This is a genomic window from Cellulosimicrobium cellulans (genome assembly GCF_006539945.1).
Taxonomy (GTDB): Bacteria; Actinomycetota; Actinomycetes; order Actinomycetales; family Cellulomonadaceae; genus Cellulosimicrobium; species Cellulosimicrobium cellulans.
This window is the reverse complement of record NZ_BJNZ01000011.1, coordinates 1-115,343: the sequence shown is the minus strand read 5'-3', so window position 1 is coordinate 115,343 and position 115,343 is coordinate 1. Positions and strand designations below refer to the sequence as shown.

85 protein-coding genes (1 of these 85 running past the window's edge) are annotated in these 115,343 nt (G+C 73.5%); 26 read left to right on the top strand and 59 right to left on the bottom strand.

Features of this window, described 5'->3' with window-relative positions; all coding sequences use genetic code 11:
* Together CCE02nite_RS10535 and CCE02nite_RS10530 are read right to left on the bottom strand one after the other, a co-directional pair.
* Window positions 1-329, bottom strand: the start of a protein-coding gene (locus tag CCE02nite_RS10535; RefSeq protein ID WP_255318790.1) for a geranylgeranyl reductase family protein. The gene continues 973 nt to the left of window position 1, outside the view; only the first 329 of its 1,302 coding nucleotides appear in the window; its start codon is at window positions 327-329; its stop codon lies off the left edge, out of view.
* A 421-nt stretch (window positions 330-750) separates the two neighbouring features.
* The gene (locus CCE02nite_RS10530; protein WP_053369903.1) at window positions 751-1,446 is read right to left on the bottom strand and encodes a demethylmenaquinone methyltransferase; all 696 of its coding nucleotides are present in this window, start codon (window positions 1,444-1,446) and stop codon (window positions 751-753) included.
* A 79-nt stretch (window positions 1,447-1,525) separates the two neighbouring features.
* On the opposite strand from CCE02nite_RS10530, the gene CCE02nite_RS10525 reads away from it, so the two are divergent.
* Entirely contained in the window at window positions 1,526-2,914 is a 1,389-nt protein-coding gene (locus tag CCE02nite_RS10525) for an isochorismate synthase (RefSeq protein ID WP_141389598.1), read from the top strand.
* A 108-nt stretch (window positions 2,915-3,022) separates the two neighbouring features.
* A complete protein-coding gene (locus tag CCE02nite_RS10520; RefSeq protein ID WP_141389597.1) occupies window positions 3,023-3,559 on the top strand; it encodes a GNAT family N-acetyltransferase in 537 nt (178 codons plus the stop codon).
* A gap of 208 nt (window positions 3,560-3,767) precedes the next feature.
* Here CCE02nite_RS10520 and CCE02nite_RS10515 read toward each other — a convergent pair whose 3' ends face one another.
* The 6 genes from CCE02nite_RS10515 to pdxR form a co-directional block, all read right to left on the bottom strand.
* Window positions 3,768-5,483: a S1C family serine protease gene (locus tag CCE02nite_RS10515; protein ID WP_141389596.1), complete on the bottom strand. Its 1,716-nt coding sequence runs from the start codon at window positions 5,481-5,483 to the stop codon at window positions 3,768-3,770.
* Window positions 5,484-5,578: 95 nt separating this feature from the next.
* On the bottom strand, window positions 5,579-7,540 hold the full coding sequence (gene menD / locus CCE02nite_RS10510) for a 2-succinyl-5-enolpyruvyl-6-hydroxy-3-cyclohexene-1-carboxylic-acid synthase (RefSeq protein ID WP_141389595.1): 1,962 nt from the start codon (window positions 7,538-7,540) through the stop codon (window positions 5,579-5,581).
* The gene (locus CCE02nite_RS10505; protein ID WP_371861916.1) at window positions 7,537-8,538 is read right to left on the bottom strand and encodes an o-succinylbenzoate synthase; all 1,002 of its coding nucleotides are present in this window, start codon (window positions 8,536-8,538) and stop codon (window positions 7,537-7,539) included. The genes menD and CCE02nite_RS10505 overlap by 4 nt, the downstream gene beginning before the upstream one ends.
* Window positions 8,539-8,590: 52 nt before the next feature.
* Window positions 8,591-9,196, bottom strand: a complete 606-nt coding sequence (locus tag CCE02nite_RS10500) for a TetR/AcrR family transcriptional regulator (protein ID WP_141389593.1) — start codon at window positions 9,194-9,196, stop codon at window positions 8,591-8,593.
* Window positions 9,197-9,201: 5 nt separating this feature from the next.
* Window positions 9,202-9,525 (bottom strand): DMT family transporter, encoded by a 324-nt coding sequence (locus CCE02nite_RS10495; RefSeq protein ID WP_141389592.1) that lies wholly within the window; start codon window positions 9,523-9,525, stop codon window positions 9,202-9,204.
* 75 nt (window positions 9,526-9,600) lie between these two features.
* A complete protein-coding gene (gene pdxR / locus CCE02nite_RS10490; RefSeq protein WP_141389591.1) occupies window positions 9,601-11,079 on the bottom strand; it encodes a MocR-like pyridoxine biosynthesis transcription factor PdxR in 1,479 nt (492 codons plus the stop codon).
* Window positions 11,080-11,146: 67 nt separating this feature from the next.
* Between pdxR and CCE02nite_RS10485 the strand changes: the two genes are divergently transcribed.
* Together CCE02nite_RS10485 and CCE02nite_RS10480 are read left to right on the top strand one after the other, a co-directional pair.
* Window positions 11,147-12,169, top strand: a complete 1,023-nt coding sequence (locus tag CCE02nite_RS10485) for an EamA family transporter (protein ID WP_141389590.1) — start codon at window positions 11,147-11,149, stop codon at window positions 12,167-12,169.
* Between the two features lie 5 nt (window positions 12,170-12,174).
* Window positions 12,175-13,194, top strand: a complete 1,020-nt coding sequence (locus CCE02nite_RS10480; RefSeq protein ID WP_141389589.1) for a 1,4-dihydroxy-2-naphthoyl-CoA synthase — start codon at window positions 12,175-12,177, stop codon at window positions 13,192-13,194.
* Between the two features lie 9 nt (window positions 13,195-13,203).
* Here CCE02nite_RS10480 and CCE02nite_RS10475 read toward each other — a convergent pair whose 3' ends face one another.
* Both CCE02nite_RS10475 and CCE02nite_RS10470 read right to left on the bottom strand, forming a co-directional pair.
* Complete coding sequence (locus CCE02nite_RS10475) at window positions 13,204-13,461, bottom strand: hypothetical protein (RefSeq protein ID WP_141389588.1); 258 nt, start codon at window positions 13,459-13,461, stop codon at window positions 13,204-13,206.
* Between the two features lie 139 nt (window positions 13,462-13,600).
* On the bottom strand, window positions 13,601-14,677 hold the full coding sequence (locus tag CCE02nite_RS10470; RefSeq protein ID WP_141389587.1) for a DUF3048 domain-containing protein: 1,077 nt from the start codon (window positions 14,675-14,677) through the stop codon (window positions 13,601-13,603).
* A gap of 98 nt (window positions 14,678-14,775) precedes the next feature.
* Between CCE02nite_RS10470 and CCE02nite_RS10465 the strand changes: the two genes are divergently transcribed.
* Together CCE02nite_RS10465 and CCE02nite_RS10460 are read left to right on the top strand one after the other, a co-directional pair.
* Entirely contained in the window at window positions 14,776-16,053 is a 1,278-nt protein-coding gene (locus CCE02nite_RS10465) for an AMP-binding protein (protein WP_141389586.1), read from the top strand.
* A gap of 53 nt (window positions 16,054-16,106) precedes the next feature.
* Window positions 16,107-16,976 carry a 1,4-dihydroxy-2-naphthoate polyprenyltransferase gene (locus CCE02nite_RS10460; RefSeq protein WP_141389585.1) on the top strand — a complete coding sequence of 290 codons (870 nt, stop codon included), beginning with the start codon at window positions 16,107-16,109 and terminating at the stop codon, window positions 16,974-16,976.
* Between the two features lie 27 nt (window positions 16,977-17,003).
* On the opposite strand, the gene CCE02nite_RS10455 is transcribed toward CCE02nite_RS10460, so the two are convergent.
* On the bottom strand, window positions 17,004-17,342 hold the full coding sequence (locus tag CCE02nite_RS10455; protein ID WP_141389584.1) for a DUF4229 domain-containing protein: 339 nt from the start codon (window positions 17,340-17,342) through the stop codon (window positions 17,004-17,006).
* A gap of 31 nt (window positions 17,343-17,373) precedes the next feature.
* Between CCE02nite_RS10455 and CCE02nite_RS10450 the strand changes: the two genes are divergently transcribed.
* Complete coding sequence (locus CCE02nite_RS10450) at window positions 17,374-17,844, top strand: PLD nuclease N-terminal domain-containing protein (RefSeq protein ID WP_141389583.1); 471 nt, start codon at window positions 17,374-17,376, stop codon at window positions 17,842-17,844.
* 168 nt (window positions 17,845-18,012) lie between these two features.
* On the opposite strand, the gene ccsB is transcribed toward CCE02nite_RS10450, so the two are convergent.
* From ccsB to CCE02nite_RS10420, 6 genes are all read right to left on the bottom strand, one after another.
* Complete coding sequence (gene ccsB, locus CCE02nite_RS10445; RefSeq protein WP_141389582.1) at window positions 18,013-19,032, bottom strand: c-type cytochrome biogenesis protein CcsB; 1,020 nt, start codon at window positions 19,030-19,032, stop codon at window positions 18,013-18,015.
* 3 nt (window positions 19,033-19,035) lie between these two features.
* On the bottom strand, window positions 19,036-20,925 hold the full coding sequence (gene resB / locus CCE02nite_RS10440; protein ID WP_141389581.1) for a cytochrome c biogenesis protein ResB: 1,890 nt from the start codon (window positions 20,923-20,925) through the stop codon (window positions 19,036-19,038).
* 1 nt (window position 20,926) lies between these two features.
* Entirely contained in the window at window positions 20,927-21,682 is a 756-nt protein-coding gene (locus CCE02nite_RS10435; RefSeq protein WP_141389617.1) for a cytochrome c biogenesis CcdA family protein, read from the bottom strand.
* A gap of 110 nt (window positions 21,683-21,792) precedes the next feature.
* On the bottom strand, window positions 21,793-22,425 hold the full coding sequence (locus CCE02nite_RS10430) for a TlpA family protein disulfide reductase (protein ID WP_255318789.1): 633 nt from the start codon (window positions 22,423-22,425) through the stop codon (window positions 21,793-21,795).
* A 127-nt stretch (window positions 22,426-22,552) separates the two neighbouring features.
* Window positions 22,553-23,224: a histidine phosphatase family protein gene (locus CCE02nite_RS10425; RefSeq protein ID WP_141389580.1), complete on the bottom strand. Its 672-nt coding sequence runs from the start codon at window positions 23,222-23,224 to the stop codon at window positions 22,553-22,555.
* A 70-nt stretch (window positions 23,225-23,294) separates the two neighbouring features.
* A complete protein-coding gene (locus CCE02nite_RS10420; protein ID WP_141389579.1) occupies window positions 23,295-23,822 on the bottom strand; it encodes a MarR family winged helix-turn-helix transcriptional regulator in 528 nt (175 codons plus the stop codon).
* A gap of 172 nt (window positions 23,823-23,994) precedes the next feature.
* Between CCE02nite_RS10420 and CCE02nite_RS10415 the strand changes: the two genes are divergently transcribed.
* Window positions 23,995-24,546 (top strand): YceI family protein, encoded by a 552-nt coding sequence (locus tag CCE02nite_RS10415; RefSeq protein WP_053369575.1) that lies wholly within the window; start codon window positions 23,995-23,997, stop codon window positions 24,544-24,546.
* Between the two features lie 110 nt (window positions 24,547-24,656).
* Here CCE02nite_RS10415 and CCE02nite_RS10410 read toward each other — a convergent pair whose 3' ends face one another.
* Together CCE02nite_RS10410 and CCE02nite_RS10405 are read right to left on the bottom strand one after the other, a co-directional pair.
* A complete protein-coding gene (locus CCE02nite_RS10410; RefSeq protein WP_197088739.1) occupies window positions 24,657-25,331 on the bottom strand; it encodes a redox-sensing transcriptional repressor Rex in 675 nt (224 codons plus the stop codon).
* A 59-nt stretch (window positions 25,332-25,390) separates the two neighbouring features.
* Complete coding sequence (locus CCE02nite_RS10405; protein WP_371861915.1) at window positions 25,391-25,684, bottom strand: glutaredoxin family protein; 294 nt, start codon at window positions 25,682-25,684, stop codon at window positions 25,391-25,393.
* A gap of 61 nt (window positions 25,685-25,745) precedes the next feature.
* Between CCE02nite_RS10405 and CCE02nite_RS10400 the strand changes: the two genes are divergently transcribed.
* Window positions 25,746-26,627, top strand: a complete 882-nt coding sequence (locus tag CCE02nite_RS10400) for an HAD family hydrolase (RefSeq protein WP_141389577.1) — start codon at window positions 25,746-25,748, stop codon at window positions 26,625-26,627.
* A 502-nt stretch (window positions 26,628-27,129) separates the two neighbouring features.
* Here the strand turns inward: CCE02nite_RS10400 and CCE02nite_RS10395 are convergent.
* Both CCE02nite_RS10395 and CCE02nite_RS10390 read right to left on the bottom strand, forming a co-directional pair.
* Window positions 27,130-27,228 (bottom strand): 30S ribosomal protein bS22, encoded by a 99-nt coding sequence (locus tag CCE02nite_RS10395; protein ID WP_003792170.1) that lies wholly within the window; start codon window positions 27,226-27,228, stop codon window positions 27,130-27,132.
* Between the two features lie 219 nt (window positions 27,229-27,447).
* The gene (locus tag CCE02nite_RS10390) at window positions 27,448-28,677 is read right to left on the bottom strand and encodes an acetoin utilization protein AcuC (protein ID WP_141389576.1); all 1,230 of its coding nucleotides are present in this window, start codon (window positions 28,675-28,677) and stop codon (window positions 27,448-27,450) included.
* Window positions 28,678-28,843: 166 nt separating this feature from the next.
* On the opposite strand from CCE02nite_RS10390, the gene CCE02nite_RS10385 reads away from it, so the two are divergent.
* Both CCE02nite_RS10385 and CCE02nite_RS10380 read left to right on the top strand, forming a co-directional pair.
* On the top strand, window positions 28,844-30,220 hold the full coding sequence (locus CCE02nite_RS10385) for a TrkH family potassium uptake protein (protein ID WP_141389575.1): 1,377 nt from the start codon (window positions 28,844-28,846) through the stop codon (window positions 30,218-30,220).
* Between the two features lie 163 nt (window positions 30,221-30,383).
* On the top strand, window positions 30,384-31,088 hold the full coding sequence (locus CCE02nite_RS10380; protein ID WP_141389615.1) for a potassium channel family protein: 705 nt from the start codon (window positions 30,384-30,386) through the stop codon (window positions 31,086-31,088).
* Between the two features lie 103 nt (window positions 31,089-31,191).
* Here the strand turns inward: CCE02nite_RS10380 and CCE02nite_RS10375 are convergent, their stop codons facing one another.
* A complete protein-coding gene (locus tag CCE02nite_RS10375) occupies window positions 31,192-31,767 on the bottom strand; it encodes an ArsR/SmtB family transcription factor (protein WP_141389574.1) in 576 nt (191 codons plus the stop codon).
* Between the two features lie 76 nt (window positions 31,768-31,843).
* Here CCE02nite_RS10375 and CCE02nite_RS10370 point away from each other — a divergent pair, with 76 nt between their 5' ends.
* Window positions 31,844-33,157 (top strand): MFS transporter, encoded by a 1,314-nt coding sequence (locus tag CCE02nite_RS10370; RefSeq protein ID WP_141389573.1) that lies wholly within the window; start codon window positions 31,844-31,846, stop codon window positions 33,155-33,157.
* A 47-nt stretch (window positions 33,158-33,204) separates the two neighbouring features.
* On the opposite strand, the gene CCE02nite_RS10365 is transcribed toward CCE02nite_RS10370, so the two are convergent.
* From CCE02nite_RS10365 to CCE02nite_RS10260, 21 genes are all read right to left on the bottom strand, one after another.
* Window positions 33,205-33,840: a hypothetical protein gene (locus CCE02nite_RS10365; protein ID WP_141389572.1), complete on the bottom strand. Its 636-nt coding sequence runs from the start codon at window positions 33,838-33,840 to the stop codon at window positions 33,205-33,207.
* Between the two features lie 335 nt (window positions 33,841-34,175).
* A complete protein-coding gene (locus CCE02nite_RS10360; RefSeq protein ID WP_141389571.1) occupies window positions 34,176-36,197 on the bottom strand; it encodes an Ig-like domain-containing protein in 2,022 nt (673 codons plus the stop codon).
* On the bottom strand, window positions 36,194-38,443 hold the full coding sequence (locus tag CCE02nite_RS10355; protein ID WP_141389570.1) for a glycoside hydrolase family 127 protein: 2,250 nt from the start codon (window positions 38,441-38,443) through the stop codon (window positions 36,194-36,196). Before CCE02nite_RS10355 ends, CCE02nite_RS10360 begins: the two co-directional genes overlap by 4 nt.
* A gap of 204 nt (window positions 38,444-38,647) precedes the next feature.
* Entirely contained in the window at window positions 38,648-41,224 is a 2,577-nt protein-coding gene (locus CCE02nite_RS10350; RefSeq protein WP_141389569.1) for an immunoglobulin-like domain-containing protein, read from the bottom strand.
* 128 nt (window positions 41,225-41,352) lie between these two features.
* Window positions 41,353-46,290 carry a family 43 glycosylhydrolase gene (locus CCE02nite_RS20470; protein ID WP_170227286.1) on the bottom strand — a complete coding sequence of 1,646 codons (4,938 nt, stop codon included), beginning with the start codon at window positions 46,288-46,290 and terminating at the stop codon, window positions 41,353-41,355.
* Between the two features lie 269 nt (window positions 46,291-46,559).
* Complete coding sequence (locus tag CCE02nite_RS10335) at window positions 46,560-48,974, bottom strand: family 43 glycosylhydrolase (protein WP_141389568.1); 2,415 nt, start codon at window positions 48,972-48,974, stop codon at window positions 46,560-46,562.
* A 152-nt stretch (window positions 48,975-49,126) separates the two neighbouring features.
* Window positions 49,127-52,021 carry a beta-xylosidase family glycoside hydrolase gene (locus tag CCE02nite_RS10330; RefSeq protein ID WP_141389567.1) on the bottom strand — a complete coding sequence of 965 codons (2,895 nt, stop codon included), beginning with the start codon at window positions 52,019-52,021 and terminating at the stop codon, window positions 49,127-49,129.
* A gap of 164 nt (window positions 52,022-52,185) precedes the next feature.
* A complete protein-coding gene (locus CCE02nite_RS10325) occupies window positions 52,186-56,364 on the bottom strand; it encodes a beta-L-arabinofuranosidase domain-containing protein (RefSeq protein ID WP_141389566.1) in 4,179 nt (1,392 codons plus the stop codon).
* 291 nt (window positions 56,365-56,655) lie between these two features.
* Complete coding sequence (locus CCE02nite_RS10320) at window positions 56,656-60,459, bottom strand: alpha-L-arabinofuranosidase family protein (protein WP_170227285.1); 3,804 nt, start codon at window positions 60,457-60,459, stop codon at window positions 56,656-56,658.
* A 329-nt stretch (window positions 60,460-60,788) separates the two neighbouring features.
* Window positions 60,789-61,766 carry a galactofuranose ABC transporter, permease protein YjfF gene (gene yjfF / locus CCE02nite_RS10315; protein ID WP_141389564.1) on the bottom strand — a complete coding sequence of 326 codons (978 nt, stop codon included), beginning with the start codon at window positions 61,764-61,766 and terminating at the stop codon, window positions 60,789-60,791.
* A gap of 80 nt (window positions 61,767-61,846) precedes the next feature.
* The gene (locus CCE02nite_RS10310; RefSeq protein WP_141389563.1) at window positions 61,847-62,905 is read right to left on the bottom strand and encodes an ABC transporter permease; all 1,059 of its coding nucleotides are present in this window, start codon (window positions 62,903-62,905) and stop codon (window positions 61,847-61,849) included.
* Window positions 62,902-64,440, bottom strand: a complete 1,539-nt coding sequence (locus CCE02nite_RS10305) for a sugar ABC transporter ATP-binding protein (RefSeq protein ID WP_141389562.1) — start codon at window positions 64,438-64,440, stop codon at window positions 62,902-62,904. The genes CCE02nite_RS10310 and CCE02nite_RS10305 overlap by 4 nt, the downstream gene beginning before the upstream one ends.
* A gap of 222 nt (window positions 64,441-64,662) precedes the next feature.
* The gene (locus CCE02nite_RS10300) at window positions 64,663-65,679 is read right to left on the bottom strand and encodes an ABC transporter substrate-binding protein (RefSeq protein ID WP_141389561.1); all 1,017 of its coding nucleotides are present in this window, start codon (window positions 65,677-65,679) and stop codon (window positions 64,663-64,665) included.
* Between the two features lie 383 nt (window positions 65,680-66,062).
* The gene (gene araA, locus CCE02nite_RS10295; RefSeq protein WP_141389560.1) at window positions 66,063-67,571 is read right to left on the bottom strand and encodes an L-arabinose isomerase; all 1,509 of its coding nucleotides are present in this window, start codon (window positions 67,569-67,571) and stop codon (window positions 66,063-66,065) included.
* Between the two features lie 81 nt (window positions 67,572-67,652).
* Window positions 67,653-68,411: an L-ribulose-5-phosphate 4-epimerase gene (locus CCE02nite_RS10290; protein WP_141389559.1), complete on the bottom strand. Its 759-nt coding sequence runs from the start codon at window positions 68,409-68,411 to the stop codon at window positions 67,653-67,655.
* Window positions 68,408-70,084, bottom strand: coding sequence for a xylulokinase (locus tag CCE02nite_RS10285; RefSeq protein ID WP_141389558.1), 1,677 nt, complete (start codon window positions 70,082-70,084; stop codon window positions 68,408-68,410). Before CCE02nite_RS10285 ends, CCE02nite_RS10290 begins: the two co-directional genes overlap by 4 nt.
* Before the next feature lie 119 nt (window positions 70,085-70,203).
* The gene (locus CCE02nite_RS10280) at window positions 70,204-71,256 is read right to left on the bottom strand and encodes a LacI family DNA-binding transcriptional regulator (protein WP_141389613.1); all 1,053 of its coding nucleotides are present in this window, start codon (window positions 71,254-71,256) and stop codon (window positions 70,204-70,206) included.
* Between the two features lie 35 nt (window positions 71,257-71,291).
* A complete protein-coding gene (gene proC, locus CCE02nite_RS10275; RefSeq protein WP_141389557.1) occupies window positions 71,292-72,173 on the bottom strand; it encodes a pyrroline-5-carboxylate reductase in 882 nt (293 codons plus the stop codon).
* 182 nt (window positions 72,174-72,355) lie between these two features.
* Window positions 72,356-73,084 carry a hypothetical protein gene (locus tag CCE02nite_RS10270; RefSeq protein WP_141389556.1) on the bottom strand — a complete coding sequence of 243 codons (729 nt, stop codon included), beginning with the start codon at window positions 73,082-73,084 and terminating at the stop codon, window positions 72,356-72,358.
* A gap of 168 nt (window positions 73,085-73,252) precedes the next feature.
* Window positions 73,253-76,420 carry a family 43 glycosylhydrolase gene (locus CCE02nite_RS10265; protein ID WP_141389555.1) on the bottom strand — a complete coding sequence of 1,056 codons (3,168 nt, stop codon included), beginning with the start codon at window positions 76,418-76,420 and terminating at the stop codon, window positions 73,253-73,255.
* A 502-nt stretch (window positions 76,421-76,922) separates the two neighbouring features.
* Window positions 76,923-77,456: a potassium channel family protein gene (locus tag CCE02nite_RS10260; protein WP_141389554.1), complete on the bottom strand. Its 534-nt coding sequence runs from the start codon at window positions 77,454-77,456 to the stop codon at window positions 76,923-76,925.
* Window positions 77,457-77,532: 76 nt separating this feature from the next.
* On the opposite strand from CCE02nite_RS10260, the gene CCE02nite_RS10255 reads away from it, so the two are divergent.
* Window positions 77,533-78,993, top strand: a complete 1,461-nt coding sequence (locus CCE02nite_RS10255) for a DNA repair protein RadA (RefSeq protein WP_141389553.1) — start codon at window positions 77,533-77,535, stop codon at window positions 78,991-78,993.
* 18 nt (window positions 78,994-79,011) lie between these two features.
* Here the strand turns inward: CCE02nite_RS10255 and CCE02nite_RS10250 are convergent, their stop codons facing one another.
* Complete coding sequence (locus CCE02nite_RS10250) at window positions 79,012-79,677, bottom strand: NUDIX domain-containing protein (RefSeq protein WP_141389552.1); 666 nt, start codon at window positions 79,675-79,677, stop codon at window positions 79,012-79,014.
* On the bottom strand, window positions 79,674-79,823 hold the full coding sequence (locus tag CCE02nite_RS20465) for a hypothetical protein (protein WP_170227284.1): 150 nt from the start codon (window positions 79,821-79,823) through the stop codon (window positions 79,674-79,676). Before CCE02nite_RS20465 ends, CCE02nite_RS10250 begins: the two co-directional genes overlap by 4 nt.
* 51 nt (window positions 79,824-79,874) lie before the next feature.
* On the opposite strand from CCE02nite_RS20465, the gene CCE02nite_RS10245 reads away from it, so the two are divergent.
* The gene (locus CCE02nite_RS10245) at window positions 79,875-80,627 is read left to right on the top strand and encodes a DeoR/GlpR family DNA-binding transcription regulator (RefSeq protein ID WP_141389551.1); all 753 of its coding nucleotides are present in this window, start codon (window positions 79,875-79,877) and stop codon (window positions 80,625-80,627) included.
* Here CCE02nite_RS10245 and CCE02nite_RS10240 read toward each other — a convergent pair.
* Window positions 80,614-81,609 carry a COX15/CtaA family protein gene (locus CCE02nite_RS10240; protein WP_141389550.1) on the bottom strand — a complete coding sequence of 332 codons (996 nt, stop codon included), beginning with the start codon at window positions 81,607-81,609 and terminating at the stop codon, window positions 80,614-80,616. The genes CCE02nite_RS10245 and CCE02nite_RS10240 overlap by 14 nt on opposite strands.
* On the bottom strand, window positions 81,606-82,448 hold the full coding sequence (locus tag CCE02nite_RS10235; RefSeq protein ID WP_141389549.1) for an alpha/beta hydrolase: 843 nt from the start codon (window positions 82,446-82,448) through the stop codon (window positions 81,606-81,608). Before CCE02nite_RS10235 ends, CCE02nite_RS10240 begins: the two co-directional genes overlap by 4 nt.
* Window positions 82,449-82,509: 61 nt before the next feature.
* Here CCE02nite_RS10235 and CCE02nite_RS10230 point away from each other — a divergent pair, with 61 nt between their 5' ends.
* The 3 genes from CCE02nite_RS10230 to CCE02nite_RS10220 all read left to right on the top strand — a co-directional run bounded on the left by CCE02nite_RS10230 (window position 82,510) and on the right by CCE02nite_RS10220 (window position 84,972).
* Window positions 82,510-82,998, top strand: coding sequence for a MarR family winged helix-turn-helix transcriptional regulator (locus CCE02nite_RS10230; protein WP_141389548.1), 489 nt, complete (start codon window positions 82,510-82,512; stop codon window positions 82,996-82,998).
* A 122-nt stretch (window positions 82,999-83,120) separates the two neighbouring features.
* Window positions 83,121-84,206, top strand: coding sequence for a DNA integrity scanning diadenylate cyclase DisA (gene disA, locus CCE02nite_RS10225; RefSeq protein ID WP_141389547.1), 1,086 nt, complete (start codon window positions 83,121-83,123; stop codon window positions 84,204-84,206).
* A gap of 43 nt (window positions 84,207-84,249) precedes the next feature.
* Window positions 84,250-84,972, top strand: coding sequence for a class I SAM-dependent methyltransferase (locus CCE02nite_RS10220; protein WP_141389546.1), 723 nt, complete (start codon window positions 84,250-84,252; stop codon window positions 84,970-84,972).
* A gap of 462 nt (window positions 84,973-85,434) precedes the next feature.
* Here CCE02nite_RS10220 and CCE02nite_RS10215 read toward each other — a convergent pair whose 3' ends face one another.
* Together CCE02nite_RS10215 and CCE02nite_RS10210 are read right to left on the bottom strand one after the other, a co-directional pair.
* A complete protein-coding gene (locus CCE02nite_RS10215) occupies window positions 85,435-90,087 on the bottom strand; it encodes a discoidin domain-containing protein (RefSeq protein ID WP_255318788.1) in 4,653 nt (1,550 codons plus the stop codon).
* A 522-nt stretch (window positions 90,088-90,609) separates the two neighbouring features.
* The gene (locus CCE02nite_RS10210) at window positions 90,610-91,365 is read right to left on the bottom strand and encodes a hypothetical protein (protein ID WP_141389545.1); all 756 of its coding nucleotides are present in this window, start codon (window positions 91,363-91,365) and stop codon (window positions 90,610-90,612) included.
* A 208-nt stretch (window positions 91,366-91,573) separates the two neighbouring features.
* On the opposite strand from CCE02nite_RS10210, the gene CCE02nite_RS10205 reads away from it, so the two are divergent.
* Window positions 91,574-92,503, top strand: coding sequence for an iron-sulfur binding domain-containing protein (locus CCE02nite_RS10205; RefSeq protein WP_141389544.1), 930 nt, complete (start codon window positions 91,574-91,576; stop codon window positions 92,501-92,503).
* A gap of 4 nt (window positions 92,504-92,507) precedes the next feature.
* On the opposite strand, the gene CCE02nite_RS10200 is transcribed toward CCE02nite_RS10205, so the two are convergent.
* From CCE02nite_RS10200 to CCE02nite_RS10185, 4 genes are all read right to left on the bottom strand, one after another.
* A complete protein-coding gene (locus CCE02nite_RS10200; RefSeq protein ID WP_141389543.1) occupies window positions 92,508-94,493 on the bottom strand; it encodes a glycoside hydrolase family 127 protein in 1,986 nt (661 codons plus the stop codon).
* Between the two features lie 152 nt (window positions 94,494-94,645).
* Complete coding sequence (locus CCE02nite_RS10195) at window positions 94,646-95,539, bottom strand: carbohydrate ABC transporter permease (RefSeq protein ID WP_141389542.1); 894 nt, start codon at window positions 95,537-95,539, stop codon at window positions 94,646-94,648.
* Window position 95,540: 1 nt separating this feature from the next.
* The gene (locus CCE02nite_RS10190) at window positions 95,541-96,557 is read right to left on the bottom strand and encodes a carbohydrate ABC transporter permease (protein ID WP_141389541.1); all 1,017 of its coding nucleotides are present in this window, start codon (window positions 96,555-96,557) and stop codon (window positions 95,541-95,543) included.
* A gap of 109 nt (window positions 96,558-96,666) precedes the next feature.
* Window positions 96,667-97,983: an ABC transporter substrate-binding protein gene (locus CCE02nite_RS10185; RefSeq protein ID WP_141389540.1), complete on the bottom strand. Its 1,317-nt coding sequence runs from the start codon at window positions 97,981-97,983 to the stop codon at window positions 96,667-96,669.
* Window positions 97,984-98,308: 325 nt separating this feature from the next.
* Between CCE02nite_RS10185 and CCE02nite_RS10180 the strand changes: the two genes are divergently transcribed.
* A complete protein-coding gene (locus CCE02nite_RS10180) occupies window positions 98,309-99,340 on the top strand; it encodes a LacI family DNA-binding transcriptional regulator (RefSeq protein WP_141389539.1) in 1,032 nt (343 codons plus the stop codon).
* On the opposite strand, the gene CCE02nite_RS10175 is transcribed toward CCE02nite_RS10180, so the two are convergent.
* Both CCE02nite_RS10175 and CCE02nite_RS10170 read right to left on the bottom strand, forming a co-directional pair.
* A complete protein-coding gene (locus CCE02nite_RS10175) occupies window positions 99,333-99,911 on the bottom strand; it encodes an amino-acid N-acetyltransferase (protein WP_141389538.1) in 579 nt (192 codons plus the stop codon). The genes CCE02nite_RS10180 and CCE02nite_RS10175 overlap by 8 nt on opposite strands.
* Window positions 99,912-99,981: 70 nt before the next feature.
* Entirely contained in the window at window positions 99,982-100,932 is a 951-nt protein-coding gene (locus CCE02nite_RS10170) for a sugar-binding transcriptional regulator (RefSeq protein WP_141389537.1), read from the bottom strand.
* A 230-nt stretch (window positions 100,933-101,162) separates the two neighbouring features.
* Between CCE02nite_RS10170 and CCE02nite_RS10165 the strand changes: the two genes are divergently transcribed.
* The 6 genes from CCE02nite_RS10165 to CCE02nite_RS10140 all read left to right on the top strand — a co-directional run bounded on the left by CCE02nite_RS10165 (window position 101,163) and on the right by CCE02nite_RS10140 (window position 108,525).
* A complete protein-coding gene (locus CCE02nite_RS10165) occupies window positions 101,163-102,911 on the top strand; it encodes a glycerol-3-phosphate dehydrogenase/oxidase (protein ID WP_141389536.1) in 1,749 nt (582 codons plus the stop codon).
* Between the two features lie 179 nt (window positions 102,912-103,090).
* Complete coding sequence (locus CCE02nite_RS10160) at window positions 103,091-103,852, top strand: MIP/aquaporin family protein (RefSeq protein WP_141389535.1); 762 nt, start codon at window positions 103,091-103,093, stop codon at window positions 103,850-103,852.
* 140 nt (window positions 103,853-103,992) lie between these two features.
* A complete protein-coding gene (glpK, locus tag CCE02nite_RS10155) occupies window positions 103,993-105,510 on the top strand; it encodes a glycerol kinase GlpK (protein WP_141389534.1) in 1,518 nt (505 codons plus the stop codon).
* A 161-nt stretch (window positions 105,511-105,671) separates the two neighbouring features.
* Window positions 105,672-106,181 (top strand): pyridoxamine 5'-phosphate oxidase family protein, encoded by a 510-nt coding sequence (locus CCE02nite_RS10150; RefSeq protein ID WP_141389533.1) that lies wholly within the window; start codon window positions 105,672-105,674, stop codon window positions 106,179-106,181.
* A 57-nt stretch (window positions 106,182-106,238) separates the two neighbouring features.
* The gene (locus CCE02nite_RS10145; RefSeq protein ID WP_141389532.1) at window positions 106,239-107,204 is read left to right on the top strand and encodes an NAD(P)-dependent alcohol dehydrogenase; all 966 of its coding nucleotides are present in this window, start codon (window positions 106,239-106,241) and stop codon (window positions 107,202-107,204) included.
* A 19-nt stretch (window positions 107,205-107,223) separates the two neighbouring features.
* Window positions 107,224-108,525, top strand: a complete 1,302-nt coding sequence (locus tag CCE02nite_RS10140; RefSeq protein WP_141389611.1) for an alpha/beta fold hydrolase — start codon at window positions 107,224-107,226, stop codon at window positions 108,523-108,525.
* An 81-nt stretch (window positions 108,526-108,606) separates the two neighbouring features.
* On the opposite strand, the gene CCE02nite_RS10135 is transcribed toward CCE02nite_RS10140, so the two are convergent.
* A complete protein-coding gene (locus CCE02nite_RS10135; protein ID WP_141389531.1) occupies window positions 108,607-110,121 on the bottom strand; it encodes an XRE family transcriptional regulator in 1,515 nt (504 codons plus the stop codon).
* Between the two features lie 117 nt (window positions 110,122-110,238).
* Between CCE02nite_RS10135 and CCE02nite_RS10130 the strand changes: the two genes are divergently transcribed.
* Window positions 110,239-112,182: a phosphoenolpyruvate carboxykinase (GTP) gene (locus tag CCE02nite_RS10130; protein WP_141389530.1), complete on the top strand. Its 1,944-nt coding sequence runs from the start codon at window positions 110,239-110,241 to the stop codon at window positions 112,180-112,182.
* 842 nt (window positions 112,183-113,024) lie between these two features.
* Here CCE02nite_RS10130 and CCE02nite_RS10125 read toward each other — a convergent pair.
* From CCE02nite_RS10125 to CCE02nite_RS10115, 3 genes are all read right to left on the bottom strand, one after another.
* Window positions 113,025-113,477 (bottom strand): hypothetical protein, encoded by a 453-nt coding sequence (locus CCE02nite_RS10125; RefSeq protein ID WP_170227283.1) that lies wholly within the window; start codon window positions 113,475-113,477, stop codon window positions 113,025-113,027.
* A gap of 5 nt (window positions 113,478-113,482) precedes the next feature.
* Window positions 113,483-114,349 carry an RHS repeat-associated core domain-containing protein gene (locus CCE02nite_RS10120; RefSeq protein WP_218027086.1) on the bottom strand — a complete coding sequence of 289 codons (867 nt, stop codon included), beginning with the start codon at window positions 114,347-114,349 and terminating at the stop codon, window positions 113,483-113,485.
* Between the two features lie 120 nt (window positions 114,350-114,469).
* Window positions 114,470-115,324, bottom strand: a complete 855-nt coding sequence (locus CCE02nite_RS10115) for an IS3 family transposase (RefSeq protein WP_170227282.1) — start codon at window positions 115,322-115,324, stop codon at window positions 114,470-114,472.
* Window positions 115,325-115,343: the final 19 nt, after the last annotated feature.

Here is a 115,343-nt window from a genome sequence, read left to right as displayed (position 1 = left end):
TCGAACGAGTGCCGCGCACGGGCCATGCCGTAGCTCGGGTACGACGCGAGGTCGGGCCACGCGAGCTCCCACGAGCGGCCGCTCGCGACGACGCGCAGGCCCTGGTTCCGGATCCAGCCGTCCTCGGCCCGTGTCGGGACGCCCATGCGCACGAGCTCGGCGACCGCGCGGGGCGTCAGGCCGTCGCCGCAGATCTTGTCGCGCGGGAACGACGACTTCTCCAGCAGCAGGACGCTCAGCCCGGCCGCGGCGCAGTAGTGGGCCGCCGCGGAGCCGGCCGGACCCGCGCCCACGACGATGACGTCGGCGTCGTCGAGCCTCGCGCCCACCGTGCTCACCTCACCGTCCGGTCGTCGGGACACCTCGTGGCGGACCACCGTCACCCGGGTCGGGACACGGTGCACCCACCGTCCTTGTGAAGTCGGTCACAATGGACATCGCCACTCTAGTCACTCCCGGCGCGGGATGTGTAGCAAGGCGACCCTTCCCTGGGAGATCCTGTGACGAAGGTCCTCCCCCGCGACGACTCCCGGCCCTGTGGCTCGGGACCGCCGGGCAAGGGGGCCCGCGCGCCGATGACCTAGCCTCCGCGGGCCTCCGCTGGCCGGCGCGGGTCGCGCGCAGCGGCATCGGCACGCGTCGTCCGAGGTCAGCGGCGTCCGGACGACGGCGCACGCCTCCGGCCGAGCGGCGCAGCGGGAGCCCCGGCGCCGGGGACGCGACCGTCGTCGGCCACGCCCGGTGACGGCGTCAGGCGGGACGCGTGCCCCGGTGGAGCGCGACGATCCCGCCGGAGAGGTTGCGGTAGGCGACCTTCTCCCAGCCCGCGCGGAGCAGGAGCCGGCCGAGCCCGACCTGGTCGGGCCAGGCCGCGATGGACTCCGCGAGGTACTCGTACGAGCCGCCCTCGCGCGTCACCGCGGCGGCGATGCGCGGCAGCGCCTGCACGAGGTACTCCTGGTAGACGACGCGGAACGGAGCCCACGTCGGGGTCGAGAACTCGCAGATCACCACGCGGCCGCCCGGGCGGACGACGCGCAGCATCTCGCGCAGCGCGCCCTCGGTGTCGACGACGTTGCGCAGCCCGAACGAGATCGTCACGGCGTCGAACGTGCCGTCCGCGAACGGCAGGCGCGTCGCGTCACCGGCGACGAACGGCAGGTCGGGCCGGCGCTCCTTGCCGACCTGGAGCATGCCGAACGAGAAGTCGCACGGCACGACGCGCACCCCGTCGTCGGCGAACGGCTCGGACGACGTCCCGGTCCCGGCCGCGAGGTCGAGGACCTTCTCCCCCGGCAGCGCGCCGACCGCGCGCACCGTCGCCCGGCGCCAGGCACGGTCCTGGCCGAACGACATGATGTCGTTCGTCAGGTCGTAGCGCGAGGCGATCCCGTCGAACATCGACGCGACCTCGGAGGGCTTCTTGTCCAGGTTGGCGCGGGGCATGCCGCCCATGCTTCCACGTCCGCGGGTGGCCGGGCGCACCGCAGGGCGCACCCGCGCGCGCGGCTTACGCTGGGAGGCGATGACTGCAGAACCGTCGGCCACGGCCGCACAGCCCCACCCCAGGCCGAGCATCGTCGTGCGGACCACCCCGATCCCCGACCTGCCCGGCGGTCTGGACGCCCTCGTCGACCTCCTGCCCGACGCGCGGCCCCTCGCCTGGGTGCGCCGCGGCGACGGGATCGTGGGCTGGGGCGAGGCGCTGCGCCTCGAGACGTGGGGCCCCGGGCGGTTCGCCGACGCCGAGTCCGCGTGGCACGAGACGCTCGCGCGCGCCGTCGTGCGGGACGAGGTGGGGCTGCCCGGGACGGGACCGGTCGCGTTCGGCTCGTTCGCGTTCGACGACTCCGCCCCCGGCGACGACGCGCACGACCCGGTCCGCGCGGGCGGCGTGCTCGTCGTGCCGCGCGTCGTCGTCGGGCGCCGCGACGGCCGGGCGTGGCTCACGACCGTCGACACCGCCGGCTCGCTCTCCTCGTCGCCGGCGGACGCCCTGCGGCGCACGCCCCGCGTCCCCGTGACGTCCCCGGGCGACGTGGCGTGGCACGACGGCGCGCTGCGGGCGGACGACTGGGCCGAGGTCGTGGCGGAGGGCGTCGAGCGCATCCGCTCGGGCGCGCTCGAGAAGGTCGTCCTGGCGCGGGACGTCGTCGCGCACACGACCGAGCCCGTGGACCCGCGCTGGCTGCTCTCCCGGCTCGCCTCGGCGTACGAGGCGTGCTGGACGTTCTCCGTCGACGGCCTCGTGGGTGCGACACCCGAGCTCCTGGTCCGCAGCGAGAAGGGGCTCGTCACGTCGCGCGTCCTCGCGGGGACGATCCGCCGCGGCGGGCTGTCCGACGACGAGGCGCTCCTGCGCGCAGCGCAGCTCGCCCGGTCGTCGAAGGACCTCGAGGAGCACGAGTACGCCGTGCGGTCCGTCGCGCAGGCGCTCGCCCCGTTCTGCTCGTCGATGAACGTGCCCGACGCGCCGTTCGTGCTGCACCTGCCGAACGTCATGCACCTCGCGTCGGACGTGACCGCGGTCCTCGCGCGCGGCGCGGTCGCGCCCGGCTCGTCGGGCGGCGGCTCGACGAGCGCCGAGACGGGGCCGACGAGCCTCGCGCTCGCGGCCGCGCTGCACCCCTCCGCGGCGGTGTGCGGCACGCCGACGAGCGTCGCGCGCGAGCTGATCCGCGAGATCGAGGGCATGGACCGCGGGCGGTACGCCGGGCCGGTCGGGTGGCTCGGCGCGGACGGCGACGGCGAGTGGGGCATCGCGCTGCGCTCGGCGGAGCTCTCGGCCGCCGACCCCCGGTCGGTGCGGCTCTTCGCCGGGTGCGGGATCGTCGCCGCGTCCGACCCGTCGGCGGAGGTCGCCGAGTCGGAGGCGAAGCTCGAGCCGATGCGCTACGCCCTCGGCGGGTCCTGACGCCCCGTACCGGCCGAGCGCCGGGTGCGGAACGTCACCCGCGCTGACTCCCGACCGCCACCCGGGACGCCCCGACCCGGGCGCGCCCCGCGCTGCTAGGTTCGGGAGGTGTCCGAATCCTCCCAGATCTCCGTCTCTCGCCCCAGCGTGCCGTCCGGCGTGCTCGTCCGCCGTGCCGTCGTCGCCGACCGTGACGACGTGTGGCCGCTCGTCCTCGAGCTGCCCCGCCACGACCCCGAGCGTGAGGCGTTCGAACGGTCCTTCGGGCCCCTGCTCGCCGCGCTCGACACGTACTTCGCGGTGGCGGAGCTGCCCGACCGCGGCGTCGTGGGGTACCTGCTCGCGAACCGGCACCTGACCTTCGCGTCCAGCGGCATCGTCTGCCGGGTCGAGGAGGTCGCCGTCCTCCCGTCGCACCGACGCCAGGGCATCGGCCGCCTCCTCCTCGAGAGCGCCGAGGACTGGGCGGCCGAGGTGGGCGCGCGCCGCGTCGGCCTCGCCACCGGTCTCTCCAAGGAGTTCTACGTCTCCGGCGGCTACGCCGAGACCGCCGGCTTCTTCACCAAGCGGGTGGAGGCACCCGCCTCGCCCGGCTCGTCGGGCGGCGACGCGCCGTGGGCGCCGAGCACCGTGGCCGCCGACTGAGCCCGACGACGACGAGCGGCCGGCACGGGGATCCGTGCCGGCCGCTCGGTGCGGTGCCCCGACCGCGGGGGGACGTCCACGGTCCGGCCACCCGCCCGCCGCGGTCAGAGGTCACGGCGGGACGTGGCGCGAGGTGCGGGTCGCGCGTGCCGGCACGACGACCCGCCCCCGCAGATCGTGGGTGCCCCTCGCGGGGCGCCCGTCAGGGTCAGCCCTGGCCGCCGAAGAACCAGTCGAACGGGTTCGGCACGTTGCCCGGGTCGGTCGGGTCGGTCTGCTGACCCTGGTCGCCGCCCTGCTCGCCCTGGCCGGGGAGCTGGCCCTGACCGTCCTGGCCCGGAAGCTGGCCCTGACCGTCCTGGGACCCCTGGCTCTCGTCGCCCGCGGGACGTGTCGCGAGCGTCACGTCGAGCTCGGTCGTCTTCCCGTCGCGCACGACGGTCAGCGTGGACTCGGCGCCCGCCGCGCGCTCGCGGACGAACGCGGTGAGCGACTCGGCGCCCCCGACGGCGTGGCCGTCGATCTCGACGATCACGTCACCGGACCGGATGCCGGCCTCGGCGGCCGGTGACCCCTCGGTCACCTCCTGGACCTCGGCGCCGCGGCGCGTGACGCCGTCCGCGGTCGCGGTCGCGTCCGCGAGCGTCACCCCGAGGAAGGCGTGCTCGGCGGTGCCGTTCTCGATGAGCTGCTGCCCGATCGACTTCGCGAGGTTCACCGGGATGGCGAACCCGAGCCCGATCGAGCCGGACTGGGTGCCGCCGCCGGAGAGCGTCGCGATCGACGACGTGATGCCGATGACTCGACCCTGCGCGTCGAACAGCGGGCCGCCCGAGTTGCCGGGGTTGATCGCGGCGTCGATCTGGATGGCGTTGGTCACGACGGACGTGCCGCCGTCCTCGCCGGACGCGGACACCGGGCGGTCGACGGCCGACACGATGCCGGTGGTCGCCGTGTTCGCGAGGCCGAGCGGGTTGCCGACCGCGAGGACGGACTCGCCGACGCTCACGTCGTCGGAGTCGCCGAGCGTCGCGGGCTGGAGGTCGTCGGGCGCGTCGACGAGCTGCACGACGGCGAGGTCGGTCGCCGGGTCGAGCCCGACGATCTTCGCCTCGAAGAGGCGCCCGTCGCTGAGCGTCACCTGGACGGTGTCGTTCTCCGCGCCGGACACGACGTGGTTGTTGGTCACGACGTGGCCCTGGTCGTCGATGATGACGCCCGACCCCTCGGCGCCGCCCTGCGCGGTCTGCACCTGGATCGCGACGACCGACGGGGCGACGGCCTTCGTCACGGCCTCCCAGTCGGGGTTCTGCGACGACGAGTCGGACACCGGCGCGGCCGTGTTCTCCTGGTGCTGGCCGACGTCCGCGAGCGACGCCGAGTCCTGGTCGGCGCCGAACGCACCGGTGAGACCGGCGGTGCCGACGCTCGCGAGGACCGCGGCCGCGGCCGCGGCGCTGACGACGGGCACCCACGTGCGCCGGCGCCTCGGGGTGTCCGCCGCGCCCTGCTCGGTCGGGACCGGCGGCGCGGGCGGCGGCCCGAAGCTGCCGGACGGCGCGTGCGGCCCGGACTGCGCGGGGCGCGCGTACGGGTTGGGCATCGGCGTCGCCGCGGTGTGCGCCGTGGGGGCGGGCTGCGGCGTGGAGAGATGCTGCACGTGCTGCGGCGCACCGAGCGGCTGCGTCGGGTGCGTCGTGGGGTGCGCCGCGGTCGGCGGGAGCGGCTGGGTCGCGGCGACGGGGGCCAGGGGCTGCGTGGGCGTCCCGGCGGGCGTCTCGGCAGCGACCGACGCGGCACGCTCGGCGGCGGCGGGCGTCGTCGCGGCCGACGTCGTCGCGGCGGGAGTGGCGGCCGGCGTCGACGCGGGCGCGTCGGGGGCCGGCGTGGTGGGGGTGGGCTCCGTGCCCGGGATGTTCGTCATGGTGGGCCTCCTCGGTTCTGCCCACTACTTCACACCGCCGCGCTTGAACGAGGCTTGAACGAGCCTGGGAGTTCGCTGCGAGTTCTGACGCGTCGTCAGCGGTCCGCCACGAGCGTCGCGCGGACGGCGTCACGCACCCGCCCCGCCAGGGCCAGGCCGGCCTGCCGTCGCTCCGCCCGGGACACGCGCACCTCCAGCACCTGGACGCCGTGGCTCGGGGTCGCCAGCGCGTGCCGCAGCGAGGGGACGTCCTGCACGAGCTGGTGGTCCACGCCGTACCCGGCGCAGAGCTGGGCGAGGTTCGCCTCGTGCGGGGTCGCGAAGACCCGCTCGAACGTGCGGGCCGCCGCCTCGGACGCGTCCCCGAGCCCGCCCGGCTCGAGACCGGCGAAGATCGAGCCGCCGTCGTCGTTCACCACGACGAGCTGGAGGTCGACGTGCGGCTCGTGCGGACCGCGCAGGAGGCCGCCCGCGTCGTGGAGGAACGTGAGGTCACCGAGCAGCGCGCGCGTGCGCCGGTGCGGGCGGGCGGTGGCCACCGCGGCGCCGAGCGCGGTGGACACGGTGCCGTCGATCCCGGCGAGGCCGCGGTTCGCGAGGACGCGCGGCGCGTCGGCGTCGAGGCCGAGCACGAGCGCCAGGTCGCGCACGGGGTTGGAGGACCCGACCACGAGGAGGTCGTCCGGTCCGCACGACCCGACGACGGCGCGCGCGACGCTCGGGCCGTCGGTCAGCGTCCCGCCGGTCGCCCCGGCGACGACCTCCGCGGCCGCGACCGACGCCGCGCGCCAGCGCGCGAGCCACACCGCGTCGGTCGCGTCGCCCGACGGCGGCCCCGGCACGACCTCGGACGGGTCCCGGACGCCCGGGCGCGGGTCGAGCCACCGCTCGGGTACCGCCGTCAGGACCGTGGAGGCGTTGCGCGCGGCGTCGGGCCACGGGCCGGCGCCCGGCGCGACGACGCTCACCTCGACGTCGGGCCGCCCGAGCAGGCGTTGCACGGGCCGCGAGAGGGTCGGCCGACCGAGGACGACGACGTGCTCCACGCCGTCCACGAGCCCGTCGACACCGAGCACGAGCGCGTGCGCGACGACCAGGTTCGGGCCGCCGGCCGCCCCCGAGGACGGCTCCGCGAGCAGCGGCCAGCCGCGCGCCTCGGCGAGGTCGCGCGCGACGCGGCCCGCGCCGTCGCCCGCGACGACGACGGTCCGTACGCCGGGGACCGGCACCGCGACAGGTGCGACGGGAGCGCCGAGGAGCGCGGCGTCGTCGCGCGGCGGGGAGCCCGACGGCACGGGCGGCACCGCGGGGGGCAGCACGACGGCCGAGCGGACACCGCGCGGGTCGGTACCCGGCCTGGCGAGCGCGTCGACGCCGGTCGCGACGCCGGGGACGAGGGGTTCGCGGTACGCGAGGTCGAGGTGCACCGGGCCGGGGTGCCCCGAGCGCGCGCCGACCGCCTCGGCGAGCGCACGCGTCGCGACGGCGAGGAGGTCGCGCACCTCGCCCGGGCGGCCGTCGGGCGCCGGGACGTCCGCGGCGAACCGCACCGCCGCGCCGAAGATCCCGGCCTGGTGCGTCGTCTGGTTCGCGCCCGTGCCGCGCAGCTCGTGCGGTCGGTCGGCGGTGAGGAGCACGAGCGGGACGCCCGCGTGGTGCGCCTCGAGCACCGCGGGGTGGAGGTTCGCGACGGCCGTCCCAGAGGTCGTGACGACCGCGACCGGCCGGGGCAGCGCGACCCCGCCGCGCACGACCGGTCCCGCGCCGCGCGAGAGGCCGACGGCGACGAAGCCGGCCGCGCGCTCGTCGACCCGCACGTGCAGCGTGAGGTGCCCGAGGTCGGACGCCGCCGCGAGCGCGTAGGCGAGCGGCGCGCTGCGCGACCCGGGCGCGAGGACGACGTCCGCGACGCCCTCGTGCAGCAGCCGGTGCACGAGCGCGAACGCGCTGCGCACCGCGGGCGGCTGTGCGTCCAGGCCGTCGAGCAGAGCGTCGAGCTCCGAGCCGTCGGGCGGCGTCCCGGCGCGCGAGCCGGGCGGGGTCCCGGGCGCGCTCATCGCGCACCTCCCGCGAGCACCAGGCCGGCGACGCGGTCGAGCCGTCGGCGCCAGCGACGGTCCGTCTCGTCGTCGGGCGCGGTGGCCGCGAGCGCCGCGGCGGAGGGCTCGGGGCGGACGACGGGCAGCGCACCGTCGACGGGCACGAGGGGCGGGTCGGCCACGTCGGCGACGAAGAGGTTCACGGTCGCGAGCCCGCACGCGTAGGGCAGCTCGGGGAGCGCGGCCGCGAGCGCGACGCCCGCGGCGATGCCGACGGACGACTCGAGCGCGGACGACACGACGACGGGCAGGCCGACCTGCTCGGCGAGGTCGAGGCACGCGCGCACGCCGCCGAGCGGCTGCACCTTGAGCACGACGACGTCCGCGGCGTCGGCGCGGACCACCGCGAGGGGGTCGGCGGCCCGGCGGATCGACTCGTCGGCGGCGACCGGCACCGCGGCGTCGCCCCGCTGGCCGCGCCGCACGGCCGCGAGCCCCGCGACGTCCGCGCAGGGCTGCTCGACGTACTCCAGCCCGCCCGCCGCGCGGTCGAGCGCGGGGAGCCGGCGCAACGCCTCGTCGACGTCCCACGCGCCGTTCGCGTCGACCCGCACGCGCCCACCGGGGCCGAGCGCGTCGCGCACGGCCTCGAGGCGCGCGACCTCGGCGCCCAGGGGTTCGAGCGCGCCGTCGGGCCCGCGCTGCGCGACCTTGACCTTCGCGGTGCGGCACCCTCCGGACGCGGCGACGAGCTCGCGCGCGCGGTCGGGCCCGACCGCGGGCACGGTGACGTTGACGGGCACGCGGTCGCGCACGGCGTCCGGCCAGCCCTGGTGCGCGGCTTCCTGGGCCGCGCGCAACCAGGACGCCGACTCGACGTCGTCGTAGTCCCAGAACGGGGAGAACTCGCCCCACCCGGCCTCCCCGCGCAGCAGCACGCCGTCGCGCGCGTCGAGCCCGCGGAACCGCGTGGTCAGAGGGGTGCGGTAGACGACGGTCTCGAGAGGGTCGGGCACGCGTTCCAGGCTAGGCCACCGCGGGCGGTCCCACGTCGCCGGCGGTGGGCCGTCAGCTCGCGCGAGGGCGGCCCACGAGCTCGCCGACGAGCTGCACGGCGAGCGCGCGCACGTCGCGCCCCTCGCTCAGGGCGCTCACGGCGGCGCCGTCCACCACGGCGATGAGCAGCGCGGGCGGCACGCTCGCGAGGCCGCGAACCGCGAGGAGCTGCCCGACGGCGTCGTCGAGGCCCTGCCGGCCCTCGCCGTAGGCCCGGGCGAGCGCGGGGTAACGACCCGCGCCCACGAGGTGCTCGTAGAAGCCGCGCAGCTCGCTCTCGCCCCCGGGCGGCAGGACGGCGTCGACGAGCACGTGCGCGTCCTCGCGCGCGCGGTCGCCGCCCCGCGCGGCCCGCGCGGCCGCGCCGCGGGCATGGTCCGCCCACCCGGCGACGACGACCTCGCCGGCCGCGCCGATGAGGTCGTCGAGGCCGGTGAAGTAGTACGTCGTGGCGGCGAGCGGGACGTCGGCCCGGGACGCGACGGCGCGGTGGGTCACCGAAGCCGGGCCCTCCTGGAGGATGAGGTCCGCGGCGGCGCGGACGATCGCGTCACGGCGCGCGACCCCGCGGGCCTGGCGGCGCGGCGCGGGCCGCGGGTCGACGGTCTCGGTCGGCATGGGTGTCAGTGCCCTCCCCCGGAGAGGTTGAGCCCGACGACCCCCGCGACGATCAGCACGAGGGAGATCACCTTGAGGACCGTGACGGGCTCGTCGAACAGGACGACGGCGAGGACGGCGGTGAGCGAGGCACCGATCCCCACCCAGACACCGTAGGCCACGCCGACGGGCAAGGACTTCAGGGCGATGCTCAGGCCGACCATGCTCAGGACGAGCATGACGACGAACGCGACGCTCGGCCAGAGCCTGGTGAAGCCGTGCGACGCCTTGAGGCTCAGGGCCCAGCCGGCCTCGAGCATGCCGGAGAGGATGAGGACGATCCATGCCATGAGGAGACTCCCTCGGGTCGACGCACCGGGTGGCAGGGCCCGCCGTCGTGCGCAGAACTGGTACTAAAGTACCAGTTAATCGGGCCGGGTCAAGGCCGCCGCCCGCAGCACGTCCGCCACGAGCCCGACGTCACCCTCGCGCACGCGCGCGGTGCCCACCACCACCCCGGCCTCGTGGCGGTCCACCCCCGTCCCGCTGAGCGGCTCGGCCGGCACCCCGACCGCGTGCAGACCGTCGACCGCGGCACGCTCGGCGGCCGGGCCGGGGAGCGGCACGACGAGATGCAGCCCGGCGGCGACCCCGCCCACCTCCACCCCCGGCAGGGCGCGCGCGAGCGCGTCGAGCAGCAGACGACGCCGTCGCTGGTACACGAGCCGGGCCCGGCGCAGGTGCCGCTGGTAGGCGCCCGACCCGAGCAGCGCCGCGAGCGCCGCCTGCTCGGGCACCGAGGTCCCGAGGTCCGCGTGCCGCTTCGCCTCCACCAGCGGCCCGACGACGCGCGGCGGCGCCACGACCCAGCCGAGCCGCAGCGCGGGCGAGAGCAGCTTGGACACCGAGCCGAGCAGGACGACACGCTCGGGGTCCAGGGCCTGCACGGAGGCCACCGGCTGCCGGTCGTACCGCAGCTCGGCGTCGTAGTCGTCCTCGAGCACGAGGCGGTCGCCCGCCGCCGCCCACGCGAGCAGCGCGCGCCGTCGCGCGGGACCGAGGACGACCCCGAGCGGGAACTGGTGGGCGGGCGTCACGAGGACGGCGCGCGCGTCGTCGGGCAGCAGGTCGGCGCGCAGGCCGTCGGCGTCCACGGGCACGCCGACCGTCCGCAGGCCGGCGTCGCGCAGCAGCTCGAGCGCCCCGCGCGACGACGGGTCCTCGACGGCCACCGCCGCCCGCCCCGCGGGGGCGGGGCCCGCGACCCGTCCCGCGGCGAGCAGCCGGGCGAGGAGGGAGAGCGCCTGGGCGACCCCGCTCACCACGACCACGCCGTCCGCCGTGACGTGCGCCCCCCGCGCGCGCCGCAGGTGGACCGCGAGCGCCTCGCGCAGCGCCGGCAGCCCCTGGGGGTCGGGGTAGCCCAGGTCGGCGTCGGCCAGGCCCCGCACGCCGTCGCGCACGGCGCGCGCCCACGCGGCGCGGGGGAAGAGAGCGGGGTCGGGCGTGCCGACGCTCACGGGCCGCGCCCCCGGCGCCGGGCCGGGCCAGGTGCCGGGCTCGGCGTCGGGCCCCGTGCCGGGTGCCGTGCCGGTCGGGCGGGGCGCCGCCGTCCCCGCACCGCCCGACGGCGGCGCGGGCAGCGCCGCCACGACCACCCCCGAACGAGGCCGGGACACGAGCAGCCCCTCGCCGACGAGCACGTCGACGGCGGTGGTCACCGTGCCGCGCGAGACGCCGAGCGCCGCCGCCGCGTCGCGGCTCGACGGGAGCACGGCGCCCGCCTCGAGCCGGCCGTCCACCACGGCCGCGCGCAGACCGACGTGGAGCCATCGGCCGACGTCGCGGCCCGGTCGTGGCCCGAGGGCGAGCAGCAGCGCGTCGGGCTCGATCCGGGTCGTCATCTGGCCCAGTGAACCAGGCACGATCTGGACCTGCACCCTGGTCCAGGCACGACCCTACGGTCGACGCATGGCCCACGCTCCCCGCCCCTCCCACGGCATCCCGTCCGACGACGGCGGCAGCGCGCCCGGCCCTCCCGGCCCGACGCGGTCCGGCGACCTCCGGTGCGCCGTCGGCATGGTGATCGTCGGCTCGTCGTTCGTCGCGTCCGCCGCCCTCGCCGACTTCCCGGTCCTCGGCGGGCAGGCCGCACGCTACGCCGTCGCGGCGCTCGTCCTGCTCGCCGTCCTCGCCGCGCGGCGCGTGCCGTGGGTCCTGCCGTCACCGCGCGCGCTGCTGCGCCTGACCGCGCTCGCGGCGACCGGTCTCGTGGGGTTCAGCGTCCTCGTCGTCGAGAGCGCGGGGCGCGCGGACCCGTCCCTCGTCGGGGCGGTCGTCGGCGCCTCGCCCGTGGTGCTCGCCGCGGCCGCCGCGCTCCGGGCGCGCCGCGTCGCGGTCCGGACCCTCGCGGCGGCGGTCGTGGTGACGGCCGGCGTCGTGGTCGTCGAGGGCGGCGGCTCGGGGGACCCGGTCGGCGTCGCGCTCGCGCTCGGGGCGCTCGCGTGCGAGGTGTGCTTCTCGCTGCTCGCCGTGCCGCTCCTGCCGACGCTCGGCGCGCTGCGCGTCTCCGCGTACGCGTGCGTCCTGGCCGTCCCCCAGCTCGCCGTGCTCGGCGTCGTCCGGCAGCAGGTCACGGGGCAGCCGTTCCTCGTCGCCCCCGAGGCCGCCGAGCTCGCCGCGCTCGCTTACCTCGCCGTCGTCGTCACAGCCGTGGCGTTCCTGCTCTGGTACTCCGGGCTTGCCGCGATCGGCCCCGCGCGGGCCGGTCTGTTCGCGGGCCTCCTGCCCGTCGCGGCGCTCGTGACCTCGGTCGCCCTCGGGTTCGAGGCGCTCGACGCCCGCTCCCTGGTCGGGACGCTCGTCGTCGGCGCCGGCCTCGTCCTCGGCCTCTCGGCGCCGCCGCGAGACGGCGCCGCCCCGGCGCCCGCGCCCCACGCCGACGAACGGGTCCCCGCGCCGGGCGCGGGCCTCGCCCCGCAGCGGCTACCGTGACGACCGTGAGCAGCTCCGAACCCCCCTCCGCCGTCCCCGCCGACGACCGCCGCGCGCACGCGCTCCCCCGCCAGGTGTCCGAGACGTTCGACCCGGGCGCGTGGCGCGACGTCGCCGGGTTCGAGGAGCTGACCGACGTCACGTACCACCGGGGCGTGGAGCGCGACACGGACGGCACCGTCGTGCGCGACCTGCCCGTGGTGCGCGTCGCGTTCGACCGCCCGGAGGTGCGCAACGCGTTCCGCCCCCACACCGTGGACGAGCTGTACCGCGTGCTCGACCACGCGCGCATGACGTCCGACGTGGGGACGGTGCTCCTCACGGGCAACGGCCCCTCCCCCAAGGACGGCGGGTGGGCGTTCTGCTCCGGGGGCGACCAGCGGATCCGTGGGCGCTCGGGCTACCAGTACACGACCGCGCCCGACGGCGGCGGCGACGTGCACACGCGCGACGCGGTGGACCCGGCCCGCGCGGGGCGCCTGCACATCCTCGAGGTGCAGCGGCTCATCCGGACGATGCCCAAGGTCGTGGTCGCGGTCGTCAACGGGTGGGCGGCGGGCGGCGGGCACTCGCTGCACGTCGTCGCGGACCTGTCGATCGCGAGCCGCGAGCACGCGCGGTTCAAGCAGACCGACGCGAACGTCGGCTCGTTCGACGGCGGCTACGGCTCCGCGTACCTGGCGCGGCAGGTGGGGCAGAAGCGGGCGCGGGAGATCTTCTTCCTCGCGCGGGAGTACTCGGCGCAGGACGCGTACGAGTGGGGGGCGGTGAACGAGGTCGCGGACCACGCGGACCTCGAGGCGCTGGCGATCGACTACGCGCGCACGATCGCGTCGAAGTCGCCGCAGGCGATCCGGATGCTCAAGTTCGCGTTCAACCTCGCGGACGACGGGCTCATGGGCCAGCAGGTCTTCGCGGGCGAGGCGACGCGGCTCGCCTACATGACCGACGAGGCCGTGGAGGGGCGCGACGCGTTCCTGGAGCGGCGCGACCCGGACTGGGGCCGGTTCGGCTACGCGTTCTGACCCGGCGGGTCAGGAGCCGGCGACGAGGCTCGTCAGCATCTCGATGAGGCCGCGGCCGACGAACGCCGCGGCGACGGCGAGGCCGAACAGGAGCCCGACCGAGATCGCGACGGGCGCGGCGGAGCGGGCGGCGCCGGGCTCGTCGTCGCGCGGCGTGCGCGGCGCGTAGGACGGCGGGAGCTGGCCCTCGGTCGAGCGCTGCGCGGCTCCCTCACCGGGGGTGCCGGGCTGGGACGGGTGGACGGGGTGCGGGACGACGGTTGCCATGACTCCACGGTGCCGCGCGGGGCCTCGTCACCGCGTCGGCCCCGCGGCTCGACCTGGCTGTCCGCCGGTCCCCCTCGGGGCGGAGCGGTCGTACGCCGTGGGGAGGACCCCGGAGACCACCGCCGGGCGAGAGGGGTGCTCAGCCGATCTCCCAGCTCCCCGACCCGGTCGGCACGAGCTCGATCCAGGAGGCGCCGGGCTCGAGCTCGACCGGCTTCCCGTCCGCCCCGGTGAGCACCACCGGGGACTCGACCGTCTCCTTGGACCACGTCACCGGTACCTGCTTGCCGCCGCTCGCGACGACGCCCTCGCCGGTCCCCACGAGCTTCGTCTCCGGGACGGGCACCCCCGCCGGGTCCTTGAACGCCGTGTCCTCCATCGGCGCGGACAGCAGCACGACGTTCGTCGCCGAGAGCCGCACCTCGTCCGACGACACGGCAGGAGCGTCGCCCTCGCTGCGCACGTAGCGACCCTCGTCCGCGTTCCACTCCCACACCGCGCTGCTCGCGAACGTGAGCCGCACGTCGATCCGGTTCGCGGCGCTGCCCGCCACGGTGGCCGTGCCGGTCCCCGGCTCCCGGGCGAAGACGAGCTGGGCGGGCGGGGGCGCGGTGCGGTCGTCGTCCGCCTGGGCCCAGAGCTCCTCCGGGCTGCCGTACACGTTGTGCGGCGCACGGCGCGCGCGGGTCGTGGTGAACCCGTCGTCACCCTCGTCCATGACGACCGACTGGACCCCCGCCGCGCGCACGGCATCGATGAACGGCTGCTGCCCGCCGGTGTACGCGAGGATCCCGTGCAGCGGGCCGACGATCGCCGGGTCCATCGGCCGGACCGAGCGCACCGGCCCCACGCTCTCGGGGACCTGCGAGTGGTAGACCGCGACGAAGCGCGTGATGCCGCCCTCGACGACCTCCTCCCACACGACGTCGGCCTGCTCGAGGCCGGTCTGCGGGCGCGCCTGGGGTGCGTTCTCGATCTTCACCGCGAGCGCCGGGCGGTCCGCGACCTCCTCGGCCTCGATGCCGGTCAGCGGCCAGACGAGCGGCACGTCCGGCGTCGGCGGTGCCCCCTTGTCCGCGGACACGTCCGCGTCGACGGTCTCCGTCGTGGGCGCGGCCGGCTCGCCGCCGCACCCCGCGAGCAGGACCGACGCCACGGCGAGCGCGACCACCAGCCCCGCCCGGACCGCACCGGGTCCTCGTCCCGTCCTCGTCATCCTCGACCTTCCCGTCGGTCCAGGACCCGGTCCTGGCTCTGCCCCTGCGACGGACGCGCGCTTCCCGGTCACCCTACGGCCCGGCCTACGCTGATCCGGTGAACCGCGCCGTCGTCCCCGCCGATCTCGACGCCCTGGTCGCGGCGGTCGGCGCCGCGCTCGACGGCGCCGGTCCCCCGGTGGCGCCCGTCCCGCCGCTCCCCCGGCCCGGGCACGTCGACGTGCCACCGGGCGCCGCGCTCGTCCTGCGCACGTCGGGCTCGACAGGCGCGCCGCGCGAGGTCGTGCTGTCCGCGGCGGCGCTGCGCGCCTCGGGCGCCGCGACGCACGAGCGGCTGGGCGGACCCGGGCACTGGCTCCTCACGCTGCCCGCGACGCACGTCGCGGGCGTGCAGGTGGTCGCCCGCGCGCACGCGGCCGAGCGGGGCCTCACGGTCGCGCCGGAGGACGAGCCGTTCACCCCGGCCGGCTTCGCCGCGCTCGTCGCCCGGGCGCCGAGCGCCGAGCGCCGGTACGTCTCGCTCGTCCCCACGCAGCTCCACCGCCTCCTCGCCGCGGCGGACGCGGGCTCCGACGGCGGCGGCGCGGGACTCGACGCGCTCCGCGCCCTCGACGCGGTCCTGCTCGGCGGTGCCGCCGCGCCTCCCGCGCTGCTGCGCCGCGCGCGGGCGGCCGGCGCGCGCGTCGTGACCACGTACGGCATGACGGAGACGAGCGGCGGGTGCGTGTACGACGGCGTCCCGCTCGCGGGCGCGCGCGTGCGCCTCGCACAGCCCACGCCCACGGACGGGCCGGGCGGCGCCACGGGCGTCGTCGAGCTCTCCGGACCGTTCCTCGCCGACGGCTACCTCGGCGACCCGGCCGCGACCGCGCACGCGTTCCGCACCGACGACGACGGCACGCGCTGGTTCCGCACCAGCGACCTCGGCCGGCTCGACGGGGCGCCGGGCGGGCCCTCGCTCACCGTGCTCGGCCGGGCGGACGACGTCGTCGTCTCGGGCGGCGTCAACGTCGCTCCGGCCGCGGTCGAGGCCCTGGTCGCCGAGGTCGACGGCGTGGGCGAGGCGTGCGTCGTCGGCGTGCCGCACCCGGAGTGGGGGCAGGAGGTCGTCGCGGTCGTCACGACGGCCGCGCCCGCCGCTCCCGGCTCGGCCCCCGGCCCCGGCCCCGGCCCCGGGACCGGGACCGGGGTCGCGGACGCTCCGGCCGCGCTCGTCGCCACGGTCCGGGACCACGTCGCGGATAGGCTGGAGCGGGCGGCCGCACCGCGTCACGTGCTCGTCGTCGCGGAGCTTCCGCGCCGCGGGCCCGGCAAGGTGGACCGCGCCGCGGTGGCGCGGCTCGCCGTCGGGCACCTCCAGGCCCGCCCCGGTTGAGCCGCCCGCGGCCCCACCAGCCTGCACGACCCGCACGACCGAGACGGAGCACCATGGCCAGCACCACCGAGTGGGTCGCGGGCGCGCGCCCGCGCACCCTTCCCGCCGCCGCGACGCCCGTCATCGTCGGTTCCGGCGCCGCGGCCCAGGTGGACGGCTTCGCCTTCTGGCCCGCGCTGCTCGCCCTCGGCGTCGCGCTCGCGCTCCAGGTGGGCGTGAACTACGCGAACGACTACTCCGACGGCGTGCGCGGCACCGACCTCGACCGCGTCGGCCCCATGCGGCTCACCGCGACCGGCGCCGCGCGACCCGGGCAGGTGCGCGCCGCGGCGTTCGGCGCTTTCGGCGTCGCCGCCGTGCTCGGGCTCGTGCTCTGCGCGGTGACCGGCCACTGGTGGCTGATCGCCGTGGGCGCGCTCGCGATCCTCGCGGGCTGGTACTACACGGGCGGCCGCAACCCGTACGGCTACCGGGGCCTGGGCGAGGTCGGGGTCTTCGTCTTCTTCGGCCTGGTCGCCACGCTCGGCACCACCTACACGCAGGCGGGCGTGGTCACGTGGCCGTCGGCCGTCGCCGCGGTCGCGGTGGGGCTGCTCGCGTGCGCCATCCTCATGGTGAACAACATCCGCGACATCCCGACCGACGTCGTCGCGGGCAAGCGCACGCTCGCGGTCCGGCTCGGCGACTTCCGTGCCCGCCGGGCCTACGTCGCGATGATCTGGGTCCCGCTGCTGCTGGCGGTCGTGTGCGCGTTCGCGTCGCCCTGGGCGCTCGGCACCCTGGTCCTCCTGCTGCCGGCCGTGCTCCTCACGCTCCCGGTGATCGCGGGTGCGCGCGGGCCGCTCCTCGTGCCGGTGCTGGCCGGGACCGGGTTGTTCGAGCTCGCGTACGGCGTGCTGCTGGGGGTCGGGCTCGCGCTCTGAGCGTCGGCAGGCCGCGGTCCCGGCGGCTCAGCGGGCCGACGACGTCCCGGGCTGCTCGGTCGGCGCCGGGTCCGTGCCCGGCGCGGCGGCGTTCTCCTCGCGGTCGAGGGCCGCGTCCTCGGCCGCCGCGTCGTCCTCGATCTCGCGCGAGAACCGCTCGCCCGTGCGCGTGCGGTGCTCGGCCCGCGCGGCGAGATAGCGCGAGGCGGCCTCGCGGGGCTTGCGCAGGGTCAGGTACGACAGCATGAGCGCGACGACCGCGGCGACGAGGACGAGCAGCCAGCCCCGGAGGCCGGCGAACCAGAGCACGCCCAGCGCGGCGGCGAAGAGCAGCAGACGCAGGACCGAGTAGACGACGACAGGCACGACTCCAGGGTACGGCCCGTAGGCTGGAGCCATGCTTCGCGTGCTGCTCCCCCTCATCGCCGTCGGCCTCGCGGTCTACGCGCTCGTCGACCTCGCCTCGAGCGACGAGGAGGAGCGCGGCGGCATCCCCAAGGGGCTGTGGATCGTCCTCATCATCCTGCTGCCGTTCCTCGGCCCCATCGCGTGGATCCTCGTCAAGCGCTCCGCGTCGCGCTCGGGCTCGCGGTACGCGGGCGGGCGCCCCTCGAGCGGCTCGTCGAGCGGCGGCACGCGCCGGCGTCGCAACGCCCCCGTCGCGCCCGACGACGACCCGGAGTTCCTCTGGCGGCTCGAGCAGCAGCAGCGGCGCCAGGCGCGGGACGAGGCGCCCTCACCCGCGACGGAGGACGCTCCCCCGACGGCCGCGGACTCGACGGAGGACGCCCGGACCGAGGACGAGGGCGACGCACGGCGTCCCGGGGCGAGCAACGGCTCCGACGACGGTGACGACACCGCCCGCTGACCGACCCACCGCGCGCAGGTCGAGCGCTGCGTCCGCCGTCGAGCGCTGCGCCCGCGGTCGAGCGCTGCGTCCGCGGTCGAGCGCTGCGTCCGCGGTCGAGCGCTGCGTGTCTGGACGCAGCGGTCGCGCGGGGACGCAGCGCTCGGTGAGGCTCGACGTCGGACCGGGTCAGTCGCCCGGGGTGAGGCCCGAGTACGAGTGCTTGCCGTTGAACAGCAGGTTCACGCCCGTGAAGTTGAACAGCACGCACGCGTAGCCGACGATCACGAAGTACGCCGCCCGGCGCCCGGACCAGCCGCGGGTCGTGCGGGCGTGCAGGTACGCCGCGTACACGATCCAGACGACGAAGCTCCAGACCTCCTTGGGGTCCCAGCCCCAGTAGCGGCCCCACGCGTGCTCGGCCCAGATCGCGCCGCCGATGATGGTGAACGTCCACAGCACGAACGCGACCGCGTTGAGGCGGAAGCTCAGCGCCTCGAGCTGGAGCGGCCCCGGCGTCGAGTCGAGCCAGCGCCAGCCGCGCGCGCCGAGGAACGCGTTCCCGGAGTCGCGCGAGTCGCGCAGGAGCTGGAGCACCGACGTGACGAACGCGACGGTGAAGATGCCCGTCGCGATGATCGCGACGCCCACGTGGATGACGAGCCAGTAGGACTGGAGCGCGGGCTGCACGCCGGTCGCGGCGACGAAGAACGCGTTCTGCGCGAGCACGACGAAGAGCACCGCGAGGCCGGTCACGAACGACCCGAGGAAGCGCACGTCGCGCTTGAGGGAGACGCCGAGGAACACCGCGAGGGCCACGAAGGAGCCGACGAGCGTGAACTCGTACATGTTGGCCCACGGCGCGCGCCCCGCGGCGATGCCGCGCGTGACGATCGCGACGAGCAGCAGCGCCGTCCCGAGCCACGTGAGCGAGATCCCGATGTTGGCGGCCTTGCGCGACGGCTCGGGCGCGGCGACGGGTGCGGCGTCGACGGCGTCCGGCGCGTCCGGGCCGTACGGCGAGACGGGCGCGCCCGCGCCCGCGAGCACCTCCGCGCCGGGCGCCTTCGCGTCGGCCCGCGCCTCGGCCCGCTCGTCGTCGGCGCGGCCCGCGAGCCGCGCGAGGTCGATCGCGAACGCGACGAGCGCGACGGTCAGGGCAGTCGCAGCGGCCCAGACGAGGTCCTGGCTCAGCTCGGCTACGGTCATCGGTCAGCCTTTCGTGCGCGGTCGCGCGGTCGGGTCCTGTACGGGACGCGCGGTGGAGCGGGTGCGGTCGGCCGGTGCGCGTCCCGGCGACGAGGTGAGGTCACCCTCACCCGATGGTGCCACGCCCGGGAGCGCGGCGAGAAGCGAGTCGACCTCGCCCTGGAGGCCGGCGTCGTCCCCGCGGGCGAGGCCCGCGACGGCGACGACGGTGCGCTCGCGCGGCGCGTCGTCGTCCGTCCCGGGCACCTCCTCGCGCCACGCGCGCACCCACACGCGGCGGCGCGGGGTGAACAGCGAGACGGCGAGCCCCGTGAGCGCGCCGAGCGCGAACACGAGCACCCACGTGAGCGACGGGTCGTGGCGCAGGTCGAGCGCGACGTAGCGCGGCAGCGAGTCGAACGTGATCGTGCCGAGGCCGTCGGGCAGGTCGACCGTCTCGCCCGGCGCGACGAGCAGCTTCACGCGCTCGCCGTCCTCGTCGACCGACGGCGTGAGGTCGTCGGTGTCGAGGCGGTAGACGTTCTGCGGCAGGCCCTCGTCGAGGCCGAGGTCGCCGCGGTAGACCTCGAGCACGAGCAGCGGGTTGATCGGCTGCGGGTACACCGACGCCGCGGTCTCGCCGTCCTCGCTGAGCTGGGCCGTCGGGAGGAAGTACCCGACGAGGCCGACCTGGTCGAGGCCGGAGGACACGTCGGGCACCTTGATGACGCCGCGCGAGGTGTACATCGTGTCCTCGGGCAGGAACGGCACCCGGCCGGAGAACGCGACCTCGCCGTCGGCGTCGTGCACCGTGACCTCGGGCGCGAACCCGTTGCCCTGGAGGTAGATCTTGGCGCCCCCCGCGGTGAGCGGGTGGTTGACCTTGATGGTCTCCTCGTGGGTCGTGCCGTCGGGGTCGCGCACGGTGACCGTCGCGGTGAAGTCGCGCGACTGCGCGAACGCGACGGAGTCCTGGGCGAACTCCGACTCGAACGCGTCGAGCGTCATCGAGAACGGCACGAGCGACGACGGCCGGAACCACGCGCCGTTCTCGAACGTGTCGTAGTCGACGACCGCGTTCGCGAACCCGCGGCCCTCCGTGACGATCGCCTGGCCGCGGTAGTGCAGGAGCTGGCCCGTCGCGACGGCGACCAGGAGGCCGACGAGCGACAGGTGGAACAGCAGGTTGCCGGTCTCGCGCACGTAGCCCCGCTCGGCGGACACCGTGCGTGCCGCAGGCCGCGCGGCGGCGCGGCCCCGCGCCGGGGCGGCCTCCTCGGCGTCCGTGTCCACGCGGAACGTCGGCAGCCAGCGCAGCCGGCCGCGCAGGTGGGTGCTCGCCGCCGCGACGACGTCGTCCGGCGACGCGTCGGTGACGGCGCGCGCCTGCGCCGGGAAGCGGTCGAAGCGTCGCGGCGTGCGCGGGGGTCGTGTGCGCAGCGCCTGCCAGTGCGCCTTCGTGCGCGGCAGGATGCACCCGACGAGCGAGACGAACAGCAGGATGTAGATGGCCGAGAACCACACCGAGGCGTAGACGTCGAAGAAGCCGAGCCGGTCGAGCCACTCCCCCGTCGTCGGGTTCTCCTGGAGGTAGCGCAGCACGGCCGCCGGGTCCTGCGGGCGCTGCGGCAGGACGGAGCCGGGCACCGCCGCGACCGCGAGCAGCATGAGGAGCATGAGCGCGACGCGCATGCTCGTGAGCTGGCGCCAGGTCCACCGCAGCGTGCCGCGCCAGCCGAGCCTCGGGAGCGCCGGGCCGCCGTCGCCTCCCGTGCCGCCCTCGCCACCCGACGGCGTTCGGTCCCCCGGGCCGTCGCCCGCGGAGAACGCGTCGTCGATGCCCTCGGGGCGGTAGCCCGTCGGCGTCGTCGGACGCTCTTCCGACCTCTCGGTCTGGCCGGTCCGCTCGGTCATCTCACACCACCGTCACGTAGCCGTCGATCCAGCCCTGCATGGTCGACGTCCACGTCGTCCACAGGCCCGTGACCAGCGCGAGGCCGATGAGCACGAGCAGCCCGCCGCCGATCCGCATGATCGCGAGACGGTGCCGGCGCAGGAAGCCGAGCATGCGCTGCGAGCTCTGCAGGCCGAGTGCGATGAGCAGGAACGGCACGCCGAGACCGAGGCAGTAGGCGACCCCGAGGATCGCGCCGCGGCCCGCAGAGGCCTCGTTCAGGGACAGCGACTGCACGGCGACGAGCGTCGGACCGAGGCACGGCGTCCAGCCGAGCCCGAACACGATGCCGAGCAGCGGCGCCCCCCACAGCCCGGCCTGGGGGCTCAGGTGCAGGCGCCGCTCGCGCTGGAGGAACGGGACCGCGCCCATGAAGGCGAGCCCCATGAGGATCACGACGACGCCGAGGACGCGCGTGATGACGTCCTCCCACCGCACGAGGTGGACGCCGATCGCGCCGGCGGCGACCATCAGCGCGACGAACACGAGCGTGAAGCCTGCGACGAAGAGCCCGACCCCCGCGAGCACGCGCCCCCGGCTCGGCGCCGCGACCCGGGTGGCCGTCGTCGTGCCCCCGGACGCGCCGCGCCCGCTCCCGGCGTTCGCCGCGGCCATGCCGGAGACGTACCCGACGTACCCGGGCACGAGCGGCAGCACGCACGGCGACGCGAAGGAGACGAGCCCCGCCAGGACCGCCACCGGGACCGCCAGCAGCATCGACCCGCTCCAGACCGTCGCGGCGAACGTGTCGCCGACGCTCGTCGCGGCGGCCGCGGGGAGCGCGGCGGTCGGGACGGTGGCGGCGAGGGACGCGAGGGTGCCCACGGTCAGCCAGCCGCCTCGTCCTCGGCGAGCACGTCGTCGACGAGCGCGGTGAGGGTCGAGCCCTCGGCGAGCCCGATGACGCGCGCCGCGACGCGGCCCTCGCGGTCGAGCACGACCGTCGACGGCACGGCCTGGAGCGGCACGGTGCCGGAGAGCGCCGCGACGACCTCCCCGCTGCGGTCGTCGATCGACGGGTAGGGCACCTCGAACCGGCGCTGGAACGCCTGCGCGGCGCCCGCCTCGTCGGTCGTGTTGATGCCGAGCACGTGCACGCCGTCGTCGGCGCGGTCGTTCGCGAGCGCCACGAGGTCGGGCGCCTCGGCGCGGCACGGCGCGCACGCCGCGTACCAGGTGTTGAGCACGACGACGTCGCCCAGCCAGGCGCTCGTGTCGACCTGCTCGCCCTCGTAGTCGGTGCCGGTGAGCGCGACGACGTCGCCCCGCTCGCCCGCGTCCCAGGTGCGGACCGAGCCGTCGCCGGAGACGTAGCCCTGCCCGACGACGTCGGTCGTCGCGCCGGAGTCCTGGGCGCACGCCGCGAGGCCGAGCGTCGCGGCGACCACGACGCCCGCGGTCAGCACGCGACGCAGGGGCGGGAGGGCGCGCACGGCACGCGCGCGCGAGCTGGCGGTCACAGCGTCATCACGGGAGGCACCCTGCCCGGGGTTCCTGGACGCCACCTGAGAGACGTGACCTCCGCCACTCCCGAACGGGACGGTTCGGGCGTCCGGACGGCGACGACGGCGCGAGACATGACCGACGTCACGCCCCGGCGACGGTCGCGGCGCCCGGGAGGAGGTCGGCGACCGGCTCGGTGTAGTGCAGACCGACGAGGCGGTCGTCCTCGAAGTGCAGCGACGTGAGCGAGGCGAGCGAGCACTGCCGCTTGCGCGGGTCGTGCCACAGGCGGCGGTTCTCGAAGCTCAGGCGCGTGAGCCACACGGGGAGCTGGTGGCTCACGAGGAGGGCCTCGTGGCCCGCGGCCTTGTCCCGGGCGTCGGCGACCGCGGCCCGCATGCGCGCGACCTGCTCGGTGTACGGCTCGCCCCACGACGGCCGGAACGGGTTCCACAGGTAGGGCCAGTGCTGCGGGTGGCGCAGCGACCCGTCCCCGACGCCGAACGTCTTGCCCTCGAAGTGGTTCGCCGCCTCGATGAGTCGGTCGTCCGTGCCGAGCTCGAGCCCGAACGCCTCGGCGGCGGGCGTCGCCGTCTCCTGCGCGCGCTGGAGCGGTGACGCGACGACGACGGCGAGGTCGGCGCGCGGGCGCGACGTGCCGTCGGGCCCGGGCTCGCCCGCGAGGTGCGCGGCGACGCGGCGGGCCATCTCGTGACCACGCTCGGAGAGGTGGTAGCCGGGGATGCGGCCGTAGAGGACGCCGTCGGGGTTGTGGACCTCGCCGTGGCGCAGGAGGTGGACGATGGTGGAGACCATGCGCACCAGTGTCCCGCACTCCGGGCTCCGACCGGCACCCGGCGCACGCGGCCCCGGGGCGGCGACGGGGTCAGGAGTCGCGGTCCGCCTTGCACGCCTCGGCGACGGCGGCCATCGCCTCGCCGAGCGCGCGGAACTGCTCCGGCGTGAGCACGTCGACCATGAACCGGCGCACGGCCGCGACGTGCGCCGGGGCGGACGCGACGAGCACGCGGTAGCCCTCGGGCGTCATCGCGCAGTTGACCCCCCGGCGGTCGCCCGTGCTCGCCGAACGCCGCACCAGGCCGCGCGCCTCCATGCGCGCGACCGTGTGGGTGACGCGGCTGCGGGACCGGGCGAGCCCGTCGGCGAGCGCGGACATGCGCAGCGTGTGGTCCGGGCTCTCCGAGAGCCGCACGAGGAGCTCGTACTCGTTGAGCGAGACCTCCGACCGCTCCTCGTGGTCACGCCCGAGCGACTCGATGAAGCGCACGGTCCCGTCGAGGTAGGCGCGCCACAGGCGCTGCTGCTCGGCGTCGAGCCAGCGAGGCTCCTCGCTCGCGGTGGCGGCGGTGCTGGCGGTCGTCGTCGGCTGGGCGTCGACGTCGTTGCTGGTCATGGGTCCTCGGGCGCTCGCGGACAGGGGTCGGTTCGGGGGGCGGAACCTCGCGGAACATTCTCCCACCCACCGGGAATAGACGGATCACCCCCTGCTGTTGATACGCTCGTACGAAGTTGAACCTTCAACCAAGTTCGGTCCTCCGGGACCCACGACCCCCTCAGGAGCACCCATGGCCACGCCGCTGCCCGCCGGGCTCAACGCCGGTACCTACGCCCTCGACTCGTCCCACTCGCAGGCGGCCTTCACGGTCCGCCACGCCGGCATCTCCAAGGTGCGCGGCACGCTCGCCATCACGGCCGGCACCATCACCGTGGGCGACGACCTCGAGTCGACCTCCGTGACCGCCGAGCTCGACGCGGCGTCCGTGAGCACGGGCGACGCGAACCGCGACAACCACCTGCGCAGCGCGGACTTCTGGGACGCCGAGAACAAGCCGACGTGGAGCTTCGCGTCGACCAGCATCTCCGGCGACGGCGACGACTTCGTCGTGGCGGGCGACCTGACGATCAACGGCGTGACCAAGCCGGTCGAGCTCGAGACCGAGTTCGCGGGCACCGCGACCGACCCGTTCGGCAACGCGCGCGCCGGGTTCGAGGCGACGACCGAGATCTCGCGCAAGGAGTTTGGCCTGACCTGGAACGCCGCGCTCGAGACCGGCGGCGTGCTCGTCGGCGACAAGATCAAGATCGCGCTCGACGTCTCGGCCATCAAGCAGGGCTGACGACCGACTCCCGGGACCGCCTTCCCCGGGGACCTTCCCAGGAAAGCTGCACCCGCCGGCAGGGATGCCGCCCGAGGGGCCGCGTGCACCAGCACGCGGCCCCTCGTCGTTCAGCGGTCCTGAGCCTCCGCGAGCGCGCGGGCCTGGGAGTGGAACGCGAGGATCTGGAGCTCGCTGCCGACGTCCACACCGCGCACGTCGACGTCCGCGGGCACCTGGAGCGCGCGCGGCGCGAAGTTGAGGATCTCCCGCACGCCGGCCGCGACGACGCGGTCCGCCACGGACTGCGCGTGCGCGGCGGGCGTCGCGAGGACCACGATCGACACCTTCTCGCGCGCCACGACCTCCTCGAGCGCGTCGACGTGCTCGACGACGAGGCCCGCCGCCCGCGTCCCCACCACGTCCGGCGACGCGTCGAGGAGCGCCGCGACGTGGAAGCCGCGCTGCTCGTAGCCCGAGTAGTTCGCGAGCGCGTGCCCCAGGTTGCCGATCCCGACGATCGCGATGCGGTGCTCGTCCACGAGCCCCAGCGCCTCGGTGATGTACTGCGCGAGCGAGTCCACGTCGTAACCGACGCCGCGCGTGCCGAACGAGCCCAGGAACGACAGGTCCTTGCGGAGCTGCGCCGGGCCTACGCCGGAGAGCTCCGCGAGCTCGACCGACGACGTCGTCGCCACCCCTCGCGCCACGAGGTCCCGCAGCGCCCGCAGGTAGGACGGGAGCCGCGCCACCGTCGCGCTCGGGATCCCCGGCGCCGTCACCTCACCGACTACCTGCTCAGCCACCCGTCACCCCGTCGTCCCTGGGACCGTCCTCGTCGACGGTCACGCTCCACCGGGAGGAATCATCCCAGGTCCGCGCGCGCCGTCGAAATCCGACCCACCGCACGCGCGAGCCGGCGGGCGTCGACCCGCCAGAACCCCTGCTGGACGCCGCCGACCGTCACGACCGGGACGTACTCGCCGTACTGCTCGCGCAGCGCCGGGTCCGCGCCGGGCGCGTCGACGTCGATCTCCGCCCACGCGACCCCCGCCTCGGCGCACACCGCCTCGACGACCGCCCGCGCGTCGTCGCACAGGTGGCACCCCGCGCGGCCGTAGAGGACGACGGGAGGGGCGGGGGCGTCGGAGGTGGTCACGACTCCCAGGGTACGAGGGACCCGCCCCCGGGACGGTCCCCAGACCGCCTAGAGTGGGGCCATGGCGACGTCTTCCGGTCCGGGCCCCGTCCCGACCCCCGGGTCGACGGACCCCGAGGACGCACCCGCCGCCGAGCGCACGCCGCCCGCCCCCGCGCACCGCACCGCCGCGTTCTTCGACGTCGACAACACGATCATCCGCGGCGCGTCGTCGTTCCACCTCGCTCGCGCCCTGTACCAGCGGCAGTTCTTCTCCACGCTCGACATCGCGCGCTTCGCCGTGCACCAGGCGCGCTACCTCCTGTTCGGCGAGAACAAGCAGCAGATCGACCGCATCCGGTCTCGCGCCCTCGCGCTCATCGCCGGCCGCTCCGTCGCCGAGGTCACCGCGATCGGCGAGGAGGTCTACGACACCGTCCTCTCGCTGCGCATCTACCCCGGCACCCGCCGCCTGCTCGACGAGCACCTCGCCGCCGGACACCAGGTGTGGCTGGTCTCCGCGACCCCGGTCGAGATCGGCGAGCTCATCGCCCGCCGCCTCGGCACGACCGGCGCGCTCGGCACCGTCGCGGAGCACGAGGACGGCTTCTACACCGGCCGCCTCGTGGGCGACATGATGCACGGCCGCGCCAAGGCCGCCGGGGTCCGCGCCCTCGCCGAGCGCGAGGACATCGACCTCGACGCGTCGTACGCGTACGGCGACTCCCTCAACGACGTCACGATGATGGAGACGGTCGGCCACCCGTGCCCCATCAACCCCGACGCGCGCCTGCGCCGCTACGCCCAGGACGTCGGCTGGCCGATCCGCGAGTTCCGGGGCCGCCGCCGTCGCGTCGCGCGCAGCAGCGTCCGCACCGCGAGCTGGGCCGGCGCCGCCTGGGCCGCCGCCCTCGTCCTGCGCTCCGTGCGCCGCGCCGTCGACCGCCGCATCGCCCGCCTCTGACCACCCCGCTCCCCCGAACCAGCGCCCTCACCCCCGCAAGGAAGAACCCAGGTCCGGCGAGGTAGAGCCCTGGTTGGCCGAGGTAGAGGCCTGGTCAGCCGAGGTAGAGCCCCGGTCCGGCGAGGTAGAGGCCTGGTCAGCCGAGGTAGAGGCCTGGTCCGGCGAGGTAGAGGCCTGGTTCTTGTGCCCGACGGCGTGGGGCTGGGTGGGGTGGACGGGATCTCACCCGGGTCGTCGCGCGCCTCGGGCCACTGCTCGCGGTGCTACCTCCCCTGTACCGCCAGGGTCTGGGGAGGGGCGACCGACCCGGGAGGCGACCCACCGTCGTCGGGCACGACGGGGGCTCTACCCTCGGCCAACCATGGCTCTACCTCGGCCAACCACGGCTCTACCTCGGCACCCAGGGCTCTACCTCGTGCGACCGCCGGAGACGCGTCGAGCCCGGTCCCCTCGGGAGGGGCCGGGCTCGACGGCGGGTCGGTGCGTCAGGACGCGCGCGACGTCACTTCTTGTTGCGACGCTGGTGACGCGTCTTGCGAAGCAGCTTGCGGTGCTTCTTCTTGGCCATGCGCTTGCGGCGCTTCTTGATGACGGAGCCCATACGGTCCTCGCAATGCTCGAGCGGCGTGTCGGTCGGCGACCGGTCGACCGGCCGCGTGTGGTCCACGGTTGATCGGGGCCCCGGCGACCACGAGGGCGCCGCGAGCCGACCAACACGAGAGAAATCCGCCCCCTAGACTACCCGCTCGCGCTCGTGCCCCGGTACGCCGCCGCCCGCGGGGGCCAGCGGCGCTCCCGCGAGGGGCCGCTCGTCACGGCCTCAGTCGAAGTGCGGGTCGAGGCCGAGGAGCGGGAAGACGGCGCGGCGCGTGGCCGTGACGGCGCGGTCGACGTCGTCGTCCGGGTCGTAGCCGCTGCTCCAGCGCCGCAGGTCGACGGGCGGGCCGAACGCGAGCGGCGCGTCGAACCCGGCGACCTCGGCGACGCGCGCGCGCCACTCCTCCGGCAGCGGCTCCCCGGCGGTCACGGGCCGGTGCACGACCTCCCCCACGACGGCCGACCACACGAGCGGCACGACGCGCGCGATCGCGTACCCGCCGCCGCCGAGCGCGAGCCACCGTCCGCCCGTGAGCTCGTGCGCGAGGTCGTGCACCCACCCGAGGGCGGTGCGCTGCGCGTCCACGGACACGTCGAGGTCGGAGAGCGGGTCCTCGCCGTGCGCGTCGCAGCCGTGCTGGGTCACCAGGACCTCGGGCCGGAACGCGCGCAGCACGGGCGGCACGACGGCGTCGACCGCGCGGAGCCAGCGCGCGCCGTCCGTGCGACGCGGGAGCGCGACGTTGACCGCGGTGCCCTCGGCGCCCGCGCCCCCGACGTCGGTCGGGTGACCCGTCCCCGGGAAGAGCGTCGCGCCGCTCTGGTGGACGGACACCGTGAGCACGCGCGGGTCGTCCCAGAACGCCTCCTCCACGCCGTCGCCGTGGTGCGCGTCGAGGTCCACGTAGGCGACGCGCGCGACGCCGTCGTCGAGCAGCCGGCGGATCGCGACGGCCGCGTCGTTGTAGACGCAGAAGCCCGACGCCGCGCCGGCCTTCGCGTGGTGCATGCCACCCGCGACGTTCACCGCGTGCGCGACACGTCCCGCGGCGATCTCCCCTGCCGCCTCGTACGAGCCCGCGACGATCCGGGCGGCGGCCTCGTGCATCCCCGGGAAGACGGGGTCGTCCTCGGTACCGAGCCCCCGGGCCGGGTCGGGCGTCCCGCGCTCCGACGCCGCGCGCACGGCCGCGACGTACTCGGGGTCGTGCACGAGCTCCAGCACGTCGTCGCTCGCGGGCTCGGGTCGCAGGACCGCAGGCGCCGCGTCGCCGTCGAGCAGACCGAGCGCGCGCACCAGGCCCATCGTCAGGTCGAGCCGGGCCGGGGCCATGGGGTGGCCGTGGCCGAAGTCGTAGCCGAGGAGCTCCGGGCTCCACACGACGCAGGATCCGGGCGCCGCGGCGCCCGCACCGGCGGGGGCGGGCGACGACGTGGGGTCGGTCGTGGGCATGGCTCACGGTAACGCCCGACGGCGCGCACCCGCCCCGACGGACCGGTCGCCGGACCCCGGTGCGGCACCCGGACCCCGGAAGCGGCATGATGTCCCGGCGCCGGAGCGGCGACATGACGGGCCACCGGGCCCGTGGCAGAGTGGCGCGAGTGGTGAGGGAGGCTCCATGCCGACGAGCATGACCGGGCGCCTGTTCAAGGGGCGGGAGATCGTCGACCGCCTCGCCCGGCAGTCGCCCGCACGCCTCGCCGTCACGGTCTTCGCCGCCGTCATCGCCGTCTTCACCGCCCTCCTCATGGCGCCCTGGGCGACGGCGAGCGGACGGGCGGCGCCCTTCGTGGACGCGCTGTTCACCGCGACGTCCGCGGTGTGCGTGACGGGCCTCGTCGTCGTCCCGACCGGGACGTACTGGTCGACGTACGGGCAGGTCGTCATCCTGCTCGGCATCAAGATCGGCGGCCTGGGCGTGATGACGCTCGCGTCGATCCTCGGCATGGCCGTGTCGCGGCGCATCGGCCTCACGCAGAAGCTCCTCACGGCGTCCGAGACCAAGACGACGCGGCTCGGCGAGGTCGGCTCGCTCGTGCGGGTCGTCATCATCACGTCGACGTCGCTCGAGCTGCTCATCGCGCTGCTCCTCCTGCCCCGCTTCATCGTCCTCGAGGAGACGTTCGGGGAGGCCGCCTGGCACGGGATCTTCTACGGCATCTCGGCGTTCAACAACGCCGGCTTCATCCCCACCGAGCAGGGGCTCGCGCCCTACGTGGGCGACTGGATGCTGTGCCTGCCGATCATCCTCGGCGTGTTCATCGGCTCCCTCGGCTTCCCCGTGATCCTCAACGTCATGCGCAACCGCAAGCGCGTCGCCAAGTGGAGCCTGCACACCAAGCTCACGCTCGCCACGAGCGCGGCGCTCGTCGTCGTCGGGACGGTCCTCTTCGCGGCCGTCGAGTGGACGAACCAGCGCACGCTCGGCCCGCTCGCGTTCGGGGAGAAGCTCCTCGCCTCGCTCTTCGCGGGCGTCATGCCCCGCTCGGGCGGCTTCTCCACCGTCGACACCGGCGGCATGCACGAGGCGAGCTGGCTCATCACCGACGCCCTCATGTTCGTCGGCGGCGGCTCCGCGTCGACCGCGGGCGGCATCAAGGTCACGACGCTCGCCGTCATGCTCATCGCGATCGTGTCCGAGGCGCGCGGCGACCGGGACATGGAGGCCTTCGGGCGCCGCATCCCCCGCGACACCCTGCGGCTCGCCGTCGCGGTGTCCTTCGTGGGCGCGACCGCGGTCCTGCTGGCGAGCCTGCTGCTGCTGGAGATCACGGGCGAGACGCTCGACGTCATCCTCTTCGAGACGATCTCCGCGTTCGCGACGGTCGGCCTCAGCACCGGCATCACGCCCGACCTCCCCGACGCGGGCAAGTACGTGCTCGTCGCGCTCATGTTCGTCGGCCGCACGGGCACCATGACGTTCGCCGCCGCGCTCGCGCTGCGCGACCGCCGCCGCATCGTGCGCTACCCCGAGGAACGCCCCATCATCGGGTGAGCGACCCGTCCGCGGCGGCGTACGCCGTCGGGCACCGCCACCGACCCTTCCCGACCACACGAGAGGCCCCACCGTGACCGACCCCTTCTCCCGCGGCGCCGACCCGAGCCCCGGGCCGGCGACCGGGAAGGACGCCCTGTCGGCAGACCCCGTCGCGCGGCGCATCGTCGAGCGCGGGCGCGCCGAGCGCTCCCGCCGCGACGAGGCGAAAGCGCCTCGCAAGGACGCGGGCGTGCTCGTCATCGGCCTCGGGCGCTTCGGGACGGCCATCGCCGCGACGCTCGACCGCCTCGGCCAGGACGTGCTCGCTGTCGAGCGCGACCCCGACCTCGTCGCCCAGTGGAGCGGGCAGCTCCCCCTCGTCGAGGCCGACGCGTCCAACCCCGTCGCGCTCGAGCAGCTCGGCGCGCGCGACTTCCCCGTCGCCGTCGTCGGCGTGGGCACGTCGCTCGAGGCGAGCGTCCTCATCACGGGCAACCTCGTCGACCTGGGCACGCCGCAGATCTGGGCCAAGGCCATCTCCGCCGAGCACGGGCGCATCCTCCAGCGCATCGGCGCGCACCACGTCGTCTTCCCCGAGGCCGACGCCGGCTCGCGCGTCGCGCACCTGGTGTCCGGCAAGCTCCTCGACTACATCGAGGTCGAGGACGGGTTCACCATCGTCAAGATGCGACCGCCCCGCGAGGTCCAGGGCTTCACGCTCGCGCAGTCCAAGGTCCGCGAGCGCTACGGCGTCACCGTCATCGGCGTGAAGTCGCCCGGCGAGGACTTCCTCTACGCGACGCCCGAGACCCGGATCAGCGCCAACGACCTCCTCATCGTCTCGGGCCACGCCGACCTCCTGGAGCGCTTCGCCGCCCGCCCCTGAGCCGCGGTTCGGGCCGGTCCAGGTCCGGGCCGAGAAGTGAGCTTCCGCCCCTGGTCCGGCCGATCTCGGGGCGGAACCTCACTTCTCGGCGCAGGCGCCCCGGTCAGGACGGCGGGCGGTGCAGGACGAACAGCCCGCGGTGGACGGGTCGGTCGAGGCGCCGGCCGTCCGTCGCCACGTACTCGTCGAGGACGGCGAGGATGCGCCGGTCGAGCTCGGCGACGTCGTCGTCGGAGAGGTGGAGGCGGAACGCCGCGGACATCGTGACGGCGTCGGGACCGGCGGCGAGGGCGTCGTCGAGCGCGGCGGCGACGGGGCCGAACCGGACGTCGGGGGCGGTGCCGCGCAGGGGGTCGTCGAGCCACCAGGTCGCCCCGGTCGCGCGGTAGGGGCGTTCGAGCGCGCCCCCCGCGCCGGTCCGCACCTCCGCGGGCTCGAGCAGGCCCGCGCGAACGAGGAGCCGGACGTGGTGGAGGGCAGTGCCGGGCGCCACGCCGAGGTGATCGGCGAGCTCCTTGTTGGTCATCTCGCGCGTGCCGCACTGCCGGACGATGCGCTGGCGCAGGGGGTGAGCGAGGGCCTTGGCCTCGAGCGCCGTGGGAGGCCGCCGTCCGGGCACTGCGGGCGTCGTCTCGCCCGGGCCGGGGGCGGGGTCCTGGGGCGTGGGCTCGGCGCTCATGGAGCCATCGTACGTCGATCGATCGAGATCCGCCGATCGATTGGGAATCCTCAATCACTGTGCCATGCTGGGCGTCATGGCCTCCGCACCCCGCCGACGACGTCCGGCCGGTACACCCCTGGGAGCGGCGTTCCAGCGCCTCTGGACGGCGTCGGCGGTGTCCAACCTCGCCGACGGCGTGCTCAAGGTCGCGCTGCCGCTCGTCGCGGTCCGGTACACCGACTCCCCCGCGCTCGTCGCCGGGCTGACGTTCGCCCTCACCCTGCCCTGGCTCCTCTTCGCGCTGCCGGCCGGCGCGCTCGCCGACCGGCTCGACCGCCGCCACGCGATGATCGGCGCCAACGTGGCGCGGGCGCTGCTCGTCGTCGCGCTCGCCGCCATCGCGCTCGCGCCCGACGCCGGGAGCATCGCCGTGCTCTACGTCGTCGCGTTCGGCGTCGGCGTCACGGAGACGCTCTACGACACCTCGGCGCAGTCGATCCTGCCGCAGGTCGTCCCGCGCACCGCGCTCCCCCGGGCGAACGGGCGGCTGTACGCGGCGGAGCTCACCGCGAACCAGTTCGTCGGGCCTCCGCTCGGCGGGCTGCTCGTCGCGGCGGGGGCGGCCGTGGCGTTCGGGCTCCCGGGCGCGCTGTGGGCGCTCGCCGTCGGGCTCCTCGTCGGGCTGCCCGGCTCGTACCGCCCTGAGCGCACGACCCGCACGACGCTGCGGGCCGACATCGCGGAGGGCCTGCGCTTCCTGTGGCACGACCGGATCCTGCGCACGCTGGCGCTGATGGTCGGCGGCATCAACTTCGCGAGCAACGCCGCGTTCGCGATCTTCGTGCTCTACGCCGTCGGGCCCGGCTCCCCCCTGGGGCTCTCGGAGCCCGCGTACGGCGTGCTGCTCACGACGACCGCGGTCGGCGCGTTCGCCGGCTCGTTCGTCGCGGAGCGCGTCGTCGCGCTCGTCGGGCGGGCGCGCTCCCTCGCGCTGACCGTGCTCAGCACGGTCGCGCTGGTGGGGGTGCCCGCGGTGACGACGAACGCGTGGGTGATCGGCGCCGTCTACGCCGTCGGCGGCGCGGGGATCGCCGTGTGGAACGTCGTGACCGTCTCCCTCCGGCAGCGGATCACGCCCGACGCGCTGCTCGGCCGCCTCAACTCCTGCTACCGGCTCGTCGCGTGGGGAACGATGCCGCTCGGCGCGGCGGTCGGCGGCCTGCTCGGCGAGGTGTTCGGGCTGCGGAGCGTGTTCGTCGTCATGGCGGCGGTCTCCGCGGCGACGCTGCTGGGCATGCTCGTCGTGGACGACCGCGCGATGGACGCGGCGGAGCGGGTCGCCGACGAGCACGCCGGCGTCGGGGACCGGAAGGTCGCGCCCACGGCGGAACCCGTCACCGAGGACTGAACCGCGCCGTCACCGCCTCGTCGCGTCGGCCTCTGCCCCGGCGGCGGTCAGGCGGCAGGGCGGCCCTTGTGCGCCCGACGGCGCAGCACGGCACCCGCCGCGACGGCCACCCCCGCGAGCACGGCGGCCCCGACGAGACCGGTGCCGGTCGTGGCGAGGCCGTCCGGGCGCGGGGACGCGGAGGTCCCGCCGCCCGTCGTCCCGCCCGTGCCGCTGGACGGCGTCCCGCCGGGCTCCTGGGGCTCGCCCGGTGCGGCGAGGACGACGAACGGCTCGGACAGCACGTCGGCGCCGGCACCCGGCGCGACGAGGCGGACGTGGTGCTCGCCCGGAACCGTCCCCACGGGGATCGTCGTCACGAGCTCGAACGCGCCGTCGGCGTCGGTCGTGACCGTGCCGAGCAGCACGGGCTCGCTCTCGAGCCAGACCTCGTAGGTGGTGTGCGGCGCGAGGCCGGTGCCCCGGACCACGAGCTCGCCGCCGACGACGAACGGACCCTCGCCCACGACGACCACGCGCGGCCCCGCCGGCACCTCGCGCTCGGTGATCTCGACGCTGACGCGCACGCCGTCGGCCGGGTCCGGGGACGTGACGGTGAGGGTGGCCGCGGAGGCCGCTCCGGCAGGGACGAGGAGCGAGCCGGCGATCACGAGGGCGGCGAGCAGCCTGCGGGTGGTCGTCACGCGATGAACCTCTTCGTCCGGCCCGGGGTGGGCGCTGCTGGGTCCCCCCGAACCCGGCTGGACGATCGTCCAGCCGCGATCATCTTGCCATCTTGGACGCCTGAACTGAACATCCGTCCAAGTTGTTCACCCGCGCGGCGTCGCCCGACCTCCGGCAGCGCAAGGCTCGGCCCCCGTCGCTCCGAGGAGCGACGGGGGCCGAGCCGGACCCGGGCGGTGCCGGCACACCGCCCGGGGGTCTGTGGTCACCCGCCCTGGCGAGGTAGAGGCGTGGTCACGACCACGCCTCTACCTCGCGGTACCGGGGCTCTACCTCGGCGAGGCGGGGCGGCGGGTCAGCCGCAGTCGAGCGCGTCGAACGGCGCGTCGACCGTCGTGGTCACCTCCCGGGGTCCGTCGGGGCCGTCGACCGTCGCGGTGCCCGTGACGGTCGCGGTGCCGGCCGGGGCCGACGTCGCGCGCGCCGCGAACGACTGGTACGCGCTCTTGCCCGGAGCCACGTCCGCGAACGCCTTCTGCCCGAACGGCGTCGCGAGCGTCACCGAGACCGGCACGTCCTCACCGTTCGTCGCGCGCACCGCCACGTACGCCTTGCCCGCGAGGCAGCGCGGCGAGACCTCGACCGCGAGGTCGAGCTCCGGCTCGTCACCGAGCGCGGGCAGCACGACCTGCTGGCGCGTCTCCTCGTTGCCCGCGGCGTCGGTCGCCGCGAACTCGATGACCTGCGGCTCGTCGGTGAGCGCGCGCGTGAACGGCTCGGTGTAGGTGCCCCAGAACGTGCCGGGCCCCTCCCACTGCACCTTGTCCACGCCGGAGCCCGCGTCCGTGGCCGCGAGGGTGATCTCGACGCTGCTGCCGACCTCGCGCAGCGTCGCGACCGTCACCGGCGCGACCGTGTCGACACGGAGCTCGCGCGAGCCCGTCCCGACGTTGCCCGCCGCGTCCGTCGCGCGCGCCTCGACCGTGCGCGCGCCGTCCTCGTCGACCGCGAACGGGCCGTCGTAGGGCGCCCACGCGCCGCCGTCGAGCGAGACCTCGACCGCGGGGGCGGGGTCGCGGTTGTCGGAGACCACGACCGTGACGGTCGGGTGCTGGACGTACCAGCCCGACGTCGCGGGGCCGGGCTGCGCGGTCACGGTCACCGTGGGCGGCGTCGTGTCCTCGCCCGTGTCGGGCGCGACGACGAACACGACGGCCTCGGCCGGCACGTCCGTGCCTTCGACGTCGCCGACGACGAAGAACAGCCCGTCGGGCTCGGCGTAGTCCGCCGGGTCGATGGCGTCCCAGGTCACCGGGATGCGGCTGTCCTTGGACGCGTCCTCGTACTCCGCGGTGACCGTCGCGGGGAGCGCCGGGGCCGTGCCCGCGAGCGTCACGACGCTCACGTTGTCCACCGCGGTGACGGCACCCGGCTCCCCGTCGCGCACGTGCACCGTGCCGCTCACCGGCTCGACGAGCTCGGCGGACGTCCCGCTGACCTCGAACGCCCCCGCCGCGGCGACGTCCTCGGTCGTGACGTCCTCCCAGTCCACCGCGACCGTCTCGACGCGACCGTCGGTGAAGATCGCGTCGATCTCGGCCGGGAGGTCGGGCAGGACGCCGACGTCCGTGGGGATGTGGACGGGCGAGTGGTCGATCGGCCCGTTCGGGTCGACCGGCTCGGGCTCCTCGACCCCGCCCGTGCCCCAGACCTCCCACTCGGAGACCCCGACGGCGGAGTACGTCGTCGCCGTGGTGCCCCGCAGCGCGTCGAACGTCGCGCGCAGGCGTGTCGTGGTGACGGCGTCGAACGTCGTCTCGTTGGTCGCGAGACGCTCCGTCGGGTAGCCGCTCGGGTTCGGGACGTCGACGAACGCGCCGGCGTCCGCGTCCCAGAACTGGAGCCTCCACGACGCCGGGACGCGCACGTTGTCGCCGTTCGCGTCCGTGCCGTCCGACCAGAACCGGACGACGGACCGGTCCACGGTGACCGGCGCGGGCCACGAGTACTCGAGCCACTGGGTCGCGGGACGGTCCCCGCTCCACGTCGCCCACGTCGCGTCGTGCGCGCCCCCGGTGCTCACGCCGGCGCCGTCGTTCACGGCCTCGACCTTGTTCCACGACGCGGTGTAGCTCGCCTCCGGTGTGCCGAGCAGCGCGACGTTCGCCGGCGCCTCGTCGGCCGCCGCGGTCAGTCCGTCGGTTCCCGGGCCGCCGACAGCGGCCCACGCCCCGACGCCCGCGCCCGTGAGGGCCAGGGCGAGCGCGGTCACCGTGGCGACCACGCGGCGTCGGGCCCGCGGTGCCGGCGGCTGGTCCCCGAGCGGGATGAGCACGGTCGAGCCCGCGCCCCGCGATGAGTTGGTGCGCGCGCTCATGCCAGCCTCGCCTTCCCCGCCGTGACCAGGACCTTCTGACCGTCGCGGCGGCTCAGGAGGCCGTCCGCGGTGAACTGCTCGACCGTGCGCTGGACCTTCTGGAGGAACGCGGCGCGGTCGGCGAAGCCGCCGTCGCCCCACACGACGTCGAGGAACGTCGTCCCGTTCGGCCGCGCGGCGTTGGCGACGCCGCTGTCGAGCCCCGCGAAGACCACGCGCGGCTCGGAGCGCTCGACGTACATGTGGTACTGCGTGTCGTCGCCCGACCACGCGGGCTCGAACGTGAGGTCCCCGAGACGGAAGTACCCGTTCCCGAGGTCCGTGAACGCCCCCTCGAGCGTGCCGTCGAGGCCCATGTGGGCGTAGAGCGACACCTTGAGGTACTCGCGCGACGCGCTGCGCGCGAGCAGGACGGTCGGTCCGTTCTCGATGCTCTGGATCGAGGGGTTGTCGATCGTCGGCACGGCGCGGATGCTCAGCGGCATCGTCACCTCGACGACGTCGCCGCGAGACCACGAGCGCGACACGCTCACGTAGGTCCCCGGCACGGCGTCGAGCTCCTGCCCCACCCCGTTGACCGTCACCGTGAAGCCCTTGCGCACCCAGCCGGGCACGCGCAGGCGCAGGTCGAGCTGCCCCGAGCCGTTCACCGTGAGGCGCGTCGCACCCACCTTCGGGTACTGCGTCTCCTGGACGACCTCGAAGCCCTTCTCCTCCCACGTCAGGGTGGAGGCGAGGTAGAGGTTGACGTACAGCACCTCGCCGTCGACCGAGCGGAAGTAGACCGAGTCGCGGTACTTCACGTGGTTCTCGAGCCCGGTGCCGCCACAGCACGTACCGGTGTTGCCGTACTCGCGGCGCGTGCCCGGGTTGACGCCGTACATGTACGTGACGTCGGGGCTCGTCGTGGACTGCGTGTTCTTCTTCGAGCCGACGATGTGGTTGAGCAGCCCGCGCTCGTAGTACTCCATGTACTTCGGGTCGAGCGAGTGGAAGTACAGCAGGCGCGAGAGCTTGAGCATGTTGTACGTGCCGCACGTCTCGGCGTTGCGCGCGCCGATGTCGCCCGCGACCGTGCTCGGCGGCCCGAACAGCTCGCCCTCGCCGTGACCGCCGTGCGCATACGTACGGCCGGGGACGACCATGCCCCAGAAGCCCTCGACGGCCTGGCGGTACCGCTCCTCGCCCGTGAGGTCGTAGACCTTGAGGTAGCCGGGGAACTGCGGGATGTGCTGGTTCGCGTGCTTGCCGTTGAGCGTGTCCGTGCCCGCGGCGCTCGCGTCGACGAGCGTGTTGAGGTCGAACAGCTTCGCGGTGGCCACGTACGTGTCGTCGCCCGTGATCGACGCGATGTCGGCGAGCACCTCGTTCATGCCGCCGTACTCCCCCGCGATGTAGATGCCCCACATCCGGTCGAGCTGCGCCTGCGGCAGCACGGACAACCGGCTGTGCACCCACGCCGCCATCGACGACGCGAGCTCGAGCGCCTGGTCGCTGCCCGCGAGGCGATAGGCCTCGAGCAGGCCGGCCATGATCTTGTGGCACGTGTAGTACGGCGCCCAGATCTCGCCGTACGGCGCGTACTTCTCGAGCTGGCTGAACTGCCACTCGCCGTACGCCGCGAGGAACCCGGGGTGGCTGAACCGGCCCATGGCCGCGAGCGCCGTCTGGACCTCGCCGAGGCCCTCGACGATCTGGTCCACCTTGTCGCGGAACACCGTCTCGCCGGTGCTCGCGTACGCCAGGGACACCATGGACAGGAAGTGCCCGCCGTAGTGCCCGCGCAGGAGGTTCGCGGTCTGGGTGTTCGCCCGGCCCGGGTAGTCGTCCGGGCCCCACGGCTGCTCGTTGGCGTGGCCGAAGCCCTCCCAGCCGCCGGGCGCCGACGCGCCCTTTGTGTCGAGCCCGGCGTTGCGCCGGAACACCGCGAGGACGCGGTCCACGGGGTACTCGCGCGCGAGGTGCAGGATCTGGTCCTGCGAGCGCGTCGCGACGCTCGGGGCGAGCGTCACGTCGGACATCGGGAACGGCTCGGCGGCCCAGCCGTCGAGGGTGACCGAGCGGTCGAGGGACCGCAGGAAGGCCCGGCTGACGGGCGGTCCGCTCGGGACCGTCAGCGCCGGGACCGGCGGCGCGGCGAGCGCGCTGCCGCCGCCCGCGAGCGCGACGGCGCCGGTGGCCCCGGCGGCCAGCGCCCCGAGCCGCAGGACGGCCCGTCGCGAATAGCTGGTGTCGTGCACGTGCATGAGCTGTCGCTCCTTCTCACTCGTCGTCGAGTGGTGGAAGCGTCGTCGGCGGCAAGGAGGGAAGCCCCGCGTCCGACGCTCGTGCTGGTTCCGCCCGGCCGCCACGTCGCCGAGGTTGGTCCGTCGAGGTAGAGGCGTGGTCGTGACCACGCCTCTACCTCGCGGTACCTCGCCTCTACCTCGGCGGGTGCGACCTCGCGGGTGTCAGGCGCAGTCGAGCGCGTCGACCTGCGCCTCGCGCGTGGTCGTCACCTCCTTGCCGTCGAGGGTCGCGACGCCGGTCACCGTGACGGTCCCGGCCGGGACCGTCGTCGCGCGGGCCGCGAACGACTGGTACGCGTTCTTGCCCGGCGCCACGTCGGCGACGGTCTTCTCGCCGTACGGCGTCGTGAGCGTCACGGTCACGGGCAGGTCTTCGCCGTTCGTCGCGCGGACCGCGACGTACGCCTTGCCGGCGAGGCAGCGGGACGTCGCCTCGACCGCGAGGTCGAGCTCGGGCGCCGGCGGCTGCTCGCCGTACGCCGCGAGGAGCGCGGCGTGCTCGGCGGCCGTGATCGGCAGGACCGTGCCGTGGCGGGGGCTGCTCGGCAGGTGGGCGTCGACCGACGTCCACACGCCCGAGTCGAGGTCGGTGGACTCGAGCGGCAGGTAGCCCTGGCCGCCGTGGTAGCTCGGCTGGTCGACGAAGAGGTACCACTTCTCCTCGGTGTTCGACTTGAAGACGGTCGGCCCCTCGCCCGCGGTGAGCGTGCCGCCCCACGGGTTGGGCTGGCCGTAGCCGATCTTCTCGGCGACGAGGTCCCAGTCGGTCGAGCGCAGGTCCGTCGACTTCTCGAGGCGCGGGATCATGTACGCCTCGTCCTTGGTGAACCGGTAGTACGTGCCGTCGTGCTCGACGATCGACGAGTCGATCATCCCGAGGCCGTTGCCGCGCTTCTCGTCGATCCACACCTGCGGCTCGGAGAACGTCACGAAGTCGCGCGTCGTGGCGTACATCATGCGCTGGTAGGAGTCGGCGATGCGGCGGCCGTCGGTCGACGTCGTCGGGTAGAGCGCCGAGGCCCAGTAGACGATGTACTCGCCGCGCTGGGCGTCCCAGAACGCCTCGGGCGCCCACGTGTTGCCCGCGTACGCGCTCGACACCGTGACCATGCGCTGGTCGGACCAGTGCACGAGGTCGGTCGACTCCCAGATCATCAGGGCGCGCGACCCGCGCTCCTGCGCGTTGCCGAAGTTGTTGCCGCCGTAGATGCGCAGGTCCGTCGCGAGGAGGAAGAACCGGTCGCCCTCGGGCGAGCGGATGATGAACGGGTCGCGCAGGCCCTTCTCGCCGAGCGTCGACGTGAGCACGGGCTCGCCGTCGTTCAGCTCGACCCAGTCGAGCGGGTCGTTGCCGTTGCTCGCGCTGAAGTACACGGACTCGCCGTCCGCGGTGCTCTCGCCCTCGAAGTACGGGAAGAAGTAGCCCTCGTAGTCGGCCTCGGCGGGCAGCGGGCGGACCGTGGCGTCGTAGGTGTGCGTCGCGGTCGCGCCGTCCTTCGCCGCGGTCACGGTGAGCTGCACGACGGCGGCCGGCTCGCCGTGGGCGGGCCGCGTGACCTCGCCCGTCGCCGAGACGGTCGCCGGGTCGGAGCTCTGCCAGGTCAGGGCCGAGCCGTTCGCGCCGTCGGCGGGCAGCGTGAGGTTGCCGCGCACGTCGTCGAGGTGCGGCACGACGGCGTGGCTCGCGTCCCACGCGACGGCCTCCGCGGGCGCGAGGTGCGCGAGGACGGTGACGTCGAGCTGCGCGGTGCGCGCGACCGCACCCCGCGTGACGAGCGCGGTGAGCGTCACGGTCGCGTCGTCCTCGCCCGCGGCGGGCCGGGTGACCTTGCCGGTGGCGCTGACGACGCCCGTGTCGGACGACGTCCACGTGACGAGCGAGCCCTGCGCGCCCGTGGTGGGCAGCACGAGGTCGGCCGTGACGGCGCTCGTGTCGCCGAGGTCGAGCGCGGCGAGGTCGGCGTCCGCGGCGGCCGTCGAGGTCTCGGCCGCGAGCTCGCCCGCCTCGGCCGCGCTCAGCGCGCGGTCGTAGAGGCGGAAGTCGCGCACCTGGCCCTTGAGGTAGCGGTCGCCGGAGTAGAGCGAGCGGCCGACGTAGTTCGCCGTGGTCTGCCCGCCGCCGATCTGGCCGGGGTCGGTCGTGACGTTCGTGGCCTGCTTGACCTGCACCCCGTCCTCGTAGAGCGTCGCCGTCGTGCCGGTGAGCGTGTACGTGAGGGTCTTCCAGACGCCGCGCTGGAGGTTGGCGCCCTTGGTCACGGTCTGCTCGGTGGACCAGTTGCCGGTGGCGATCGACGTGCGGTACGCGTTGCCGGTCGTGAAGAGGTACCCGTTGCCGTTCGAGCCGCTCGTGTTCCCGAGCCCGTAGACGAAGTACGGCGTGCCCTGGTCGGCGGCGACGAGGACGTCGAGGCTCACGGTGGCGTCCGTGAGGCCCGCGAGCAGGTGGTCGGGCAGGTCGACGTAGTCGTCCGTGCCGTCGAGCGTCGTGCCGTCGGGGGTCGCCGTGCCGCCCACCAGGGTGGCCGGTCCGAAGGCGGAGCCCTCGGCGAGGTTCGCCGTCGTGCCGCCGGTCGTGCTGGCGGCGTCGAGCGGGTACCAGGCGACGAGCCCGTCGTCGGTGGGGCCGCCGACGTCCGCCGCGGCGGGCGCCGCGACGGTGGCGGCGAGCGTCGTGGCGGCGAGCGCCCCCACGAGCCCGGCGGCGAGCGCCGAGCGCGCTCGGTGTGTCGGAATCATGTCGTCCTCTCCTCGTCGAGATGCAGGTCGTGCCGCCGAGGGAGAGCCCCGGTCCCGCGAGGTAGAGGCGTGGTCGTGACCACGCCTCTACCTCGGCCTACCGGGGCTCTCCCTCGGCGGGGTGCGGGTCAGCCGCAGGTGTGGGCGTCGAAGGCGGCCTCGTACGTCGTGGTGACCGGGGCGCCGTCGAGCACCGCGGTCCCCGTGACGGTGGCCGTGCCTGCGGGCACGGAGACCGCCCTCGTCGCGAACGACTGGTAGGCGTTCGCCCCCGGCGCGACGCCGGTGACCGTCTTCGTGCCGTACGGCGTCGTGAGGGTGACGTCGGCGGGCACGTCGCCCGCGTTGGTCGCCCGCACCGCGACGTAGACCTTGCCCGCGAGGCACCGCGGGGTGGCCTCGACGGTCAGCTCGACCGCCGGGGCCGGCGACACGTCGACCGGGTCCACGCTCTCGAGCGTCGGGGTGACCTTCTGGATGAGGCCGTCCTCGCCGAACGTGAGGCGGTCGATCGTCGTCTCGCGGTTGGTCCCGTTGCCGCCGGGGATGGCGAACCGGTGGTACGCGATGTACCAGTCGTCCGTGCCCTCGACGTTGAGGATCGAGCTGTGCCCGGTCCCGAGGATGCCCTGCGAGGCGTCCTTCTCGAGGATCACGCCGCGGTAGGTCCACGGTCCGTCGATGCTGTCCGACGTCGCGTAGCCGACGCGGTAGTTCTCCGAGCCCGTGTCGTCGATCGAGTACGTGAGGTGGTAGACGCCGTCGCGGTAGTTGAGGAACAGGCCCTCGCGGAAGTCGGTCAGGCCGGGGATGCGCCGCAGCGTGTCCTGCTTGATCGACGTCATGTCGTCGTCCAGCTCCGCCATGACCGGGCCGTTCGAGGGCCCGCCGTTGCCCCACAGGAGCCAGAACTTCCCGGTCTCCGGGTCGCGGAAGGCGGCCGGGTCGATCGCCTGGCCGGACGTGACCGCCTCGCCGTTGGTGATCATCGCCGTCGGCTGCGCGGTGAACGGGCCCTCGGGGCTGTCGGCCACCGCGACGCCGATCGTCTTGCGGTCGTACGTCGGGTTGTGGCCGGAGAAGTAGAACCAGTACTTCCCGTCACGCTCGATGATGGTGGGCGCCCACGCGTTGCCGGTCGCCCACGGGACGTTCCCGTTCGCGCCGTCGAGCGTGAGGAACGGCTGCTCCGAGCGCTCCCACGTCACGAGGTCGGAGGACTTCCAGACGTAGAAGTCCTTGCCGCCCCAGCCCGGCGTGCCGTCGGTCGTGGCGTAGAGGTAGAACGTGTCGCCGAACTGCGCGATGTTCGGGTCGGCGTACTTCCCGGGGAGCACGGGGCTGCCCATCTGCTTCGCCTGGACCGTCCACGTGCGCGACGACCCGTCCGGCCCGCTCACCGTGTACTCCACGGGCTGCGTGAAGTCCTGCACCGAGCCGTTCCCGGGGGCCACCGTCGCGCGCGGCGAGACGGTCAGCACCGGCGCGAGCGCGGACACGTCCGTGCCCGGCTCGACCGCGAGCGTGACGGTCGAGCTCGCCCCGTCGACGATCGCGGGGACCTTGAGCGCGTCGAGCTCCGCGCCGGTGACCGCCGTGTGGTCGGCCCCGACCTGGTAGACCTCGTCGGCCGTGAGCGCGCGGTCGTAGATCCGGAAGTCGCGCACCGAGCCCTTGAGGTAGCGGTCGCCCGAGTACAGCGAGCGGCCGATGTAGTTGGCGAGCGTCGAGCCGTTCCCGATGTCCTTCGGGTCGATGGTGACGCCGGTCTGGCGGCCCACCTCGACGCCGTCCTCGTAGAGCACGGCCGTCGTGCCGGACAGCGTGTACGTGAGGTGCTTCCACACCCCGCGCTGCAGGTTGGCGTTCTTGGTGACGGTCTGCTCGGTCGTCCAGTTGCCCGTCGCGATCGACGTGCGGTACGCGTTGCCCGTGGTGAACAGGTACCCGTCGCCCGCCGTGCCGCTCGTGTTGCCCAGGCCGTAGATGAAGTACGGCGTCGCCTGGTCGGTCGCGACCTTGACGTCGAGCCCGATCGTGACGTCGGTCAGCCCGGCGAGGAGGTGGTCGGGCAGGTCGACGTAGTCGTTCGTCCCGTCGAGCGTCACGCCCTCCCCGGTGCCGGAGAACGCCGCGCCGTTGGTGAGCGTCGCCGGGCCGAACGACGACCCCGGCGCGGAGTTCGCCGCCGACGTCCCGCTCGTCTCGTCGAGCGCGTAGCGCACGACGAGGCCCGGGATCTCCGTCGTCACCTCGACCGCCACGTACGCGGTGTGCGACCCGTCGGCCGTGGTCGCGGTGACCAGGGCGTGACCCTCGGCGACGCCCGTGACGACGCCGTCGGCCGAGACCGTGGCGACGTCCGCGTCGTCCGACGCCCACGTGATCGCGCGCGCCGTCGCGTTGGCCGGCGTGACGGTCGCGGTGAGCTGCCGCGTCCCGCCGACGCCCACCTCGAGCGACTCGGGGGTGACGCTCACGCCCTCGACGGGGACGACGTCGTCGGTCACCGTGACGACCGCGCGGGCGCGCACGCTCACGCCGCCGCCGAGCGTCCCGAGCACCTCGAACGACCCCGCCTGCGCGTACGACGCCGGGTCGACGGCGTCCCACGCGACGTCGGCCGGGCCGGTCGACCCGTCGGCGTACGTCGCGGTGACGGTCGCGGGCAGCACCGGGGCGGACCCGGTCTGGACGGTCACGGCGACGTCCTCGACGGACTCGACGAACGCGGCGGGCTGATACGTCTTCAGCAGGCGGTCGTACTCGGCCTGCGTCACGGGGAGCACCGTGCCGTGGCGCGGGCGCGACGGCATCTCGTAGTCGGTGGACATGGTCCACTCGGCCGCGTCGAGCGAGGTCGACTCGAACGGCACGTAGCCGCGGCCGCCGAACTCGTCGATGAAGAGGTACCACTTCTCCTCGGTGTTCGACTTGAAGATCGTCGGGCCCTCGCCCTGGTTGATCCCGCCGCCGAGGGAGTTCGCCTTGCCGATGCAGTCGGTGATGAAGTCGTAGTCCGTCGAGCGCAGCTCGGCCGCCTTCTCGGCCAGGATGAACTTGGAGCACGGCGTGGACGACGTGTTGTTCCGCTCGTCCTTGGTGAAGCGGTAGTACTGGCCGTCGTGGAGCGCCACGGTCGAGTCGATGACCGAGTAGCCCGGGTCGACCCACACCTGCGCCTCGCTGAACGTCACGAAGTCGCGCGTCGTGGCGTACATCATGCGGTTGTACGTGTTGCCGGTGTGGTTCGGGTCGTCCTCGGCGTAGAGCTTGGACGCCCAGAACACGACGTACGCGCCGATCGTCTCGTCGTAGTACGCCTCGGGCGCCCACGTGTTGCCCGCGGTGTCGGGCGAGACCTGCACGAGGCGCTGGTCGGTCCAGCTCACGAGGTCCGTGGACTCCCACACCATGATCGACTTCGAGCCCGTGCGCTGGGACGCGTCCCAGTTCCCGTTGCCGTAGATCTTGAGGTCGGTGGCGATCTGGTAGAACTTGTCGCCCTCGGGCGACCGGATGATGAACGGGTCCCGCAGGCCCTTCTCCCCCAGCTCCGAGGTGAGGACCGGCTGGTTGTCGTTGAGGTTCTGGTACTTCAGCGGGTCGTTGCCCTGGCTGAGGCCGAAGTAGACCTGCTCGCCCGTGGCGGTCCCCTCACCGACGAAGTAGGAGAACAGGTAGCCCGCGAGGTCCTCCTGCTCGGGCAGCGCCGGTACGTGGGCCTCGAGCTCGCGCGTCGCGGTGGCCGCGCCCACGGTCACCGTCGCCGTGAGGGTCACGGTCTCCGCGTCCTCGCCGTGCGCGGGCCGCGTCACCTCGCCGGTGGGCGTGATCGTGCCCGACGACGTCGCCCAGGCCACGCTCGCGCCGTGCTGGCCCGTGGTGGGCAGCGTGAGGTTGCCGCGCACGTCGTCGAGGTTCGTCACCTCGATTGCGGCGGCCGCGGCGTCGGCCTTGGCCTGGTCGCCGTCGCCCGGCAGGACCGTGACCTCGAACGTGCGGGTCTCGGTCGCGCCGCGGAGCGTCACGGTCGCGGTGAGGGTCGCGGTCGCGGGCTCGTCGCCCACGGGGCGCGTGACCGCGCCGCTCGCCGAGACGACGCCCTCGTCGGAGCTCGCCCACGTGACGGCGGAGCCGCCGACGCCCTTCGCGGGCAGCGCGAGGTCCGTGACGACGGCGCTCGTGTCGCCCAGGTCGAGCGCGGCGGCGTCGGCCGCGACGGCGTCCTGCGCGGCGTCCGACGCGAGGTCGGCGACCTCCTGCGCGGTGAGCGCGCGGTCGTAGAGCCGGAAGTCCTTCATGCGGCCCTTGAAGAGGTTGTCGGCCGCGTAGGCGGACTTCCCGAGCGCGTTCGCGGTCGTCGTGCCGCCACCGATCGCGCCGGGCGTGATCGTCACCGCGGTGTTCTGCCCGACCTGCGCGCCGTCCTCGTACAGCCGCGCCGTGCCGCCCGCGAGCGTGTAGGTGACGGTCTTCCACACGCCGCGCTGGAGGGCGCCCGCAGGGGTCTTGGCCGTGTTCTGCTCGCGGCCCCACGCGAGGTCGGAGATCGTCGCGCGGTAGTTCGCGTTGCCCGTCGAGAACAGGTAGCCGTTCCCGGACTGGGGGCTCCCGACCGCCGGGTTGCCGAGGGTGTAGAAGAAGTAGTTGCCGGTCAGCGTGGCGTCGACCCACACGTCGGCGCTCACCGTCACGGCGTCGTAGCCGGCCAGGAGGTCGTCCGGGAGGTCGACGTGGTTGGACCCGCCGAAGGTCAGGCCCTGACCGGGCTGCCAGCCGCCGCCGGAGCCGGTGAGGCTCCCGTCGAGCCCGTTGCCGGAGGCGTCGTGCGCGACCGTGCCCTCGGTCTCGTCCAGCGGCAGCCACAGGCGGAGCCCGTCCGCGGTCGGCTCGGCCGCGGCGGGGACCGGCGCGGGCGCCGCGGGCATCGGGCCGGCGGCCGCCGCGGCCACGGGCGCGAGCGGGGCGACGAGCGCGAGGCCGAGCAGCGCGGCGAGCGAGCGGCGTCGGCGTCGGGCGCGGGGCTCCGCGGGCGTCGGGGGTGGTTCGTGGCGTGAGGTCATCGGTGACTCCTCGTCGTCGTGCCCGGCGTCGACGCCGGTCGCGGGTCCGACGTCGGACGCGCGTGTGAACGCTAACATGTGAACGCAAACATGACCAGGTCCGTGGGATTGACAACGATGTCGAAACTCGTCGGAGCCGCTTTCAGGACCCCGGGGAGCGACCGGCCCGGGCCGCCCGCGACGCTCGCCGCAGCCCGCCTGCGCGCGGACGGCGGCCCGCACCACCGGGTGTGGTGCGGGCCGCCGTCGGTCGTGCAGGTCCTCCGGCGTCAGCCGCAGGAGAGGTCGCCGTAGGCGGCCTCGTGCGCGGTCTCGACCGCCGCGCCGTCGAGCACCGCCGTGCCCGTGGCGGTCGCGACCCCGGCCGCGAGCGACGCGGACCGCGTGGCGAACGACTGGTACGCGTTCGCCCCTGGCGCGACGTCGCGCACGACGCGCGTGCCGAACGGGGTGACGAGCTCGACGTCGGCCGCGACGTCGGCGAGGTTCGTCGCGCGCACCGCCACGTAGGCCTTGCCCGCGAGGCAGCGCGCCGACGCGGTCACGTCGAGCTCGACGACCGGGCCGGCGGCGTCGGCCGCGAACTCCCACGTGTCCACCTCGACGAGGTCGACGCCCGCGGGGCCGGCGAACGTGAAGTACACGTCGTGGACACCGCTCACGCCCTCGAGGGCGGCGCTCACGTCCGCCCACTCGCCCACGGGGGTGTCGAGGTCGAGCGTGCCGACGACGGCACCCTCGCGGTCGTCGAGGCGCACCTCGACCGTGGCGCCCTCGACGAGCGGCTTGACGCGCGCCGTGACGCTCGCGGCACCGTCGCCGAAGTCGACCGAGGACAGCGCCGACCAGTCGCCGGCGTCGACGTCGCGGACGACGAGGTTCGGCGCCTGCGCGCCGAACTGCGCCGAGCCGCCGTCGACCTTCGCGGTGGTGAGGCCCTGCTGCCACGCGAACGTCTCCGCCTCGAGCACCTGGAACGGGTCGAGGTCCTTGACCTGGTCCACGCCCGCGTAGTCGCCGACCACCTGCTGGACCGTCCCGTCCGCGTTGAACGTCAGCTCCTGGATGTGCGGGCTGCGGTAGCCCTGCGTGGTGCTGCCGTTGATGCGCTTGTTGAGCGTGGGCGCGTGGTACGTGAAGTAGTACTTGCCGTCCAGCTCGAACACCGACTGGTGGTTGTTGCCGCCCGTGCCCGCCCCGAAGAACTGCGACTGGTTCGGGAACATCACGCCGGCGTACGTCTCCTTGGGGAACGACATCGGGTCGTCGGAGATCATGTAGCCGATCTGCCCGCCGCCCGGGTACCCCGGGAGCGTGACCTGGTTGCCGCCGAAGTCGTTGCCGCCGAAGTGCGACGAGTACGACAGGTAGTACTTGCCGTCGCGCTCGAAGACCTGCGCCGCCTCGAACGCCACGGGTGCGTCCACGACGGCCGCCGTGCCCTGCGTCGAGACCATGTCGTCGCCGAGCTCGATGACGCGGATGTTCTTCGGGTTGTTGAACCGCTCCGCCGCGGGCATCGACGTCGACGCCGGGCCGCCGCCGAAGTAGAGGTACGCGCCGTCGTCGGTGACGAGCGGTGCCGGGTCGAACTTCCAGGCCACGGCCTCGGCGCCCGGGGTGCGCCCGTCGATGAGCGTGCTGTCGCGCTCGCTCGTCCACGGCCCGAGCGGCGAGGCGCCCGTGATGACGTTCGACGACCCGCCTCCGTTGGCGTAGTAGAGGAAGTACTTGTCGACGCCGTCGACCGTCTTCTTCGCCATGCCCGGCGCCCACGAGTTGTTGGTGAAGGGTGCGACGCCCTGCGGTCCTGCGACCTGGATCTCGCCGTGGTCCGTCCAGTTCACGAGGTCCTCGGACGAGATGAGCGTGATCTGGTTGATGCTGCCGTAGTTGATCTGCGGCGAGACGCCCGTCACCGGGTCGGGCGCGTAGCCCTGGGTGTCGTTCGTCATGTACATGTACACGCGCCCGTCCTCGACGAACCCGAACCCGTCGGCCCCGAACTTGTGGGAGATGAGCGGGTTGTGCTCGCCGGGGAGCTTGCCGAGCACCTCGATCGTCTTCGAGGGCGGCCCGGGCGGGGCCGCGCCGACGACGGAGACGTCGTCGAGCACGAAGTCCATGAGGTGCGTCGCCGGGTCGGCGGACGGGTTGCTCGTCCACGGCGTCTCGAAGAACAGCCGCGCGGTGCCGACGTTCTGGTCGGCCGGGATCGTGAACCGGCCGTCGAACGTCGCCCACTGGCCCTTGGTCGCGGTGACGCTCACCAGGTTCGTGTACGTCCCGCCGCCGTAGTGCATCGTGGCGAAGAACTGCTTGGTGGCCGGGGCCGCGGCGGCGTCGTACCGGATCTTCGCGGTGAGCTCGTACGTCTCGCCCGCGCGGACCTTGCCGCTGAGGTCCTGCATCGGACCGGAGCCGGTCGTCGCGCGCTCGGTGGTCAGGGCCGCGGCCTCGCCCGCGAACGCCTGGTCGGTGGTCGACAGCACGGCCTGGTCGGTCGCGTTGCCGTTGTTGACGAACCAGCCGGTCGTGCCGTCCTCGAAGCCGCCGTTGACGACCAGCTCCTCGTCCGCGGCGTACGACGGCAGCGCGGCGAGCGACGCGGAGAGCAGCGTCGCGAGCGCGGCCCCGGCGACGGCGCCGCGCAGGCGACGTCGTCTGCGGTGGTGCGTGTCCATGGATCCTCCTCGATCGATGTGGGTGTCCTGCGCGTCCGCGCGTCTCGCGGACGGTCGTGCCCGACGGCGGACCCTCCGCCGTCGCCCTGCGTCCTCCCTCCTCTCGCGCCGACCCGGCGGGCGGCCGGGGCGGCCCGCCGGGTCGGGCGGGGTCAGCGGCCGAACGGCACCGCGCGGGTCGTCGTCACCGCGTCGGTCGAGCGCGTGACGGTGACGGTGACCTCGCCGGCCGGGGCCTCCGCGAGCCGGCTCGCGAACGCCTGGTACGCGTTCGCGCCAGGCTGCACGCCGGCAAACGTCCGGCTGCCGTACGGGGTGCTCACGACGACGTCCACCGGGACGTCCTCCTCGTTCACCACGCGCACGGCGACGTAGTCCCTTCCGGCGATCGCGCGCAGGGTCGCCTCCGCCGCGAACGCGACGTCCGGGGACGTCGTCGACTCCAGCGACGCGACGGCGAGGGCGAGCGCCCGCGCGGGGGCGTCGGCCTGGTTCTGCGTCGACGGCGCGGTCGTCGACCGCGCCCAGGCGAGAGCCTGCTCGACGGCGGCCCACGAGCCCGGCGTCCAGCCCGCCGGGTCGAGCCCCTCCGCCTCGGCGACGACGGCGTCGAGCGCCGTCCGGTCGGCGCCGCCGTCGGCGTCGAGCACGTCGCTCAGGAGGAAGTGGTCGAAGTCGACGTGCCCGCCGGTCTGCTCCTTCGCGTAGGAGAAGAGGCCGAACCGGTAGCCCATGAAGTGGGACAGGCTCCAGTCCATGACGAGCGGCCCCTGGCGCGGCCCGAGCGGCTCCCACGTGCGCCCGTCGAGGCTGTACGAGTACTGCACCCAGAGCTGGCCGTTCGGCGAGGCGAAGTCGGCGTCCGCCTTGAGGTGCACGTCCGTGCGCTCGCCCAGCGCGACCTGCGACCCGGGGACGAACGACTCGACCGCCTCGCGGTCGATCGTGTCCGTGAACGGCTGGAGCCGCGTGACGAGGCCGAGCGTGCGCTCGCCGTCGACCTGCTGGACACCCGCGTACGCGAAGCTGCGGCCGTAGACGGCGAGGCCGGCGACGTCGCCGTCGAGCATCCCGGACACGTCGAGGCGGGTCTCCGCGGAGGCCGTCGGCCCGAACGTGCGCTGGCCGAGCGTGTTGCGCGCCTCCTCCAGGTAGGTGAGGTCGCGCCCGGGCGCCTTGGTGTACTCCGCCTCGCCGGTCACGACGTGCCCGTTGGTCAGGCGCAGCCAGCCGTCGCGCTCCGTGAGCGACCAGTACCGGTTGTCCGGCGCGTGGTTCCACTGCCAGGCGAGGTCGAGGTCCGAGCCGTTGTACGACACCTCCTCGAGCGTGGGCGTCTCGAGGTCCGGCGCGCGGCCGACCACGGAGACGTCGTCGAGCAGGTACTCGACGCTCGACGACGGCGGCTGCGGGTTGCCCCACGGGGTCTCGACCGCGAGCTTGAAGGTCCGGACGTCGGCGTCCTGCGGGACGGTGTAGGTGCCCCGCACGGTCGTCCACTCCCCCGGCGTGGCGTTCGCCCACGCGAGCGTGGTGACGCCCGCGCCCCAGTCGCCGACGAGGTTGAAGCGGACCTGCGCCGGCCCGGTGGCGTAGCGGACCCGGGCCGAGACCTCGTAGGTCACGCCGGCCTGGACCTTCCCGCCGAGCTGCTGGTTCGGGCCCGAGCCGTTGAGCGTGCGGTCCGCGACGCGCAGCGCGCCCGTGCCCGATGCGGCGCCGCTCGTCTCGCGCGACAGCGTCGCCCCGAACTGCGCGGCCCACGGCGCGGTCCCGGCGTCCTCGAACCCGGGGTTGGCGACGAGCTCGACACCGAGCAGGGACTCGTCGTACGTGGGCGCGTCGGGGACCTCCCAGACGGTGTCGCTGAAGGCGCGGTGCTCGGCGTCGTTCGCGAAGTCGTCGGAGGCGACGATGCTCTTCAGCCGCTCCCGGCGCTCGGTCGCCTCGTCGAGCAGGATCGGCTTGGCGAACGTGTCGCCGACGCGGACGACGCCGTCGTCGCCGAACGTCGGCCAGCCGTCCTCCCACGTCGCGGGGATGAGCGCGGGGATGCGGCCGAGGGGGTAGGTGTCGCGGAAGAACATCCCCCACCACTCGTAGCCGCCCGCGCCGTCCGGCACCTCGACCAGCCCGCCCTGGGCGAAGCCGTCCGAGTTCAGCGCGCTGCGCGCCTCGTACGGGTTCGACCCGTCGGCGGTCTCGTAGCGACCCAGCAGGTGCGGCGAGCGGAACAGCACCTCCTGCCGGTTCTGGCCGCTGGGCCACGTGATGATCGCGACGTAGTACTCGCCGTCGATGTAGTGCACCTGCGCGCCCTCGAACAGCCCCCCGATGAACGCCTCGCCGGCGTAGTCCGCGGCGCGGAAGATGTTCGGGAAGTCGGCCTCGATCGCGGTGAGGTCGTCGTTCAGCCGGACGGCGCTCGTCGCGCCCGAGCCGTAGAAGATGTAGGGCGTCCCCCCGTCGGCCTCGTCGAAGAACAGCGACGGGTCGTGGAACCCCCGGCCGAGCGCGGTGCGCTCCCACGCGCCGTGCTCGACGTCGTCCGTGCGGAAGAGGTACGACCCCCCGAGGTCGTTGGTGTTGAACACCACGTAGAACGTGCCGTCGCGGTAGCGGAGCGACGACGCCCACTGTCCGTTGCCGTAGCCGTTCTTCCCGTTGCGCAGCGACGACACGTCGCCGACGCCGAGCCGGTCGTAGACGTACCCGACGATCTCCCAGCTCACGAGGTCGTAGGACTTCATGATCGGGGCACCGGGGGCGAGGTGCATCGTGGTGCTGATCATGTAGTAGACGTCGCGTCCCTCGTCGCTCTCGGCCGCGGGGACACGCGCGACCGAGATGTCGGGGACGTCGCTGCCCAGCAGCGGGACGCCGTACGTCCCGTCACCGCGGTCGGTGGTGGTCAGCCCGGTGATCGTGCTCGCTCCTCCCGGTGTGTCGTTCGACTCGTCCGCCACCGCCGCGGACGTCGTGCTCGCGCCGAGCGCGAGCACCCCCGCCAGCGCCGCGGCGACCGCGGTCCTCACCTGTCTGCTCATCTCGTTCCTCCTCGTCGAGGTCGTGCCGGATCTTGGGGGATCGATCTCGATACCGATATCGACTCCCGGCCGCCGGGTGGCGTCCCGGTTCGCCGAGGGAGCCCGGGCCACGACCCCGGCACTCCCTCGGCGAGCCCTGACGCTCCCCCCGGCGAGCTACGGTGCTAGGCGCAGGTGCGGGCGTCGACGGCGACGTCGTACGCCGTGGTGACGGGCACTCCGTCGAGCGCCGCCGTACCGGTGACGGTCACGGCGCCCGCGGGCACCGACGTCGCGCGCGACGCGAACGACTGGTAGGCGTTCGCGCCCGGGGCGACGGCCGCGAACGACCTCTCCCCGAACGGTGTCGTGAGGGTGACGTCCGCGGGCACGTCACCCGTGTTCGTCGCCCGCACGGCCACGTAGACCTTGCCCGCGAGGCACCGCGGGGAGACCTCGACGTCGAGCGGGACGACGGCCGTGGTGCCCGGCACGATCTCGACCCGGTAGGTCGTGGCCGTCTCGTGGTCCTGCGCGACGCCGACGACCTCCACGGTCCGGGCGCTCCCGTCCGCGGGGAGGGAGACGGTGCGGCCCTGCGTGTCGTCGACCAGCACGCCGTCGACGCGCACGAGGCCGCTGGGCACGTGCGGGTCGGCGTCGAGCATGACGGTCGTCGTGCCCGCGGGGACGGTGAGGGTGTAGTCCGTCACCGCCGGGTCGAACGCAGGGGCGAGCGATCCGGTGTCGAACGCGAGCGCCGCGAGCCCGGGCGTCGCGTCGTACGACGCCGCGCGGTCGACCCGGACGCCGAACACGCCTCCGGCCCAGCCGCCCAGCGCCTGGAAGCGGACGGTGACCACGGGGATGCGCTCGCCGTCCTCGTCGAGCACGTGCTCCCCCGCGCTGTCGACCTTCCAGCGCGTGCCCTCGCCGATCTCGAGGTACTTGGCCGGGAGCTGCGTCGTGTCGACGTAGAACCCCTGCTCGTCCTTGGTCGGGGCGTTCGCGACCGTGGTGATGGTCTTCAGCTTCTCGTCGTTGACGTACACGTCGAAGACGCGACCCTGGTCACCCGAGTAGAGCGTGACGCCCAGGTGGTTCGACGCCGAGGCCGGGTCGACCATGAGGTCGTAGCTGAACCAGCCCGTGCCGTTGGCGTGGCGGAACTGACGGCCGGAGAACGTCCCGACCGACGACCCGCTCTGCTTGAGGTTCTTCGCGTTCTCGAAGTTGTTGTTGTCGAAGCTCGTGAGGCTGTCGACGGTGCGGTCGGCGTCGCGCAGCTCCTGCTTGGCGCGCAGGATGCGCTCCTGGGAAGCGGCCGAGTCCGGCTCGTCGAGGTTGAGGTAGAGCCCGTACGTCACGTCCCAGTTGGTGTGGTGGGGCGTGAAGACGAGGTCGCCGCCGTCGGCGGTGTTCCGCAGCTCGAGCTGCACCCGGCCCTCGGCGTCGTCCTCGACGCGGACGAGGTTCTCCGCGATCCGCTCCTTCCACTCGTCGGCGCCCATGTTCGCCGCCGTGATCGTCGTCTGGGCGTCGGCGTCGCGCGTGGAGGAGCGGACCAGGATGCCCGTGCCCTGCCACGCCGGCTCGGGGACCTCGCCGAGGTTCGCGGAGAGGACGACCGGCCCGTACCGGAAGGCCACGAAGTACGGGTTGTCCGGGGTGTCGACGACGGACGCGGCCATCGGCATCGTGTACCGGACGACGTCGCCCGCGGCGACGGGCAGCACCACGTACCCGCGGGAGACGTCCGGCTCGACGGCGGCGCCGTTCACCTCCAGGGTCGGGTCGCCCGCGATCCACGACGGCACGCGCAGCCGCAGCGTCGCGTCCTGCGCGACCGCGCCGCCGTCGAGCGCGTCGACGCGGAACGTGACGGTGTCCTCGTTCGGCAGGTTCGCCTCCTGCGTGAGCCGCAGGTTCTGCTCCGCGTGCTCGACCGTCGAGGAGAAGAACATGTTGACCCACACCGAACCCTGTCCGGTGAAGTAGATCGAGTCGCCGAGCTTGGAGAAGCTCTCCATGCCCGTGCCGGTGCAGCACCAGAACTCGGTGAACGGCAGGTTGTACACGCGGTGGTAGCCCGACGCCATGGGGTTGAAGTACGTCGTCGTCCCGGTCTCGGGGTTCTGCGACGCGAGGATCGTGTTGATGAACGCGTTCTCGTAGTAGTCGGCGTACCGCACGTCCTTGCTCAGCGTGAAGAGCTCGCGCGCGAGCTTGAGCATGTTGTACTCGTTGCACGTCTCGGCCGTCTCGGCGTTGCGCGCCGTGCCCTGCTCGTCGGCGCGCTCGTGCAGCGAGCCGGGTGCGTGGAAGTGCTCCGCTTGGCTGTTCGCGCCGGTGACGTACGTGTGGTCGCGCACCACGATGTCGAAGAAGTTCTCCGCCGCCGCGAGGTACATCGGCAGCTCGTCCTTCTCGGCGGGCGTGAGCAGGTCGTAGTACTCCGGGTTCTGCGTGAACACCTGGTGGCGCTTGAGCGCGCCGAGCAGCTTGGGGATCTGGGTGTTGGCGTGCTTGCCCGGCAGCACGTCCTGGCCCGCGGCGAGCTGGCGGAAGAACGTCACCTCGTCGAACGCCTCGGCCGCCTCCTTGATCCGGACGTCGCCCGTGAGGTCGAACAGCTCGTACAGCGCCTCGTTCATGCCGCCGTACTCGGTGCGGAGCATGACGTCCGTGCTCGGGAGCTTCGCCACGCGCCCCTGGACGTAGAGCCCGAACCCGGTCGCGACGGCGAGCGCCTGGTCCCCGACGGGGCCGTCGACGTACTCGGCGACGTCGAGCAGACCGGCGAGCACCTTGTGCAGGTTGTACCAGGGCACGATGACGTTCTCGTCCGACGTCCCGGTGCCCTGCACCTGGTCGAGGATCGACTCGCGGAACGCGGAGACGTACCCGGCCGAGCCGGGGTGCGCGGCGGCGTACGCGTCCTGCACGCGCGCGAGCCCGCCCACGCCCTCCTCGATCTCGGTGAACAGCGCCTCCTTCGTCGCCTGGTCCTGCGTCGACGACCACGACATCGCGAGCGCCGACAGGTAGTGCCCGAACGCGTGGCCGCGGAAGTTCACGGCGTTGCTGCGCTCCCAGCCGCCGTACCCGGCGGAGGTGGTCGGGGTGAGCCCGCCGACCTTGTAGAACTCGTAGAGGAACGTCTCGGAGTCCAGGCTCAGCAGGTACTCGTGCTCCTTCGCGGCGGCGTTCTGGAGGAAGTCGTCGGAGAGCAGCACGGACGGCAGCGCCGTGTCCTCGAGCGGCGTCTCGTCGACGAGGGCGGGCACGACGACCTCGAGGTCGCGCGTCACCGGCTCACCGTCGAGGTAGCGCACGGTCGCGGTGAGCGTGACGTGCGCGTCGTCCTCCCCGATCGCCGGCCGGACCACGGTCCCGTCGGTCGCGACCACCTCGGGGTGCGACGACCGCCACGACACGGTCGAGCCGCGCGAACCCGTCGTCGGCAGCACGAGCGCGACGGTCGCGCGCTCGGGCAGCGACAGCGCGTCGGCGTCGTCCTGGGCGATCGCGTCGCGGTCGACCGTGCGCCCGCTCTCCTCGTAGAGCCCGACCACGTCGCCCAGGTCCGCCACGGCGTCGTACAGCCGATAGTCGTCGAGCGCGGCCTTGAGGTAGGCGCCGTTGTACTGCGGACCGTTGAACCCGATCGTCTTGGGCAGCGCCGGGTCGGAGCCCAGGACGCCCGTCGCGTCGCCGCCGACGGCGTTCGCGACCGTGGACGGCACCTGCTCGCCGTTGCGGTAGAACGCGACGTCCTTCGTCGCGTGGTCGTACGTGACGACGACGTGCGTCCACTCGTCCGCCGGGAAGAACGCCGCGCGGTCCGAGCTCGCGACCCGCACCTTGTAGGGCTGACCCGACGCCGGGCCCACCGACAGCGCGAGCGGCACCGTGTCCGACTCCGAGGACAGGTACCAGCCGTCGGAGTTGTAGGCCCGCTTGTTCCACGTGATCACGTGCTCGCCGGACAGCTTCCCGCTGGGCTCCACCCAGAACGACAGCGTGAGGTCCTCGGGCTGCAGCGCGGTCGACGACCCGAGGTCGAGGTAGGTGCTGCCGCTCAGGCGCAGGGCCCGCCCCGTCCCGTCGACACCGTCGACGTAGGAGTAGCCGGTCGGCGCGGAGCCGGTGTGGCCGCGCAGGGCCACGGGGTGCGCGAGGGGGCTCGCGTCGGCGACGTCGCCGTCGAACGCGAGGTCGAGGACGGGCGCGGGCAGGGCGTCGGCCGCGACGGCGGTCGGTGCCCACGCGGTCACGGCGAGCGCGGCGGCGGCCGCCACGGCCGCCAGCCGGGCCGCGCCGCCGGGTCGACGGCGGACGCCGTCGGTCGGTCGGGGGTGCATCGGTGCTCCTCAGGGTCGCGCGCGGGCGTCGTCGCCCGTGCGTCAGGACGTTCTATGTCGTGCAGCGTCGCGCGACGACGTCGTCGCGCGGTGGTGCGAGGGCGGCCCGCGCACGACGCGCGGGCCGCGCCCTCGTGGCCCGCCGGACCGGCCACGAGGGAAGAGTTCCGCTCAGCCGCTGTGTCGCCGAGGTAGAGGCGTGGTCCGCCGAGGTAGAGGCGTGGTCATGACCACGCCTCTACCTCGCGGTACCAGAGCTCTACCTCGGGCGACCAGGGCTCTACCTCGTCGTCAGCCGCAGTCGAGCGCGTCGTACGCGACGTCGTAGGAGGTCGTGAGCTCCTCGCCGTCGACCACCGCCGTGCCCGTGACCGTCGCGGTGCCGGCCGGGGCCGACGTCGCGCGCGCCGCGAACGACTGGTACGCGCTCTTGCCCGGAGCCACGTCCGCGAACGCCTTCTGCCCGAACGGCGTCGCGAGCGTCACCGAGACCGGCACGTCCTCACCGTTCGTCGCACGCACCGCCACGTACGCCTTGCCCGCCAGGCAGCGCGGCGAGACCTCGACCGCGAGGTCGAGCTCGGGTGCCGCGTCGGACGCGTGCAGCCGGACGAACGTGATCGAGTGCGCGGGGAACTCGTAGGAGAACTCCTCCCCCACGCCCGTCAGCGTCCGCTCCACCGGGACGACCCGCTCGGGGTCGGCCTTGGTGTTCGTGTCCGACGGCGCGCCCACCATCTCCGTGACCGTCGCCTCGGACGCGATGCCCTCCGAACCCTCGACGTGCACCTGCGTGCGGGCCGCGGCCGCGGTGGGGTTGACGACCTTGACGACGACGTCGCCCGTGTCGTCGTCCCGCGTGACGACCTGGTAGAGCGACTTGGTCGACGGCTGCTCGTAGGACATCTGGAGCTCGCCGTCGAGGTAGAGCTCGATCGTCGAGCCCTCGACGACGACCTTGACGTGGTACGGCTGACCGGCCTCGATGCTGTGGTTCTCGACCGCCTTCACCTCGTTGGCGCTCCCGCCCGACGCGCGCTGGAGGGCCTGGCGCGAGTTGTTCCACCCGCCGAGGTTCCACCAGTAGTAGTCGTTCGGACCGCCCGCGGCGAAGCCGACGAGGAAGCCCTCGGCGCCCGACGTCTTGCGCGCGTCGAGCTCGAGCGTGTAGCTCGACCAGTCCTTCGCGTACGCGCCGGCCACGATCGACCGGGCGTCGGTGACGTTCGTCGCCGACTGCACGTAGGCGCCGTCCTGCGCGGCCCACGTCCCGGTCTGCGGCTCCCACTGCGACGCACCGGACTCGAAGTCGTCCGAGAAGAGCACGTCGCCGCTCGCGTTGTCGGTCACGCGCACGTTGTCGTACTGCGCGGCCGTGTTCCACGTCGAGAGGAACACGCCGCCGTCGAGCGTCGCGTCGGCCGGGGCGGGGCCGGAGTGCGTGCTGGGCACGACCTCGTCGCCCGCGTTCGCGGAGAACATCTGCTGGACGTAGTAGTTCACCGAGCCCCAGGACTCGTCGTTGTCGAACCAGATCGCGTCGGGCGACCACTGGACGTACGACTCGTTGGCGAGCAGCGGCGCGTACGACGCGAGCCGCACGACGTCGGCGTTGCGCTCCAGACCGGTCATGAACGACGCCTCCGCGAGCGCGTTGGCGAACGTGTTGCCGCGCGACGCGTACTCGCCGAGGAACACGTGCGGCCCCTCGCGGTCGTAGGAGTCGTAGCGCTCGTCGTTCTCGAGGAACCACTGCGGGTCGTTGTAGTAGTGCTCGTCGACGAGGTCGACGTCCTGCTCCCGGTTGAACTCCCAGAGCTCGTCGAAGCGCTGGCCCGTGTCGTCCGGACCGGAGTTCGAGATGATCTGGATGTCCGGGTAGGCGGCCGCGATCGCGTCGCGGAACGCCGGGAAGTTGGCCTCGAACGTCTTCGTGTTCTCCTCGTTGCCGAGGCCGATGTACTTCAGGCCGAACGGCTCGGGGTGCCCGAGCTCGGCGCGCACGGCGCCCCACTCGGTCGTGACGTCACCGTTGGCGAACTCGATGAGGTCGACCGTGTCGTCCACCCAGCGCTGGATCTGCGCCGGGTCCGTCATCTCGGGGATCGTGCTGCCGCAGCCGTTGGCGCCGACCGACACCACGGGCAGCGGCGTCGCGCCGAGGTCCTCGGCGAAGAGGAAGTACTCGAGGTACCCGATGCCGTACGACTGGTTGTAGCCCCAGAAGTTCCAGTTGGTCGCGCGCTCCTCGACCGGGCCGATCGTCTCCTTCCACTGGTACGTCCGGCGACGGTCGGTGAAGCTCGACTCCTCGTACGTGCGGAACGTGCCGACGTTCGTCACGCAGCCGCCGGGGAACCGCAGGAACTGCGGGTCGAGCGCGTCGATCTTCTCGGCGAGGTCCTTGCGGAGCACCGACGGCCCGTTGACCGGTCCGACCCACGTGTCCTGCGGGAAGAGCGACACCTGGTCGAGCGCGAGCGTGCCCGCGGCGCCCGAGAGCAGCGCGAGCCGCCCGGCGTTCGTCGTGCCCGTCGCGGTGAGCGTGACGTCGTACTTCTTCCAGGCGTTCGAGCCGTCGACGGCGACCTGGCCGGTCGCGTACACCGCGGTCCCGGCATTGTCCTCGACGCGCACGGTGACGGTCTGCGCGGTCGCCGAGCGCGCCCAGACGGAGAAGTCGTACGGCTCCCCCTCCTCGACGAACAGGCCGGTGTTGTACCCGGCGTTGCGCACCCCGGCGCCCGCGGCGGTCGTCGTGAGGTCGAGGTAGTTGCGGTTCGTCGCGTTGAGCCGCCCGGCGTCGTTCACGACCTGCGTCGTCGCCGTCGCGCCGCCGCGGTTCGCGGCGCTCCACGCGGTGAGCCCGGTGAACGACCCGTTGTCCTGGTTGTTGAACTCGAACGACCGGTTGCGCACGAGCTCGGCGTACAGCCCGCCGTCGGCCGCGTAGTTGATGTCCTCGTAGAAGATGCCGTAGAGCTCGTCGCTCATCTCCGTGCGCTCGCCGGCGAGGTCCACGGTGATCTCGTGGTCGGCGCTCGTGACGGGCGTGATCGTGAGCTTCGTGGCCGCGTCGCGCGGGCCGAGGACGAGCGCGCCGTCGGACGCGCGCACGCCGGCGTACCGCTCGGGGTCGGCCGCGCTGCGCAGCCAGACCGTGCCGCCTCCGGCGTCGGTGAGCCGCAGCGCGGTGGCGTCGTCGCCCGCGGCCCCGAGGGAGAGCCGGGACGCGCCCGAGACGACGACGGGCCGGTCGTCGACGGCGAGCGTCACCGGGGACGTGCCCTCGGCGCCGTCGGCCGCCGTCGCGTCGAGCGCGACCGTCGTCGACGGTCGCTCGTCGTCGAGGGCGAGGCCGTCGTCGGTCGACACGAGGTACCGGGCGTCACCCGGGCCCGTGAGCGTGAACGCGCCGTCGGGCACCTGGTCGGCGCCCTCGGCGGTCTGGAGCGCGACGTAGTCGAACGCCGCGGTGTGCGCCGCGCCGTTCTGCGCGGCGAGCGCGTAGAGGCCCACCTGCGTGGTCGGGAAGTCGACGGTCACGGAGCCCGCGGGCTGCCACGCGGCACCGTCCCAGAAGCTCGTCGCGATCGTGTCGCCCGTGCGCTGCATGCGCAGCGTCTCGCCCGTGGAACCCGGGCGGTCGGTGAACGCGGCCGCGGAGAACACGCCGCCGGTCTCGACGTCGTTCTCGATCGCGCGGCCCGAGGGCGACAGGTCGCCGACGAACGTCAGGCCCGAGCGGACGTAGTGGTCCATGTCCTGCCACGCGATGAGGCCCGCACCCTGGTAGACGGACGCGACCGGCGCCTCGAGCCGGGTGACGACCGTGAAGTCGCCGGCGGGCACGTCGAGCAGGACGACGTTCTTGGCGCTGTTCGCGTCCTGGTAGGTGTCGCCCGGCTGGGACGTGAGCCGCAGCGCCCCGCCGGAGACGGCGAGCGCCTCGGGCACGGGGTTGACGACGGTCCAGTCCGCGCCGAGCGCCGAGCCGTCGAACGCGTCGACCCGCGCGCCGTCGGGCAGGTCTGGCTCCGCGGCCGAGGCGGGCAGCGACGTCGCGAGCGCGACGGTGCCGACCAGGCCGGTCACGAGCGCGAGCGCGACCGTCCTCCGGCGGCGAGCCGTCCTGGGTCGTGGAGGGTGAAGGGACGTATCCATGGGCTTCCTCTCATCGTCGAGAGACACGCATCCTCGCGTGTGAGCGTTAACAGGATCGAGGCCGAGCCTAGTGTGAACGCTCACATTCGACAAGGGACATGTCGTGACACTCCGCCGGCCGGGCGCATGCCCGGCCGACCCAGGGGTGCCGGCCCCCGTCCAGCTCCGGTGAACCCGGGCGAGACACCCGGGCAGACGGCCGCGGTGCCGGGTCCGCGCGACGTCCGAGGACGTCGCGGGGCGGACCCGGCACCGCCGGCTCACCTCCGCCTGACGACCAGCACGCGCTGCAGGATCACGAAGACCAGGAGCAGCACGCCGATGACGATCTTGGTCCACCACGAGCTCAGCGTGCCCTCGAAGGTGATGATCGTCTGGATGAGGCCGAGCACGAGCACGCCCAGCACGGACCCGAGCACGAAGCCCGTCCCGCCCGTGAGCAGCGTGCCGCCGATGACGACGGCCGCGATCGCGTCGAGCTCCATGCCCACCCCGGTGAGCGAGTAGCCGGACCGCGAGAACATCGCGAAGAGCAGGCCGCCGATGCCGGCGCACGTGCCGCTCACCACGTACACGAGCACCTTGGTGCGCGCGACGGGCAGGCCCATGAGCATCGCCGACTGCTCGCCGCCGCCGATCGCGTAGACCGTGCGACCGAACTGCGTGTAGTGCAGCACGTAGAAGGCGATCGCGACGACGACGAGCGCGATGATGACCGCGGTCGTGACGCGCCAGCCGTCGCCGATCTCCTGGCTCCAGCCCGCGAGGGCCACGAACGACTCGTCGGTGATCGGGATCGACTGGAGCGAGATCACGTAGCAGAGGCCGCGCGCGAGGAACATCGCCGCGAGCGTCGCGATGAACGGTTGGATGTCGAAGACGTGCACCATCAACCCGACCGCGAGGCCGAGGACGGTCCCGATGAGGACCGAGATGAGCAGCACGACGGCGACGGGCCACCCGCTCTGGAGCAGGGACGCCGTCGTGATGCCCGAGAGCGCCACGACCGCGCCGACCGAGAGGTCGATGCCGCCCGTGAGGATGACGAAGGTCATCCCGACCGCGAGCACGATGAGGAACGAGTTGTTGATGAAGAGGTTGGAGATGACGCGGGCCGAGAGGAAGTTCTCGTACCGGCTGCCGCCCACCACCAGCATGAGCGCGAGCACCGCGAACGTGCCGAGGACCGGGAGGTAGCGCCGGTCGAGGCGGACGCGGCTCGTGAGTCGCTCGGTCATGGACGGGCCTCCGGGGGCGGCGGTCTCGGCACCCCGGGGGTCGGGGGGCGAGGTCGGGGCAGGGGTCTGCACGGCGGACATCAGGCGCTCACCTCCGCGGCCGCGGCGGCCGTCGGGGCCGCGCGACGTCGTCGGGCGGCGACCAGGTCGCGCACCTTCGGGGACTGCGCGAGGCAGACCGCGATGACGACGATCGCCTTGAACAGGGGCGTGACGGACGGCGAGATGCCGAGCATGGTCACCGTCAGCGTGAGCGTCTGGATGATGAGGACGCCGACCAGGGTGCCCGAGAGCGAGAACTTGCCGCCCGCGAGCGACGTGCCGCCGATGACGACGGCGAGGATCGCGTCGAGCTCGATGAAGAGGCCGGCGTTGTTCGCGTCGGCCGCCATGGTGCTCGACGAGATCATGAGGCCCGCGAGGCCGGCGAACAGCGCGCACACCGCGTACACGGTCCAGATGATGCTGCGGGACTTGACGCCCGCGAGGCGGCTCGCCTCCGGGTTGATGCCGACGGACTCGATGAGCATGCCGAGCGCGGTGCGGCGCGTGAGCAGCGCGACCGCGGCGAACACCAGGCCCGCGAGCACGACTGCCACGGGGATCCCGAACCAGAAACCGGAGCCGATCGCCTTGAACGGCGCGCTGTTGACCGTCGTGATCTGGCCGCCCGTGATGAGCATCGCGACGCCGCGGCCCGCGGTCATGAGCACGAGCGTCGCGATGATGGGCTGGATCCCGAGGACCGAGACCAGGAAGCCGTTCCACACGCCGAGGACGAAGGACAGCGCGAGCGCGATCCCCACCGCGACCAGGACCGTCGTGAGGCTGTCGGGCGAGGGCGACGACGCGATGAAGCTCAGCGCGACGGCGCCGGAGATCGCGACGACCGCGCCGACCGACAGGTCGATGCCCCGCGTCGCGATGACGAGCGTCATGCCGAGCGCGACGAGCAGCAGCGGCGCGCCGTTCTTCAGCAGGTTGACGAGCGAGCCGAACAGGTGCCCGTCCTGGAGCCGGATCGACAGGAAGCTCGGCCGGTTGATGGTGTTGACCGCCAGCAGCAGGACCAGCGCGACGATCGGCCAGAAGAGCCGGTGCTGGACGGCGCGCTGCCAGGCGGGTGCCGTGGTGCTCATGACTCCTGCCCTCCGCTCGCGATGAGCTCGACGACGTCCTCGACCGTGACGTCCTCGTCGTTGGTGATCTCGGCGACCTTGACGCGGTCGCGCATGACGGCGATGCGGTGGCTGAGCCGCAGCACCTCCTCGAGCTCGGCCGAGATGAACACGACCGACATGCCCTCGCCCGCGAGCTGCGCCACGAGCTTCTGGATCTCGGCCTTGGCACCGACGTCGATGCCGCGCGTCGGCTCGTCGAGGATGAGCAGCTTGGGGGCCGTCGCGAGCCAGCGCGCGAGGAGCACCTTCTGCTGGTTGCCGCCCGAGAGGTTCTTGATGAGCGCGTCCGGGTTGCCGGGGCGGATCGCGAGCGCCTTGATGTACGTCTCGACGATCTCGTCGACCTGCTTCTTCGGCAGGCGTCGCGCCCAGCCGCGCTCCGCCTGGAGCCCGAGGACGATGTTCTCGCGGATCGTCAGGTCGCCCACGATGCCCTCGGCCTTGCGGTGCTCCGAGGAGAACGCGATCTTGCGCTGCATCGCGCTGCGCGGCGTGCGCAGACGCGCGGGCGTGCCGCCCACGCGCACCTGGCCGGAGTCGGCACGGTCCGCGCCGGCGAGCAGGCGCGCGAGCTCCGTGCGGCCCGAGCCGAGCAGGCCGGCGAGGCCCACGACCTCGCCCGGGTACACGTCGAGGTCGAACGGCTGCACCGAGCCCTTGCGGCCGACGCCGAGGGCCTGGACGAACGGCGTCGCCTCGCGGTCGGCCACCGAGCGCTTGGGCGCCTCCTCGAGCTCCTCGAGCACCTCGAGCGAGGTGCCGATCATCTTGGAGACGAGCTCGAGCCGCGGGAGCTCGGCGGTCACGTACTCGCCGACGAGCTTGCCGTTGCGCAGGACCGTCATGCGGTCGGAGATCTCGTAGACCTGCTCGAGGAAGTGCGAGACGAACAGGATCGCGACGCCCTCGTCGCGCAGTCGGCGCACGACGGCGAAGAGCTGGGCGACCTCGTCCGCGTCGAGGCTCGAGGTCGGCTCGTCGAGGATGAGGACCTTGCACTCGACGACGAGCGCGCGGCAGATCGCGACGAGCTGCTGCACGGCGAGCGAGTGGGAGGCGAGCGACGACGCCGGGTCGATGTCGAGGTTGAGGCGGGCGAGCATCTCGCCCGCGCGGCGACGGGTCGTGCGCCAGTCGATCGCGCCGAGTCGGCGCGGCTCGTGACCGAGCATGATGTTCTCGGCGACCGAGAGGTTCTCGCAGAGGTTGACCTCCTGGTACACCGGCGAGACGCCGGCTGCCTGGGCCTCGCCCGGGCCGGAGAACGTGTGCTCGGCGCCGTCGACGACGATGCGACCGGAGTCGATCGAGTAGACGCCGGTGAGCGCCTTGATGAGCGTCGACTTGCCGGCGCCGTTCTCGCCCATGAGGGCGTGGACCTCTCCGGGCCGGAGCGTGAGGTCGACTCCGTCGAGCGCCTTGACGCCCGGGAACTCGATCGAGATCCCGGTCATCTCGACGACGGGCCGACCGTCGGGGACGGCGGTAGTCATGGGTGACCTTCCGTGCAGCGGTGGCGGCGGGGCTGCCGGGCCCCGGGGCGCCTCAGGACGCCGGCGACGTCGGCATGCCGGCGGTGGTGCGTCGGCCGCGCGCCGGGGAGACGTGCTCTCCCGGCGCGCGACCCGTCCGTGGTGGCGGACCGGTCCGCGTCGACCGGCCGCCCCGGGCGAACGGCCGTCCCGGATCGCTCCAGGACGGCCGCTCGGGGCCGGTCAGTACTCGCGCGTCGGGAGCGCCTCGATGGCCTGCTCCTGCGTGAAGGACTCGTCCTTCACCACGATGCGCTTCTCGACCTCCTCGCCCGCGACGACCTTCTTGATGATGTCGGCCAGGTCCGGGCCGAGGAGCGGGTTGCACTCGACGATGAAGTTGATCTTGCCGTCGGCGAGCGCCTGCATGCCGTCCTTGACCGCGTCCACGGTGACGATCTTGATGTCCTCGCCCGGGACGAGGCCCGCGGCCTCGATGGCCTCGATGGCGCCGAGGCCCATGTCGTCGTTGTGCGCGTAGACGAGGTCGATGTCGTCGTGCGCCTGGAGGAAGCCCTCCATGACCGTCTTGCCCTCGGCGCGCGTGAAGTTGCCCGTCTGGGAGTCGATGATCGTGACGTTCGGGTTGTCCTTCGTGGCGTCCTCGAACCCGGTCTTGCGGTCGATCGCGGGAGCGGCGCCGGTGGTGCCCTGGAGCTCGACGACGTTGATCGGCTCCGTGGCGACGTTCTCGGAGACCCACTCGCCGGCCATCTCGCCCTCGAGGACGAAGTCGGAGCCGATGAACGACTCGTACAGGGTGTCGTCCTCGGAGTCGACCGCGCGGTCCGTGAGGATCACGGGGATCCCGGCCTGCTTGGCCTCCTCGAGCACCGCGTCCCAGCCGGACTCGACGACCGGGGAGAACGCGATGACGTCCACGCCCTGCGCGATGTAGGAGCGGATCGCCTGGATCTGGTTCTCCTGCTTCTGCTGCGCGTCGGAGAACTTGAGGTCGAAGCCGTTCTCGGCCGTGAGCGTGTCCTGGATGGACTTGGTGTTCGCCGCGCGCCACCCGGACTCGGCGCCCACCTGCGAGAAGCCGACGACGATCGCGTCGCCGCTGCCGCCGTCGCCACCCGCGTCGTTGCTGCTGCCGTCCGTGCTGCCGCCCCCGCTGCTGCACGCCGCGAGCGCGAGGACCGCCACGCCGGCGAGGACACCCGTCAGACGCGTGCGCGCCTTGGTCGTGCTGAACATGCTCTCCTCCTTGAGATGCGACCTCGGCGCCGTGCCGAGGGTCGTCGGGTCGTGCCAGCCCACCATCGGGCTGTTGACTCTTGTTGATACATGTTTGCTTGTGTCAATGTCTAGCGGTGTCAGCACCCCTCCCGCAAGCCCCGACCCGGCATTCCGCATAACCGTTCGGTAACCGTTGTGGTCACCGCCCGACACTGCGACGTGCCGACCGCGCGGAGCCTGCCGAGGCGCTGAGCGCCAGACCTGCGGATGTGATCGCTCACACCCTCCCGAGAGACGATGTTAGCGCTCACACGCGCGGAGGGGAAGCCGCCACCCGTCACGGTTCGGTCACGGCTGCGATGCCGCGCCCGGACCTGCGCCGACGGCTCCCCCGCGCGGCGTCAGAGGCCCTGTGCGACGCGGTAGAACACCTGGTTCCACCGCACCTGGTCGCGGAACCCACGACGCGTCGTGCTCTCGTCGATCACCAGCAGCTCGGTCCGCGCGATGTCGGCGAACACCTCGAACGCGTCGATGCCCGCAGCGGTCGACAGCACGGTGTGGTGCGCGCCGCCCGCGGTCAGCCACGCCTCGGCCGACGTCGCGAAGTCGGGGCGCGGCTCCCACACCGCGCGCGCGACCGGCAGGTGCGGCAGCGGGGCGGAGGGCGCGACGACGTCGACCACGTTGGCGGTGAGGCGGAACCGGTCGCGCATGTCCGCGAGGGACACGACGACGCCGACGCCCGGGTCGGCGTCGAACACCATGCGGACGGGGTCCTCCTTGCCGCCGATCCCCAGCGGGTGGATCTCGACGCGGGGCTTCGACGTCGTGAGCGAGGGGCAGATCTCGAGCATGTGCGCGCCGAGGATCTTCTCGCTGCCGGGCGTGAGGTCGTAGGTGTAGTCCTCCATGAGCGACGCCCCGCCGGGCAGGCCCTCGCCCATGACCTTCGCGGCGCGCACGAGGACGGCGGTCTTCCAGTCGCCCTCGGCACCGAACCCGTAGCCCTTGGACATCAGGCGCTGGACGGCGATGCCGGGGAGCTGCCGCAGGTCGCCGAGGTCCTCGAAGTTCGTCGTGAACGCCTTGGCCCCGACCGACTCGAGGAACGTCTCGAGGGCGATCTCCTGCCGGGCCGCGTAGCGCAGCGACGCGTGGCGCTCGCCGTCCTTGCGCAGCTCGGGGACCACGTCGTACAGGGCTTCGTACTCCGCGACGAGCGCGTCGACGTCGGCCTCGGAGACCTCATCGACCGCGCGCACGAGGTCGTTCACGCCCCACGTGTTCACGCTCACACCGAACCGCAGCTCGGCCTCGGTCTTGTCGCCCTCGGTCACCGCGACGTTGCGCATGTTGTCGCCGAAGCGCGCGAGGCGCAGCTCGTGCGTCGCGGCCCAGCCCGCGGCGCCGCGCACCCAGGCGCCCACGCGCGCGGTGACCGCCGGGTTCGACACGTGCCCGACGACCGTGGTGCGTGCCACCCCGAGGCGGGTCGCGATGTAGGCGTACTCACGGTCGCCGTGCGCGGCCTGGTTGAGGTTCATGAAGTCGAAGTCGATCGTGTCCCACGGCAGCTCGACGTTCGCCTGCGTGTGCAGGTGCAGCAGCGGCTTGCGGAGCTGGTCGAGCCCGCCGATCCACATCTTCGCGGGGCTGAACGTGTGCATCCACGTCACGACGCCCAGCACGCGGTCGTCCGCGTTGGCGTCGAGCATCGCGCGCCGGATCGAGCCGGCGTCCTTGAGGACGGGCTTCCAGACGACGTTCGCCGGGACGTCGGGTGACGCGTCGAGGGCGCGCGCGACCTCCTGCGACTGCTCGGCGACCTGCCGCAGCGTCTCCTCGCCGTACAGGTCCTGGCTGCCGGTGAGGAACCAGATCTCGCGGTCCGCGTAGGGCTTGCTCATGTCTTCCACATCTCTCGTCTCGGGTGGGAGCGGTCGTCGCGTCGGTGCGGGGCCGCGGGGGTGCTGCGCCTGGGGCCAGGGTCAGCGGGCGGGCTGCTGCCCGTAGACGTTCTGGTACCGCGCGTAGAGCGAGTCCACGTCGTCCTGCGGGATGCGCGTGGGCTCGCCGAGCTGGCGGCTGACGTGCACGGTCCGCGCGACCTCCTCGCACATGACGGCCGCCTTGACCGCCGCGCGCGCGTCGGTGCCGATCGTGAACGGCCCGTGGTTGCGCATGAGGACCGCGGGGCTCCGGGAGTCCCGCAGGGTCTCGACGATGCCGCGCCCGATCGAGTCGTCGCCGATGAGCGCGAACGGGCCGACGGGGATGTCGCCGCCGAACTCGTCGGCCATCATCGTGAGGACGCACGGGACGGGCTCGCCGCGCGCGGCCCACGCGGTCGCGTAGGTCGAGTGGGTGTGCACGACCCCGCCCACCTCCGGCAGGTGCCGGTACACGTACGCGTGCGCCGCCGTGTCGGACGACGGCGACCGGTCGCCCTCGACGAGCGTCGCGTCGAGGTCGCACACGACCATCGCCTCGGGGGTGATGTCGTCGTACGCCACGCCCGACGGCTTGATGACGAGCAGGTCGCCCGAGCCGTCGGGGCGCGTCGTGTCGCGGACGCGCTCGGACACGTTGCCCGCGGTCCACACGACGAGCTCCCAGCGCGGGAGCTCGGCGTGCAGCGCGGCGACACGCTCCTTGGCGGCGTCGACGGCGTCGCGCAGGTGCGCGGGCACCGCCGTCACGGCGGCGGGCGCGGCAGCCACGTCCGCGGCCGGGGTGGGCGTGCTCATGCGGGGTCCTCTCCTTCGGTGCGGGTGGGCAGCGCCGTCACGGCGGCACGCTCGACGGCGAGCCCCGCCGCGTAGCGCTCGAGGTACGCGGCGAAGCCGGCGACGTCGACGGGGTCGGGGTCGACGGTCTCGATCTCCGCCGTGGCGAACACGTGCTCGCGCAGGTACACGCCGAGGTCGTGGGCGCCGGCGCCGTCCGTCGACCCGGACGCGGTGCCCGACGACGACGCCCGGTCGCGCGCGAAGCCGGCCAGGACCGCGATGCCCCAGGCGCCGCCCTCGCCCGCCGTGCGCCCGACGCTCACCGGCGCGTCGATCGCCGCGGCGAGCAGCCGCTGCGCGACGCCCGCCGTGCGGAACATGCCGCCGTGCGCGAGCATCCCGTCGAGCCGGACGCCCTCGCCCGCGAGGACGCGCATCCCGAGCGCGAGGGTCCCGAAGGCGCCGTACACCTGGGTGCGGGCGAAGTTGGCGAGCGTGAGGCGGCTGCCGGGCGTGCGCACGACGAGCGGCCGACCTTCGTCCAGGCCCGTGATCGGCTCGCCGGCGAGGTAGTTGTAGGCGAGCAGACCGCCACCGTCGGCGTCGCCGTCCAGCGCGGCACGGAACAGCGCGCCGAACACGTCGTCCGGGCTCGCGTCGCTGCCGACGGCGGCGGCGAGCTCGCCCAGCAGGCCCGCCCACGCGTCGAGCTCGCTCGCGCCGTTGTTGCAGTGGACCATCGCGACGAGGTCGCCGGCGGGGGTCGTGACGAGGTCGAGCTCGTGGTGCACGCCGGCGAGCGGGCCCTCGAGGACGACCATCGCGAAGATGCTCGTGCCCGCGCTGACGTTGCCGGTCCGCGGCGCGACGGCGTTCGTCGCGACCATGCCCGTGCCGGCGTCGCCCTCGGGCGGGCAGAGCAGCACGCCGGGGGTCAGCGTGCCCGACGGGTCGAGCCAGGCGGCGCCCTCGGCCGTGAGCCGGCCCGCGTCCTCGCCCGCGACGAGCACGTCCGGCAGGAGCTCGGCGAGCTGGGGCCCGTCCCGGTGCGTCGCGGCGCGCTCGTCGACGAGCGCGAGGAGCGCATGGTCGTAGTCGCGCGTCGCCGGGTCGACGGGGAACATGCCCGACGCGTCGCCGACCCCGAGAACGTGGCGGCCCGTGAGGCGCCGGTGGACGTACCCCGCGAGCGTCGTGAGGCTCGCGACCTCCGCGGCGTGCGGCTCGGCGTCGAGGATCGCCTGGTACCAGTGCGCGACCGACCAGCGCAGCGGGACGTTGTACCCGAGCAGCTCGGTGAGCTCGGAGGCGGCCGGGCCGGTCGACGTGTTGCGCCACGTGCGGAACGGGACGAGCAGCTCGCCGTCGGCGTCGAACGCGAGGTAGCCGTGCATCATCGCGGACACGCCGAGCGCGCCGTAGGTCGTGGGGCACACGCCGTACCGCTCCTCGACGTCGTCGACGAGGCGCGCGTAGCAGTCGCGCAGGCCGGCCTCGACGGCGTCGAGCGGGTACGTCCACGTGCCGTCCTCGAACCGGTTCTCCCACGCGTGGCTCCCGCTCGCGAGCGGCGTGCCCTCGGCGTCCACGAGGCACGCCTTGATCCGCGTCGACCCGAGCTCGATCCCGAGCGCGGTCTCCCCCGCCACGACGGCCGCCCGACGGCGGCCGACCTCGTCCTGCTGCACCATTGCTGCTTCTCCTCGTCGCGGCGTCGCGCCTCGGTCGTTGAGTTCCTTCTCGAATGTTAGCGCTCACAACCGACAAGGCCAACTCCCTCGGCACGGGTCGTCGTGAGCGGTGCGCGGCGTCAGCCGCGCGGGGTCGTCGTGCTCTCCCGCACCATGAGCTCGGGCGGGATCGAGACGGGCCGGACCGTCGCACCGGACAGGGCGTCGATCATCATCCCCATGCACCGGCGGCCGAGCGAGCCGAACGGCTGGCGCACGGTCGTCAGCGGCGGGATGAAGTGCCCGGCCCCCGCGACGTCGTCGAAGCCCACCACCGAGACGTCGGCCGGCACGCGCACGCCCTGCTCCCAGAACGCGCGGAGCAGGCCGAGCGCGAGCTGGTCGTTGCCGGCGAAGACCGCGGTCGGCCCGTCCCCCGCGCGCACCGCGGCGGCGAGCTCCTTGCCGACGGCGTAGCCCCGGTCCGACGACCAGTCGCCGCGCACGGGCTCCGGCACGGGCGCCCCCTGCTCCTCGAGCGCAGCCCGCCAGCCCGTCTCGCGCTCGCGCGCGTCGAACCAGTCGAGCGGGCCGGACAGGTGCAGCACGGTGGTGTGCCCGAGGCCGAGCAGGTGCTCGGTCGCGAGCCGCGCGCCGAGCCGCTGGTCGACGGCGATCGAGAGGATGGCGCCCGGCGCGCCGAGCGCCCCGGCGCCCGGGCGGACGACCTCCGCGGGCTCGCCCTCACCCGGGTGGTCGCGCGCCGCGATCATGATGACCGGCACGGGTGCCCGGAACGAGTCGACCGCCGCCGCGACGTCGGTCTGCGGCGCGATGACCACGATGCCCTCGACGCCCTGGTCCATGAAGTGCTCGAGCACCCGGTGCATCGTGTCGGCGTCGTAGCGCCGGATCGTCGCGACGCTCACGAAGTACCCCTGCTCGCGCGCCGCCTCCTCGACCGCGATGAGGGTCGACGTCGGCCCGTACAGCGCGGAGCCCGTCGTCACGACGCCGATCGTCCCCGAGCGCATCGTGACGAGCGCGCGGGCCGCGCTGTTGCGGCGGTAGCCGAGCGTCGCGATCGCGTCGAGGACGCGGTCGCGCGTCTCGGGCCGCACGCTGGGGTGGTCGTTGAGCACGCGCGAGACCGTCTGGTGCGAGACGCCGGCGAGCCGCGCGACGTCGGACATCGCGGGCGGGCGCGTGCGGGGGGACGGGCCGTCGCTCACCGCTCGTCCCCTCCGGTCTCCGGGCGGGGCGCCGGTGCGGCCGCGAGCGCCGCGGCGAGCTCGGCCGAGCGGTCGCGCGCGGCCTCGAGCGCGTCGAGGAACGCGGCGCGCACCCCGCCCGCGTCGAGGCGTCGCAGGGCGGCGACCGTCGTGCCGCCGGGCGACGAGACCTTCTCGCGCGCGATCGCCGGGTGCTCCCCCGTCTCGCGCAGCATCGTCGCCGCGCCGTGCACGGTGGCGGTGGCGAGCTCGAGCGCCGTCGCGCGCGTGAGCCCCAGCAGGACGCCCGCCTCGGCGAGCGCGTCGATCACGTAGAACACGTAGGCCGGGCCGGAGCCCGAGAGCGCCCCGACCGCGTCCTGGTCCTTCTCCGCGACGCGCACGACGAGCCCCGTCGCGGACAGCAGTCGCTCGGCGAGCGCGACGTCGTCGTCGTCCGCGGCGGCGCCGCCGCTCACCGCGCTCACCCCGGCGCCCACCACGGACGGCGTGTTGGGCATGACCCGCACCACGGCGGTCCCCGCCGGCAGCCGGTCCTCGTAGAACGCGGTCGGCAGCCCGACGACGACGCTCACCACGACCGCCCCCGCCCCCACCGCGTCGCGGACCTCGGCGAGCAGCGCCGCGACGTCCTTGGGCTTCACCGCGACGACCACCACGCCGGCGCCGCGCACGGCCTCGACGTTGTCCTGGGTCGTCGCGACCCCGTGGCGCGCCGCGAGCTCCTCGCCGCGCTCGGCCCGGCGGACCGTCGCGACGACGTCGGCGGGGTCCCAGCCCGCGGCGAGCGCGCCCGCGAGGACGGTCTCCCCCATGACGCCCGTGCCGAGGACGGCGAGCCGGCGCTCGGGGACGGGCGGGGTCGACAGGTCGGTCATGGACGATCAGCTCCCGGTGGTCGGTGAAGGCATTCTTGCGCACCCGGCGGGTGCTCGGGACCGCAGCCGGGCCCGTGGGGATGCCGTTCGCGGGCTCCGCGGGCTCCCGGGACGGTTCCCGCGCGGGCGACGGGGCCGGGCGGACCAGGGTCGGAGGGGGCGGAGCCGCGGTCGGAGCGGGGTCAGAGGGGAAAAGCCTCGTACACGTCGGTGACGACGTCGGCGGGCCCGGTGGCCTGCAGGACCGCGGTGCCGTTGCGCCAGGTGACGGTCGCCTGACCGTCGGCCGCGGGCGTCACGGCGTAGGTGCCCGCGACCTCCCCGGCGACCTCGACGTCGCCCGTGTCCGTCGGCTCGCCGGCCGCGGTGACGAGGTCCGTCGCGGCGGTCTCCGCCTCCGCGACCGTCGGCCACTGCCCGGCCACGACCGTGACGGTCGTCGCGTCGTCCCCCTCACCGTCGGCGTACACGAGCTGGTACGCCTCGAGCGCCCGGGCCGCGGTCCACGCGTCCGTCGCCGAGTCGCTGCGCAGCACCAGGTCGAGCACGGTGTCCGGGAGCGCCGTCGCGAACGCGGTCGTCCCGGTCCGGGCGGCGGGCTCGAGCGTCGGGGTGGGCGGGTCGGCCGTGACCGTGACCGTCGGCTCGGGGTCCGCCGCGGCGTCCGCGCGCGCGAAGCCCGGCCATCCCCAGGCGAGGAACGCGAGCACGAGGCCGACGACGAGCAGCAGACCGACGAGCGCCACGAGCCGGCGCCGTCGGTAGACCGCCGCCGACGCGGGCCGGGAGTGGCGCCGGTCGCTCGCGCCCACGGCGTCGGTGGGTCGGCGCGGCGACGACCCCGCGGCGGTCCCCGGACGCGCCGGGGTGGCGGCGCGTCCCGTCGGGCTCCCGCCGTGCGGCTGGCTCATCGCGCGTACCTCCGCTGCTCTCGGTCCTCGCGGGCCCGGTCCTCGCAGGCCCGGGCTCTGCGGCCAAGCGTAGGACGCGCGCGTGCCCGACCCCCCGCGCTCGTGCGGGGTGTCGGGCACGCGCCTGCGGTTCACCCACCCGTCATCCCCCGGGGCACGTCGGGGGCGTCATCCGCAGCTCCGGGCGGTGTGCTCCGCCTCGGTCTCCGTCGTGACCTCGGCACCCTCGACGGTGCTGGTCGCGCGCACGACGACGGTGCCCGCCTCGACCGTCGCCGCGCGGACCGCGAACGACTGGTAGGCGCTCTTCCCCGGGGCGACCGCCGGGAACGACCGCGTGCCGTACGGCGTCTCGAGCACCAGGTCGACCGGGGCGTCGTGATCGTGGGTCGCGACCACGGCGACGTAGGCCTTCCCGGCGAGGCAGCGCGTCTGCGCGGTGACCGTGACGGGCAGCTCGGGCTCCGGGCCACCCGTGCCCGGGTCGTCCGCGAAAGCGCGCCACTCGGTGACCGCCACCGCGGAGTAGGTGGTCCCGTTCCCGTTCGCCGAGAAGGTCGCCCGCAGGCGCGACGTGGTGACGGGGTCGAACGTCACGGTGTTGAACGCCGTCGTGCTCGTGCCGTACGCGGACGGGTTCGCCACGGGAGCCCAGGACTGTGCCGCGTCGTCCCAGTACTCGAGCACCCACGAGTCGGGTCGGACGACGCCGTCCCCGGTCCCCGGCTCCGAGTCCCGCCAGAACTTCAGCTCGGCGCCCGTGAGGCGGATCGGTCGCGACCAGTCGTACCGCACCCACTGGGTCGCGGGCCGGGTACCCGACCAGGTGCCCCAGATCTGGGCCTGGCTCGGGTTCGCCGGGTCGGCGCCGTCGTGGAGCGCCCCGACGCTGTTCCACCCGGCCGTGTACGACGCGCTCACCGTCGCGATCGGCGCGACGTTCCCGGTGAGCGGGCCCGAGATGTCCGCCGGGATCGTGACGGCCTTCGGCGTCTCGGCGTTGCCCGCGGCGTCGACCGCGCGGAACGACACCCGGTGCTGGCTCGTGTCCGGGGCGGCCACCGGGCCGTCGTACGTCCGCCACTCCCCGGTGCCGATCGCGTACTCGACGCGCTCGACCCCGGAGGTCGTGTCGGTCGCGGTGACCGTCACGGTGCGGGCGGCCTCGTCCAGCACGCCGGTGCTCACGGGGGCCACACGGTCGATCCGGACGTCGAGCGCCACCTCGTCCGAGACGTTGCCCGCGCGGTCGGCAGCCGTCGCGAGGACGCGGTGCTCGCCGTCGCCGGCCACGGCCACCTCGGTGGCGCGCGTCGGCTCCGTGGCGACCGGGGCGCCGTCGTCGACGGTGGTCGTGAGGACCACGCGCCCTCCGGAGTCGTCTGCCCCGTCGACGCGCACGCGCACGTCGGAGCGGAACCAGCCGCCGCTGCCGGCGCTGCCCAGCGGCGTGAGCGTCACGGTCGGCGCGGTCTCGTCGCCCTCCGCCGCCTCGGCCGGGATCACGGTGACCTCCGTGCTCACGCGACCGCCCGCGTAGCCGAGCACGGACCCCTCGACCACGAACGTGCCGGGCGCGGCGACGTCGTCGGCGGCGGCCTCGTCCCAGAAGGCCGGCACCTGGAGCGTCTCGCCGCTCGCGAACGTCACCGGGACCGTGCCCGGCAGGGCGGTCTCGCCGACCTCGACCGTCACGCCGGGCGGGTCGACGGCGGCGGGCTGCTCGGCGAGGACCTTCCACTCCTCGACGGCGACGGCCGAGTACGTGCTGCCGTTCGTGGAGGCGTCGAGGAGGGCGCGCACCTGCGTCGTGGTGACCGGGCCGAACGTCGTGTCCTGGAAGCCGCTCGTCCCGGTCCCGTAGGCGCTGGGGTTCGGCACGTCGACCCAGGCGCCGCCGTCCGAGGCGTCCCAGTACTGGATGCGCCACGACGCGGGGGCGGCGACGCCGACGCCCGTGCCCTGCGGCTGGTCGTTCCAGAACTCGATCTGCGAGCCCGCGAGGCGCATCGGCCGGTCCCACGTGTACTGGACCCACTGCTGCGGCGGGTTGTTGCCCGTCCAGGTGCCCCACATGTCCGGGGGCAGCGGGTTGGGCCGCACGATCTCGTCGTTGAGCGCCTTCTTCCAGTACTGCGTCGGGACGGGCTCGTTCGAGACCGTGACCGTCGCCTCCTGCGCGACGTTCGCGCGCGGCGTCGTGTCCTTGACCGGTGCGGGCGTCGTGACCACCTGCTTCATGCGCGGCGGCGACTGCGTGTCGTCCCACTCGACGCGGTCGATCGCGACCGAGCGCCGGAAGTGGTTGCCGCCCTCGGCGTCGGCCGTGTGGTAGGCGATCCACCACTCGCCGTCGAACTCGAGGATGCCGGGGTGGCTCGTCGTCGACGAGACCGGTGCGAGGACCGTGCCGCGGTACGTCCACGGCCCCTGCGGGGTCGACGCCGTCGCGTACGCGATGCACGCGTGGTAGTTCGCCGGGGTGCACGCCGACGTCGGGCCTGCGTTGTTGCCCGCGTACGCGAGGTAGTACGTCCCGTTCCGCTCGAACGCCCACGCCGCCTCGAAGAAGCCCGTGAGCCCGGTGACCGTGCGGACCTGGCCTACCGGGGTCTTCATGTCCTGCGCGAGCTCGAGCATGCGCAGGTTCGAGAAGCTGCCCCACCAGACGTAGACACGGGCGTCGTCGCCCTCGCCGTCCACGAGCACCGTCGGGTCGATGTTGTGGATCGTGTTCGGGGTCGGGACGCGCTGGGAGATGATCGGCGCGCCGACGTGGTCGGCCCACGGGCCGGTCGGGGAGTCCGACACGGCGACGCCGATGCCGAACGCGTCGCTCGCGGGGCTGTTCGCCTCGTGCACGGGGACGTACCAGTAGTAGCGCCCGTCGACGCCCTGGACGACCTGCCCCGCGTACGCGCGGCCCGGCGTCGCCCAGTCGAAGACCTCCTCGGGCCGCATGAGCGACGGGTGGTGGGTCCACTCCCCCGCGTCCACGTCGCTCGTCACGAACGCCCCCCACTCGTTCATGACGAAGTCGTTGCGCGTCGGGCCGGCCTCGTCGTGCCCGGTGTAGACGTAGAGCTCGTCCTCGCCCGTGTCGTTGCCGGGTGCGCCCGCCGGGACGACGAGCGGCGCGGGGTCGGCCGAGTAGTAGCTCCCGTCACCGAGGATCGGGTTCTCGGTGCTCGTGAAGGTGTACGCGTCCGCGGCGGCGGCCGGGGCGGCGGTCGCGGCGACCCCGGTGAGCGCCAGCCCGGCGCTGAGCACGCTCGCGAGCGTTCGTCGCGCACGGTTCCTGCCGTGCGGCGGTCGGTCGGTCGGTCTGTCGGTCATGGCCTGGTCTCCTGACGGTCGGGCCGCGGCGCGGCCTGCGGGTCGTGCGTGGAGGTCGTGCGCCCCGGGAGTTCCCTCGGCCCCCGGGGCGCACGGTCGTGGAGCCCGTGCCGGCGGGCAGGACGGGCCGGGTGCGTGGCCGGCCGACGGTGACGCCCCCGCGCACGGGGGTCGGACGCGTCACCGCCGTCGTCGCGGCACCGTCGTCGCGCGCGGGGTGGCGGTCGTGACGGGCGGGCCGACGGCGCCGCGCACCTCGGCGGTGCGGCGTGCGGGCCGTCGTCGCGCTCGCGTCGTCACGGGCGTGCACCTCTCGTCGTCGAGCCGGTCGTCCGGTGCCGACGATGCCACAGACAGAAATCAGATCGCAATGGTTTTCGGTAAGGTCGTCCGAGCTGGCGGCGCGGAGCGGGCGGCGAGGCCGCTGCAAAAGCCCGCAAACCGCGGGATCACGCGCAGCAGGCCGCCAGGCCGTGACCGGGCAGCGACTCAGACGGGAAAGTCAGTCGGCCCGATTTTCGGCCTGCGACGCGTCCTTGTGGTGGCGCTCCGCACGCACGCGGGCACGCGTGGTGGCGATGGAGACGAGAAGACCGACCACGACGAGGTCGAGCACGATCTGGATCATCGCCACGATCTTCGCCCCCTCGCCGACCGGGTGGACGTCGCCGTACCCGACGGTCCCGAGCGTCACCACGGCGAAGTACAGCGCGTCCGTGCGGTTCTCGATGCCGACGAACTGGTCGGCCATGAGGTAGTAGGCGAGCGCGAAGAACGTGACGATCGGGAGGAGCAGCCCCATCACCGACTGGACCCGGACGCTCGGCGTCCCCCAGGCGCGCAGCTGACGGCGCACCTGGACCACGAGGAGCGCGCACAGCAGCGCCAGCCCGACGCCGAACGCGACGAGCTGGACGACCTCCGGTGCCTCGTCGGTCGGCAACGGCACCCCGTAGTAGACCGTGAGGCACGCCGTCGTGGACGCGGCCGTGAGGATGAGCGTCCACCACGGGCTGTCGTGCGGGAGCCTGCGCATGCGCCCAGCATCCCGCGCGAGGGCGTTCTCGTCGCGGCGTCGAGCCGGTGTCGGCGGTCGTGGCTAGGTTGGGCGCGTGACGTCGTCGACCACCGCGGCCCGCTCCGCGGCCGCCAAACGCTCCCGCCCCGCCTACCGCTGCTCCGAGTGCGGCTGGACCACCGCCAAGTGGGTAGGGCGCTGCGGGGAGTGCCAGGAGTGGGGCACGGTGACCGAGGACGCCCCGGCGGCCTCCGGCCCGCGCACCACCGCCGTCACGCCGACCCGCTCTCCCGCGCGACCGATCGGGGAGATCAGCGTCGAGGCGGCGCGCGCCACCCCCACGGGTGTCTCGGAGTTCGACCGCGTGCTCGGCGGCGGCATCGTGCCGGGCGCCGTGGTGCTGCTCGCCGGGGAGCCGGGGGTCGGCAAGTCGACCCTGCTCCTCGCGGTCGCGAGCAACGTCGCGGCCGGCGGGTCGGACCTCCCGACGGTGCGCCCGGTCGGCGAGCGCGCGGCCGAGGCCGCCCGCCCGGCCCCGACGCCGCGGCGCGTCCTCTACATCACGGGCGAGGAGTCGGCGGGGCAGGTGCGGCTCCGCGCCGAGCGGGTCGGCGCCCTCGCGCCCGGCCTTCTCCTGGCGTCCGAGACCGACCTCGCGACCGTGCTCGGCCACATCGAGGCGACCGAGCCGGACCTGCTCGTCGTGGACTCCGTGCAGACCATCGCGTCCGCCCAGGTCGAGGGCGCTCCGGGCGGCGTGAGCCAGGTGCGCGAGGTCGCGGCGTCCCTCATCGCGGCGGCGAAGGCACGCGACCTGCCCGTCATCCTCGTGGGGCACGTCACCAAGGACGGCTCGGTCGCCGGGCCGCGCACGCTCGAGCACCTCGTCGACGTCGTGTGCCAGTTCGAGGGGGACCGGCACTCACGCCTCCGGCTCGTGCGCGCCGTGAAGAACCGCTACGGCCCCACGGACGAGGTGGGCTGCTTCGACCTCACGGAGAACGGCATCGTCGGCCTCGCCGACCCGAGCGGGCTGTTCCTCTCGCACACCGGCGCCGGGTCGCCCGGCACGTGCGTCACCGTGACGCTCGAGGGGCGACGCCCGCTCGCACTGGAGATCCAGTCGCTCGTCGTGCCGAGCTCCTTGACCAACCCACGCCGGACCACGAGCGGCGTGGACTCCAGCCGCCTCGCGATGATCCTCGCCGTCATGCACCGCCACGCGGGCGTGCGGCTCGTCGACCAGGACGTGTACGCCTCGACCGTCGGCGGCGCCAAGGTCACCGAGCCCGCGGCCGACCTCTCGATCGCGCTCGCCGTCCTCTCGGCGCGCGAGGACGAGGCGCTGCCCCAGGGCACGGTCGCGTTCGGCGAGGTCGGCCTCGCGGGCGACATCCGCCCCGTGACGGGCCTGGACCGCCGCCTCGCCGAGGCCGCGCGCCTCGGCTTCACGCGCGCCGTCGTGCCGCGCGGATCGTTCCCGCGCCCCGTGGAGGGCATGACGATCCTTCCCGCGCGCCACCTCGGCGAGGCCGTCGAGCTCGCGCGGACCTGAGGGCGCGGCCGGGGGCGGTCAGCCGCCCGACCGTCCGCCGGCGAGCGCCCACCACTGCAGCAGCATGATCGTCTTGCCGTCGACGATGCGACCGTCCCCGATCATGGCGAGCGCGTCGTCGAGCGCGAGCTCCACGACCTCGATGTCCTCGCCCTCGGCCGCCACCCCTCCGCCCGCGCCCGTGCGGTCGCGCGGCGTGTACGGCGCGGCGAAGAAGTGCACCTTCTCGGTGACGGACCCCGGGCTCATGTAGGCGGTGAAGACGCGTGCGACCGGCCCGACGGTCACGCCCAGCTCCTCGGCGACCTCGCGCCGGATCGCGGTCTCGGGGTCGTCGTCGTCCAGCAGCCCGGCGGCCGTCTCCAGGAGCATGCCGTCCGCGTGGTCGTTGACGTACGCCGGGAACCGGAACTGCCGCGTGAGCAGGACGGTCGACCGCGCGGCGTCGTGGAGCAGGATCGTCGCGCCGTCGCCGCGGTCGTACGTCTCGCGCTGGAGCGTCTGCCAGCGCCCGTCCCGACGCCGGAGGTCGAAGGTCGTGCGACGCAGCACGTGCCACCCCTGCGACGTGAGCTCGACGTCGCGGACGACGACGTCCGGGTTCCGTCGCAGCGCGCGACCGGCCCGGTCGAGGCCCGTGCGGCCGCGGTGGTCGGGGACGTCGACGCCGGGGACCCCGCTCACCGGGCGCTCGCGGGAGCCGTCCCGACGTGACGGGGAAGCGCGGAGACGTCGTGGTGGCGGCGCAGGTCGGCCGCCGTCGCGGCGCGGTCGCCGTCGGCGCCGGAGCGGTACGGGCCGGCGGTGAGGATGAGCAGAGGTCGGTTCATGGGCCTAGAATAGGCACAATCGTGCATAACCAAGTACAACCGAGGAGCATCATGCTGGCCGCCGAGAGACGAGACCTCCTGCTCGCGACCCTCCGCCGCGACGGCAAGATCGTCGCGAAGACCGTGGCGGCGGAGCTCGGGCTCTCGGAGGACAGCATCCGCCGGGACCTGCGCGAGCTGGCCGCCGAAGGGCTCTGCCAGCGCGTGTACGGCGGGGCGCTGCCGGTCTCGCCGGCCGTCGCCGACTACGCGGGTCGCCGGCAGGTCGCCGTCGCGGGCAAGGAGCGGGTCGCGGCCGCCGCGGTCCGCCTGATCGACCCCGGGAGCACCGTCATCCTCGACGGCGGGACGACGGCCCTCGCCGTCGCGGCGGCGCTGCCGCCGGACCTGCGCTGCACGGTGGTGACGCACAGCCCGACGGTCGCGACGGCACTCGTCGAGCACCCTGTCGCCGACGTGATCGTCCTCGGCGGCCGGCTCTTCAAGCACTCGGTGGTGACCAGCGGCGCGGCGACGGTCGAGGCCGCGCAGCACGTGTCGGCCGACCTGTTCCTGCTCGGTGTCACCGGCATCCACCCGGACGCCGGCCTCACCACGGGCGACCCGGACGAGGCCGCGACGAAGCGGGCCCTCGCCGCGCGTGCTGCCGAGACCTACGTGCTGGGCTCGTCGGAGAAGGTCGGCGCCGCGTCGCCGTTCCGCGTGGTCGGGTTCGACGACGTCGCCGGCGTCGTCACCGACGCCGACCCCGCGTCGGACGTCGTGCGCGCCCTGGGCGAGCAGGTCCGCGTCATCCCCGCCTGACGGTGCCAGAACGTGCAGGACCGTGCACGTGCGGGCCGTACCCGGCGACGGACAGCACGACGACCGTCGTCGCGGCCGCGAGCAGCGCGGCGAGCACCATGTGGGCGCCGACCGCGACGACGGGCAGCCCGTTGCGCGCCTGGTAGAGGCCCAGCAGCACCTGGACGCCCTGCAGTGCGAGCAGCGCGAGGAGCCACCCGCGGACCGGCATCCGGCGGGCCCACGCCACGACGGCCAGCGTCACCGTGCCGGCCACGAGCACGTAGCTCGGCCAGGCGTGCACGTGCTGGAGGAGCGTCGCGTCGAACCCGTTGCGCCCAGCCTGCGCGTCGCCCGAGTGCGGACCCGCGCCCGTCGTGAGGACGCCGAGGAGGATCGTCACGACCGCCGTCGTCGCCAGGGCGGCGGTCGCCGCCCGGAACGCCGCCGGGGCACGGCCGGCCCCGTCGTCCGCGGGCTCGGCCCGGAGCCGGACGAGGAACGCCGCGCACACGCACGCGAGCGCGACCGAGGCGACGTAGTGGAAGCCGACGACGAACGGGTTGAGGCCGGTCAGGACGGTCACCCCGCCCACGAGCGCCTGCGCCGCGACGCCCAGCACGACCGTGCCGGCGAGCATCGCGAGGTCTCGGCGCTCGCGCCGCACCCTGACGACCAGGAGCAGCACGACCACCGCGGCGACGCCGACGACCCCCGCGAGCGTGCGGTTGCCGAACTCGATGACCCCGTGGACGCCCATCTCCGGGGTGTTCACCAGGGAGTCGGACGTGCACAGGGGCCACGTCGGGCAGCCCAGGCCCGACGACGTCAGCCGGACGGCGCCGCCGGTCGCGACGAGGAGCACCTGGACGGCGAAGGAGACCCACGCCGCCACGACGACCCGCCGGTCGAGGCTGTCGGGCAGCCGCTGCCACCACCGTCGCAGCACGGGGACCGCCGTGCCCGCGCCCCGGACGGCGGCCGTCCGCTGGTCCGCGCTCATCGGCCCACCGCGCCCAGGAACGGCACGAGCACGTCGGTGAGGCGCTCGCGGGCCTCCTCGTCCGAGATCGTGGGCGTGCCGTCACCGCTCTGGGTGCCGTAGTCGCCGAACTGGGCGTGCGTCGCGCCCTCGATGCTCACCCGCTCCGCCCCCGGCGGCATGAGCGGGAGCGACGCGGCGATCGACTCCTCGTCGACGAGCCCGTCCTGCGTGCCCGTCACGGTGAGAGCAGCCAGGTCGGAGCGGCCGGACAGGTCACCGAGCGAGCAGTACGACGCGAGGAGGACGAGGGCGCGCACCTCGTCCGACTCGGCGTACGTGCACGCCCGGACGCCGCCCATGCTGTGCCCGCCCACGGCCCAGGCGTCGACCTCGGGGGCGAGCGCCGTGAACGCCTCGAACGGGCGACGCTCCAGCAGCGCGAGGTGGAGGAACGGCTCGACGAGCACGACCGTCGTGCCCTGCGCGGCGACCTCCTGGAACGTCGCCGCGTACGCCTGCGGCTCGACCTTGGCCCCCGCGAGGAACACGAGACCGCTGCCGTCCCCCTCCCCCGCGGGCCGGAGGACGACGACGTCCCCGCGGTCGTCCAGGCGGACCCGCGGGTCCTCCTCCACGGCGGCGATGCCCTCCGGAGCGGCGGGGTACGTGTCGTCGGCCCACACGAGGAACGCGGCGACCGCGACGACGAGCAGCCCGAGCAGCGCGAGCGCGACCGTCACGAGCACCCGGCGGGCCCGGCGCCGCCTCGGCGCAGGAGGCGCGCTCGGGGCGCTGGTCGGCGAGGAGGCACCGTCGTCGGGAGCATGCTGCGCCGGGGGCGCGAGCGGGGAGGTCATGGGGCAGCTCCGGTAGGTAGATGGTACGGCAACCGTAGCATCTACCTTGTAGAGTGAAGCGATGAGCCAGCACCCCGACGCCGGGCCGGCGCTGTCGGCCCGCCTGCTCCGGGACCTCCAGGACGCGATCGGCGAGGCCACCTCCGCCCTGGCGCACCGCCTGCGGATGAGCGCGACGGACGCCGCCGCCATCGAGCACGTCGCGCTGGCGGACCAGGCTCTGGGACCGGGCGAGCTCGGTGCCCGGCTCGCCGTCACCCGTTCGTCGGCCACCGAGGTCGTGGACCGGCTCGTGCGTGCCGGGCACGTCGAGCGCGTGCGGGACGAGACGGACCGGCGCAGGTTCCGCCTCGAGCCCACCGCGGCCGCCCGGACACGTGTCCGCGCCGAGCTCGAACCCCTCCTGCGCTCGCTGGACGCCGCCGCCGAGGACTTCTCTCCCGCGCAGCAGGACGTGATCGCCGCCTACCTGCGCGCGGTGACGTCCGCCTACCGCGCCTACGCGGCAGCCCCGGACGACGCCCAGGAGACCGCCCGACCCCGCCGGTGACCCTCGGTCGGCACCGTCACCGGCACCCGGCGCCGGCCGTCGAGACCGGATCGTGACCGGATTGTGGCCCCCTGCCGCGGGTTCCCGGGGGTGGAAAAGGGCTCGCAGCGTAGGATTCCACCGTGGCCAACTCCCCCGCGCACCCCGACGAGATGCTCCGGGAGACCCTTGCCGCCGTGGCACCCGGGACCGAGCTCCGCGACGGACTCGAACGCATCCTCCGCGGCCGGACGGGCGCACTCATCGTGCTCGGTCTGGACAAGGTCGTCGAGGAGATGTGCTCGGGCGGGTTCGTCCTCGACGTCGGCTTCTCCGCGACGCGCCTGCGCGAGCTGTCCAAGATGGACGGCGCCGTCGTGCTCGACCGCGACGCGAACCGCATCCTGCGCGCCGCCGTGCAGCTCCTGCCGGACCCGACCATCGAGACCACCGAGTCCGGGACGCGGCACCGCACCGCGGAGCGCGTCGCCAAGCAGAGCGGGTTCCCCGTCATCTCGGTGAGCCAGTCCATGCGGATCGTCGCCCTGTACGTCGGCGGGCAGCGCCACGTCCTGGAGGACTCCGACACGATCCTGTCGCGCGCCAACCAGGCGCTCGCGACGCTCGAGCGCTACCGCGCCCGCCTCGACGAGGTGTCCGGCACGCTGTCCGCGCTCGAGATCGAGGACCTCGTCACGGTCCGCGACGTCTGCGCGGTCGTGCAGCGCCTCGAGATGGTCGCCCGGATCTCCGAGGAGATCGCGGGGTACGTCATCGAGCTCGGCACCGACGGCCGGCTCCTCGCGCTCCAGCTCGACGAGCTCATCGGGGGCATCGGCTCCGACCGCGAGTTCGTCATCCGCGACTACGTCGACCTGGGCCGCAAGGACCGCTCGCTCGCCGACGTCCAGAAGGCGCTCGGCGGCCTGGACTCGACCCAGCTCCTCGATCTCGGCCAGATCGGCCGCGTGCTCGACCTGCCGGGCGGGGGCGACGCGCTCGACGCCGCCGTCGCGCCGCACGGGTACCGCCTCCTCTCGAAGGTCCCGCGCCTGCCGGCGACGATCATCGACCGGCTCGTCGCGCACTTCGGCGGTCTGCAGAAGCTCCTCGCGGCGAGCATCGACGACCTCATGACGGTCGACGGCGTCGGCGAGCAGCGCGCCCGTGCGGTGCGCGAGGGCCTGTCGCGGCTCGCGGAGTCGAGCATCCTCGAGCGCTACGTCTGACCCACCTGACCGTCCGACCGACGAGCCCGCACGGAGGGGGACCGTGGACCACGTCGACGAGTGGTCGGCACTGGCCGACGCCTGGGCGCGCTGGTGGGCGCCCGCCGCGGCCCCGGCCCAGCGGGCGATCCTCGACACCGCGGACGTCGGGCCCGGCTCCCGCGTGCTCGACGTCGGGTGCGGCACCGGCGAGCTCGTCGCCCTGGCCCTCGCTCGCGGTGCGGACGCGGCGGGCTGCGATGCCGCTGCCGGGATGATCGACGTCGCGCGCCAGGTCGGCCCGGGCGCCGACCTGCGCGTCGCCCAGGCCGAGCACCTCCCGTGGCCCGACGACGCGTTCGACCTCGTGACCCTCGTCAACGCCCTCGCGTTCACCGACGTCGCCAAGACCTTGAGCGAGTGCCGGCGCGTGGGCCAGCTGGTCGCCGTCGCGACCTGGGCCGAGGACGACCTCAACGACCTCACCGTCCTCGAGCGCGCCGTCGCCGGGGAGGAGCACGTGCCGAGCGACGAGAGCCGCGAGGAGGGCCGCCTCGGCGCGCTCCTCGCCGAGCACGGCTTCACCGTCCTCACCGAGGGCGTGGCCGACGCGCCGATGGTCCTCGCCGACGCGGACGAGGTCGTCGCCGCGATCATGTTCGGCGAGTCGGACGACCTGCGCGCCGAGCTCCGCCCCGACGTCCTCGCCGCCGCCCGCCCCTTCCGCCGCCCCGACGGCACCTACCTCCTGAGCAACACCTTCCGCTGGACCCTTGCCCGCCGCTGACGCACTCCCGACCCGCCGGAAGGAGGACCGTGGTTCGCCGAGGTAGAACCGTGGTCGGGTCTCAGACCCGCTTGGTCGGGCCGCGGGCGCGGGTGGACTCGGTGGTCGGGGCGGGTGCGAGACGAACCCCACCACGCGGGCAGTCGCCAGCGTAAGCGCAGACCACGGTGGGACGACGCCGGGCGGGGTGGGTGGTGGTGCCGCGTCGTGGCGGGCCTGGCGGGAGCCGCGAGGAACGAGCGGCGGATGGTAGACGCGGCACCACCACCCACCCCGACCACCCAGGGCGACCACACGCCGTCGGACCCAAGAACCACGGCTCTACCTCGCGCAACCACGGCTCTACCTCGCGCAACCACGGCTCTACCTCGCGCAACCACGGCTCTACCTCGCGCAGACGGGTCTCGCCCCGGTCCGTGGGGACGGACCGGGGCGAGACGGGTGTGCGACGCGAGCTGCGGGTCAGCCGCAGGTGGCGGCGTCGTACTGCCCGGTGACGGTCGTCGACCTCCCCTCGGCGTCGGTGGCCACGACCGTGACCTCGCCGGCCTCGACCGACGTCGCCCGCGACGCGAACGACTGGTAGGCGTTCTTGCCGGGCTCGACGCCGTTCACGGTCTTGGTGCCGAACGGCGTGTCGAGACGGACCGTGAGCGGCACCTCGTCGTCGTTCTGCGCGCGGACCGCGACGTAGACCTTGCCGGCGAGGCATCGGGTCTGGGCCGTGACGGTGACCGCCGGCCCGGCGGGGACTCCGTCACCCACGGTCAGGGTGAGCGTCGTCGTCGTGGTGCCGGCGGTGCTCACGTAGTCCGGGAGGACGAGGTCGCCCTGGATCACGTACACGCCCGGGGTCTCGACGACGGACTCGTCGTAGTCCCACTCGACGCCGATCGCCTGGTTGTCGCGCGACCCGTCGTTGTACGAGACGAGGACCTTGGTGGGCAGCCACGGCTGCTCGCCGACGTCGACGCTCTGCTCGAACTGCTCGGCACCCTGGATGGAGATGCCGCCCTGCGAGCTCTCCGGCCGCACGTACACCTGCGCCTCGGCGATGAGGCCGTAGGTCGTGTTGGTGCCGTAGACCGTGAACGGTTCGACGTTGGTCTCCGCCACCATGGCCGGCGTGATCGGCTGCCAGGTGAAGTCGACCGCGCCGCGGCGACCGCTCGAGTAGACGACGTCGAGCGACGTCGGCAGCTCGGGCACCTCGCCCGTGACGGTGCGCACGATCACCGGGCTCGCGACCGAGTCCACGGTGTCGCCGTTGACGCGCCAGCGCAGGATGCCGGTGCCGGCGCCGCCGGTCTGCACGCCGGTGATGCGGACGCGCAGGTGGCTGGCCTCGACGGGCTCGAACTCGAGGTGGTTGTACGCGTTGCGCTGGAGCGCGCCCGCATACGTGGAGCCGTCGGTCAGGGTGACGGGCGTCCAGTCGGTGCCGTTCTGCGAGTACTCGACGGCGTACGTGTCCGCGCGCGGCATGCGCGTCCCGCCGTTGTCGTCGTACCAGTAGAGGTCGGTCGACGCGACGAGCACCGGGGACTCCCACGCGTACCGGATCCACGCCGCGGTCTGCGGGCTCGTCCCGTTCGCGGGCTGGCCCCACGTGCCCCAGCCGTTGCCCGCGCCGGGGTTGGAGCTCGCGGGCGTCGAGGACTCGTTGACGCGCAGCGGGTTCTCCCACGACGCCGACCCGCTCGTCGTGATGGTCGCGAGCGCGCCGAACTCGGCCGACGTCGCCTTCTCGGTGAGCTCGACCTCGACGTCGCGCTCGGTCGTGAGCTCGCCGTCGGACGCGGTCAGGCGGAAGGTGTACTCCCCCGCGGCCGTGCCTGTGACCGTGGTGGTCAGGGCGTCGGCGTCGCCGAAGATGACGCTCGCGCCGTCGGGTGCGGCGACGGTCGTCCACCCGGAGGTGAGCGTGCCGTCGTCGGGGATGCCGTCGTCGGTCACGGTGCCGACGAGCGTCGTGGACAGGTTGCCGTCCTTGGACCGGTCGACGTTCACCGTGACGGTCGGGGCGTCGTTGACGACCTCGGGCACGTCGCGGCCGGAGTCGAAGACCTGGATCTCCGAGATCGCGGTCCAGTACGACGGCGTGTTCGTGAACGCGACCCGGACCTTGTCGGTCGTCACGGCCTCGAAGAGCGCCTCGTTGAACTTGGGGCCGGGGATCTTCGGGGCCTTGAACGCGTCCGGCACCGAGGTCCAGCCGCCCGAGCCGTCGGGCACCTGGATCGCGTACCGCAGCGGCTCGCGGTACCCGCCCGCCTGCCGGTCGCTGACGAACCACACCTTGACGTTGTCGAACGTCGTGGGCTCGCCGAGGTCGAGCTCGACGTACCCGGTGTCGCCCTCCGTGCCGTAGTTGCCCCAGTAGGGCTCGTTGACGGTGGTGCCGTCGGTGACCGCGGCGAGGGACACCGGGCGCTCGGTCTCCTGGATCGCACCCGGGGTGTAGTTCATCGAGCCCGTGCTCCAGCCGGGCGTGTGGAACTGGCGCCACGGCGTCGGGCGCGCGCCCTGCTGGGTGGCCGACGACGACAGCTCGGCCCCGCGCGCGAGGTTGCCGGCGTCCTCGGTGAGGTCGATGCCGGCCGTCCTGAGGTAGGAGACGACGCGCTCGTCCTCGATCGGGGTGTCGACGGCCGTCGGCACGTCGGCGCCCTCGTCCGCGACGACCTCGACCGCGAGACCCTCGTCGGACTCGACGACCTCGTTCGCCGCCGGGTCGTAGACGAACCGGCCGAGCGCGTCGGCCGCGGCCTTGCGCTCGCCGTCGACGAACAGGCTGTAGCCCTCGCCGAGCCCGTAGTGCGAGCCGTCCTCGTCCCAGACGATCGTGACGTCCTTGCCGTGGTACCGCAGGTTGTTGACCATGAAGTGGTCGTACCCGAGGTCGATCGGCCAGAGCTCGATCTTGTCGTCGGACCGCGGCTGGATGCCGCCCATGTCCTCGACGTAGATGTAGTTCATGTTGCCGAGCATCACGTGGTTCGGGTTGTTGCGGTTGAACGTCTGCGTGCTCGCGTTCCAGTTCGAGTAGTACTCGGCCTGGTTGGGGACCAGCGCGTTGCCGTTCGGGTAGATGCTCCACGCCATCCAGTCGAGCAGCTTGGCCGCGTACTCGGGCGTGACGTACGTGTGGTCGGGGTCGTAGTGCCGCAGCGCGGACCGCACGCCCCGGTACTGGACCGTGAAGTTGATGTTGGAGAAGTTGTTCGATCCGCCGATCCCGAACTTCGCCCGGTCGTACTGGTTGGCCGTGTAGAACGGGAAGATCGGGAAGTTGTCGCCGTACCGCAGGAAGCGGAAGCCGTCGACGTACTTCTCGGCGTCCTCGACCGGGATGAGGTTCTCGGCGTAGACGTCGTAGAGGTTCGACTCCTTGGCCGGGATGAGGTCGCGCTCGGCCTGGCTCAGCGGGTTCTGGTTCCCGCCCGACGTCGCGCCGTGCGACGTGCCGGCGAGGAACATGCGCATCTCCTCGCTCCACAGCCGGCCGAGGATCGCGTCGCGGATCTCGTCGGCGGTCTGGCCCATCTCCTCGACCTTCGCCGGGTCCGCCCCCGCCATCGCGTAGAGCTGCCGGGCGGCGTCGAACGCCCCCCAGACGTACGCGGACTCGGGCCGCTCGATGGTCCGCGCCCCCGGGGCCCCGGCGTTCACCTTGGGGTACCCGAAGCTGATCGCGTCGGAGTCGTTGCCGGGCATGTAGTTGGTGTCGTAGGCGATGAGCTTGTCGTCGTTGCCGTCGTAGTGCTCGAGCTGGCCCGTGCCGTCACCCTCGAAGTACGTCGCGAAGCGCTCGGCGACCGCCGGACCGCCGCCGTGCACGTTGAACGCCTCGAGCCCCGCGGTGCCGAGGTACTGCGAGTAGTGGTTGTTCCAGCTCGTGTGGCCGGGGCTGTCGAGGAACGCGGACGACCCGGAGAGCTCGCCGATGTTGAGGATCTGCCCGTAGCCCAGGTACGGGTTGCGGATCCACTTGGTGTCCTGGAGGTGCATGGGCTGCGTGAGCGCCACCGAGTTCTGGTAGAGGTTCACGCCCTCGATCGTCGTCGGGTACTGGTACACGTAGCCGGGCTCGTTCGCGTCCAGGCTGTTGTACCGCTCGCCCCACCAGCGGTAGACGATCGCCTTCTCGATCGCGTCGTCGGGCACGTCGATGTAGGGGATGTCCTGGGCCCACTGGCGGTTGAACGCCGTGACGCCGGTGCGGAACGCGTCCGCCGGGGACAGCTCGGCGTACTCGTGGAAGCTCTCGACCGACTCCGGGAGCGTGTCGCTGGACAGCACGCCGAGCACGGACAGGTCGACCGAGCCCCCCGCGGGGACCGTGACCTCGCGGTCGAGGTTGGTGCCGACGCGCTCGAAGCCGGGAGCCTTGAGCCCGATCGTGACGTCGGACCACGGGGTGTCGACGAGCCCGTTGTTCGACCCGCTCGTCAGGGTCCGCGTGCCGGTGAGCTCGTCGGCGGAGTCCGTCGAGGTCGTCGCGAGCGGTGACGCCGCACGCACCGTGAAGGTCACCTCGCTCGCGCCGGGGTTGGTGAACGTGATCGCCGACAGCGCCACGTTGTCGTACGTGACGAGCTTCTTGAGGTCGGCGGTGACACCCGTCGAGCCGACCGTGTACCGCGCCGTCGCGTGGCTCGGCGCGTTGAAGCGCTGCGCCCCGACCTCGGTGATCGTCTGACCGGGCACCGTCACGGTGTAGAGGTTGCCGAGGTTGTTCGGCCCGCCCGCGAACGCCGATCCCGCGAAGCCCATGACCGCCCAGTTGCTGTTGCCGCGCAGGTAGAGCGACCGGCCGCGCGTCTGGAGCACGTTGTTGTTCGCCGTCCCGCTCACCCCGAGCACGCGATCGAGGTAGTAGTCGGTGCCGCCCGCGGCAAGGTCCTTCTCGAAGATCGACCCGTGCATCGACCCCGCGGTCCACGGGACCCCTGGCTCGAGGGCGGCGGCGACCTGGTCCAGGTTCGTGTAGACCGGGTCACCGATGTCCATCGAGTCCGTCGTGCCGTCGGTGTAGACACCGACGTCGCTCTCGTTGCCCGGCACCACGTCGGCCTGCGCCGCCGGTGCCAGTGCGACGCCGGTGGCGGCCATCGCACCTGTCATCGCCGAGGCGACGACCCTTCTCCACGCTCTCCCCGACATCACCAAGTCCTCTCCATCGGGAACCGGAACAGGTTTCGGGACGACGGCGGGGCCTCACGTCGCGCGGGTGGACTGCCTCGTCCGCCCGCCCCGCTGCGGGACGCGTGACCCTGATCGTCGTGCCGGCTCGCGCCGCCCCGCGGGCCGGTGGTGACCGGGGCCGTCGGCCCCGGGTCCCTCCGCGGTGAGGTCGCCAGACGCGAGCCAGTCAACCAGCGCGCATCGAAGACCGCAATGGTTTTCGGTCTCGACTTTGACGACCTGCAGAGATCGCTCCCGCACCGGTCGTGCACCAGAACTGCTGCAATACCAGGCCTCCTGCCGCATGCGACGCAATCTCACACCCCTGGGGGGCACGCGACACCGATCATGTCCGAAAGACGACTGCCATGGGTTTCACGATCCCGGAGGCGCGATGGATCGAGGTGTCGACCACGGAGGGACGCGGTCGACCGCGTCGCGGGCGGACTCCTACGCGCCGTCGGCGGGCGGCGTCGTCTCCGCCGGGGCGGTCTCCTCCGTCGGCGGAGCGGTCCCGTCGGCCGGAGCGGCCGGCTCCGCCGGGTCGGGCGTCGGGGCCGGCGGCTCGAGGAGCGTGAAGGTCACGGGCTCGCTCGTCGCACCCTCGACGCCCGCGACGCTCAGGACCGCGGTGTACGTGCCGGGGCCCACCTCCGGCTGGTCGGGGGCGCAGCCCTCGACCGAGCGGTGCCGGTCCCAGCGGACGAGCTTCGACGGGTCCTCGTCCCCGGTGCTCATGAGGAGCAGGCGCTCCGTCGAGCCGCAGTGCGCGGACGACCACACGAGCTCGTCGCCGGAGTAGATCTGCACCTGCCGCCCGGCGTCGGAGCCGTCGACGAGGCACGGTCGGCCGCCGGACTGCCGGAGCGTGACGCTGAGCTGGACGGCGCGGCCGGGCTCGTACTCCGTCGCGCTCGTCGTGACGCCCAGCTCGAGGGACGCCGCCGTGCAGTCCTGCGGCGGCCCGGCGGCCTCCGGGGTCGGCGGCGGCGACTTGCCCTCCTGCGCCGTCTCGTCCCCCGCCAGCAGCGGCTGCACCGCCCGCACGACGACCTGGCCGAGCAGCACGAGCCCGACCACCAGACCGACGAGCAGCGCGAGCGCGACGAGGCGGCGGCGGAGCAGGGCTCCGCGCGACGGTTCGTCCCGCCCGGTGCGCGGGCGGTCGCTCGGCCTCGGGGCGCGGTCGGTCCGCGGCGTGCTCACGGGGTCCTCCGGTCGTGCAGGTGCTGGTCGCGACCACGGTATCCGCGCCCGACGCCCGGCCTCGTGCTGCCGCGCCGACGACCGCCCAGGTCGGGGCAGAATAGGTCGTCCCCACGACGTGGGCCGGCACCTCGTCACCGTCCGGCACGACCGCTCGCCGGCACCTCGTCGCGGGGCGGACCGACGACCGAGAGGGACGACCGCCGCCATGACCGACCCGGCCACGCGCTCGGCCCGCGCGCCCGTGACCGACCCGGGACAGGACTCACACGCCGACCTGCGCGACGCCGTCGGGCGCTGGTTCGGGGAGACCGCGCGGGACCTGCCGTGGCGCGCCACGGACCGCACCGCATGGGGCGTGCTCGTGAGCGAGGTCATGCTCCAGCAGACGCCGGTGGTCCGGGTCGAGCCTGCCTGGCGGGAGTGGATGGAGCGCTGGCCTCGGCCTGCCGACCTGGCGTCGGCGCCGACGGCCGACGTGCTGCGCGCGTGGGGCCGGCTCGGCTACCCGCGACGTGCGCTGCGTCTCCAGGAGTGCGCGCGCGCGATCGTGGAGCGGCACGGCGGCGAGGTGCCCCACGGCGAGGAGGCCCTGCGCGCCCTGCCGGGCGTCGGCGAGTACACCGCCGCGGCGGTGACCGCGTTCGCGCACGGGCGGCGTGCGGTCGTCGTCGACACGAACGTGCGCCGGGTCCTGGCGCGGGCCGTCGGCGGAACCGCGCTGCCCGCGCCCTCGTACACGGCCGCCGAGCGCGCGACCGCCGCGACGGTCGCCCCGCCCGGCGACGAGGACGCCGTCCTGTGGGCCGCCGCGTCGATGGAGCTCGGCGCGCTGGTGTGCACGGCCCGGGCGCCGCGCTGCGGCGCGTGCCCCGTGCGCGACGCGTGCGCGTGGCGCCGCGCGGGACGACCGGGCGACGAGCACGCGGCACGACGACGCACGCAGGCGTGGGCCGGTACCGACCGCCAGGTGCGGGGCCGGGTCATGGCCGCGCTGCGCGAGGCGCCGGGGCCGGTGCCGCGCGGCGTCGTGGCCGAGGTGTGGCACGACGCCGCGCAGCTCGACCGCTGCGTCGCGAGCCTCGTCGAGGACGGGCTCGTCGAGCAGGTGGACGACCTCTACCGTCTCCCCGCCTGACGGGTCAGACGGTCGGCAGCCAGACGCGCATCGTCGACGGGCCACGGCCGGCCCAGTCGTGGTACGGCACGAGCCGGACGTCGACGGGGACCTCCGCCGGCACCCCGACCGGCACGGACGCGTGCGGGGCCCCCGTCCGCCCCGGCGCCCCGCCGCGGAGCGGCGAGTACGGCCACGGGGCCGTGGCCGGGTCCACGAGCACGCCCCGCACGACGACGCGCCCGTCCTCCTCGCGCGGCGGCACGGCCACGTCGACGCGCAGGTCGGCGACGTCGCGTCCGCCCGGCAGGTCGACGGACTCCACGCACAGGACCTCGGGGCCACGCTGGACGGCGACGCACCCGCGCACGGCGTCCACGCGATCGTCGGGCACGAGGAACCGGGGCGCCACGTCGAGGTCGAGCGTGACGACGCTGCCCGCGCGCAGGTCGGGCACCGCGACGGTGCCCGCGGGCACCTGGCGGGCCGGGCCGTCGTCGACCACGAGCAGCGCGGACCCCGACCACGCGGGCACGCGCAGCGTGAGCGCCCAGCGCTCGGGCGCCTCGACGACGCGCACGCGCACGCGCCCGTCCGCGGGGAAGCCGGTCTCGACGTCGAGCGCGACGGGCTCCCCGGACGGCAGCGTCGCGCGGACCTCGCTCGTCGCGTACTGGTGGAGCTGCACTCCGCCGTCGTCGACGGTGGCGAGGTAGCCGGCGAGGCTCGCGAACGTGCGCGCGACGTTGGGCGGGCAGCACGACACCTCGAACCACGGCGCGCGCAACGAGGACTCGGCCCGCTTGCTCACCTGGTCCGGAGCGGCGGGCTCGCCCGGGACGCGCTGGTGGAGCGTGTTGGCGTAGTAGAAGGCGCGGCCGTCGTGCGCGGGGGACGTCGCGACGACGTTGAACAGCGTGCGCTCGACCACGTCCGCGTACCGCGGGTCGCCCTGCGCGAGCAGGAGACGCCACGCCACCATGACGGACCCGATCGACGCGCACGTCTCCGAGTACGCACGGTCGGGCGGGAGGACGAAGTCGTCGCCGAACGCCTCGTCCTGGTGGTGCGAGCCCTGGCCCCCCGTGACGTAGGTGCGTGCGGCCTGCGTGCGCTCCCACTGCCGCGTGACCGCGGCGACGAGCTCGTCGTCGCCGGTCTCGACCGCGACGTCGACCGCGCCGGCGGCGAGGTAGTTCGCCCGGACCGCGTGGCCCCGGAACACGGTCGCCTCGCGCACCGGGACGTCGTCCTGGTAGTAGGAGCGGCCCCACTCGATGTCCGCGAGCGTGCCGTGCCCGCGCCGCTCGACGAAGAGCGCCGCCTGCCGCACGTACCGGGGCTCGTCGAGCGCGCGCCCGAGCTCTGCGAGCGCCACCTCGACCTCCGCGTGCCCGCAGACGCCCTGGATGCCGTCCGGGCCGAACGCCTCGCAGACGTGGTCGGCGGAGCGGCGTGCGACCTCGACGAGGAGGTCGTCCGGATGCCCGGTGCGGGCCCGCGCGACGGCCGCCTGCAGGAGGTGGCCCTGCACGTACAGCTCGTGGCCCCACTCGAGGTCGGTGTACCGCGCCGGCTGGCCGGGGTTGCCGAACCGCGTGCACAGGTAGCCGTCCGGTGCCTGCGCCGCCGCGACCCGTTCGACGATCGCGGCGAACCGGCGCTCGAGCGCGTCGTCGGGGCGGCGGCCGAGCTCCCACGCCATCGCCTCGAGCAGCTTGTACACCTCGGAGTCGCTGAACTCCCGGCCCCGCCGGGTCGTCGCGACGTCGCCGCGCACGACGGCGTCGAAGTTCGGCAGCCAGCCCTCGGCCTCGAGCCAGTGCTCGATGTGCCCCAGGGTCGCGGCGCGGTTGACCTCCTGTCGCTCGGCCCAGAACCCGCCCGTGATGCGCACCTGCGCCAGCCCGAGCGGCTGCAGCCGCCCCGTCGCGGGGACGACCGGGCGTCCGCCGTCGGTCGGGCGGGCACCGGTCCCCGGCGTCCGGGGCACGGTCGGGGTCGTGGTCATGGCAGCACCTCCGGAGGCGGCGGCGCCGCCTCGTGGTTCGTCGGGTAGTTCGTCGGGTAGTTCGTCGGGTCGTTCGTGGGGAGGGCCGTCGGGGGCGCCGGACGGCGTCGTCGGCCCGACGGCGCGGGGTACGGGGGGCGGGGCGTGGGTCGTCATCCCTTCAGCGCCCCGGACATGAAGCCGCGCACGTAGTGGCGCTGGAGCAGGAGGAACAGCACGACGCACGGCGCGGCGAGCACGACGACGCCCGCCTGCGTCGCGCCGTAGTCGACGATGCCCATGACCTGCTGGCGCATGTTCGCCACCGCGAGCGGCAGCGGCGCCTTGGTCGAGTCGGTGATGAGGATGAGCGGTGCGACGAAGTCGTTCCAGGCCGCGAGGAACGCGAACAGGCCCACGGTGATGAGACCGGGCTTCACGGCGGGCACGAGCACGCGACGCAGGGCCCCGAACGACGAGCACCCGTCGACCATCGCGGCCTCGTCGAGCTCGCGCGGGACCGACTCGAACGAGATGCGCATCATGAACGTCGCGAACGGGAGCTGGAACATCGTGAGGACGAGCGCGAGCCCGAGCAGCGAGTTCTGCAGGTGCAGCGTGTTGAGCAGCACGTACAGCGGGATGAGCAGGGTCGCGTACGGGACCATGAGGATCGCGAGCGTCAGGAGGAAGAGCACGTCGCGGCCGGGGAAGCGGAACCGCGCGAACGCGAACCCGCCCAGGAGCGACACCCCGAGCGTGAAGAGCACCGTGAGCCCGGAGACGACGACGGAGTTCCACAGGTACTGCCAGATCCCTGCCTGGTAGCTCGCGAGGGTCGAGTAGTTGCCGAACCCCCAGCCGTCCACCTGGGCGCTGCCGGGCTGCGGCGAGAACGACGCGACCCCGGCCCACACGAGCGGGAAGAGGAAGACGATCGCGAGGCCCGCGGTGAGCACCCAGTACGGGGTGCGCGTGAGGACGCCGGCGATCCGGGCGCGGGGCGCGGGCCGCCCGGGCCGCGCCGGGCGCGTCGCGGGGGCGGGAGCGGGTGCGGTGACGGCCATGTCACTTCTCCTCGGGTGCGCGCATGCCACGGACCTGCACGACGTTGATGATCACGAGGGCCGCGAGCACGATGATCGACAGCGCGGCGGCCACGCCCAGGTCGTTCTGCCCCTGGAAGGCGATGTTGTAGATGAGCTGCACCACGGTGATCGTGCTGTTGTCCGGACCGCCCTTGGTGAGGATGTAGAACTGGTCGAACGCGAGCAGGGAGCCGGTGACGCACATGATCGTGCAGAGCGCGAGCGACGGGCGCAGCAGCGGGAGCGTCACGCGGCCGAACGTCTGCCAGCGGTTCGCGCCGTCCATGCGCGCCGCCTCGTAGACCTCGTGCGGGATGCCCTGGAGGCCCACCATGAGCAGGAGCATGTAGAAGCCCGCGAAGCGCCAGACGATGAGGAACACGGTCGACCACAGCGCGCCCTCGGGCGTCCCGAGGAACGAGACCGGCTCGTCGACGAGCCCGAGCCGCTCGAGCAGGGGCGAGATGGGGCCGACCTGCGGGGAGTACAGCGCGTAGAACAGCAGCGACGCGGACGCGAGGCCGAGCGCGCTCGGGACGAGGATCGACGTGCGCAGGAAGCTCTTCCACCGGCTCGACTCCTGGACCAGGAGCGCGAACCCGAGCCCGAGGCCGATGAGGAGCACGGTGGCGATCACGGTGTACTTGACCGTGAAGACGACGGAGTCCCAGAAGAACCGGTTCTCGACGGCGTCGCGGAAGTTGTCGGGGAAGTTGACGCCCCGGTTGCCCGCGAGCAGCGGCCAGTCGGACGCCGACATCTGGCCCACCAGCAGCACGGGGAAGATGAAGAGGACGAGCACGAACACCGCGGTCGGGGCGGCGTAGGCCCACCCGCGCGCCGACTGCGAGCGGCGCGGACGACGGCCGCGCCGGGTGCTCGGGCTCGCGGTCGCGGTACCACGGGGCGGCCGGTCGTCGCTCGCGGCGGGGCCCCGCGGCGCCGCGCCGTGCGGCACGGGCGGTGGCGGCGTCGAGGACGCGGACTGCACGGACATGAGAGGTCTCCTGGAACAGGGGTGAGGGGAGCCGGACCCGGCCCGCCGCCGCACGGTGGGCGCGGCGGCGGGCGCTGTGGTCACGCGGGGGTGGTCGTCACCCGGGGGGTCACTGCGAGAGGACCGCGGTGATCTCCTCGTTGTCCGGCTCGATGCTCGAGCCGTCGCCGAACACCGCGTTGCGCACGAGCGTGAGCCACGGGCTGTTCGGCGCGTTGAACGCCTGCTGGAAGTTGCGCGCGACGGGCGTGCGGCCCTTGCTCGCGATCTCGTTGATCGTCACGACGCGCGGGTCGGCCGACGAGTACTCGTTGTCGACCAGGTCGGCGCGCGAGACGACGTCGCCGTTCTTGGCGAGCACCTCGACCTGCGCCTCCTCGGACATCATCCAGGAGAGGAAGTTCCAGGCCTGGTCGGACTGCTCGCTGTCCTTGGAGATGCCGACGCCGTCGCCGCCGACGAAGGTCGACTCGCCACCGCCCGGGCCAGGGATCGGAGCGACGCCGACGTCCACCGTCTCGTCCGCCGTCGACAGGAGCGTCGCGGGGTACGGCATCACGCCGATCTTGCCCTCCTGGAAGGGGGCGACCCAGGTCGCGCCGGTCTCGTCCCGGGTGCCGGCGCCCACGGCGTCGGAGTCGACGAGGTCCTTGTACACGGCGTAGACGTCCTGCGCGGTGTCGCTCGCGAGGAGCGACTCCGTGCCGTCCGCGCTCAGCACGTCCTCGTCCGCGGCCCAGACCGACGGGAACCACGTGAACACGAGGCACCCGCCGCAGTTGCCGCCGAAGAAGGTGCCGTCGACGCCACCGCCGAGCGCGTCGACCGCCTTGGCCTGCTCCGCGAACTCCTCGAGCGACGTCGGGCCGGCCTCCGGGTCGAGGCCCGCCTGCTCGTAGAGGTCCTTGTTGTAGAAGAGGACCGAGATGTCGAGCACGAACGGGAGGACGTACTCCTGGTCCTCGTAGGTGCCGGCATCGAGGTGGCCCTGGTTGATCTCGTCCGCGAAGTCGAGCTGGTCGATGCGGTCGGTGACGTCCTGGAACAGGCCCTGCTCGACCCAGTTCGGCACGTACACGATGTCGGCCGCGAAGAGGTCCGGCAGGCCTCCGCTGCCCGCGGCCGCGCCGACCTTGGCGACGTAGTCGTCGTTGGGGACGATCGTCAGCTCGACCTGGTTCTCGTGGCTCGCGTTGTACGCGTCCACGAGGAGCTTCGCCTGCTTCTCGAGCGGCGCGCGCGTCCACAGCGTGAGCGTGCTGCCGTCGTCGACGCCCTCGACGCCGCCCTCTCCCGTCCCGCCCGTCGCGGCGTCGTCGCCGCCGGATCCGGACCCGCCGCACGCGGCGAGCCCGAGCGCGACGAGGCCGGCGAGCGTCGTCGTGGCCACGGACCTCTTCCAGGAGGCCCCGCGGTGGTTCTTCATCTCGTGTCTCCTCGTACTCGTCTTCGAGCCGTTGCACCTGCGCCCCGTGCCCGCGCTGTGGGCGAACACGTTTTCGGTCTCCGTGTCGCGCTGCAGCGCGCTCCACGTGGCCGACCCTCCCCTCAGGCGGCTAGTGTTCGAGGTCCTGACGTCGCCTGCGAGCCCCCTGCTCGCGACGTGCGTCGGAACCGAAACTAACCGAAAAGGTTTTCTGAATGTATGGCAGCGCGGTAGTCTCGTCAAGCACGGCAGCGGGTTACAGTTCGATCACGGCTCGATCGTCGAGGGCGCAGCGCAGCGCACCGGCAGGAGGGGGAACGGCCTCATGACGACCCAGAGCGGGAGCGCCACGCCGCGCGCGGCGACCCTCACCGACGTCGCGCGCCTCGCGGGCGTGTCCATCGCGACCGCGTCCAAGGCGATCAACGGGCGCGACCAGGTGAAGGCCGAGACGCGTCTGCGCGTCCTGGAGGCCGCCGAGCGGCTGTCGTTCGCGCCCAACGCGCTCGCGCGCGGGCTGCTCAAGGGCCGCACCGGCACCGTCGGGCTGCTCACGAGCGACCTCGAGGGGCGCTTCTCGATCCCCGTGCTCATGGGCGCCGAGGACGCGTTCGGCGCCGGGCGCGTGTCGGTCTTCCTGTGCGACGCGCGCGGCGACGCCATCCGCGAGCAGCACCACGTCCGCGCCCTGCTCTCGCGGCGCGTGGACGGCCTCATCGTCGTCGGGTCGCGCACCGACCCCCGACCCCCGCTCAGCGCCGACGTCCCCGTGCCGGTGGTGTACGCCTACGCCCCGTCGGAGGACCCGTCCGACGTCTCGATCACGGCCGACAACGTCGGCGCCGGCCGGCTCGCCGTCGAGCACCTGCTCTCGTGCGGGCGGCGCCGCGTCGCGCACGTCTCGGGCGACCCCGGCTACAAGGCCGCACAGGACCGCGCCGCGGGCGCCGAGGCCGCGGTCGCCGCGGCAGGCCTCGAGCTCGTGGGCGGCCAGACGTTCTTCGGCTCCTGGAGCGAGGGCTGGGGGCGCGGGGCGGCGCGCATGATCGTCGAGCAGCACGGCGACGTCGACGCGTTCTTCTGCGGGTCGGACCAGATCGCGCGCGGCGTGCTCGACGCGCTGCGCGAGCTCGGCCGGGACGTCCCCGGAGAGGTGTCCGTCATCGGGTTCGACAACTGGGAGGTGCTCACGACCAACGCGCGCCCCCAGCTGACGAGCGTGGACATGAACCTCGAGCGCCTCGGCCGGGTCGCGGCACAGCGCCTCTTCGCGGCGATCGACGGCACCGTGCGGCCCGGCGCCGAGGAGCTCCCGTGCAGGGTCGTGACGCGCGCGTCGACGGTCCCGATCAGCTGAGCGGGGCGGCGCCCTCCGGCACGTCGTCGAGGTCGAGCAGCATGCGCGTGTTGCCCAGGGTGTTGGGCTTCACGCGCGCGAGGTCAAGGAACTCGGCGACGCCGTCGTCGTGCGAGCGCAGGAGCTCGGCGTACACCTCGTGCGAGACGGGGGTCCCCTCGATCGCGCGGAAGCCGTGCGCCCGGAAGAAGTCGACCTCGAACGTCAGGCAGAACACGCGCCGCAGGCCGAGCGCGCGCGCCCTCGCCAGGAGCTCGACGACGAGCGCGTGCCCCACGCGGTGGCCGCGCCAGGCCGGGTCCACGGCGAGCGTGCGGATCTCCGCGAGGTCGTCCCACATGACGTGCAGCGCGCCGCACCCGACGACGAGCGGTGCGCCTCCGCCGTCGGGCTCACCGGTGCCGCCCGGCTCCACCTCGGCGACGACGAACTCCTGGACCGCCTCGTAGTACCCGACCATCTCCTTGGCCAGGAGGATCCGCGCCTCCGCGTAGGGCTGCACGAGCGCGCGGACCGCGCGCACGTCCGCGGGCAGGGCGGGACGGACGCGGACGGCGGAGGTCGTGGGCACCGCGACACTGTACGCGGATCCGACGGCCTTTGCATACTCATGCAGCCAGACGCATACGTGCGCGGTGGGCTCACCCGCCCCCGACCAGACGGGACGCGGTGATCTCGTCCACGACGAGGTCCGTGACGACGCCTGCGCGCAAGGCCGCGCGCAGCGGCGCCACCTTGTTGTCGCCCGCCACGGCGCACACGCGCCGCGGGACACGGCGCAGCTCCTCGGGGCCCGGGCCGGTCGCACGCTCGTTGAGCGCGATGTCGCGGTAGGTGCCGTCCGCGCGCAGGAACACCGTGCACACGTCGCCGACGACGCCCTCGGCGTCGAGCACCGCGATGTCGTCGGGCTCCAGGTAGCCCGCCGAGTACACGTGGGACGGCACACCGCCCGCGACGGCTCCCACCGAGAAGAGCGCGATGTCCGCCCGGTGCTGGACGTCGAGCACGCGCCGCACCGACCGCTCGCGCCACATCGCCCGCTTGGTCTCGGCGTAGTCGAAGAACGCGGGCACTGGGAAATGGTGCACGTGCGCGTCGAACGCGGTGCCGAAGCCCGCGATGAGGTCACCCGCGTAGTGCACGCCCGACGTGCGCGTGTTGGCCGCGCCGTTGAGCTGGACGACGGCGCTCCCCCGCGTCGGCTTGCGCGGCAGGTGCCTCGAGATGGCCGACAGCGTGGTCCCCCACGCGATGCCGAGGATCATGTCGGAGTCGAACCACGTCGACAGCAGGCGCGCGGTGGTCAGGGCGACCTGCTCGAGCCGCTCGACCTGCGGCGCCTGGTCCGGCACGGGGACGACGTACGCGTCGATGCCCCACGTGCTCGAGAGGTGCTGGCCCAGCCCGGGACCACGGCTCCGCGCCGGCCGCAGGGAGATCTCGACCAGCCCCGTGTCGCGCGCCCGCTTCACGAGGCGCGACACCGTCGACCGCGACGTGTGCAGGTGCTTCGCGATCACCTCCATCTTCATGTCCTGGAGGTAGTACATCGACGCCGCCCGCAGGACGTCCTGCTCCCGGTCCACCATGGCGGTCTCCTTCCGCTCGACCTCCATTCTGCACGTTTGTGCACCACGGTTGCGCGTCCGTTCGGTGCGTGGTGGTCTGGAGGGCGTGCCGTCGCGCCGGGACCCCGGCGTGCGCACGGCGGTTACCGCTCGCGCACCCTGGTCGGGCGTGGGACCGTCGCTGTGAGCGCACCGTGGGCGCATCGTCCCGCGGCGTGCCCGCAGCACCGAGGGACGAGAGAGGGAGACGGATGGCATCCACGAGACTCACGGCGGAGTCGCGCCGACAGGCGCTCGCCGCGCTCGAGGCCAGCACGAGCGCCGACGCGGAGCTCGACGTCCTCGTGATCGGCGGCGGCGTCACCGGCGCGGGGATCGCGCTCGACGCCGTGACGCGCGGGCTGTCGACGGCGATCGTCGAGGCCCAGGACTGGTCGGCCGGGACGTCGAGCCGGTCGAGCAAGCTCGTCCACGGCGGGCTGCGCTACCTGCAGATGCTCGACTTCCACCTCGTCAAGGAGGCGCTCACCGAGCGCGACCTCCTGCTCAAGGAGATCGCGCCGCACCTCGTGCGGCCCGTCCCCTTCCTCTACCCGCTGGAGCACCGCGTGTGGGAGCGTGCCTACGTCGGCGCGGGCATCGCGCTCTACGACACGCTCGCGAGCGTCGCTCCGGGCAGGCGGGCGATGCCGCTGCACCGGCACCTGTCCCGCAGCGGCATGGAGAAGAAGTTCCCCGACCTCGCGCACGACGCCGCGGTCGGCGCGGTCCAGTACTGGGACGCGTCCGTCGACGACGCCCGTCTGGTCACCACGCTCGTCCGGACCGCCGCGTCCTACGGAGCGCACGCCGCGTCGCGCACGCAGGTCGTCTCGCTCACCAAGGGGTCGACGGGCGCGGTGAACGGTGCCGTCCTCATGGACCTCGAGACCGGGCGCGAGATCACCGTGCGGGCGCGCGCCGTCATCAACGCGACGGGCGTGTGGACCGAGGACACCGAGGCGCTCGCGGGCAGCGACGGCGGGCTCCGGGTGCTCGCGTCCAAGGGGATCCACATCGTCGTCCCGCGGGAGCGCATCAAGGGCAAGGTCGGTCTGATCCTCCAGACCGAGAAGTCGGTGCTCTTCGTCATCCCGTGGTCGCGCTACTGGGTGATCGGCACCACGGACACCCCGTGGGAGCAGGAGCTCCAGCACCCTGTCGCGACCGCGGCCGACATCGACTACGTGCTCGAGCACGCGAACGCGGTGCTCGCGCACCCGCTCACGCGCGACGACATCATCGGCACGTGGGCGGGCCTGCGACCGCTCCTCCAGCCGGGCACCAAGGAGGGCACGAGCTCCGCGAAGGTCTCCCGGGAGCACACCGTCGCCTCCCCCACCCCGGGCCTGACGGTCATCGCCGGAGGCAAGCTCACGACCTACCGCGTGATGGCCAAGGACGCCGTCGACTTCGCGATCGGCCAGCGCGCGAGCGCCCTGCCGTCGATCACGCAGAAGATCCCGCTCCTGGGCGCCGTCGGTCTCGACGCCGTCCGGCGCCAGGCGCGACCGTGGGCCTCGCGCTACGGCTGGACGCCCGCCCTCGTCGACCACCTGCTGCACCGGTACGGGTCCAACCTCCGCGAGATCGTGGAGCTGTGCGAGGCCCGCCCGGACCTCGCGAAGCCGCTGGAGCACGCGCCCGCGTACCTGCGGGCCGAGATCGCGTACGGCGTCTCGCACGAGGGCGCCCTGCACCTCGAGGACCTGCTGCTGCACCGCACCCGGCTCAACTACGAGGTCGCCGACCGCGGCCTCGCCGCGCTTCCCGAGATCGCCGACCTCGTCGCCGACCTCCTCGGGTGGGACGACGCGACCCGCGCCGCCGAGATCACCAGCTACACCGACCGCGCGAACGCGGAGGCCGCCGCCGAGCAGGAGCCCGACGACGCCTCCGCCGAGCGCACCCGGCTGGAGGTCGACGACGTGTCGCCCCTGCAGCCGCTCCGCACCACCTGACAGCAGAACACCGCTCGCGAGCGAGCCTCGGGCGCCGTCCGGCAGGGGACGGCGCCCGGCCAGCCCTCGCACACCGACCTCACGGGGCGCACGCCGACGGCGGACCGACCCGAGGACCCGGCGCTCTGGCGCGCCGGGACGGTTGAGACAGAGAAGTCCACCACGAAAGAGAGAGCACGATGGATCAACTCCTCATGAACGCCTTCTGGTCCGAGATCCTCGGCACGGCGACCCTGATCCTCCTCGGTGCGGGCGTCGTCGCGAACGTCATCCTGCCGAAGACCAAGGGCTTCAACGGCGGCTGGCTCCTCATCAACTTCGGATGGGGCCTCGCGGTCTTCGCCGGCGTGTACGTCGCCTTCAAGTCGGGCGCGCACCTCAACCCCGCCGTGACGATCGGCCTCTTCACGGCTCAAGAGCCGTTCTACTCCGTCACCGGTCCGGAAGGACTCGTGACGGCGACGATCGAGCCCACCGTGGGCAACATGTTCATGTACTTCGGCGCGCAGATGATCGGGGCCTTCGTCGGCGCCGTCTTCGCGTTCCTCGCGTACAAGAAGCACTTCGACGAGGACGCGCCCGGCGCGACCAAGCTCGCGGTGTTCTCCACCGGCCCCGAGATCCGCTCCTACGCGTGGAACTTCGTCACCGAGGTCATCGCGACCTTCGTGCTCGTGTTCTTCGTCGTGGCGTCGGGCAAGACGCCGTCCGGCCTCGGGCCGCTCGCCGTCGCGCTCATCGTGGTCGGCATCGGCGCCAGCCTCGGTGGTCCCACCGGGTACGCCATCAACCCCGCCCGTGACCTCGGTCCGCGCATCGCCCACGCGCTGCTGCCGATCAAGGGCAAGGGCTCGAGCGACTGGGCCTACTCCTGGGTCCCCGTCGCCGGTCCGCTGGTCGGCGGCGTCCTCGCCGGCCTCGTCGGGGCGGCCTGGGTCTGACCGACCCTCGACGACCCGGACCTCTCCCCCGCGTGACCGGGGAACGGGGGCCTCCCCGGTCACGCGACCCCGCGCCGTCGGGCGCCGGGACACCCACCACGCAACTCGAACCCACACCGACGTGAAGGACTGAACGCACCATGGCCGACTACGTTCTCGCCATCGACCAGGGGACCACGAGCTCCCGGGCCATCGTCTTCAACCACTCCGGGGAGATCGTCTCCACCGGGCAGCTCGAGCACGACCAGATCTTCCCGCGCGCGGGGTGGGTGGAGCACAACCCGGAGCAGATCTGGAACAACGTCCGCGAGGCCGTGGGCCTCGCGCTCACCCGCGCCAACATCACGCACAACGACATCGCGGCGGTCGGCATCACCAACCAGCGCGAGACCGCCGTCGTGTGGGACAGGACGACGGGCAAGCCGGTCTACAACGCGATCGTCTGGCAGGACACCCGCACGCAGAAGATCGTCGACGAGCTGGGCGGCTCCGACGGCCCCGAGAAGTACAAGTCGATCGTCGGCCTCCCGCTCGCGACCTACTTCTCCGGCCCCAAGGTCAAGTGGATCCTCGACAACGTCGAGGGCGCTCGCGAGAAGGCCGAGGCGGGCGACCTGCTGTTCGGCAACACCGACACGTGGACGCTCTGGAACCTCACCGGCGGAGTCAACGGCGGCGTGCACGTCACCGACGTGACGAACGCGTCACGCACCATGCTCATGGACCTCGACACGCTCTCCTGGCGCGAGGACATCGCCGCGGACATGGGCATCCCGCTGTCCATGCTCCCCGAGATCAAGTCCTCCTCCGAGGTCTACGGGCACGGTCGCCAGCAGGGCCTGCTGCCGGGCGTGCCGATCGCGGGCATCCTCGGCGACCAGCAGGCGGCGACGTTCGGCCAGGCGTGCTTCGAGGTCGGGCAGGCCAAGAACACGTACGGCACGGGCAACTTCATGCTGCTCAACACGGGCACCGAGAAGGTCATGAGCCAGAACGGTCTGCTCACGACCGTCTGCTACAAGATCGGCGACCAGCCCGTCCGCTACGCGCTCGAGGGCTCGATCGCCGTCACGGGCTCGCTCATCCAGTGGCTCCGCGACAACCTCGGCATGTTCGAGGACGCACCTGACGTCGAGTGGCTCGCCGGCAAGGTCGAGGACAACGGCGGCGCGTACTTCGTGCCCGCGTTCTCCGGCCTCTTCGCCCCGTACTGGCGCTCCGACGCGCGCGGCGCGCTCGTCGGCCTCACGCGGTACGTCAACCGCAACCACATCGCGCGCGCCGCGCTCGAGGCGACCGCGTACCAGACACGCGAGGTGCTGGACGCGATGAACGCCGACTCCGGCGTCGACCTCACCGAGCTGCGCGTCGACGGCGGCATGGTCGCCAACGAGCTGCTCATGCAGTTCCAGGCCGACCAGCTCGGCGTGGACGTCGTGCGCCCCAAGGTCGCCGAGACCACGGCGCTCGGCGCCGCGTACGCCGCGGGCATCGCCGTCGGGTTCTGGAAGGGCGAGCAGGACGTCATCGACAACTGGGCCGAGGACAAGCGGTGGAGCCCGTCGATGGACGACTCCGAGCGCGAGCGCCTCTACCGGAACTGGAAGAAGGCCGTGACGAAGACGTTCGAGTGGGTGGACGAGGACGTCGAGCAGTAGTCCCGACGTCGCGTCCCGCACGGGACGCGGCACGTGCGAGGGGCGGGGCGCCGGGTGCGCTCCGCCCCTTCGTCGTCCCCGGCCCGGCGGGCGAGCCCCGGGGCACCCGCCTAGCGTCGGGAGGGGCCGCGACACGGCGGACCACCACGACGGGAGACGTCATGACCGACACGCACCACGACCTGCCGCACGCCGGGTCCGACGAGGTCGAGAAGGTCCGCGAGCTGATCCGGGACGAGAAGATCGCCATGCTCACGACGGTCGCGCAGGACGGGAGCCTCGTCAGCCGACCCATGGGCGTGCAGGCCGTCGACTTCGACGGCGACCTGTGGTTCTTCGCCGCGGCGGACTCGCACAAGGTCGCGGAGATCGCCCGCGACTCCGCCGCCAACGCCGCGTTCTCCGGGACGAGCTCCTGGGTGTCTCTCTCCGGGCGCGCGACGCTCGTGCACGACCCGGACAAGATCCGCGAGCTGTGGAACGCCGTCGCCGACGCGTGGTTCCCCGACGGCCCCGACACCCCGGGGGTCGTGCTCATCCGTCTGCACGCCGAGTCGGCGGAGTACTGGGACTCCCCGGGCGGTCGCGTCGCGACGCTCTTCAGCCTCGTCAAGGCGAAGGTCACCGGGCGCCCGTACGAGGGCGGGGAGAACGAGACCGTCGAGCTCTGACGCCTCCGCCGTCGGCCCGGGCTCGCTCCCGCCCGCGGGGGTCCCTACGGTGGTCGGGTGCGCACGTGGGTCTACGAGCGGTACGGCGGGGTCGACGAGCTGCGGCTCCGTGACGTGCCGACCCCTGCGCCGGCGCGGGGCGAGGTGCTCGTCGAGGTCGTCGCGACGTCCGTGAACCTGTCGGACTGGGAGGCGCTCCGGGGCAGCCCCGGCTACGCGCGCCTCGACGGGCTCCGCGCGCCGCGCACCCAGGTCCTCGGGTCCGACGTCGCCGGTCGCGTCGTCGCGGTCGGCGACGACGTCACCCGCTTCCGTCCGGGTGACGAGGTCTACGGCGACAACCTCCCGCGCCGCGGCGGGTTCGCGGAGTACGTGGTGATGCCGCAGAAGGCGGTGGCGCACAAGCCGCCAGGGCTGACCTTCGCCCAGGCGTCCACGATCCCGCAGGCGGGCGCCATCGCGCTCCAGGCCCTCGCGTCGGCCGCGCCGGGGGCCCGCGTGCTGGTCAACGGCGCGGGCGGGGGTTCGGGGAGCCTCATGGTCCAGCTCGCGGTCGCGCGGGGCCTGCACGTCACCGCCGTGGACAACGCGGGCAAGCTCGACTTCCTCAGGCGGCTGGGCGCCCACGAGGTGATCGACTACCGACGGACCGACTTCACGCGGACCGGCCCGTACGACCTGGTGGTCGACCTCGTCGCGCACCGCTCGGTGTTCGCCTACCGGCGCGCGCTCGCCCGCCGCGGCCGGTGCCTGATGGTCGGGGGCACGCTGCGCACGCTGCTCCGCATGCTCACCGTCGGCTCCGTCCTGGGAGCGCTGACCGGTGCCCGGCTCGGCGTCCTCTTCGTGCGGCAGGGTCCGCGTCGTTTCGCGCCGCTCGCCGACCTGTGCGCCGCCGGCGTCGTCGAGATCCACGTCGACCGCACGTTCTCCTTCGCGGACGTGCCCGCCGCGCTCACGCTGCACGGTGAGGGGCGCGCCCTCGGCAAGGTCGTCGTCTCCGTGCGCGACGCCGCTGGCTAGGGTGGTGCGTGTGAGCGTCCTGCGCGAGACCAGCTACACCGTCCCCGGCATCCACGTCACCGACCGCGAGCTCGCGGTGCCGCTCGACTGGGGCGACGACGGCGATCCCCGCGGCCTGACGCTGTTCGTGCGCGAGCTCGTCGACCCCCTGCGGCGTCGGGACGACCTGCCGCTGCTCGTCTTCCTCCAGGGTGGCCCGGGCGGCCAGGGGCCGCGCCCCACCGGTCCCGACGGCTGGGTCGGCACGGCGCTCGAGACCCACCGCGTCGTGCTGCTCGACCAGCGCGGCACCGGTCGCTCGTCCGCGGTACGGGGCGCGGCGCTCGCGGCCCGCGGTTCGGGCGCCGCCCAGGCCGACCACCTGGCGCGCTTCCGCGCCGACGCGATCGTCGCGGACGCGGAGCACGTGCGGCGCACGGTCTACGGCGGCCGGCGCTGGACGTCGCTCGGGCAGTCGTACGGCGGGTTCCTCACCATGACCTACCTGTCCCGAGCGCCCGAGGCCCTCGACGCGTGCTACGTGACGGGTGGCCTGCCGGGCCTGACGGCGGACGCGCGCGAGGTCTACCGCCGCACCCAGCCGCGCGTCGTCGCGAAGAACATGGCCTACCGCGAGCGCTACCCCGACGACACGGCCCGGCTCGGACGCGTCGCGGACCGCCTCGCCGCCGGCGACGTGCGGCTGCCCGACGGCGACGCGCTCACCGTCCGCCGGCTCCAGTCGCTCGGCATGGACCTGGGCATGCAGCCCGGCCCGGAGCGCATCCACTGGGTCGTCGACGAGGCGTTCGACGCCGACGCGCCCGACGAGCTCACCGACACGTTCCTCGCGGACGTCGCCGCGGCGACGTCGTTCCGCACCAACCCGCTCTACGCCGTGCTGCACGAGTCGATCTACGCGCAGTCCGGCACGGGCCCGACGGCGTGGGCGGCCGAGGCCGTGCGCGCCGAGGACCCCGCGTTCGACCCCACGGCCCGGCCGCTGCTGCTCACGGGCGAGATGATCTACCCCTGGATGTTCGACGAGGTCGCTGCGCTGCGCCCCTTCCGCGCGGCGGCGGAGGCGCTCGCCGCGCGCGACGACTGGCCCGACCTGTACGACCTCGACGTGCTCGCTCGCAACGAGGTGCCGGTCGAGGCCGCGGTGTACTTCGACGACATGTTCGTCGACGCGGGCCTGTCGCTCGACACCGCCGCACACGTGGGCAACGTGCGCACGTGGGTGACCAACGAGTACGAGCACGACGGCCTGCGCACGGGAGACGTCCTCGCCCGGCTGCGCGACCGCCTCGCCGCCCGCGGCGGCCCACTCCCCGCGTGACCTCCCACCTGCTGTGGGCGTGATATCGGCTCGGCTGTAGCGCTTCAACCGAGCCCATCTCACGCCCACAGCAGGTGAGAGTCAGAGCTTCGGCGGGGCGTGCTTGGCGAGGAACGCGTAGACCTCCGTGGCGTCGACGCCCGGGAACGCGCCGGACGGGAGCGCGGAGAGCACGTGCTGGTGCATGCGCGCGCTCGGCCAGGACGCGTCCTCCCAGCGTGCCGCCGCGTCGGCCGCGGGGCGGCGGCAGCACGACTCGTCCGGGCACGACGACTGGCGCCGCACGGTCGTGTCGCGGCCGCGGAACCACTTGGCCGACGCGAACGGCACGCCGACAGCGATCGAGAACTGGCCGGTCGCCGTCGTGCCGGTCTGGGTCGAGCACCAGAACGTCCCGGCGGGGGTGTCGGTGTACTGGTACGACTCCTGCGCGCGGTCGCGGCGCGTGAACGCCTCCCGGACCGCCCACTTGCGGCAGACCATCTGGCCCTCGATCGCGCCCGTGACGTCGGCGGGCAGGGGCAGCCCGTCGTTCTCGTAGCCGCGGAACAGGGCGCCGTCGTCGCCGACCCGCAGGAAGTGCAGCGGGATGCCGAGGTGCACGGTCGCGAGGTTGGTGAAGCGCTGCGCCGCAGCCTCGTGCGTCACGCCGAACGCGTCCCGGAGGTCCTCGACCGCGAGGTCCTTCTCGCGCTTGCGCCGCTCGAGGAACTCGACGGCCGCGGACTGCGGGATGAGGCAGCACGCCGCGAAGTAGGTGATCTCCACGCGCTGGCGCAGGAACTCCGCGTACGAGCGCGGCCGCTCGTGCCCGAGGACGCGGTGCGCGATCGCCTGGAGCGCGAGCGAGCGCAGCCCGTGCCCGCCGGGGATGGATGCGGGCGGCAGGTAGATGCGCCCGTTCTCCAGGTCGGTGACGGTACGGGTCGAGTGCGGCAGGTCGTCGACGTGCCAGATGGTGAAGCCGAGCTGCTCGGCCATGCGCGCGACGGTCCGGTGCGTCAGCGCGCCGACCGTGTACCCGGCCTTGCGCGCCATGTCCTCCGCGAGCTCCTCGATCTCCGGGTAGTAGTTGTCCCGGGCCTGGCGTTCGAGGCGCAGCTCCGTGTTCGCGCGGCGCGCCTCCTCGGGCGTCGCGACGGCCTCGGTCGCGCGGCGCTGAAGCTCGGCGTGCAGGCCGACGAGGTTCTCCAGGACCGGCAGCGGGAGCTTCTGGCTCGCCTTCACGGCGGGCAGGCCGAGCCCCGCGAAGAGCGGTCCGCGCTGCGCGCGGTCCAGCGCGATCTCCAGCGCCGCCCGGCGCGACGGCGGCTCGTCGGTGAGCAGGTCCGTCAGCGGCACGCCGAGCGCCTGGGCGAGGTGCTGGAGGAGCGACAGCCGTGGTTCGCGGCGCCCGTTCTCGATCATCGACAGCAGGCTCGGGGCGGTGCCGACCGCCTCGCCGAGCGCGTCGAGCGTGAGGCCGCGCGTCGTGCGGAAGTGGCGCAGACGGCGGCCGAGCGTGATGAGGTCCGCCTGGGGGCCGGGAGGCGCCCCATCCCCGGTCCGACCGCCGAGCGGTCCGCCCGGGGTTTCCGTCGGCGGTGATGTGGCCATGGCTTGACGATATGTCAAGATCCACGAATCTTCACAGCGTTCTGATGAGAAATCTCGGCCACCGGGGCGTGAGGGTGGAAGCGAGCACAGGCCACCGCCGACCCTGGGAGCGCCCCGATGAGCACAGCCGCCCGTACCGTCAACCCGCGCCGCACGCGGTCCGCCGCCCTGCTCGACGACGTCGAGACCGACCTCGTCGGGCTGCGCGCGACGTCCGGATCGGCCTCCACGTTCGGGAGCGGCGACCCGCGCCCTCGCGATGCCCGCGCCTGGGTCCGGGAGATCGCGAACCTCACCGAGCCGGACGCGATCGTGTGGTGCGACGGCTCCGCGGCGGAGAAGCAGCGGCTGACCGACCTCCTCGTCGACTCCGGGACCCTGCTCCCCCTCGACCCCGAGCTGCGCCCGGGCAGCTACCTCGCGCGCTCCGACCCGAGCGACGTCGCGCGCGTCGAGTCGCGCACGTTCATCTGCTCGCGCGCCGAGGTCGACGCCGGCCCGACGAACAACTGGCGCGAGCCCGAGGCCATGCGCGCCGAGCTGCGCGACGTCTTCGAGGGCTCCATGCGCGGCCGGACCATGTACGTCGTCCCGTTCTCGATGGGCCCGGTGGGCGGGCCCATCTCGCAGGTCGGCATCGAGGTCACCGACTCGCCGTACGTCGTGGTGAGCATGGGGATCATGACGCGCGTCGGCCAGGAGGTCATGGACCTCATCGACGCCGGCGCCCCGTTCGTCCCGGCCGTCCACTCGGTCGGCGCCCCGCTCGTCGACGACACCGGGGCGGTCGCCGACGACGTGCCGTGGCCGTGCAACGACACCAAGTACATCGTCCAGTTCCCCGAGACGCGCGAGATCTGGTCGTACGGCTCCGGGTACGGCGGCAACGCGCTGCTCGGCAAGAAGTGCTTCGCGCTGCGCATCGCGTCGGCCATGGCGCGCGACGAGGGCTGGCTCGCCGAGCACATGCTGCTCATCCGCGCGACGTCGCCCGAGGGCCGCGCCTACCACCTCGCCGCCGCGTTCCCGTCCGCGTGCGGCAAGACGAACCTCGCGATGCTGCGTCCGACGATCCCGGGCTGGAGGGTCGAGACGATCGGCGACGACATCGCCTGGCTGCGCCCGGGCCCCGACGGCCGCCTGCGCGCGATCAACCCCGAGGCCGGGTTCTTCGGCGTCGCACCGGGGACCGGCGTCGACACCAACCCCGCCGCGGTCGAGACGTTCGCGCGCGACACGATCTTCACGAACGTCGCGCTCACCGACGACGGCGACGTGTGGTGGGAGGGCCTGACGCCCGAGCCGCCCGCGCACCTGATCGACTGGACCGGCCAGGACTGGACGCCCGACTCCGGCCGTCCCGCCGCGCACCCGAACTCTCGGTTCACCGTGTCCGCCAGGCAGTGCCCGACGATCGCCGACTCGTGGCAGGACCCCGACGGCGTGCCGGTCGACGCGATCGTCTTCGGCGGACGCCGCGCGACCAACGTCCCGCTCGTCGCGCAGGCGTACGGCTGGGAGCACGGCGTCTTCATGGGCGCCACCATCTCCTCCGAGCAGACCGCCGCCGCCGAGGGCACCGTCGGCGCGCTGCGCCGCGACCCGTTCGCGATGCTGCCCTTCTGCGGCTACAACATGGCCGACCACTGGGCGCACTGGCTGCGCGTCGGGGCCTCGCTCGATCCCGACAAGCGACCGAAGATCTTCCAAGTCAACTGGTTCCGCAAGGACGCCGACGGGCGCTTCCTGTGGCCCGGGTTCGGCGAGAACTCGCGCGTGCTCGCGTGGATCGCGGCGCAGGTCGACCGCTCGCGCGGCGTGCGCACCGACTGCGGCGCGGTCAAGAGCCCCGTCGGCCTGCTCCCCGCCCCCGGTGCCCTCGAGCTCGGCGGCCTCCACATGGGCGACGGCGACCTCGACGCCTTGCTCGACGTCTCGCCCGAGCAGTGGCTCACCGAGGCCGAGCTGACCGCCGAGTTCTTCGACACCTTCGGCAACCGCGTGCCCGACGAGCTCTGGGCACAGCTCGCGCAGCTGCGGGACCGCCTCGGGCGGGGGTAGCCGCCCGGGCGGGGGCCGACCGTTGTCGGCTCCCGCCCATTTGCCGGCTCTCCTCGTCGTCGTGCACGGCGAGCCCTGTTCTCCTCACGGGGTTGAGACGAGCAAAGAGCACGAGGACTTCTATGGCCGGTAGAAGCTAAACGAGGAGAAGAACAGCGAGCACTAGTGCTATACACCCTGCTCACTATGACATAAGGTGCCTTATCGGCGCAGCGTTTGTGCTGGTCAGAAGTGGTTTCGGGCGCTCATCCCCGGTGGTCGAGCTCATCCTCGATGACCGCCTCGAGCTCGGCCGCGCTTGGCAGCACGCCGCGGGCCTCCTCGGGCAAGCCCTGGTAGTCCGCCACGGCGATGGGGTACCCGGGTGCCAGCCAGCGCGTAGCGCACCGTCGGGCCGGCCTTGCCCGTACACAGCAGGATCCCGATCGGCGGGGCGTGGACCTTGGGTCGCGGCGCATCTGGCGTCGATGAGCGCGATGTACGGGCCGTGCTGGCCATCGTGGGCAGGCCGACCGCGCCCGACGAGCGTGCGCCCGGCCGGCTCGCCCTGGCTCGGTCACGAGGCAGGGCGGCGCGCCTCCCTCGCCCGCCATCGCGTGCGCTCCGCCCTCGAGGCGCTCGATTAGACCTTGGGTCCACCGGAGAGCGGCGTCCGAGGTGTACGCCCACAGGCCTACGGCCTCGGCGTGGCGCTGCCAGTCGCCGTCGGGATCTTGCTCGTACACGCTCATGATCCGGACGCGCCGGCACTCGAACGCCTCAACTCGTTGGGTGGGTGGGTTGTGGGGTTGCCGCACTCGCCCAGGCGCTGAGTGTTCCAGGGTCAAGAGCGTCGTGGCTTCCTACGCCTCGGGCTGGTCGGCGATTGCAATCCCGCTCAAACTGGACCGGTCAGTTCCGAAGAGTGCATAGATGTTCTTCCCCACTCTGACGGATGACCGCGGGACACCAAGCGCGCACCACCAGATGCCGGCGCGAGGGTCGATCCGTGGCGAAGCCGCACCAACGGAGATCGTGTCGCCGTCGGCATCGATAGGCCTGAGCAGACGAAGAGCGTGGATGCGCGGGTTGGTCACAGCAGTGAATGTGTCGAGCAATCCGTGACTCAGGTCAAGGTACGAATCGATATCGCACAGCGCGCCGTCCTCGCCGAAGCCCACACTGAATCCGTCAGCAAAGGACAAATAAACCGAGGCAGGAGCGCTTGGAACGAGTTGCATTCCCTCCTGACCAAGACCGTCAACACGGAGCACAGTTGCAGGCTGGGCAAGCGTCACACTAACCGCGTAGTTCATGATATTTAGTCCCTGTGGAAGCCGTAGTGATAGATCTTACCCGTTCGGTGGTTGCCGACGATCCGGAAAGTGCCACTCGTTCCATTGTGGGTGCCTCGATGACTGAAGGTAGTGAGCTTCCTGTTTTGTGAGTCGTAGTCTCGTTTTCCATGACGGACTATGGTCCTCACGGACCATCGATTGTACTGATAAGAACGGTTCGCCTTGATCGCCGAGCGCGTGTACCTCACCGACTTATTGACAGCTCGGTACATCTTGTATCCACGGTACGCAAGGTTTACCGCTCTGTATACTTTATATCCGGTCGCGAGCACGTTTAGGCCAGGGACAAACATTGCCGCCGTGGACGCGCCATCTAGAATGGCACTCCGGTGCTTCCAGGCCCACCTGCCGACCTTGCGCCAGTTGATCCGACCGTCGAGGTCGTAGCTGTTGATGGGGTCTTGTGGGTAGGTGTAAGCAGTCGTGTTGCCGCCGTCGACCGGGTCGACGCTGGTGAAGAGGCCGGTGGTGGGGTTGTAGAGGCGGGCGCCCATGAGGGTGAGGCCGGTGGTGTCTTGGGCGCGTTCCTTGCCGCCGAGCCAGGAGTAGGTGATGGCTCCGGTCTGGGTGGGTGTGGTGAGGGGGTTGCCGTACTCGTCCCAGGTGCCGAGGGCGCCGAGCTGGAGGGGCTGGTCGATCGCCGGGAGGGTGATGGTGGTGGCGATGGAGCCGATGGGGTCGATCAGGGACAGGGTCGCTGCGGTGTCGGTGATCTCGAGGCCGAGGTCCCCGGCGATGGACGCCCCGTACCAGGTCGTGATCGAGTCCCCGGAGCCGGTGGTTTTGGTGGCGTAGCCGGGGTTGTCGCTTCCGTCGGTGTAGTGCCTCACCACGCTCGTCGTGGTGGTCCCACTGACGGTGGTGGCGGTGTGGCGACGCCCCGCAGCGTCGAGGGTGTAGGTGGTCGTGACTGAGTCGCCCCGGTGAGTCCGGAGACTTCGTGGGTTGCGTCAGGCCGGGACGGCTTGGCGCTGTCGGTGACTGTAGTAGAACGCCTCGGCCTCGATCGGCGTGAGGTCGTCGATGGATCCGTGGGTCCGTTCGGTATTGAACCAGTGGACCCACTCAAGGCTTGCCGCCTCGACCTGGTCGCGGCCCTTCCACGGCCCCTCACGGTGGATGAGCTCGGTCTTGTAGAGGCCGATCTGGGACTCGGCCAAAGCGTTGTCGTAGGCGTCGCCGACAGACCCGACCGACGCGTCGATGCCGTGCTCGATGAGCCGGTCGGTGAACGCGATCGAGGTGTACTGGGACCCGGCATCGGTGTGGTGGACCAGCCCGGTCAGGTCCGTGACGCCCTCGGTGCGGCGGGTCCACATGCCCATCTCGAGGCAGTCGAGGACGAGGTCGGTGCGCATCGACGTCGCGGCCCGCCACCCCAGGATGCGGCGGGAGAAGACGTCGAACACGAACGCGACGTAGAGCATGCCCGACCACGTCGGCACGTAGGTGAAGTCCGCGACCCACAGCTCGTCGGGCTTGAACGCGGCGAAGTACCTGTCGACCAGGTCCTTGGGACGGGACGCCCGCGGATCCGCGACCGTGGTCACGGGTCGCCGGCCGCGCACGGCTCCGGCGATGCCGAGCTCGCGCATGAGCCGCTCGACGGTGCACCTGGCCACGTCGTGCCCGTTCCGCCTCAGCCGCAGCCAGAGCTTGCGGGCGCCCAGGACACCGCGCTTGGACCACTCGGCCCAGATCACGGCCTTGAGCTCCTCGTCGCGCACTGAACCGTCACGGGTTCTCTGCCGCTTCCTTGTGATGAAGGATGGCGAGATGCCGAAGAAGTATGACCCCGAGGTCAAGGCTCGGGCGGTGCGGATT

Excerpts from the sequence above, each read along its gene's own strand:
- CCE02nite_RS10460 (WP_141389585.1), top strand. The coding sequence starts at position 16,107 with ATGGCCAGCACCACCGAGTGGGTCGCGGGCGCGCGCCCGCGCACCCTT.
- CCE02nite_RS10495 (WP_141389592.1), bottom strand. The coding sequence starts at position 9,525 with ATGGCATGGATCGTCCTCATCCTCTCCGGCATGCTCGAGGCCGGCTGG.
- CCE02nite_RS10190 (WP_141389541.1), bottom strand. The coding sequence starts at position 96,557 with ATGTCCGTGCAGTCCGCGTCCTCGACGCCGCCACCGCCCGTGCCGCAC.
- CCE02nite_RS10205 (WP_141389544.1), top strand. The coding sequence starts at position 91,574 with ATGACCGACCCGGCCACGCGCTCGGCCCGCGCGCCCGTGACCGACCCG.
- CCE02nite_RS10290 (WP_141389559.1), bottom strand. The coding sequence starts at position 68,411 with ATGAGCACGCCCACCCCGGCCGCGGACGTGGCTGCCGCGCCCGCCGCC.
- CCE02nite_RS10325 (WP_141389566.1), bottom strand. The coding sequence starts at position 56,364 with ATGCACCCCCGACCGACCGACGGCGTCCGCCGTCGACCCGGCGGCGCG.
- CCE02nite_RS10165 (WP_141389536.1), top strand. The coding sequence starts at position 101,163 with ATGGCATCCACGAGACTCACGGCGGAGTCGCGCCGACAGGCGCTCGCC.
- CCE02nite_RS10530 (WP_053369903.1), bottom strand. The coding sequence starts at position 1,446 with ATGCCCCGCGCCAACCTGGACAAGAAGCCCTCCGAGGTCGCGTCGATG.
- CCE02nite_RS10470 (WP_141389587.1), bottom strand. The coding sequence starts at position 14,677 with ATGACGAGGACGGGACGAGGACCCGGTGCGGTCCGGGCGGGGCTGGTG.
- CCE02nite_RS10235 (WP_141389549.1), bottom strand. The coding sequence starts at position 82,448 with ATGACCTCCCCGCTCGCGCCCCCGGCGCAGCATGCTCCCGACGACGGT.
- CCE02nite_RS10385 (WP_141389575.1), top strand. The coding sequence starts at position 28,844 with ATGCCGACGAGCATGACCGGGCGCCTGTTCAAGGGGCGGGAGATCGTC.
- CCE02nite_RS10375 (WP_141389574.1), bottom strand. The coding sequence starts at position 31,767 with ATGAGCGCCGAGCCCACGCCCCAGGACCCCGCCCCCGGCCCGGGCGAG.
- CCE02nite_RS10260 (WP_141389554.1), bottom strand. The coding sequence starts at position 77,456 with ATGCGCAGGCTCCCGCACGACAGCCCGTGGTGGACGCTCATCCTCACG.
- CCE02nite_RS10195 (WP_141389542.1), bottom strand. The coding sequence starts at position 95,539 with ATGGCCGTCACCGCACCCGCTCCCGCCCCCGCGACGCGCCCGGCGCGG.
- CCE02nite_RS10125 (WP_170227283.1), bottom strand. The coding sequence starts at position 113,477 with ATGAACTACGCGGTTAGTGTGACGCTTGCCCAGCCTGCAACTGTGCTC.
- proC (WP_141389557.1), bottom strand. The coding sequence starts at position 72,173 with ATGACCGACCTGTCGACCCCGCCCGTCCCCGAGCGCCGGCTCGCCGTC.
- CCE02nite_RS10525 (WP_141389598.1), top strand. The coding sequence starts at position 1,526 with ATGACTGCAGAACCGTCGGCCACGGCCGCACAGCCCCACCCCAGGCCG.
- CCE02nite_RS10180 (WP_141389539.1), top strand. The coding sequence starts at position 98,309 with ATGACGACCCAGAGCGGGAGCGCCACGCCGCGCGCGGCGACCCTCACC.
- CCE02nite_RS10415 (WP_053369575.1), top strand. The coding sequence starts at position 23,995 with ATGGCCACGCCGCTGCCCGCCGGGCTCAACGCCGGTACCTACGCCCTC.
- CCE02nite_RS10130 (WP_141389530.1), top strand. The coding sequence starts at position 110,239 with ATGAGCACAGCCGCCCGTACCGTCAACCCGCGCCGCACGCGGTCCGCC.
- CCE02nite_RS10215 (WP_255318788.1), bottom strand. The coding sequence starts at position 90,087 with ATGGCCGCCACCGGCGTCGCACTGGCACCGGCGGCGCAGGCCGACGTG.
- CCE02nite_RS10135 (WP_141389531.1), bottom strand. The coding sequence starts at position 110,121 with ATGGCCACATCACCGCCGACGGAAACCCCGGGCGGACCGCTCGGCGGT.
- glpK (WP_141389534.1), top strand. The coding sequence starts at position 103,993 with ATGGCCGACTACGTTCTCGCCATCGACCAGGGGACCACGAGCTCCCGG.
- menD (WP_141389595.1), bottom strand. The coding sequence starts at position 7,540 with ATGAGCGCGCCCGGGACCCCGCCCGGCTCGCGCGCCGGGACGCCGCCC.
- CCE02nite_RS10160 (WP_141389535.1), top strand. The coding sequence starts at position 103,091 with ATGGATCAACTCCTCATGAACGCCTTCTGGTCCGAGATCCTCGGCACG.
- CCE02nite_RS10515 (WP_141389596.1), bottom strand. The coding sequence starts at position 5,483 with ATGACGAACATCCCGGGCACGGAGCCCACCCCCACCACGCCGGCCCCC.
- CCE02nite_RS10435 (WP_141389617.1), bottom strand. The coding sequence starts at position 21,682 with ATGCTGCTGGCGGTCCCGGTGGCGGTCCTGGCGGGGCTCGTCTCCTTC.
- CCE02nite_RS10150 (WP_141389533.1), top strand. The coding sequence starts at position 105,672 with ATGACCGACACGCACCACGACCTGCCGCACGCCGGGTCCGACGAGGTC.
- araA (WP_141389560.1), bottom strand. The coding sequence starts at position 67,571 with ATGAGCAAGCCCTACGCGGACCGCGAGATCTGGTTCCTCACCGGCAGC.
- CCE02nite_RS10350 (WP_141389569.1), bottom strand. The coding sequence starts at position 41,224 with ATGATTCCGACACACCGAGCGCGCTCGGCGCTCGCCGCCGGGCTCGTG.
- CCE02nite_RS10485 (WP_141389590.1), top strand. The coding sequence starts at position 11,147 with ATGGCCCACGCTCCCCGCCCCTCCCACGGCATCCCGTCCGACGACGGC.
- CCE02nite_RS10450 (WP_141389583.1), top strand. The coding sequence starts at position 17,374 with ATGCTTCGCGTGCTGCTCCCCCTCATCGCCGTCGGCCTCGCGGTCTAC.
- yjfF (WP_141389564.1), bottom strand. The coding sequence starts at position 61,766 with ATGACCGAGCGACTCACGAGCCGCGTCCGCCTCGACCGGCGCTACCTC.
- CCE02nite_RS10360 (WP_141389571.1), bottom strand. The coding sequence starts at position 36,197 with ATGAGCGCGCGCACCAACTCATCGCGGGGCGCGGGCTCGACCGTGCTC.
- CCE02nite_RS10270 (WP_141389556.1), bottom strand. The coding sequence starts at position 73,084 with ATGAGCCAGCCGCACGGCGGGAGCCCGACGGGACGCGCCGCCACCCCG.
- CCE02nite_RS10395 (WP_003792170.1), bottom strand. The coding sequence starts at position 27,228 with ATGGGCTCCGTCATCAAGAAGCGCCGCAAGCGCATGGCCAAGAAGAAG.
- CCE02nite_RS10500 (WP_141389593.1), bottom strand. The coding sequence starts at position 9,196 with ATGCCGACCGAGACCGTCGACCCGCGGCCCGCGCCGCGCCGCCAGGCC.
- CCE02nite_RS10310 (WP_141389563.1), bottom strand. The coding sequence starts at position 62,905 with ATGAGCACCACGGCACCCGCCTGGCAGCGCGCCGTCCAGCACCGGCTC.
- CCE02nite_RS10335 (WP_141389568.1), bottom strand. The coding sequence starts at position 48,974 with ATGGACACGCACCACCGCAGACGACGTCGCCTGCGCGGCGCCGTCGCC.
- CCE02nite_RS10185 (WP_141389540.1), bottom strand. The coding sequence starts at position 97,983 with ATGAAGAACCACCGCGGGGCCTCCTGGAAGAGGTCCGTGGCCACGACG.
- CCE02nite_RS10475 (WP_141389588.1), bottom strand. The coding sequence starts at position 13,461 with ATGGCAACCGTCGTCCCGCACCCCGTCCACCCGTCCCAGCCCGGCACC.
- CCE02nite_RS10170 (WP_141389537.1), bottom strand. The coding sequence starts at position 100,932 with ATGGTGGACCGGGAGCAGGACGTCCTGCGGGCGGCGTCGATGTACTAC.
- CCE02nite_RS10280 (WP_141389613.1), bottom strand. The coding sequence starts at position 71,256 with ATGTCCGACGTCGCGCGGCTCGCCGGCGTCTCGCACCAGACGGTCTCG.
- CCE02nite_RS10285 (WP_141389558.1), bottom strand. The coding sequence starts at position 70,084 with ATGGTGCAGCAGGACGAGGTCGGCCGCCGTCGGGCGGCCGTCGTGGCG.
- CCE02nite_RS10265 (WP_141389555.1), bottom strand. The coding sequence starts at position 76,420 with ATGACCGACAGACCGACCGACCGACCGCCGCACGGCAGGAACCGTGCG.
- CCE02nite_RS10240 (WP_141389550.1), bottom strand. The coding sequence starts at position 81,609 with ATGAGCGCGGACCAGCGGACGGCCGCCGTCCGGGGCGCGGGCACGGCG.
- CCE02nite_RS10400 (WP_141389577.1), top strand. The coding sequence starts at position 25,746 with ATGGCGACGTCTTCCGGTCCGGGCCCCGTCCCGACCCCCGGGTCGACG.
- CCE02nite_RS10300 (WP_141389561.1), bottom strand. The coding sequence starts at position 65,679 with ATGTTCAGCACGACCAAGGCGCGCACGCGTCTGACGGGTGTCCTCGCC.
- CCE02nite_RS10390 (WP_141389576.1), bottom strand. The coding sequence starts at position 28,677 with ATGCCCACGACCGACCCCACGTCGTCGCCCGCCCCCGCCGGTGCGGGC.
- CCE02nite_RS10245 (WP_141389551.1), top strand. The coding sequence starts at position 79,875 with ATGCTGGCCGCCGAGAGACGAGACCTCCTGCTCGCGACCCTCCGCCGC.
- CCE02nite_RS10420 (WP_141389579.1), bottom strand. The coding sequence starts at position 23,822 with ATGACCAGCAACGACGTCGACGCCCAGCCGACGACGACCGCCAGCACC.
- CCE02nite_RS20470 (WP_170227286.1), bottom strand. The coding sequence starts at position 46,290 with ATGACCTCACGCCACGAACCACCCCCGACGCCCGCGGAGCCCCGCGCC.
- resB (WP_141389581.1), bottom strand. The coding sequence starts at position 20,925 with ATGACCGAGCGGACCGGCCAGACCGAGAGGTCGGAAGAGCGTCCGACG.
- CCE02nite_RS10230 (WP_141389548.1), top strand. The coding sequence starts at position 82,510 with ATGAGCCAGCACCCCGACGCCGGGCCGGCGCTGTCGGCCCGCCTGCTC.
- CCE02nite_RS10425 (WP_141389580.1), bottom strand. The coding sequence starts at position 23,224 with ATGGTCTCCACCATCGTCCACCTCCTGCGCCACGGCGAGGTCCACAAC.
- CCE02nite_RS10200 (WP_141389543.1), bottom strand. The coding sequence starts at position 94,493 with ATGACCACGACCCCGACCGTGCCCCGGACGCCGGGGACCGGTGCCCGC.
- CCE02nite_RS20465 (WP_170227284.1), bottom strand. The coding sequence starts at position 79,823 with ATGAACCGACCTCTGCTCATCCTCACCGCCGGCCCGTACCGCTCCGGC.
- CCE02nite_RS10305 (WP_141389562.1), bottom strand. The coding sequence starts at position 64,440 with ATGACTACCGCCGTCCCCGACGGTCGGCCCGTCGTCGAGATGACCGGG.
- CCE02nite_RS10355 (WP_141389570.1), bottom strand. The coding sequence starts at position 38,443 with ATGCACGTGCACGACACCAGCTATTCGCGACGGGCCGTCCTGCGGCTC.
- pdxR (WP_141389591.1), bottom strand. The coding sequence starts at position 11,079 with ATGACGACCCGGATCGAGCCCGACGCGCTGCTGCTCGCCCTCGGGCCA.
- CCE02nite_RS10330 (WP_141389567.1), bottom strand. The coding sequence starts at position 52,021 with ATGAGCAGACAGGTGAGGACCGCGGTCGCCGCGGCGCTGGCGGGGGTG.
- ccsB (WP_141389582.1), bottom strand. The coding sequence starts at position 19,032 with ATGACCGTAGCCGAGCTGAGCCAGGACCTCGTCTGGGCCGCTGCGACT.
- CCE02nite_RS10370 (WP_141389573.1), top strand. The coding sequence starts at position 31,844 with ATGGCCTCCGCACCCCGCCGACGACGTCCGGCCGGTACACCCCTGGGA.